77 protein-coding genes, 2 tRNA genes, 1 rRNA gene and 2 riboswitches (1 of these 82 cut by a window edge) are annotated in these 83,145 nt (G+C 46.5%); of the genes, 3 read left to right on the forward strand and 77 right to left on the reverse strand.

Features of this window, described 5'->3' with window-relative positions:
* From AC58P7_RS20475 to AC58P7_RS20785, 63 genes are all read right to left on the reverse strand, one after another.
* Positions 1-1,135, reverse strand: partial view of an ATP-dependent helicase ComFA gene (locus tag AC58P7_RS20475; RefSeq protein ID WP_497346109.1) — the 5' portion only. It extends 713 nt beyond the left edge of the window; only the first 1,135 of its 1,848 coding nucleotides appear in the window; the start codon lies at positions 1,133-1,135; its stop codon lies off the left edge, out of view.
* Positions 1,136-1,183: 48 nt separating this feature from the next.
* On the reverse strand, positions 1,184-1,579 hold the full coding sequence (locus AC58P7_RS20480; RefSeq protein WP_497346110.1) for a hypothetical protein: 396 nt from the start codon (positions 1,577-1,579) through the stop codon (positions 1,184-1,186).
* 80 nt (positions 1,580-1,659) lie between these two features.
* On the reverse strand, positions 1,660-2,385 hold the full coding sequence (locus AC58P7_RS20485) for a response regulator (RefSeq protein ID WP_497346112.1): 726 nt from the start codon (positions 2,383-2,385) through the stop codon (positions 1,660-1,662).
* Positions 2,363-3,550, reverse strand: a complete 1,188-nt coding sequence (locus AC58P7_RS20490) for a sensor histidine kinase (RefSeq protein ID WP_497346114.1) — start codon at positions 3,548-3,550, stop codon at positions 2,363-2,365. Before AC58P7_RS20490 ends, AC58P7_RS20485 begins: the two co-directional genes overlap by 23 nt.
* A gap of 98 nt (positions 3,551-3,648) precedes the next feature.
* The gene (locus tag AC58P7_RS20495; protein WP_497346116.1) at positions 3,649-6,252 is read right to left on the reverse strand and encodes a stalk domain-containing protein; all 2,604 of its coding nucleotides are present in this window, start codon (positions 6,250-6,252) and stop codon (positions 3,649-3,651) included.
* Positions 6,253-6,459: 207 nt separating this feature from the next.
* Positions 6,460-6,693: a hypothetical protein gene (locus AC58P7_RS20500; protein WP_497346117.1), complete on the reverse strand. Its 234-nt coding sequence runs from the start codon at positions 6,691-6,693 to the stop codon at positions 6,460-6,462.
* A gap of 196 nt (positions 6,694-6,889) precedes the next feature.
* Positions 6,890-8,104: a methionine adenosyltransferase gene (gene metK, locus AC58P7_RS20505; RefSeq protein ID WP_497346119.1), complete on the reverse strand. Its 1,215-nt coding sequence runs from the start codon at positions 8,102-8,104 to the stop codon at positions 6,890-6,892.
* A 354-nt stretch (positions 8,105-8,458) separates the two neighbouring features.
* A complete protein-coding gene (locus AC58P7_RS20510; protein ID WP_497346121.1) occupies positions 8,459-8,725 on the reverse strand; it encodes an alpha/beta-type small acid-soluble spore protein in 267 nt (88 codons plus the stop codon).
* A gap of 172 nt (positions 8,726-8,897) precedes the next feature.
* Complete coding sequence (locus AC58P7_RS20515) at positions 8,898-9,443, reverse strand: hypothetical protein (protein ID WP_497346123.1); 546 nt, start codon at positions 9,441-9,443, stop codon at positions 8,898-8,900.
* A 156-nt stretch (positions 9,444-9,599) separates the two neighbouring features.
* Complete coding sequence (locus AC58P7_RS20520) at positions 9,600-12,422, reverse strand: S-layer homology domain-containing protein (RefSeq protein WP_497346125.1); 2,823 nt, start codon at positions 12,420-12,422, stop codon at positions 9,600-9,602.
* Between the two features lie 554 nt (positions 12,423-12,976).
* Complete coding sequence (locus AC58P7_RS20525) at positions 12,977-15,730, reverse strand: S-layer homology domain-containing protein (protein ID WP_497346127.1); 2,754 nt, start codon at positions 15,728-15,730, stop codon at positions 12,977-12,979.
* Positions 15,731-16,140: 410 nt separating this feature from the next.
* Positions 16,141-20,076, reverse strand: a complete 3,936-nt coding sequence (locus AC58P7_RS20530) for an S-layer homology domain-containing protein (protein ID WP_497346129.1) — start codon at positions 20,074-20,076, stop codon at positions 16,141-16,143.
* Positions 20,077-20,235: 159 nt separating this feature from the next.
* Positions 20,236-21,345, reverse strand: coding sequence for a glycosyltransferase family 4 protein (locus tag AC58P7_RS20535; RefSeq protein WP_497346131.1), 1,110 nt, complete (start codon positions 21,343-21,345; stop codon positions 20,236-20,238).
* Between the two features lie 132 nt (positions 21,346-21,477).
* Positions 21,478-22,269, reverse strand: a complete 792-nt coding sequence (locus tag AC58P7_RS20540) for a WecB/TagA/CpsF family glycosyltransferase (RefSeq protein WP_497346133.1) — start codon at positions 22,267-22,269, stop codon at positions 21,478-21,480.
* Positions 22,270-22,329: 60 nt separating this feature from the next.
* Positions 22,330-23,460, reverse strand: coding sequence for a polysaccharide pyruvyl transferase CsaB (gene csaB / locus AC58P7_RS20545; RefSeq protein WP_497346135.1), 1,131 nt, complete (start codon positions 23,458-23,460; stop codon positions 22,330-22,332).
* Positions 23,433-25,484: a DUF5693 family protein gene (locus tag AC58P7_RS20550; protein ID WP_497346137.1), complete on the reverse strand. Its 2,052-nt coding sequence runs from the start codon at positions 25,482-25,484 to the stop codon at positions 23,433-23,435. The genes csaB and AC58P7_RS20550 overlap by 28 nt, the downstream gene beginning before the upstream one ends.
* Positions 25,485-25,661: 177 nt before the next feature.
* Positions 25,662-27,365, reverse strand: a complete 1,704-nt coding sequence (locus AC58P7_RS20555) for a phospho-sugar mutase (RefSeq protein WP_497346233.1) — start codon at positions 27,363-27,365, stop codon at positions 25,662-25,664.
* A 24-nt stretch (positions 27,366-27,389) separates the two neighbouring features.
* Positions 27,390-27,818 carry a 3-hydroxyacyl-ACP dehydratase FabZ gene (gene fabZ / locus AC58P7_RS20560; RefSeq protein WP_477592454.1) on the reverse strand — a complete coding sequence of 143 codons (429 nt, stop codon included), beginning with the start codon at positions 27,816-27,818 and terminating at the stop codon, positions 27,390-27,392.
* Between the two features lie 161 nt (positions 27,819-27,979).
* The gene (locus AC58P7_RS20565; RefSeq protein WP_497346139.1) at positions 27,980-28,498 is read right to left on the reverse strand and encodes a CDP-alcohol phosphatidyltransferase family protein; all 519 of its coding nucleotides are present in this window, start codon (positions 28,496-28,498) and stop codon (positions 27,980-27,982) included.
* 206 nt (positions 28,499-28,704) lie between these two features.
* Positions 28,705-28,923 (reverse strand): DNA-directed RNA polymerase subunit beta, encoded by a 219-nt coding sequence (locus AC58P7_RS20570; RefSeq protein ID WP_497346141.1) that lies wholly within the window; start codon positions 28,921-28,923, stop codon positions 28,705-28,707.
* A gap of 24 nt (positions 28,924-28,947) precedes the next feature.
* A complete protein-coding gene (locus AC58P7_RS20575) occupies positions 28,948-29,802 on the reverse strand; it encodes a flagellar hook-basal body protein (RefSeq protein WP_497346143.1) in 855 nt (284 codons plus the stop codon).
* 36 nt (positions 29,803-29,838) lie between these two features.
* Entirely contained in the window at positions 29,839-30,732 is an 894-nt protein-coding gene (locus AC58P7_RS20580) for a flagellar hook-basal body protein (protein ID WP_497346145.1), read from the reverse strand.
* 29 nt (positions 30,733-30,761) lie between these two features.
* A complete protein-coding gene (locus AC58P7_RS20585; protein ID WP_436233409.1) occupies positions 30,762-31,760 on the reverse strand; it encodes a rod shape-determining protein in 999 nt (332 codons plus the stop codon).
* A 174-nt stretch (positions 31,761-31,934) separates the two neighbouring features.
* Positions 31,935-32,225 carry a sporulation transcriptional regulator SpoIIID gene (gene spoIIID / locus AC58P7_RS20590; protein ID WP_057313422.1) on the reverse strand — a complete coding sequence of 97 codons (291 nt, stop codon included), beginning with the start codon at positions 32,223-32,225 and terminating at the stop codon, positions 31,935-31,937.
* 252 nt (positions 32,226-32,477) lie between these two features.
* Positions 32,478-33,215 carry a peptidoglycan DD-metalloendopeptidase family protein gene (locus AC58P7_RS20595; RefSeq protein ID WP_497346147.1) on the reverse strand — a complete coding sequence of 246 codons (738 nt, stop codon included), beginning with the start codon at positions 33,213-33,215 and terminating at the stop codon, positions 32,478-32,480.
* Positions 33,216-33,297: 82 nt separating this feature from the next.
* Positions 33,298-34,347 carry a stage II sporulation protein D gene (gene spoIID, locus AC58P7_RS20600; RefSeq protein ID WP_497346149.1) on the reverse strand — a complete coding sequence of 350 codons (1,050 nt, stop codon included), beginning with the start codon at positions 34,345-34,347 and terminating at the stop codon, positions 33,298-33,300.
* 169 nt (positions 34,348-34,516) lie between these two features.
* Complete coding sequence (gene murA / locus AC58P7_RS20605; protein WP_497346151.1) at positions 34,517-35,836, reverse strand: UDP-N-acetylglucosamine 1-carboxyvinyltransferase; 1,320 nt, start codon at positions 35,834-35,836, stop codon at positions 34,517-34,519.
* Between the two features lie 198 nt (positions 35,837-36,034).
* On the reverse strand, positions 36,035-36,295 hold the full coding sequence (locus tag AC58P7_RS20610; RefSeq protein ID WP_497346152.1) for a DUF1146 domain-containing protein: 261 nt from the start codon (positions 36,293-36,295) through the stop codon (positions 36,035-36,037).
* A gap of 19 nt (positions 36,296-36,314) precedes the next feature.
* Positions 36,315-38,822, reverse strand: coding sequence for a S8 family serine peptidase (locus AC58P7_RS20615; RefSeq protein ID WP_497346154.1), 2,508 nt, complete (start codon positions 38,820-38,822; stop codon positions 36,315-36,317).
* A gap of 492 nt (positions 38,823-39,314) precedes the next feature.
* The gene (locus AC58P7_RS20620) at positions 39,315-40,826 is read right to left on the reverse strand and encodes an NADH-quinone oxidoreductase subunit N (RefSeq protein WP_497346156.1); all 1,512 of its coding nucleotides are present in this window, start codon (positions 40,824-40,826) and stop codon (positions 39,315-39,317) included.
* Positions 40,827-40,830: 4 nt separating this feature from the next.
* Positions 40,831-42,453, reverse strand: a complete 1,623-nt coding sequence (locus AC58P7_RS20625; RefSeq protein ID WP_497346158.1) for a complex I subunit 4 family protein — start codon at positions 42,451-42,453, stop codon at positions 40,831-40,833.
* Positions 42,443-44,365: an NADH-quinone oxidoreductase subunit L gene (gene nuoL / locus AC58P7_RS20630; RefSeq protein ID WP_497346160.1), complete on the reverse strand. Its 1,923-nt coding sequence runs from the start codon at positions 44,363-44,365 to the stop codon at positions 42,443-42,445. Before nuoL ends, AC58P7_RS20625 begins: the two co-directional genes overlap by 11 nt.
* Positions 44,366-44,380: 15 nt before the next feature.
* Positions 44,381-44,692, reverse strand: a complete 312-nt coding sequence (nuoK, locus tag AC58P7_RS20635; RefSeq protein WP_497346162.1) for an NADH-quinone oxidoreductase subunit NuoK — start codon at positions 44,690-44,692, stop codon at positions 44,381-44,383.
* Between the two features lies 1 nt (position 44,693).
* Positions 44,694-45,224 carry an NADH-quinone oxidoreductase subunit J gene (locus tag AC58P7_RS20640; protein WP_497346164.1) on the reverse strand — a complete coding sequence of 177 codons (531 nt, stop codon included), beginning with the start codon at positions 45,222-45,224 and terminating at the stop codon, positions 44,694-44,696.
* Positions 45,217-45,669 (reverse strand): NADH-quinone oxidoreductase subunit NuoI, encoded by a 453-nt coding sequence (gene nuoI, locus AC58P7_RS20645; RefSeq protein ID WP_028556942.1) that lies wholly within the window; start codon positions 45,667-45,669, stop codon positions 45,217-45,219. The genes AC58P7_RS20640 and nuoI overlap by 8 nt, the downstream gene beginning before the upstream one ends.
* A gap of 56 nt (positions 45,670-45,725) precedes the next feature.
* Positions 45,726-46,730: an NADH-quinone oxidoreductase subunit NuoH gene (gene nuoH, locus AC58P7_RS20650; protein WP_497346166.1), complete on the reverse strand. Its 1,005-nt coding sequence runs from the start codon at positions 46,728-46,730 to the stop codon at positions 45,726-45,728.
* Positions 46,730-47,830, reverse strand: a complete 1,101-nt coding sequence (locus tag AC58P7_RS20655; RefSeq protein WP_497346168.1) for an NADH-quinone oxidoreductase subunit D — start codon at positions 47,828-47,830, stop codon at positions 46,730-46,732. Before AC58P7_RS20655 ends, nuoH begins: the two co-directional genes overlap by 1 nt.
* A gap of 3 nt (positions 47,831-47,833) precedes the next feature.
* A complete protein-coding gene (locus AC58P7_RS20660; RefSeq protein WP_497346170.1) occupies positions 47,834-48,850 on the reverse strand; it encodes an NADH-quinone oxidoreductase subunit C in 1,017 nt (338 codons plus the stop codon).
* Positions 48,847-49,365 (reverse strand): NuoB/complex I 20 kDa subunit family protein, encoded by a 519-nt coding sequence (locus tag AC58P7_RS20665; RefSeq protein ID WP_028556938.1) that lies wholly within the window; start codon positions 49,363-49,365, stop codon positions 48,847-48,849. The genes AC58P7_RS20660 and AC58P7_RS20665 overlap by 4 nt, the downstream gene beginning before the upstream one ends.
* Entirely contained in the window at positions 49,350-49,715 is a 366-nt protein-coding gene (locus tag AC58P7_RS20670) for an NADH-quinone oxidoreductase subunit A (protein WP_028556937.1), read from the reverse strand. The genes AC58P7_RS20665 and AC58P7_RS20670 overlap by 16 nt, the downstream gene beginning before the upstream one ends.
* Positions 49,716-50,088: 373 nt before the next feature.
* Complete coding sequence (locus AC58P7_RS20675; RefSeq protein WP_497346172.1) at positions 50,089-50,493, reverse strand: F0F1 ATP synthase subunit epsilon; 405 nt, start codon at positions 50,491-50,493, stop codon at positions 50,089-50,091.
* Between the two features lie 40 nt (positions 50,494-50,533).
* Complete coding sequence (gene atpD / locus AC58P7_RS20680) at positions 50,534-51,931, reverse strand: F0F1 ATP synthase subunit beta (protein WP_497346174.1); 1,398 nt, start codon at positions 51,929-51,931, stop codon at positions 50,534-50,536.
* 167 nt (positions 51,932-52,098) lie between these two features.
* Complete coding sequence (gene atpG, locus AC58P7_RS20685; protein WP_497346176.1) at positions 52,099-52,956, reverse strand: ATP synthase F1 subunit gamma; 858 nt, start codon at positions 52,954-52,956, stop codon at positions 52,099-52,101.
* 128 nt (positions 52,957-53,084) lie between these two features.
* On the reverse strand, positions 53,085-54,599 hold the full coding sequence (gene atpA, locus AC58P7_RS20690; RefSeq protein ID WP_497346177.1) for a F0F1 ATP synthase subunit alpha: 1,515 nt from the start codon (positions 54,597-54,599) through the stop codon (positions 53,085-53,087).
* A 32-nt stretch (positions 54,600-54,631) separates the two neighbouring features.
* Positions 54,632-55,165 carry a F0F1 ATP synthase subunit delta gene (locus AC58P7_RS20695; RefSeq protein ID WP_497346179.1) on the reverse strand — a complete coding sequence of 178 codons (534 nt, stop codon included), beginning with the start codon at positions 55,163-55,165 and terminating at the stop codon, positions 54,632-54,634.
* Complete coding sequence (gene atpF / locus AC58P7_RS20700; protein WP_090825058.1) at positions 55,162-55,647, reverse strand: F0F1 ATP synthase subunit B; 486 nt, start codon at positions 55,645-55,647, stop codon at positions 55,162-55,164. The genes AC58P7_RS20695 and atpF overlap by 4 nt, the downstream gene beginning before the upstream one ends.
* A 78-nt stretch (positions 55,648-55,725) precedes the next feature.
* Positions 55,726-55,950, reverse strand: a complete 225-nt coding sequence (gene atpE, locus AC58P7_RS20705; protein WP_028556930.1) for a F0F1 ATP synthase subunit C — start codon at positions 55,948-55,950, stop codon at positions 55,726-55,728.
* 78 nt (positions 55,951-56,028) lie between these two features.
* A complete protein-coding gene (atpB, locus tag AC58P7_RS20710; protein ID WP_497346181.1) occupies positions 56,029-56,727 on the reverse strand; it encodes a F0F1 ATP synthase subunit A in 699 nt (232 codons plus the stop codon).
* 46 nt (positions 56,728-56,773) lie between these two features.
* Positions 56,774-57,154: an ATP synthase subunit I gene (locus AC58P7_RS20715; RefSeq protein WP_497346183.1), complete on the reverse strand. Its 381-nt coding sequence runs from the start codon at positions 57,152-57,154 to the stop codon at positions 56,774-56,776.
* Entirely contained in the window at positions 57,154-57,375 is a 222-nt protein-coding gene (locus AC58P7_RS20720; RefSeq protein ID WP_056611689.1) for an AtpZ/AtpI family protein, read from the reverse strand. Before AC58P7_RS20720 ends, AC58P7_RS20715 begins: the two co-directional genes overlap by 1 nt.
* Before the next feature lie 223 nt (positions 57,376-57,598).
* A complete protein-coding gene (gene wecB, locus AC58P7_RS20725; RefSeq protein ID WP_497346185.1) occupies positions 57,599-58,735 on the reverse strand; it encodes a non-hydrolyzing UDP-N-acetylglucosamine 2-epimerase in 1,137 nt (378 codons plus the stop codon).
* A 109-nt stretch (positions 58,736-58,844) separates the two neighbouring features.
* Positions 58,845-59,474 carry a uracil phosphoribosyltransferase gene (gene upp / locus AC58P7_RS20730; protein WP_497346187.1) on the reverse strand — a complete coding sequence of 210 codons (630 nt, stop codon included), beginning with the start codon at positions 59,472-59,474 and terminating at the stop codon, positions 58,845-58,847.
* Positions 59,475-59,861: 387 nt separating this feature from the next.
* Entirely contained in the window at positions 59,862-61,112 is a 1,251-nt protein-coding gene (gene glyA, locus AC58P7_RS20735) for a serine hydroxymethyltransferase (protein WP_497346189.1), read from the reverse strand.
* A 36-nt stretch (positions 61,113-61,148) separates the two neighbouring features.
* The gene (locus tag AC58P7_RS20740; protein ID WP_497346191.1) at positions 61,149-61,754 is read right to left on the reverse strand and encodes a TIGR01440 family protein; all 606 of its coding nucleotides are present in this window, start codon (positions 61,752-61,754) and stop codon (positions 61,149-61,151) included.
* 16 nt (positions 61,755-61,770) lie between these two features.
* On the reverse strand, positions 61,771-62,229 hold the full coding sequence (rpiB, locus tag AC58P7_RS20745; RefSeq protein WP_436233390.1) for a ribose 5-phosphate isomerase B: 459 nt from the start codon (positions 62,227-62,229) through the stop codon (positions 61,771-61,773).
* Between the two features lie 104 nt (positions 62,230-62,333).
* Positions 62,334-62,414: riboswitch (ZMP/ZTP riboswitch) on the reverse strand.
* A 109-nt stretch (positions 62,415-62,523) separates the two neighbouring features.
* Entirely contained in the window at positions 62,524-63,096 is a 573-nt protein-coding gene (locus AC58P7_RS20750; RefSeq protein WP_497346193.1) for a low molecular weight protein arginine phosphatase, read from the reverse strand.
* 40 nt (positions 63,097-63,136) lie between these two features.
* On the reverse strand, positions 63,137-63,697 hold the full coding sequence (locus AC58P7_RS20755) for a manganese efflux pump MntP (RefSeq protein ID WP_497346195.1): 561 nt from the start codon (positions 63,695-63,697) through the stop codon (positions 63,137-63,139).
* A gap of 64 nt (positions 63,698-63,761) precedes the next feature.
* Positions 63,762-64,841 (reverse strand): L-threonylcarbamoyladenylate synthase, encoded by a 1,080-nt coding sequence (locus AC58P7_RS20760; RefSeq protein WP_497346196.1) that lies wholly within the window; start codon positions 64,839-64,841, stop codon positions 63,762-63,764.
* 280 nt (positions 64,842-65,121) lie between these two features.
* Positions 65,122-65,919 carry a stage II sporulation protein R gene (gene spoIIR, locus AC58P7_RS20765; RefSeq protein ID WP_497346198.1) on the reverse strand — a complete coding sequence of 266 codons (798 nt, stop codon included), beginning with the start codon at positions 65,917-65,919 and terminating at the stop codon, positions 65,122-65,124.
* Positions 65,920-66,052: 133 nt separating this feature from the next.
* Entirely contained in the window at positions 66,053-66,946 is an 894-nt protein-coding gene (prmC, locus tag AC58P7_RS20770) for a peptide chain release factor N(5)-glutamine methyltransferase (RefSeq protein WP_497346200.1), read from the reverse strand.
* Positions 66,946-68,010, reverse strand: coding sequence for a peptide chain release factor 1 (gene prfA, locus AC58P7_RS20775; protein ID WP_497346202.1), 1,065 nt, complete (start codon positions 68,008-68,010; stop codon positions 66,946-66,948). The genes prmC and prfA overlap by 1 nt, the downstream gene beginning before the upstream one ends.
* 33 nt (positions 68,011-68,043) lie before the next feature.
* A complete protein-coding gene (ychF, locus tag AC58P7_RS20780) occupies positions 68,044-69,144 on the reverse strand; it encodes a redox-regulated ATPase YchF (RefSeq protein ID WP_497346204.1) in 1,101 nt (366 codons plus the stop codon).
* Between the two features lie 78 nt (positions 69,145-69,222).
* Complete coding sequence (locus tag AC58P7_RS20785) at positions 69,223-69,957, reverse strand: PilZ domain-containing protein (RefSeq protein WP_497346206.1); 735 nt, start codon at positions 69,955-69,957, stop codon at positions 69,223-69,225.
* 112 nt (positions 69,958-70,069) lie between these two features.
* Positions 70,070-70,156, reverse strand: a riboswitch (cyclic di-GMP riboswitch).
* Between the two features lie 277 nt (positions 70,157-70,433).
* On the opposite strand from AC58P7_RS20785, the gene tadA reads away from it, so the two are divergent.
* Complete coding sequence (tadA, locus tag AC58P7_RS20790) at positions 70,434-70,871, forward strand: tRNA adenosine(34) deaminase TadA (protein WP_497346235.1); 438 nt, start codon at positions 70,434-70,436, stop codon at positions 70,869-70,871.
* Positions 70,872-70,897: 26 nt separating this feature from the next.
* Here tadA and AC58P7_RS20795 read toward each other — a convergent pair whose 3' ends face one another.
* Both AC58P7_RS20795 and AC58P7_RS20800 read right to left on the reverse strand, forming a co-directional pair.
* Positions 70,898-71,434 (reverse strand): DUF1697 domain-containing protein, encoded by a 537-nt coding sequence (locus AC58P7_RS20795; protein WP_497346207.1) that lies wholly within the window; start codon positions 71,432-71,434, stop codon positions 70,898-70,900.
* A 14-nt stretch (positions 71,435-71,448) separates the two neighbouring features.
* Positions 71,449-71,946: a DUF1648 domain-containing protein gene (locus AC58P7_RS20800; RefSeq protein WP_497346209.1), complete on the reverse strand. Its 498-nt coding sequence runs from the start codon at positions 71,944-71,946 to the stop codon at positions 71,449-71,451.
* Positions 71,947-72,106: 160 nt separating this feature from the next.
* Here AC58P7_RS20800 and AC58P7_RS20805 point away from each other — a divergent pair.
* Positions 72,107-72,180: transfer RNA gene (locus AC58P7_RS20805), tRNA-Arg, on the forward strand.
* A 101-nt stretch (positions 72,181-72,281) separates the two neighbouring features.
* A complete protein-coding gene (locus AC58P7_RS20810) occupies positions 72,282-73,487 on the forward strand; it encodes an MFS transporter (RefSeq protein WP_497346211.1) in 1,206 nt (401 codons plus the stop codon).
* Positions 73,488-74,091: 604 nt separating this feature from the next.
* Here AC58P7_RS20810 and AC58P7_RS20815 read toward each other — a convergent pair.
* From AC58P7_RS20815 to rrf, 12 genes are all read right to left on the reverse strand, one after another.
* On the reverse strand, positions 74,092-74,262 hold the full coding sequence (locus tag AC58P7_RS20815; RefSeq protein WP_497346213.1) for a small acid-soluble spore protein P: 171 nt from the start codon (positions 74,260-74,262) through the stop codon (positions 74,092-74,094).
* 24 nt (positions 74,263-74,286) lie between these two features.
* Entirely contained in the window at positions 74,287-74,436 is a 150-nt protein-coding gene (locus tag AC58P7_RS20820) for a hypothetical protein (RefSeq protein WP_497346215.1), read from the reverse strand.
* An 18-nt stretch (positions 74,437-74,454) separates the two neighbouring features.
* Complete coding sequence (locus AC58P7_RS20825; RefSeq protein WP_497346217.1) at positions 74,455-74,802, reverse strand: hypothetical protein; 348 nt, start codon at positions 74,800-74,802, stop codon at positions 74,455-74,457.
* A gap of 107 nt (positions 74,803-74,909) precedes the next feature.
* Positions 74,910-75,206: an S-layer homology domain-containing protein gene (locus AC58P7_RS20830; protein ID WP_497346218.1), complete on the reverse strand. Its 297-nt coding sequence runs from the start codon at positions 75,204-75,206 to the stop codon at positions 74,910-74,912.
* Between the two features lie 190 nt (positions 75,207-75,396).
* Positions 75,397-75,481 (reverse strand) — tRNA-Ser (locus AC58P7_RS20835).
* Between the two features lie 83 nt (positions 75,482-75,564).
* Entirely contained in the window at positions 75,565-76,845 is a 1,281-nt protein-coding gene (gene serS / locus AC58P7_RS20840; RefSeq protein ID WP_497346220.1) for a serine--tRNA ligase, read from the reverse strand.
* A gap of 92 nt (positions 76,846-76,937) precedes the next feature.
* On the reverse strand, positions 76,938-77,516 hold the full coding sequence (gene pdxT / locus AC58P7_RS20845) for a pyridoxal 5'-phosphate synthase glutaminase subunit PdxT (RefSeq protein ID WP_497346222.1): 579 nt from the start codon (positions 77,514-77,516) through the stop codon (positions 76,938-76,940).
* Entirely contained in the window at positions 77,516-78,397 is an 882-nt protein-coding gene (pdxS, locus tag AC58P7_RS20850) for a pyridoxal 5'-phosphate synthase lyase subunit PdxS (RefSeq protein ID WP_497243298.1), read from the reverse strand. Before pdxS ends, pdxT begins: the two co-directional genes overlap by 1 nt.
* A gap of 121 nt (positions 78,398-78,518) precedes the next feature.
* Positions 78,519-79,889 (reverse strand): D-alanyl-D-alanine carboxypeptidase family protein, encoded by a 1,371-nt coding sequence (locus AC58P7_RS20855; RefSeq protein ID WP_497346224.1) that lies wholly within the window; start codon positions 79,887-79,889, stop codon positions 78,519-78,521.
* 221 nt (positions 79,890-80,110) lie between these two features.
* Positions 80,111-81,568 carry an IMP dehydrogenase gene (gene guaB / locus AC58P7_RS20860; RefSeq protein WP_497346226.1) on the reverse strand — a complete coding sequence of 486 codons (1,458 nt, stop codon included), beginning with the start codon at positions 81,566-81,568 and terminating at the stop codon, positions 80,111-80,113.
* 164 nt (positions 81,569-81,732) lie between these two features.
* The gene (locus AC58P7_RS20865; RefSeq protein ID WP_497346227.1) at positions 81,733-82,935 is read right to left on the reverse strand and encodes a putative glycoside hydrolase; all 1,203 of its coding nucleotides are present in this window, start codon (positions 82,933-82,935) and stop codon (positions 81,733-81,735) included.
* 101 nt (positions 82,936-83,036) lie between these two features.
* Positions 83,037-83,145, reverse strand: a 5S ribosomal RNA gene (gene rrf / locus AC58P7_RS20870); the annotation flags it as partial.

An 83,145-nucleotide genomic window follows, 5' to 3' on the forward strand; every position in this document is an offset into this window, starting at 1 on the left:
CATCGATTTCATCGATGATAACGAGGTCAAAAGCTTGATGGAATCGCAACAACTGATGCGTTGTTGCGATCGTAATTTGTCCTTGCTCCCAGCGCTGCTCGCTTCCTCCATACAGCGTGACCACGCTGTAGCTAGCGAACGCCCGCTGGATGCGGGGCTGAAGCTCTAACACCACGTCCTTACGTGGTGTCGCAATGAGGACCCGCCCGCCACGAGCGGCGGTGTAGTGAATGAACGGGAAGATCATCTCCGTCTTCCCGGCGCCGGTGACGGCCCAGATGAGGAACTTACGGGGACTGGGTTGATTGCTCTGGATATAGGTCAGACCCTCAAGCGACGCCTTAGTCTGAGCATCACTAAGTCCCCAAGGTTCGATGTACGCTTTTAAATCGTCATCATCAACCCACTCAGCTACAATGTCACCTGATCCTCCTTGTACGAGCAAAGAACAGGAACGAACCCTCCCCATCGTGAGACACTCCTCACAATAAGGGCAGGCTTGTCCGCAGGACAAGCACTCCGACCAGAACATTTGCTCTGCCCCGCTTCCACAACGCTTGCATGTGTAGTCCGAAACCCTCCTGAACCAACGTCTCCAATCACGCTGTTCCTTAACGCATAAGCCGTTCGTGAGCGTCACATCGCCGTTGAGGTGGGCGAGTTGAAGATAGGCTGGCCACATAGCCTCCATCCCTACTAACTCTCCACCAGACACTTCTATTAACTGCTGAAGCTCTTCGACCAGCAGGGCACGTCCTCTGCAAGCTTCAACGAGCTTCATATATACGCTCGAAAACAGCTCAACGCTGCGAGAATTCTCGCTCCGCCAACGGGTATATTCAATTATGTCCGACCGCATCTCAGCAGTAATCGACAGTCCACACTCAGTTGCTTCTCTCTTTATCAGCGCAAGCAAACATCCCACACTGTCCTTGCATTCCCCTACAACAGGCCTCTTCCTCAACCCTTCAAGCAGCCGTATCCCTTGCCCTAACGAAATAAAAGGTTCGAACAATACGAGGCCGGCGTCGGCTGCGTAGTGCTCGAACCAATATTGGATATCTGTCTGGGCGTGTACGGTAAATTGCCATTCCCATACATTTCCTTTGCGAACGGCATAGATCTGAACCTTCATTCCTCACCGTACTCTCTTCATAACATAAGTATTTGAATGCGTATACCCTCAGATAACAGGAATCTTTACAAGATCCTCCCTATTACTGAGATGAACAAGTACAACCGGATCTTCGTCATGCTGACTCAGAAAACGATCAACGGCATCGTAATCGGACTGAAAACGCAGATCCAATGCATACGTTTGGGATAAACGCTCAATAATCTCTCTCGTATCGTCGGACGAACCCTCATCAATGATCGTTGCCTTGACCTGGTTGCCTTTTACACGCGAAAAGAAAAATAACGAGCGAATAACCCACTCAATCTGATTTTGATTATTTTTGGTAACAAGTAAAATAGTCGCCGGTTTCTTCTTAATCCCCTTACGGGCACCGAATAAGAGATGCAACATGACAATGCTCACGCCATAGCAACCGAAGATACAGAGCAATCCAATCCACATAGCGGGTCCCTCCCTTACCTGCAGTGTATGCGGCAGAGCAAAGGGGGGTTCCTATTAGCATGGAAAGGGAGCAGTGTGAATTACAACGTTACCCAACCATTCTTAATTGCTATAATTACCGCTTGTGTACGGTCATCTACTTCCATCTTTTGAAGAATACTACTCACGTGGTTTTTCACCGTTTTCTCACTGATATAGAGGAACTCACCAATCAGCTTATTGCTTTTGCCTTCTGCCATAAGACGAAGCACTTCTGCTTCCCTTTTGGTTAATGGGCTGTTCGCATTATGTATGTATTTCAGTCCGGAATCCTTAACGCCTGTGCCCGTTCCAACCACACCAACGTCGTCCAGATATGTCATACGTCTTAGTTGATTAATAAGCTTACCTGTAACCTTGGGATGAATGTAAGCATGTCCTGCAACGACAGATCGAATCGCATTAATAAGCGACTCCGCTTCCATATCCTTCAGCAAATAGCCTGAAGCGCCTTTACGCAGCGTCTCAAAAACATAACTCTCATCATCATGAATGGAGAGAATGATGACTTTAATATCAGGAAAGATCAGTTTTAACCGTTCTGTTGCAATCACACCGTTCTCAAGGGGCATATTAATGTCCATGAGCACAATGTCTGGCGTAATTTGATTACACAGCTCAATGACTTGAATGCCATCGCCACACTCACCGATAACTTCCATATCATCTTCCATATTAATGATTCGTTTAACACCTTCACGAAAAAGCTGATGATCGTCTGCAATGACAATATGCACATTGCGATTATGACTCGCCGTGTTGTCCATTCTGATTTTCCTCCTTGTTCTCTCCAACGCCGCCGATAGGGATGAGCATCGTAATTTTTGTTCCTGAATCTTTCTCGGACTCTAGAACCATCGTACCTTCTAGCAGCTCCACACGCTCTCGCATTCCCAGTAAACCAAAGTTATTCCCCTTGGCTATTCTTTGTTCTGTTAGCGGTACATCAAAGCCAATTCCGTTATCTACAACGTAGATTTGTACTTGATCCGGTTCCAGCGTGAGTTCAACAGACAAGAAGGTGGCTTTGGCATGTTTGTTTACATTCGATAAAGCTTCCTGCACCAATCGGAAAATCGCAATTTCTAGCCCGGAAGGTATGCGAGTCTCTTTCCCAACCAAGTTGAATTGTGTGTGGATTCGATATTTGTCTTCGAAGTCCTGAACGTATTTCCGTAATGTAGGCACAATCCCCAGATCATCGAGCGCCATTGGCCGGAGGTTGAAGATGATCTTACGAACCTCTTCAAGGCCATTTCTGACTTGTCCCTTTAAATCGACCAATTCATCTTTCACAGCCGAAATATCTTCCTTCACGAGCATGCGTTGGGCAATTTCAGTCCGAAGCACCACGTTCGCCAAGGTTTGAGCCATGCCATCATGAATTTCTCTTGCAATGCGTTTCCGCTCTTCCTCCTGGGCCAAAATAATCTTTAACCCCAGCAGTTGTCGATTCTTTGCAGATTCGAGTATACGTGTTAACTGATTGAGATCCCCTGATAAGTATTCTAAGGCAACATTCATCTGAGAGACAATTGTCTCAGCGCGTTCTACCTGCTTGTCTACATTTTTCATGCGAACCTGCAGGTCATTGCGGCGGATCTTGAGATTATTCTCTTTTTCCCGCGCAACGGTTAGCTGTAATTGAAAAGCGATAGCGGCTTCATAAGCAATCTTGATATCTTCTTCACGATACTTGTTGAAATCACGACTGACTTCTGTGAGTCGGATCCGCGACCTCTTGTATTCTTTCTCTAACATATCCACGAGATCAATCGTAACACCCGTCTCATGCTTAATGTCATTGAGCTCCCGAGCAAGTGACTCTTTCTCTAAGCGTGATGACTCAGCAATTTCAAACAATTGATACTTGCTGCTTTCCATGACGTTAATGGCGTTGGTAATGACCTTGTCTATAGCGTCTGGTTGCACATGAAACGAGCTCCTTTTAATAAAACCTTATAATAGTAAGTTGTCTACCCCATATTGTAGCATAGTTCTTCCTGTTTGCCGTGTACTTCTAGTACTATTTATTCAATAGAAATTCCGTAATTCTGGGGATCCCAGCCTACTTTGAAGCCTAATCGCTCAGAAATGAGCCGTAATGGGACCATGGTCACATTATTCATGATAGCCGGCGACACCTCTGCCGTGACTCGTTCGCCATTTACAAGCAGATCAGCTTGATCAATCCACAGGTCAATTAGCTTATCACCACGAATAACAGTTACTTTACGCTCTTTGTCGTCCCACTTCACAGTACCACCCAAAGCTTCTGTCACGAACCGAATGGGTACCAACGTGTTATCCTTCACGATCGTCGGCGATTGCTCTAACGTCATCGAATTACTATTCAAAGTTGCTTGCTTTTTATTTACGGTGAGCTTAATTGTATTTTTCGGTAGTGCTGGCAGTTGGCCTTTATAGATGAATGAAATATCGTCAATATTAATTTTCCCTTTAGCCGCTCTTTCATCCTGCCCGTTAGCGGGATTTGCGACATAAATGCTTTTTATCACAATGGGAGACTTCAGATCGGATACATCCGCCGTCACCTTGCGCCAGCCTGTCCAGTTCATATTTTCTGTAAAACTCACATAATTCAGCTTGCCGTCCCCATCGATCACTTCTGCACGAACCCAGTTGAAGCTGCCATCTCCTAGGACTTTAGCTGTAATAAACTCAGGTTCGCCCTCTATTGGAGCGCCATTCCCATTATTAAACCTCGCGTACGCGGCTTTCGTACCAAGTCCTTTTGTGAAATCATAGGCGATTTCCAAGTTCTTGTTGCCGTTGTTCTGTGCGATATTGACTGTAGAAACAACCTCTGCCGGGTACTTATCCCCTGTTGTCATCACAGCAAATTTATCTAAATCGTACCACACTTTCTCCTGTCCCACAGGCAGTGTGACCATTGTGCTATATCCGTCGTAGCGTGCAATGACCTGAGCAGTCTGCGCCCCCGCAGTACTATCTACGTGTAGCACACCATTGGTGATCGTTCCTTTAACTCCGCTAAGCTCCCAAGTGGCCGATGCCGCGGGTAATTCGCGCGTTGCACCACTTCGTGTTGTAACGGTTATTGGCAGCTTGAAGTCGCCACCCTCCGTCAATGAGAAAGACCCCGATTTAAAAGCCATCGACGTAATCTGATCACGTCCGACAACTTCCACATCCATCGTTGCGGAACCTTTGCCTGATTTGGCAACAATCTGTGTTTTCCCAGGCATAGTCGGTGTATAAACGTTATCCTTGAACGAACCATTGGCCATCGTGGTGCTCCATTGTGGAACAATACCAGTAATCGAAATCGGATTATAATAATCATCATAAGCTTTAAATTGATAAGTGCTGGATTCATTCATGAATAATAAAGATGGCCCTTTTAAAATAAGTCCCTTCAACTCACCCTTCGGTGCTGTAGTGTACACACCCAATCCATTTGCAACGGCACGTTGATTGCCATTCTGCGTTTTGTTTACAAGCTTCGGATCCACATCGCCAAGCGGCCTAGACACCATTTGTGTCGAACCACCACCATCGAGTACCATTCCCCTCCAAACACCCGCATCAATCATGAATTGCTGCAGTTCTGGGAGTGTCATCCCCGCACTATCTCCGCTGCGATCCGATGTAATAATATAAGCTTTCTTCAGATCCTTCGAGTAACCAACAGCTGTCCGAGAAAGGGGACTATATCCGTTAAAATCATTAATGTTCCGCGTAAAATAGCTCGGCTTCGCATCATCTACCAACAATGTGCTGCCACCGATGAGCATTTTGAAGTTTTTCCAATCATACGTCTTGGAAGCATCGTGTGGAATCATGTCATATTTGGTCGTAATCTTATCCCCAACCTTGAGATGTTTCACGATAAACTCTCTAGCTAATCCCGAGCCTCTGAGGATATATCCATCTGCAGGAGCCGCCATTTTCACATTCGTATCGATCTGTATTTCTTTAACGATATCATTCTGGATGAGTGCCTCTGTAGGCACGTGTGTGCCGTCAACAGCGCGCTGTGTCATCGCCCAAGCACTTGTGTAGAGGAAAAGGCCATCCGCGATCATCGGTACATCATTATCATCCCAGTAGAACGTTTTGTTCACACCGCCAAGTTCGAACGATGTTCCATCCTTTGCCGTTACCTTACCCTGAAAATCAAAAATATCAATAATCGGCTGATTCGTCTTCGTAATAGCAAAAGAGTACAAACCCGAAATCTTCGCTGGCGTCGCCATTACCTGGCCATTCGTGATCTGAGCACCCTCTGGCACGCCTTCCGCCTGTGTATTATAGAAGTCTCCATTCACCCCAGCCACAGCACCCGTGTCCTTCACCATGCCGAGCACACTCTGATTCTTCGTGAACTGGTTATTCGTTCCTGCCATGGCGTCTATCTTCACGTTCGGGTTCGTCAGATCAACTTCGATCACATTGGCGTTCACCGAGACTTCCTTATTGCTACGTGTTGTTGTCCATACGTAATTTTTCATGATTGCGCCTGATGTAATCGTCTCTTGCGAGCCCAGCGTCAGCTTCGTGCCTGCCGCGTTCACCGTTGTTCCCGCCACCAGCTGCCACACCAAAGCGCAAGCCAGCGCAGCTACTCCTACTTGCCTCTGTACCTTCATGTTGCCGTTCCACTCCTCTTTTTTCATCTAAGTCTAGTATCTATCATTTAAGCGATAACTATATAGACTCTTAAACTATGGAAAAAGTTACGATTTCCCCCATGTTGTATTCATATGTCAGTAAATAGCACCCGTACGAGCGCAAACTAAAAAAGAGCATAACCCGATCAGGGTCTGCTCTCTGCTTGAGATGCTCATATACTATAATCAAATTATTTTCTTTAATTTAGCCTCTTGTTCAATCGAACGCGCTGAGAGAAGCTCAATAATTCGGTGTTGTTGTTCTTGAACAACTTCCAATCGCTTCACGATTTCATTGGTTTCCAGCACCGCTTGTTTGATTTGGCCTTGTTCTAACTCTAGTCTGTCTAATCTCTCTATGACTGGTGACAATTCTGCCTTAATTATTCCGGTAAGTGCTTCTTTCAAATCGCTATCCAACTTATCGCGCTCCCTTCGTATACCAACACAGAACTTATCTTATGTCATCATAACATAATTCCCTATGTAATAGCATTAGATGACATATACAGATATTAACACGCAAGATCACAATTGTAAATAGATATATTACTTTTGTAAATAGTTGGCTAAATACCAAAAAAGCCGCCCACAAAGGACGGCTTCTCTCTATATGCTAATGCTTAAGTTCTAATGCTTGAATTCTTAATGTTTCCGCTTTATCTGTACGCTCCCAAGGAACATCTAGATCGTTACGACCGAAGTGGCCGTAAGCCGCTGTTTGACGGTAGATAGGACGACGAAGATCAAGCTCTTTAATGATACCCGCTGGGCGAAGGTCAAAGTTATTGTGAATTAGCTCAACAAGCTTCTCTTCACTCACTTTAGCCGTTCCGAATGTATCCACAGCAATGGACACTGGACGAGCAACACCAATCGCATAAGCCAATTGAACTTCACATTTCTCAGCCAGACCAGCTGCTACGATATTCTTCGCAACATAACGCGCCGCGTAAGCACCGGAACGGTCAACTTTTGTCGGATCCTTACCGGAGAATGCGCCGCCGCCATGACGAGCATATCCGCCGTACGTATCAACGATAATTTTACGACCAGTCAAACCTGCATCCCCTTGAGGTCCACCGATAACGAAACGGCCTGTTGGGTTGATGAAATAGTTCGTATTCTCATCTAACAAGTGAGCTGGAACGATTGGAATAATAACATGCTCTTTAATATCTTTTTGAATTTGCTCCAAAGTTGTATTCTCATCGTGCTGTGTGGATACAACAATCGCATCTACACGTACTGGCTTATCGTCGATATACTCAACAGTTACTTGTGTTTTACCATCAGGACGCAGGTATGGAAGAGTTCCATTCTTACGAACTTCTGTCAAACGACGAGCCAATTGGTGAGAAATCGAGATAGGAAGAGGCATAAGCTCAGGCGTCTCGTTAACTGCGAATCCGAACATCAAACCTTGGTCACCAGCACCAATTGCTTCGATTTCTTCATCAGACATCGAACCTTCTCTTGCTTCTAGGGCTCTATCAACACCTTGTGCAATATCAGGAGATTGTTCGTTCAAGGAAACAAGAACCGCACATGTTTGGGAGTCAAAACCATATTTCGCGCGCGTGTACCCAATATCCTTAATTGTTTGTCTAGCGATCGCTTGAATATCTACATATTCAGACTTCGAAGTGATTTCACCAATCACTAATACCAAACCAGTTGCTACAGATACCTCACATGCTACACGAGCATTCGGATCATTGGCAAGAAATGCATCCAATACCGAGTCAGAAATTTGGTCACAAATTTTATCTGGATGACCTTCTGTTACGGATTCGGATGTAAATAAACGACGTCCACGTACTTGCGCCATATCATTCATCCTCCTACTTAATCATTAGTATGTTTGAAAAGCTTTTACTCGATGCCTCTATAATAAAAATAAATTGGGCCCGGCTTTAGCGGCAGCTTTTCACGCCAAACGGAATCCCTCTTTTGCGCTCATGCGCTGTAAGGTTGAATGAATTCCGCAAAAAAAAATGAACCTTTTCCGATAGGAAAAGGTTAAATAAAAGATTGACCTTCAATTAATTATCTTACTTCATTTGTTGTCTAGTGTCAATTCATCTTTGGGTAAACCCATTCAGAATCCTTTCAGAAATCTTTCAGATTTCTTTCACTAATTATTCATCATTTTTTTATAAAATATAAAAATCCGTTATTCACATTAAAGACTAAAAAGGGTTTCCTCTGCTCTTTGGATCAGACGTTGCGTAATTCGGCCGCCAACTGCCCCTGCATCCCTGGAAGATATGTGCCCCCAGTAGTCTTCTTTAACTGAAGATGAAGGAATAGAACCTAATTCTGTTGCAAACTCGGTGTCAGCGCTAAGCGACATCTGCTTTCCTACGGGTAAGCCTAGTTCAGCTGCAATTTCATACTTAAGAATATCCAACGCCTTTTTGGATTCCGGAACCACTTTACTTCTAGCCATAACCAAACGCCTCCTCAGAGTTTAAGTTGTGATCATGTACTCGATAAGTAGCTAACCTTTATGGTAAGTACATCGATTAGTATGGCTACAATAAAGAAGACAACACGCATAAGATGTTGTCATTTTGGGTAAAATTATGGAGTAGAGATTTATATATTATCTACATATGAAATTATTGTAATGCTTTGCTGCCATCAGCATTTAAAATCAAATAGCTGCCACGTACCATTACATAAATGGACGTGTCATTCTTCGGCGATGGCTTAATTCCACGGCCCTCTGTTGGAAAAATCAAAAGATGATTTAGCGCGACTTCCGTTCCCGCTGCAAGATCCTTGCCTCCCGTTACATCCGGGATGCCGTTCTCATCGTTGCTCACCGCAATCACTCGGCCGGTTCGCGCGATAAACTCCGCGCCAACGCCTGCGTACAGGGTTTGTCCAATTTGCAATTGGACAACCTTCATGTTCGTTGCTTGCGTAGGGGTAGTGCTTTTGCCTCCGTTGCTCCCGCTAGACTGGCTTTCGCCAGCAGCTGCGATCGCGGAGGCCACGATCTCCTTCACCTTTGCTTCGCTTAAGGTGTTTTGTTCGAAGTAGCTTTGGGTGATCAAAGGATCGGTTGTGCCAGGTGATGGGGCTTCGGCTTGGGATGTAGTGAGGAAAGTGCTAAGTAAAAATGTTAGCAGGAGTGCTGTTAGGGATAGTTTGAGTTTCATGAATTCTCTCCTTCTTATATTTGTTCTTATTATATCTGTACATTGCTTGAAGTGAAATCAACTAACAATAACTTTCTTAGCAAAATAGGATACAGAAATAAGAAAAAAGCTTGGCATAAGCCAAGCTCTTTTCTCAATAAATCTTAAAGCCACTTATTAGTTAACTGTAACTGCGATTGTTGCAACAAGACCATTGTTAGAAACAAATGTTACTGTTGCTGTTCCGCCAGCTACTTTTGTAATTACTCCAGTTGTTGCATTCACAGTAGCAACAGCAGCATTGCTTGTGAACCATGTTCCAGAGATGTTACCAGCAAGTGCTTTACCGTATTGGTCAGTTTTCTTAGTTACCAATGTGTTAGCATCCAATGTTGGAGTTACCGCATCAACAGTTGCTGTAGCTGTGATTGCAAGGTTAGTCAATACTGGAGTACCAGTGGAGACAACATAGTTGTACTCACCGATTTTTGCGCCATTTTTGTAAGCTGAAACAGTTGCTGTTGCAGCATTAGCAGCACCACTTGTAGCGTATACTTCACCAGTTGCTGGGTTCACAGTAACTACTGCACTGTTAGTAGTAACTGTTAGGAAGCTTGCTAGATCAGCTGTGCTTAGAGCAATTTTCTTCTTAGCAGCATCTAGACCGTATTGAATTGCAAGTGTTTGACCATAACCTGCAGCATTAGCAGCTGCAAAGTTAGCGTAGCTATTTTGGTAAAGATTCAAGCTTGCTACATCAGCCAATTTATAACCAACCACAGTATTGTCAGCAACAACATTTGCTGAGAACTCTTTTGTTAGTACAATTGCACCTTCTGTGTACGTAGCTACTAAAGTTTTAGTACCAACAGTTCCACCAGAAGTAACAGCCGCACCTACGTTTCCAAGAACTGAAGAAGTAGCGTCTTTAACAGTTACTCCAGTAATTGAACCAGCAAGGTCATCAGTTTTAATTACTCTGTTGTATTGGTCAACGATTACAAAATCAGCATTAGCATAAGTGTAAGTTCCACTTGTTTTAGCAAAATCAACAATTGCAGTATCGCTTAATTTAGTGATTTTAGTTGCAACTGCAGCTGCTTTAGCGTCAATTGTAACTTCACCTTGTTTAACTCCACCTAAGAATGCACTTACTACTGTTGTACCAGCAGCTTGAGGAGTGATTGTCAATTTACCATTAGCATCAACAGCAATGTCAGTCGCAACATCTACAACTGCACTGTTAGTGCTGAACCAAACCAAGTCACTAAGAGCAGCTAATTTCTTAGTTGCATCATAAGTGTCAACACCTTGATATAGAACAGTCGTTGGCTCAGCAGCAACTACTAGACCAGTTGGTTGAGCAAGCGTAATGGATTTAAGTGCCGATGTAGCGAACACTTCAAATGTAATTGTGGATGATTTACCACTTGTTTTAGAGATAGCAGTAATAGTTACTTTACCTGCAGTAGCACCCGTTTGGAAAGTGACTTTAGAATCACCATTTACAGTGAAGTTAGCAGGATCAACGATTGCATTATTCGAACTTACGAACAACACATCAGTTGGAGCAACAATTGTAACTGCTTGACCGTATTGGTCTTTTAAAGCAACTGGAAGAATTAGTGCATCTGAAGTATCCCCGACAGTAATTCTTGCTGTGTCTGCTTTTGCTACAGGAGCTGTCAATTCAATGCTGTCAATTGCCGATGCTGCAACAACTTTATAAGTTTTGCTAACAGTAAGGCCTGTTGTGTTATGAGTCATAGAGATAATTACAGTATCATCTTTAGTTAGACCTAGAGCATTTTGAGTCAATGTGTATTGATTTGCTGTTACTGCAGCAACACCACTTAATGCTTGACCATCAGTAGCATTGTATGCATTTAATGTGAAATTGCTAGTTGCAATATCAAATTTTTGACCATATTGATCAATTGCAACATAGTTCAGTGCTTGTGTAGCAGTAGCAGTAACATTCTCAGTTGCGATAGAGAATGAAACTAGTTTTTGAGCTTCGATTTTAACTTCAGCAGTTTTCGCAGTTGTGTCAATGCCATTTACAGCAACTGTGTATGTGCCTGCAACAAAATTTCCATCAGATACTAGTTCTGCTGATTTTTTATCGTCAGCAAATTTCACTGTTACATCTTGTGGTACGAAACCTAAGTTTACTTCGAATTTAGTAGTAGCAGTATCAACTGCTTTGTTGAATTGAACCGTAATTTTGTTTGCAGCAGTTGCTTTTACTGAATCAATAGCAACTTTCTTAGCAGCTTGAACAGCTACATCAGCAGCGTATGAACCAACAACAAGATCAGCACGAGTTGCAAGTTTAGCGCCATCAGTACCTAGGTCGATACCTGCAGCTTTAACAACTGCTAGGTAACCATCGTACCAAGGAGTAGTTACTTTAACGTCAGCTGTTTTACCAAAGCCTTTAACAAGCAATGTAGCAAGTTGACCCAAAGTTACGTTGTCTTTTGGAGCGAATGTAGTATCAGTCATGCCATCAATGATGCCAGCTTTTTTAGCAGCTTCGATGAAAGGAATTGACCAAGCAATTGAAGCGTCAGTAGCATCAATATCTCCGAAAGAAGAAGTTGTTTCAGTACCAACAGTTAGACCGAAGATTTTTGCAACAAGTTTAGCAGCTTCTGCACGAGTCATGTTACCAACGACATCGAATTTATCACCTTTACCATCCATGTAACCTTTTGCAAGCAATGCATCGATTTGTGCAAGTAGTGCTGCTGGTTGACCAGCCAAATCAGTGAAATCTTTAGATGTTTTTACTGCTGTTGTTGCAGTTGTACCTGTAGTTGTTGGTGTAGTTGTTGCTGTGTCAGCCATTGCCACCGATGCAAACAATGAGAACGCTAGAGTAGCGGATGCTAGTACTTTTAAACTTTTTTTCATAACCTTTTTTTCTCCTCCTTGAATATCGTGAGTTTTATTTTTTAAGTTAGCTTGTTCTTTATTCCAGCTCGATTTACTCATCTTATTGTTCACCCCCTCTCCAGAGTTAGAGCATAATATAACTAAGGTTCGCTTGTGACATTTATAGCCACATTTGAAACTAGTAAACTTTAATTGAAAATATTTCAGCTAGACCAATTTACATTATACATTGCTCATGAAAAACCGTAAAGATTTATTTTTGAGCATTTGAGAACAGATATTTACAAATCGTATTTGGAATACTTTCAAAGTATTAAACGCACTATATTGATAAAAGTTGCGATTACTCGAAAATTTCTCAAATATTAATTAATGTATATCCGTTTGCTCTCTTTGCTACACTCTTAGTATACAGGCGAGAGCAGTATAATTCATTACTAAGTATTTTCCATTGCCACGTGTCCATAATAATTTGGAGATAATAAGCAACTAGGATCGAGATAGTTCCTTTCAGTCAATTCTCCTTACCTAGTTGTTAGAAATGCTTTTGCAACAGAGAAACAACGTTTCACTATAGCAAATGAGCTATGCATACAAAAAAGCTTGGCATAAGCCAAGCTTTTAGTGAATTATTTTTAATAATTAGCTTATTATTAGTTCACTGTAACTGCAATTGTAGCAGCTAGACCATTGTTAGATACAAATGTTACTGTTGCAGTTCCGCCAGCTACTTTTGTAATTACTCCAGTACTAGGATTCACAAGCACAACATCACTGTTGCTTGAGAACCATGTTCCAGGAACGTTACCAGTAAGTGCTTTGCCGTATTGATCAGTTTTCTTAGTTACCAATGTGTTAGCATCTAATGATGGAGTAACAGCGTCAATTGTAGCAGTACCGGTGATAACAAGATTAGTCAATACTGCTGTATCAGTGGAAACAACATAGTTGTACTCGCCGATTTTCACACCATTTTTGTATGCAGTTACTGTTGCAGTTGAAGCATTAGCAGCACCAGCTGTAGCATATACTTCACCGGTTACTGAATTTACAGTAACTACCGCACTGTTATTTGAAACTGTTAGGAAGCTTGCAAGATCAGCTGTGCTTAGAGCAATTTTCGTGTTAGTTGCATCTAAACCATATTGAATCGCAAGTGTTTGACCATAACCTGCAGCATTCGCAGCTGCTATGTCAACATAACTACCTTGGTAGAGGTTTAAGCTAGCCACATCAGCCAATTTGTAACCAACTACAGTAGCGTCAGCAACAACATTTGCAGAAAACTCTTTTGTTAGTGCGATTGCGCCATCTGTGTAAGTTACAACTAAAGTTTTGGTACCAACAGCTCCGCCAGAAGTAATTGCCGCTCCTGCACCTGGATTCAACACTGTAGAAGTAGCATCTTTGACAGTTACATCAGTAATTGAACCAGTCAAATTAGCTGTAGGAATTACTCTGTTATATTGATCCGCAACAACAAAATCTGCATTAGTATAAGTGTATGTTCCGTCTGTTTTTGCAAAATTAGTAATAGCAGTATCACTTAATTTAGTGATCTTCGTTGCGACTGCAGCTTCTCTTACGTCAAGAGAAATTTCACCTTGTTTAACTCCGCCTAAGAATGCAGTTACTATCGTTGAACCTGTAGCAGTCGATCTAGGTGTAATAGTCAGTTTACCATTAGCATCAACAGCGATGTCTGTAGCTACATTTACTGCAGCTGAATTCGTACTAAACCATACCAAGTCACTCGCTGCCGCCAATTTCTTAGCTGCACCATAAGTGTCTACACCTTGGTACGCTACAGTAGTTGCTTCATTAGCTACAACTAGACCAGTAGGTTGAGCAAGCGTAACTGATTTCAAAGCAGCTGCAGCAAACACTTCAAAAGTAATAGTTGAAGATTTACCAGTTGTTTTGGAAATAGCAGTAATTGTTACGTTACCTGCAGTTGCACCTGTTTGGAATGTTAATTTACCATCGCTGTTTACAGTGAACGTAGCCGGGTCAACGATTGCATTATTTGAACTCACAAACAATACATCAGTTGGATCAACAAGTGTAACGGCTTGACCATACTGATCTTTCAATGAGATTGGAAGAATCAATGCATCAGTAGTGTCACCAACAGTAATTCTAGTTGTATCAGCTTTTGGTGCTGGAGCTGACAATTCAATAGCATCAACTGCGGATGCAGCTACAACTTTATAAGTTTTGCTTACAGTAAGACCAGTTGTATTATGAGTCATAGAAACAACTACAGTATCATCTATAGTCAATCCAGCAGTATTTTGAGTTAATGTGTACTGATTTGCCGTAGTTGATGTAGCATAAGTTAATGCTTGGCCATCAGTTGCATTGTAAGCGTTAATTGTGAAATTACCTGTTGCAATATCAAATTTATTACCATATTGGTCAAGAGCAACATAGTTAAACGCTTGAGTTGCAGTTGCAGTAAGGTTTTCATTAGAGACTGAGAAGGAAACTAATTTTTGAGCTTCAATCACAACATCAGCTGTCTTTGCAGTAGCATCAATGCCACTTACTGCAACTGTATATGTGCTTGCTACGAAGTTACTCTCAGATGTAAGTACTGCTGATTTTTTATCGTCTGCAAATGTAACTGTAACATCTTGTGGCACAAATCCCATAGTTACTTCAAATTTTGTAGCAGCAGTATCAACAGCTTTGTTGAATTGTACAGTGATTTTATTTGCAGCAGTCGCCTTCACGGATTCAATAGTAATCTTCTGAGCAGCTTGAACTGCTACATCAGCAGCATAAGAACCACTTACTAGATCAGCACGAGTTGCAGCTACAGAACCATCAGTTCCAAGATCTACACCATTTGCTTTAGCAACATCCATGTAACCTTGATACCAAGGAGTTGTTACTTTAACATCAGCTGCTTTTCCAAGGCCTTTAACGAACATTGTAGCTAGTTGACCGATTGTTACGTTTTCAGTTGGAGCAAACGTTGTATCTGTAATTCCATCGATGATACCAGCTTTTTTAGCAGCTTCAATATATGGAATGGACCAGTTAATAGAAGCGTCAGTTCCGTCTACATCTTCGAATGTGGAAGTTGTTTCAGTTCCAACAGTCAAACCAAGTACTTTAGCAACTAGCTTAGCTGCTTCAGCGCGTGTCATGTTACCAGTGATGTCAAACGTTGTATCTGTTTTGCCATCCATGTAACCTTTAGCAAGCAAAGCGTCTACTTTAGCTGCCATTGCTGCATCTAAACCAGCAAGATCTGTGAAGTCTTTAGATGTTTTTACAGCCGCTGTAGTAGTCGCGGAAGTTGGTGTGGTAGTTGTTGTCGTAGTGTCAGCCATTGCTACCGATGCGAACATGGAGAATGCTAGAGTTGCCGTTGCTAGTACTTTAAAAGTCTTCTTCATAAAATGTGTTTCCTCCTAATATTATAAAGTTTTTGTGTTATAAAAACTTATGGCCAACTGCGCAACATTTGAATCACTGTCTTAGATTCATCTTATTTGATAGATTTTCGTGTAGCTTTTCGTCTATCACCTCAGCTACCAATTTAGTATACGATACTCTATACTACATTTCCTTGCAAAGTATTTACCAGACGAGTTTCTCTTGATTGTTGTTATGTTCATCTCATCTTTCATTACCTACAAATAGAATCTTACAGATGAATTGTAAAGGAAATACGATTGGAAGCTTAATATAAACTAAAAGTTAACTGAGCGTTTCCTGAATGATGCGTCTATGTTCCCAAATATTTTTGTTGTACGCTTAGATACAAAAGACCCATCTCCGAAGAGATGGGTCTTGATGGCTTATCTTAGTTAAGATTCGTAGGGAATACTTTCGAATACTTCTGTAACAATCTTACTGCTATTTGACCAGCCTCTGCGCGGGTTAAGTTAGCAGTTGCATCAAAGCGTACAGTTTGTTTCTTTTGGCCGGCTACTAATTCATTAGGCTTTCCGACCATGACTCCAGCTTTTGTTACTGCATCGACAGCTGGTAGCGCATAATAGGAAAATTGAGATGAGTCTGTGTATTGTTTGGACAAGCTTGTCGCTAGCTTAGCATCATTAATGGCAAGCTTGAGCTCTAGCGCTCTCGCAATCATCGTTGCCGCTTGTTCACGCGTTATCTTGAGATCAGCACCGAAGAGTCGATTATCCAACCCTGTAATGATACCAGTTCGTGCCGCGGTCTCAATATGGGCATAATCCCAAGTCAAAGAGCGTGCTCCAGGGCCAATTTCAAAGAATGTTTGGTTATTATCATAATTCAATGGAATATTTAATGATTTCACGAGCATCGATGCGAACTCTCCACGAGTTGTTAAATCATCTGTACCAAACGTATCGAATCGCAAGTTAGGCATTAAACCTTTAGCGAATAGAGCCTCAAGGACATTTCGTGCCCAAGGGTGATTCGTCAAATCTGGGAATCCAAACTTCAATTTCGTAACCATATAGTAACCGAAATCATCGAATGGTACCGTTATGGTATTGTTTTTGGCATCTACTTCCCCGCCAAGATTGACCCATTCTCCTTTATCATTAAAGAAGTAGACAGTAACAGTTGTCCCTACAGCTTCAACTACACTTTGGTCGTACTTCAATGTAAGTGATCCTCTATTGGTAGGAACGACTTTGCGGGTTGCTGGGAACAGTGTAAATGTTCCTTCTGTAGAATACGGAGTAAGGCCGTCTGTTGCAGGCTTATAGTTTGCCGCGCCAACAACTCCCTCTTCACCAACACCGCCAGAAATCCAGTATACAGGAGATACGCGGCTGAAATTTCTTCTGTTAATCTCAGAAATAAATCGTTGCACTAAAATATCAGGAATTCGAATGACAGACTGTCCTAGCGGCGCTCTGGCATCGGTTCGAGCATCAATATCACGATTAATAATATTTCCGTAATCGTTCTTTCTTTCAACTACACCATCTACAGGATCGGCAATACCAAATAGTAAATTCGTTTTGTCGTAGAACTGTGTGACTCCATTCGCAGGATTAGCAGACTTCAGAATTGTCCCTTTGGGGAAGCTAAGTTCTAGGTTCTTATCGAAGATGCTGTGCTTGGTCTTGATTTGTTCCATGAACTCTGTGTCTTTCTGAATAGACCCTGCGTAGAACACAGTAACAGATTGGGTGAGCGAACCGCCAGGGCGTGTAATCACAATTTTGAGCGTTGTTTCTTTATCAGGTTTTAAGCCAATAAAATCATAAATGAATCGATCGCTCATATCCGGTCTTTGCGTAGCTGCGACACCATTAATCGTTACGGCTGTCGCACCCTCAGCTTCGATGTCGAAGTGAACAAAGTTTTTATTCACAATGACACGATCACCAACAGTAGCCACTGGAGAGAGAATGCGGAATGGTTCCAATACGCGTTCTACTTCTAATCGTTGACTGACTTTAGCGCCTGTTACGTTTGTTAACTCCAATGTATATACATGACTACCTGGAGCGTCAAACTGCAAATCTTTCAAGCGTATTACAAGATTGTCTTTACTTCCACTAAAGTCATAGGCTGGTGTTACGCCTACAGCAGTTTTGGTAATAATTGAAGGGATAGCCGGAATACTAGCAGGGTCAAGACGGAGAATCTCATCGGTTCCTCTTTTAATGACTAAGCTATTAACCCCGCCAACCTTAAAGGAAAGATCATAATTCTTCCTACTCGTTACGTATTTATCTTTTACAAATTGCATATCCGGGCTAGTATAGAAAATCTGTGAGAGAAGCGTATCCAACATAGGCATAGACTGGAATCCAACACGCCCTCCGATTGGAATCGCAGATGCTTCGAATCTTTCAATAACTGGTACGTTCTTATCTACAACATAGATCCTTATTTCCTTTGAAATGTTGCTGACGCTTGTCCCATTGGTATAGTTTCCTGTGAAGGTTAACCGATTCTCGCCAACTGCCAGAGAAGGGAGAGGCAATGGCGATCTAGTATCACCAATCTGTAATTGTAAAGCAACAAAATTGTTCGAAGCATCAAGACTAGATGGCAGACTAAATGGCGTTACTAGCTGTCCATTTAAGAAGAGCTCATGACCTATCAGATTGTCAAAACCAACATAAGCACCGGTAATCGGCAAATCTACCCCTGCGGTAGGAAGAATGCGGGAATCAATTTCTATAGTTTGACCATCAACTAAGTTGTCAATGGAGATAAAGTTTTTCGAAACGTACGTCAATGATGCCTTGTAATCAGAAACTGCATTTGTATATTGGAAAGATATTGCTTGAGTTCCACTCGGGAACCCAGTGATTTTGTAAACTTTCTTATTCGGATCTACACTGTTTGATACAGCATCTGTATAATCACCAACATATTCAATGGACAATGGTGTTATTCCAATTGGAAGAAGCTTACCAGTGAGATCAGAAAAACCTGAATCTACAGCATTGGTAGACTCAATTGCTCTGTTCGCTTCAACCAAAACGTAAAAGTCCGGCTTCTGGATCTCACTTTGGTCTAGCGGGATCGTGCTGTAAGTTGAATCAATATCAACCTGATCGCCACTTGTAGGTATAGCTCTATTATCTGTAATCAAACTAATATTATTAATAACAACATCATTCGGATAGTATTTAAATGACTGGTTAGAGACACCTCTAAATGTATCATAAAGAACATCTACAGACACCGTTTGGGTTTGTGCATATCCACTAACAGCACCTGGTTGGAAGTCAAATGAGTTCGTCGTGAAGTCAATAATCTGATATGCCGGTGTAACACCGTCGCTCCCAGGAACAACAAGAGTTGGGTTAACCGCATTAATCCCAATATTCGTTCCATTAATTTGAACAGTTGCATTCGTCATAAAATCCAAAGCACTGTAAGGGACAATCATTTCAACATTAAGCTGCCCTGTTTCGACAGCAGGAGAGTTATCTCCAGTCAGAACTGGTACAGTATTAAGAATAGAACTAGTTGTATCAAGAGTATGTATGATATCAATCTTATTAAAAGGTTTCGTATTATTAAAGTAATAAATCGTTCTTGTTACTTTAAGTTCATTCGCTGGATTCGTAATAATAAGGTTCAAGGTATTAGCCCCAGGATTCAACTTGATAGCTGGAGCAAAGAAAGTCCCGTCATCAAGTATAGATGCCTGAAATCCATTGACGGATACATTAGTCGCATTGATGGCTTTACCCTCAAGAATAATTTGTTCCGTATCCACAACCATGCTGACACCTTGGTTTAGGTTCGCCGATGGATTGGAGCCAGAAGTTACTTTCAAGTAACTGAGATATGGTACTTCATCATATAGAACGTAGAACGTATCTGTTTTGTTAATACCGCCTTGTATACCGGTGAAAGTAATACGGTTATAGCCCGCATACAGCGGTAGCGCTGTTACCGAGAAACGGTTGGAAGAGCTTGCGGTCACACCTTTCGTCGTTGTGCGATTCGTATCTGTGGTCCAAGTGTCAGGGACCCCTTGAGCCCCTTTTGTGTATAAAAGTTGCTCTACTTTAACAGACATCGTATCTTTGGCGACGAATTGATAGGAACCATTAATTGTAATTTCTTTGCTTGTCGTTACAAATACATTTCCTCGATTTAATGTTCCAACTAAATTAGTATCAACTACCGTAGTTGACGTTCGGGACATATTCGTATCATCCGGAATAAAAAACGTCGCAGCCGCTTGAACTGGATTGGCAAATGGAATAAGTGTCAATAATAAGGCCGCAATCATTGTCCAAGCAAAAAAGCGCATCTTAAACATGCTTTTACCTCTCCTTTTCCTAAGCTGTCGTAGCTAAAAGTTAGTTTTATATACTTATATCGGCATATGCGCTCCTATTGTTTAGTAAAACCCCGCGGAAATTTCAGCAAAAAAAGATCCCCATCGATTAGATGGAGATCTCTCTGATCAAAACATAATTTATTTCCCTAAACGATCACTCTGCACTTGCTTGCCTACAAGTCTTTGCAGGAAGTTGATCACAGGTTTGCGGCTTTTGCTAATGATGCCGATAGCCTCTGCGCCAACGAGCATGACGAGGAACAGCGCAACAATGATCATGATCAGTCCCCACGTGGAGTCTTGGGAAATAAATACGGAGCAAACGACGGCACTACCACCGAAGATAGCAGCAATTCCATAGATGATCAGGACGCTTGTACGATGGCTGAAGCCCATTTGCAATAGGCAGTGATGCAAGTGGCTTTTGTCCGGTGCCGAGATCGGCAGTTTATTCACATAACGACGAAGCATGGCGAAGAAGGTATCAGATAATGGCACACCTAGAATCATAATCGGAATCAAAAGCGATACAACGGCAGCTTGCTTAAAGCCGAGAATCGAAAGCGTTGCAAGGGCGAAGCCCAGGAACAAGGCGCCGGAGTCGCCCATGAAGATTTTGGCTGGATGGAAGTTAAAGAACATGAATCCTGAGATACTTCCTAGCAAAATCACACAAAGCAGGATAACTGTAACGTTACCCATCATAAGGGCTAGAACGAGAATGGTTGTTGTAGCAATACCCGACACACCTGCAGACAAGCCATCAAGCCCGTCGATCAAGTTAATCGCATTGGATACGCCGACAATCCACAATATAGTTATCGGGATACTTAACCAGCCGATCGGCAGGTTGGTTTCCCCGAAAGGAATGTTTACTAGGTCGATTTTGAGACCAAAGGATACTACGATACAGGCAGCAACAAGCTGGCCTAACAGCTTCCATTTGGGAGATAGTTGAAAGCGATCATCTAGAGCACCTGTGACAACAATCACAAAGCCTCCGAGCAGAAGTCCAAAAGCAGCATCTGAGTTCACGGCATCAAGTGCTGGAGAGACGACGAAATAAGCTCCGACGAACGCAAGGAAAATCGCTAATCCTCCTAGACGCGGCATAATTCGCGTATGTACCTTCCGATGGTTTGGGGCATCAACAGCTCCTACCCAGAAGGCAAATTTTTTGACCAGGGGTGTTAGCAACAGCGCCATCACGCACGCAGCAATAAACCCAATCGCATATAATCCATACATGTCTTCTTCACAACTCCTCTTGTCATGGGTGGCAGCTCATCCGCCGAAATGAATTATACTCCCATTCCGCCACAAATACTACTGCTAAATTCATCTGAAATGACCGTTTTCAGCCAATTTTCATAGATTTTTTCATGATTTGGTGACTTTATCTTTGTCTCGTATCACTTTCACTGCGAATTTCGGGAGTAGAAGCATTCTTTTATAGCGCCACGGCTCCTGCAGAAGGCGGTAGAACCATTCCAGACGTAGTTTTTGAAAAAATACAGGTGCTCTTTTTAGTTTACCCGAAAGCACATCGAAACTTCCGCCGACGCCCATCATCACGGGAACTCCTAGTTGTTCTTTGTATTTCCCGATCCAAGGCTCTTGATTGGCTGCCGCTCTTCCTACTAATAGAAGGTCTGGATCGGCTTCTTTGATAGCTCGGATCACTTCTGCATCCTCTGCATCGCCGAAATAGCCATTGCGTACTCCGACAAGATTGACCTTCGGGTATGTCGAGCGGATCTTATCTGCCGCAGCATGAATGACTTCATCGGAAGCGCCAAGTAAATAGACCTTCCAATCCTTCTTTTCCCCGACTTTCATCAGTTCATGGATCAAATCATAGCCCGGCACTCGCTCAGCGACAGGTTGGCCGACGCGAGCGGCTGCCCATACGACGCCTGTTCCATCAGGAACAATCAGCTCCGCGCGCTGCATCATGCTTAGGTAAGAAGGATCGTCCTGTGCCGCCATCACCATAATCGGATTGGCCGTAATCACCTGATGCGGCTGTTTCAATTCGATGACTTTCGTTAAGTAGTCGACGGTTTGTTTCATACTCATCTTGGAGATCGGTACGCCATAGATGCGCACTTTCGGTATGGCTTGCAAGGAGGCCAGCACGGCTGGCTCATTCGTTACGGATGTCGAGCTCATGATATCTCTTCCTTATTATTGACGTTGTAGGTTACATTTTGGTTGCTAGAAACGCAGACATTATTTCCTTTTGTAAAAGGAAATGATCCGCTGCGCAGGCAGCTGCGCCTGCGCCTTCAGCTCTTCGATGGCGGCGCGGCTGGACACCGCCCACTGCTCGCGAGCATCGAGGAGGCGCAACGCCTCCTCGGTGAACCCTTGTGCATCGAAGCGAGCTGTCGATGCCGCGGCTTTCATACCAAGCCTATGGAGGAACTGGTCGATCTTCGGATCGTACGAAATGCCTACCATAGGCACGTACTGCGAGGCTGCATAAATCAAGGAATGCAGCCTCATCCCGATCAGCAGGTCGCACCCCGCGACCTGCGCGAGCATATCCTGCGGATGCGTGATGCCACGCACCATCTCCGCGCGCCCACCGTGATCGCCCAAGCGGTCGATCACGAACTGCGACGCGACCTCATCTGAGGGGAGGTGGAAGGGCAAGAACCGCAGCTGCACATCCGTGCGGGCTGCAAGCAGTTCCTGCAGCGACCGCGCGAGAGCTTCCAGCTCGGAGCGGTCTTCGTTCCAGAAGCGGACGGACACACCGATCGTCCGCACCGCACCTGCATCAGACACTCCGCCACTCGGCGTGTCCAAACCGCCCTCCCGGAGCGGCAAGCCCATCACCGGGTCGGGCACGACCGTGATGCGCTCCCGCGGGAGGCGCATCCGACCTAATAAGTCCGCGGACTCTGTATCGCGGACCGACACGAAGGCGCAGCGTTTGAACACGCTGCGGATCCAGCCATAGAACATCGGGCGGCTAACCGGCCCGATACCTTGCGAATAAATAAACGTTGGCTTGCCAAGCCATTGCGCTAATTTCAAGACTGCTAAGTAATACGGAATTGTCTTCGAGCTGGTGGCATCCTGCAATAAGCTGCCGCCTCCGCTGATCAGACCGTCTGATTCCCGCAGCGCCCTTAGGAGAGGGCCTGGCTTCATGCGATGATACGCCTTTACCCCGTACATCGCAGAGGTTTTCTCAGGATTAGCAGAAAGCACGATAGGTTCAATCTGAATGCCCTGCTGCTGACCTTGCTCCTGCAAAGCGAACAAAATCGACTGCAGCACCGCCTCATCCCCGCTATTATCGAAGCCATAGTAGCCGGATAACGCTATTTTGACAATTGGGGCTGTACCCATCGTTTCCAACTCCTTGTGACTATTTCCCAAGCTGCAATTAGCACTAATCCGATCAGAGCACCTAGCACAAGTCCGTAGGAGATACGGATTAGAGAGATGTGAAGCGGCGTATGCAGGTGAGCAAACGTATCCACTAAGGAAAGCTGACCAACGACACCTATGAACAGTAAATACACTGCATGACGATAGCGAACTGACAAGTACGCACCCAGTAAGAAGATCGGATGAGCCACCAAGAATTCTTTTGTCCGTGGACGTACGCCTAATGTATTTTCCAAGAACGAACGGAATAACTTCTCAATCGTAGAAGCTTGTCCTTCATTCCCTGTACGAGACAAGTAGTAGTAGACAGCAGCAAGCGCTACGCCTGCAATAACGATCCATAACACACTTATATAGGAAGAGAGCAATCGGCGAATATTCGCGATCTTCTCCTTATACGTATTATTCTCACTAAAGAACAAGAGATACAGCCCAACAATGCCAATTGGAAGCAAATGCAGCAGGCCAACGCCTCTAAACTGCTGTATGACAAGTGAGTACGTGACATGATTCAACAGGGCTACTTCATAAACCATACCAAAGAGTGAAATCAGCGATGTTCGGATCAGCTGCCATAACCCATAGGCAAGTCCTGAGTTCCACTTGGCTGCAACACCTGAACGAACCGACCGGATCGCCAGCATAACTGCAACGCTAGGGGCGCTAATAGCCGTGGCCAAAGCAAGTCCTTGTGCATACAGATTCGCCGAAAGCGTATGTAGCGCAACTAAACCAAGTAAACCAAGCACGAAGAAGACGATCGTCAATTCAGGTAAGAAGAACGAAAGCATCCATACAATCAAGCTAAGACCGCCTAACAGCAAGAAAAAGCGAGCTATCTTCTGCCAGGATGTTGTATACACATCGAAAGCCTTTGCTGGCCCTAACGTAAAGCCTACATCTTGGATGCGCGGAATTGCGCCATCTTTGCCCTGCAAGGCCGCATAATAGGACGAAAGTGGATCAACGAGTTTTCCTTTATCTACGCTTTTCACAGGTCGTGCATTCAAGAATACCATGCGGATGTTACGATCTTTCACCGCTAAAACAAGTCGATCCGACATACCTTGAACCCGGTCAGCAAGCTCCGTTTTCTTAAGCGGTTCTGTCAGTTTCTCGCCATCTTTCTCTGTAAAAGAGTGCAGGCGCACAACATTGTAATTGGTTTGTTTGGCTAGCGTGCTGAAGCCTTTTTGAGGCTCCTTCAACAGCTCAATGGCCGCGAGTCCGATGCCATTCTTATTAAGCAGATCGGCCATTTTATTCAAATTAACTTCCGTATTCTCTTCGGTATAACCAGGGACTTCATTACCGTCCACGATGATGCGCTTCACGCCAAGGTCATGGAACTGTTTCAACAAAGCATCCATCTCATTGGTATTGAAGGGTCTGCGATTGGACAACCGTACAACGATTTGGAAGCCTTGCTCCTTCAGCATTTGCAAAACAATCGGATCAGGATCCATCGCTTTCATTGCAGCGTCATCCCTACTCATCCCAATGATGAGACCATTCCGATTCTTGAAGCTCCATGGCTTCACACTGACCTTGAGATCTGCGAACGTTTTCTGGATGAGCGGTTCCAGCTTCTGTTGAGATTGGCTATCTGAGAATAGCACATACGTGAAATTCTCGTTCGGGTCGCCAAACGTTTGGGTGAGATCAGCTGCACCTCGCGAATCGTACATGTCAATTCGACGACTCTCTTCGAACTCTGCCAACGTACTCTCGTACACAGCCATGGAGCTGATGCCCGCGGCTTTCATGTTTTTGAGTTCTGTGTTCACAAAGTTCTGTGGATTGGTCTGCACATCCGCAATATCCAATAAATCGCGATAGTCGAAAACAAATTCAACTTGGTTCGCCGATGTTTCGGTTTGGTGACGGGCATAGGCTAGCGGTAAGGAGCACAGCATCCCTATAATGACAATCCACCACAATATATTTCTTAACGGGTTGTTCCAGGTTTGATACAGATTCACCAGTTGTCCACTCCTTAGAGCATGTACTTTTTATTTTCCAATCCCATATACATTCGAAAACCTCTCCGCTCCCAAACGCGGGAAATACGCCCAATGAACGCGGATTTCGTATCCAGCTATTCATTAGACGATCTATCCCTCATTTAGGTTCTGAAGAGGTTTTGTACACCTATTTCTCTATCCGTCTACACGATTAAGTACGTATTGAATGATGCCATCTAGTTGCTGTGCAGCTGCAGGTCCTGTTGACCCTTGTACCGCAAAATAAAATTTAATTTTCGGTTCCGTACCGGATGGGCGTAAACAGAACCACGAACCATTCTCTAGCTTGAACTTCAGTACGTTCTCGCGAGGTAAGCCCTGGATACCTTGTGCATAGTCCTCAACGGAGCTCACGCGCGTGCCGCCGATCTCAGCCGGTGGATTCGTTCTCCATTCCTCCATCATGCGGCCGATTTGTTCCACGCCGTCTTTCCCTTTAAGTGTTCTTGATTCCAGTTTTTCCAAAAAGTACCCAAAGGATTCGTACAGTCCTTGCAGCACTTCATATAATGTTTTACCTTGCTTCTTGTAGTAAGCGGCAGCTTCCGCGATTAACATGGCTGCGATTACGGCATCCTTGTCACGTGCATAGCTTCCAGCTAGGTAGCCGTAGCTCTCTTCATAGCCAAACAGGAAGGTATGCTCACCCGTTTGTTCGAATTGCGACATTTTTTCACCAATATACTTAAAGCCCGTTAACGTATTTAGCGTTGGAATTCCGTAATGGTTGGCAATGACAGCCCCCATCTCGCTCGTTACGATCGTTTTGATCACAACGCCGTTCGCAGGAAGTGTTCCACGCTCTTTCATGCTCGATAACAGGTAATTTACGATAATTGCGCCGGATTGGTTGCCCGTCAACACGACGTACTCGCCATTCGGATCCTTCACGACAGCACCCATACGGTCAGCGTCCGGGTCAGTTCCGATAATAATATCGGCATTCCAGTCCTTCGCTTGCGCAATCGCTAACGTGAATGCTTCACGCTCTTCCGGATTCGGTGACTTCACCGTGGAGAATTGCGCATCTGGCAGCTCTTGCTCGGCAACAACGCGCACTTGCTCGAAGCCTACGGCTTTCAATACTTCGCGTACAGGCACGTTACCAGCGCCATGCAGTGGCGTGAAAATCACGCGGAAATCATCGCTGATTTCTTTGATGACGTCTGGATTTTGACTAACTGCCGTTACCGCTTGTATGTAGGCCTGGTCGACATCCTCTCCCAACCACGCTAGAAGACCTTGCGCTTCCGCGTCTTGCTGGGACAGCTTCTTAACTTTATCAAAAGAATCAATGCTCTGAACGAGCGTAATCACCTGCTCCGCAAACTCAGGAACCAACTGCCCGCCATCTGCACCGTATACTTTGTACCCATTATATTCAGGCGGATTATGACTCGCAGTTACAACAACACCTGCTGACGCACCTAAGTATCTAACAGCAAAAGAAAGTTGAGGTGTCGCATGCAGCGTCTGGAACAAATAAGCCTTAATGCCATTCCCTGCGAAGACAAGTGCTGCTTCTAGTGCAAACTCAGGAGACATATGACGGGAATCATATGCGAGGACGATCGCAGGATTAGCCACACCCGTCCCGTTGACATATTGCGCTAAGCCTTGGCTTGCGCGTCCAACGGTGTATACATTGATACGATTCGTACCTGCGCCAATCACGCCACGGAGGCCGCCTGTCCCAAATTCAAGATCTTTATAAAAGCGATCCTCGATTTCTCTCTCATCTTCCCGAATAGCTTGAAGTTCTTGCTTCGTTTGGTCATCGACAGCTGGATCTTGGAGCCACAATTGATACTCTGTTTGTACACGCGTCATCGTCGTCAGGTTCATCTCCTTTATATGTATGGGTTATTTATTAGCAAGGGCGAACATAAGCTCACCTTCGACTACCACTTTGTCGCCAACTTTAGCGATTGCTTGACCTTTGACAATGGTGCCTTTAACCCGTGTGATGGTCATTTCTAGTGTAAGTGTATCTCCTGGGACAACCTGTTGACGCCAGCGAATGCCGTCTGCACCTGCGAAAAGACCAATTTTGCCTTTATACTCAGGCATCGACAATACAGCTACAGCTCCAACTTGAGCTAGGGCTTCAACAATCAGAACGCCTGGCATAACCGGATAACCAGGAAAGTGCCCTGCGAAGAAAGGTTCATTGATCGTAACATTTTTAATTCCTACAGCTCTAACCCCTTCTTCTACTTCCAAAATACGGTCAACCAGCAGAAAAGGCGGGCGGTGAGGAATGATCTCTTGAATTTGATTAATATCTAGCATCGTGCGTTCGTGCTCCTTTCGAATACTTGAATAAAATACAAGGGAATTACTTACAATAGGGAGGTCCCTTCATATCCTGCAGAAGTGAAGGTTCATATAAGGGGAGCTTATGTAAAGGTCTGTATCACAGACCCCTACATAGGCTCTTTTTTCGTTTACTGTTATTTCACTCGGGCTTCACGATTTAGAAGAAGGAACTGAAAAATATAAATAAACGATGTTAAGAAGGAAACCCCGATAACATACCATAAATACGAAATGGCAAAGGTGAATTCAAAAACGATGAAGAGGATGGCGAAATAGTAGAGAACTGTCGTTAGCTTCCCCATAACATTCGCTGGAACGGTCAGTTTCCCTCTAAAATGAAAAAAAGCGGAGCCAATAATCATGCCTGCATCTCGGATAAACATGGCCGCTGCTGCCTGCCAAGGAATCATCTCGGAGATGAGTAAGGAGAGGATGACCGCAATCATCATACACTTGTCTGCCAGCGGGTCTAGCATGACCCCCATCGGCGTGATCAGCTTGCGTGTTCTTGCGATATAGCCATCTAAGATATCCGTTAGCCCAGCTACGAGTAGAATGATGAAGGAGGTTCGGATATGGCCGTTAAAAAAAAGCACGAGGTACACGGGGATTAGTACAAACCTGCTGATCGTGAGCATGTTCGGTATATTCAAGGTACTCCTCCTGCGCCTAGGATCCGATCCGAAATATCGATAAATGGTAGATAAAGCCTTTCTCCATTATACCGCTGCTCGCACACAAAATAAACCACTAAACCGTCACTCTTGGACGGATGGGTTTATCCAGAAATATAGCTCACTTATGAAGTGAAACCTATACATGCTATATTTAAAATAAAACTCCCATGCGGGAGTTCGAACTAATTTGCAAAAACGAGATCGTATAAATGCCGCCATGTGCTAATATGTAAAATTTCAGATGATGGCTGATGTCCAAGCTTCGTGTAGCCCACCCATAAACCAATATAGATAGCTAACACAGCGAGCACGGGAATACGTATGATTTTGAAAGTAAGCCAAACGATTTGCTGCCATTTCGGCCTTGGCTTCTTCTTAACTGGAGCAGGGTTGTCTGCCATCGAGCCTATCCTACCTTTCTACGATCAGACGCGCAAATTGTTAGCCATGTTCATCATCTGATCGGACGATGTAATAGCCCGGGAATTCAGCTGAAGCGCTCGTTGTACAATAACCAGATCTGTCATTTCATCCGACAGTGTCACGTTCGATTGCTCCAGAAACCCCTGCATCAGGCTTACGCGGTTCGCATTTGTACCAGCAACGGCGTTCACATCCTGCAAGATGTTCGCCTTCTCACCCGCTGTTATTCCTGCTGGAAGCGTGTAGAGATTGTCCCCTACGTCTTGAAGCAGTTGTGGACGCACCACACGAACAAGCTTGATTTGACCTAGCGTCACTGGTGCTGCCGCTGGATCTTGTTCATTGTAGCCTTGGATCGTGCCATCCTTAGCAACCGCTGGTCGATAACCAACCGGCACGTGAATCGGATTACCGTCCGTACCTGCAATGAAATGGCCCTCTTTGGTCGTCAGAACCGTCCCGCCTGCTCCATCGGGCGTTAAGCTGAATGCTCCGTTACGGGTCCATGCAGGCTGAAAGACTTGATTACCGTTCTCGTCCACTTTGCTGACGGACACTTCAAACAAACCATCGCCTTGGATGGCAAAGTCGGTTAGAAGACCCGTCGACTGGATCGGTCCCTGTGACAAATTCGTCTGAATTTGCACGAGCCTCGAGCCCCAGCCTTGGTTAAAGCCTAGCGGTGAGAAACGCCCTTGCTGGCGGAACCCTTCGGGCTGTGTTTGCACATTCGTCAACACATCCTCGAAGGAGGCTTCTTTCTTCTTAAAGCCGTTGGTATTCACATTCGCTATGTTATTGGAGAGAATATCCAGCTTTTGCTGTAAGCTGTGCATGGATACCGATGAATTGATCATGGAATTGTTCATGGCTGGCCCCTTCGCAAGCTAGATTTAGACGCGTCCTACTTCGTTTACTGCTTTGTCCATACTTTTATCATATGACTGAATGACCTTCTGATTCGCTTCGTAGGCGCGGAGTGCGGACATCATATCCACCATCGATTGCGCGGAATCCACGTTAGAACGCTCAACAAAGCCTTGGCGCACTTCAACTTGGTCGCCTGGTGCTACTTGCGTGATCGTCGCTTCATCACCTGGATTAATCCGCAGCAACCCGTTCCCTTCACGTAGTAACAGATGCGGGTTCTCTGCACGTGACAGCATCAAGCCAATCGGCTCACCTGTTGCGTTCAAGATGGGAAGACCGCCACTGTCCATGAATTCACCTTTGGCCGTTACTTTGAAATTGGAAATAGGTTGCCCGGCTCCATCCAACAAGGCCAAGGGTTGTCCATCACGACCTACGACTTGTTCGCCATTGGCATTCACAAGTTGACCCGATGCGTCGACAGTGAACTTCCCGTTCAAGGAGTACCGCTGCTCGCCATTCGGGTTCAACACGGTAAATAGCGCCTGTGGTTGGAACTTGCGTTCTCCGTCTGCATTCACGAATTTCCCTGTGGCATCAAACGTCACGCCTGGCAGTTGAATATTCGATACAAGCGCGAAGTCGAAGGGGTTCTGCGTTTCCTGCAGATCGCCTTGTGTATGAACAGCAATACTCTCCTCGGAGAATACACCCAAGCTCATCTTCCCAAGCGGCGCTGTTGAGGCTCCTTGTCCACCGCGAATCGTAGAGATAAGTATTTCTGGAAATGAACGCGACAAGGAATTACCCTGTTTAAAGCCCGGAGAGTTCAAGTTGGCAATGTTATTCGTTATGGTATCGTGTCTGCGTTGCTCAGAAATCATCCCTGCCGCCGCGGTATACAGTCCTCTTAACATCTAGTCACCTCTTAGGAAAGTCTATCTGACTAAAATTTACGTTTAGTTACTTTATCTAGGTTGTCGAGCATAATGCCCGTTCCTTTAACGACACAAGACATTGGATCTTCTGCGATGAGTACTGGCACTTTCAACTCATCCGCAAGCAATTGATCAAGACCGTGCAGCAATGCGCCGCCGCCCGTCAGAATAACACCACGGTCAATGATGTCCGCAGATAATTCAGGAGGAGTCCGCTCAAGTACACTCTTCGCCGCTGTGACGATCGAGGAAACTGGATCCCATAGTGCTTCCTGTACCTCGCTGGAGTGGATCGTAATGGTCAATGGAAGTCCGGATACCATATCTCTTCCGCGAATATCCATCTCTTGATCTCGTCCATGTGGATATACCGTTCCAATTTTCAACTTAATATCTTCGCTTGTCCGTTCACCGATAAGAAGCTTGTACTTATTTTTGATATACTTCATGATCGCCGTATCGAACTTATCGCCAGCAATCTTGATGGAGGAGGAGGTGACGATATCGCCCATGGATAACACGGCAACATCCGTCGTCCCTCCGCCAATATCTACAACCATGTTACCGCTAGGCTGGAAGATGTCCATACCGGCACCAATGGCTGCCGCCTTCGGTTCTTCTTCCATGAATACTTCTCGAGCACCACTGCGCTCAGCTGCTTCGCGAATCGCTTTCTGCTCGACCGAGGTAATGTTGGTAGGGGCGCAGATCAGTATTCTCGGGTGAGAATACCAATTCTTGCCCCCAATTTTCGCGATGAAATGCTTCAACATCATTTCCGTAATATCGAAGTCCGCAATAACGCCGTCCTTAAGAGGACGAATGGCGATGATGTTGCCAGGCGTTCTTCCTACCATGCGGAAGGCTTCTTCACCTACAGCCAACACGCGTTTCGTATCGCTTTCAATCGCAACTACGGATGGCTCATCAAGCACAACTCCGCGACCTTTTACATGAATAAGCACATTTGCCGTGCCGAGATCTATCCCAATATCCTTGCTGAACATTTCTAATTAATCCTCCCTAAACCTACCGTCCATCCCGTGAAGAATCGGCGCTCTTATATACAGTTCTAATTATAAGCTAAATTCGTTATAAATGCATTATTTCCTCTTTTTCCGTGAAATTTCGACATGCCCAGTTATAGGAAACACAAGAAACATCTCGGGATGAAGGGTATCTTAGGACTTAACGGTTACCAGAACTTCGGAAAGCTTAGGATTACGGGTCTTACGATACTTAATTTTAGTCGCTTCTCCTCCCCTAAGGTGCCGAATGGACTTGTGATACTCCAAAATGTGCTTCACCTGATTGGCCAGGTCCGGGTTGATTTCCGGTAGTCTTTCCGTCAAATCCTTATGCACCGTGCTTTTGGAAACGCCGAATTCCTTAGCAATGGTGCGAACCGTATTCTTGGTCTCGACGATACAGGTACCAATCTTAATGGTTCGCTCTTTGATGTAATCGTGCACTCCCCTCGCCTCCCTACTCGAGATAGTTTGGTAAAGTATATGAGGGGCATGACTAGATATTCTACGTAACCAAGCCTGACAAGCTCATTTCCCATATTTATTTTCAAAATAATGGGTTAATTTCGGCTTATGGCTACGAAATGGGTTAAAATCATCAGTTAAATGTGAAAAAGCAGCAGGAATTTCCCCCGCTGCCCTTCACTTATGTAGGCCGTAGCCTATGTATCGAAATGCTCGAAATTTAAATGCTGCTTACTGCTTCGCGTTCAAGAGGCTTTCTGGGTTAACGGCTGCATTGTCGCTAACTTGGCGCACTTCAAAGTGTAAGTGCACGCCATCTTCCTTCTCAAAATCGTTGCTGCCTGCTTTGGCGATAACGTCGCCTTTTTTCACTTCTGCGCCTTTGGTTACCTTCACGTCTGATAAGCTTTGGTAAATACTGATCAAGCCGTTACTGTGTGTAATCTCAACCAACTTGCCAACAACAGGACTCTGGTCAACTGCCGTAACTTTACCATCCAGTGCCGCTAGAACATCAAAGGTTGCGCCATCTTTGGCTTTCAAGTCAATGGCAGTGTGCGGGGTTAGTTGATCAAGATATTCGATCATAGCCGCTGCCTTCACATCATTGGATGCATTCGTGTCATAGTAAGGAGTTGCCACTTCGACAGCAGCTCTGTCTTTCACAGGCCATTGCATCGCTTCGGCTGTTCCGTTAACCGCGAGAGCCCCATCATGAGGTGCTTTCGGATTATCGGTTTGTTCATTGCTGCTAACCTTAATACCCAGATCTGCTTCGCTGACTGTTTTCGTTCCTGCTCCCTGGTACACCCACATTAAGGTTAAGATAATTGCTGCTGCTGCCACATACGTCGCTGGGAATACCCATTTCTTAGCAAGCAATTTCTTCCATGCAGATGTTGGACCTTGTGCTCCTTGAACAGTTTTAGGAGCCTCTTCTTTCTGAAAACCTTTGTTATTATCACTCATGGTTATCACCTCATCAACCATTCTTGACACATTCCAAGGTTTTATACTTCCAGAAAGATATTTTTATAGAAACGCTGCAAGTTTATGATTTGTGGAGAAAAGAGGCTGCATTTTCGATAGAGATGCCCGTGTAATAATAGGTTACGATCTGCTCCGCGGTTTTCCCTTCCTTCGCCATGCCGTTGGCGCCCCACTGACTGAGACCCACACCATGGCCATATCCGTAAGTAGTAATGGTAACTTGAGAGCCTGCCCACCTCCAAGCAAATTGAGAGGATGCTAGGCCTAGCTTCTCTCTCACCTCACGTCCGGAGAAAACCTTGCCTCCGATTGTCATACTTTTAATCCGATGACCAGTAGACCAAGAGAGTACTTTCATACCTTTGGCACTCGTATCTGTCGTGGCAATGCTTGTTACACCCAGCTTCTGAAGCATCGTCTTGTAACTGATCGTTACACTTTCTTGATAGTGAGAGGAAAGCTTAATATCCCAAGGACTAGGCACGCTGCGTAGATAGGGGCTTTTGAAAGGCCAATACTCTTCCGAATTCTCGGTATAGCCATTGCTAGTTGAGAAAAAAGTTGCATTGATCGGCTCATGCCCATAGGTAAGTATTTTATCCTTGGTCTCATTGACAGCTCTATCAATCTTGGCCATGTTCGTTTCATATTTGGACTTGTCCCACTTCTCTCTAAGCTCTTGGTCGGTCAGATAGGCCTGATGTGCTGTCGTGTCCGTCACAAGTGCATCCTCCACCGGCATATTACTATAATCCTTCTCTATTACTCTTCGCACGACATATGTTCTAGCTGCCATCGCTTGTGCTTTGAGTGCCTCTAGTTCGAAATCAACAGGCATTTCCGCAGCTAGCACACCTTTTACATATTGCTCTAGTGGAACGGTTTGCACCGTTGCCTTTTTCGTTAAATACACAGGAATCATCAGGCCTTGATCAGCACCTGTCTCTTGAAGGGATGAGCCTTCAATAGAGGCAGGAGGCCGTTCATCACCAGCCGGAATCTTCTTGACTAGCAATCCAGGCACGATGATAGTGACACACAACATGGAAGATAAGCAAACAGTCATCCACAGGATGACCCCTTTTCTGAGCACGCGTTTTTTATTGAACATATCTCTGAGCAGCCTCCATAAGCGCGTTTACTAGCAGGAATTTTGGTATGTCTTAGCTTATGAGAGGGGTTGCTAGAATAGAACTTGAACGAGGCGAGATCAGGAATTGATAGGATATGTGAAAGAAAAAAAGAACCACCAGGTTCGTCCCCTGATGGTTCCTCATGTATTACGCTAGCGTTGGCTGAATATTGAAAAATCCAAGCTCCGCAACTTCCTGCTCGATTTCTTGTGGAACTGAGCGATAAATATCGGCACCTAGTTCACGCAGAACGTCTGTGATATCGACATATCCACGATCGATATGGTGAACGCCCGTGATCTCGGTTTCACCCTCAGCGGCTAATGCCGCGAGGATCAACGCTGCGCCGGCACGCAGGTCTGTTGCACACACCTTTGCTCCGCGCAGCTTCGAGTTACCGCTTACGATAGCGGTCCGTCCGTCTACTTTAATGTTTGCGTTCATATTGGCGAATTCATCCACGTGCATAAACCGGTTCTCGAACACGGTCTCCGTTACGAGACTCGTTCCGTCCGCCACCATAAGCAGCGCCATCATTTGCGACTGCATATCGGTTGGGAAGCCCGGATACGGTAACGTCTTCACGTCAACCGCACGAAGCGGTCCTGTTGCACGTACGCGAATGCCGTTCTCATCTTCTTCGATCGTAACGCCCATTTCCTGCATTTTGGAAATGACAGGACGAAGGTGGTCTCCGATCGCGCCTTCCATATACAGCTCACTGCCCGTAATGGCTGCAGCGATCATATATGTACCGGCTTCTACGCGATCCGGAATCACCGTATGTACGACGCCGCGAAGCTTTTCAACACCCTCGATGCGGATAACACCCGTTCCCGCACCGCGGATCACAGCGCCCATTGCATTCAGATAATTAGCCAAATCAACAATTTCCGGCTCTTTTGCCGCATTTTCAATCGTTGTCGTACCTTCCGCAAGCGTTGCCGCCATCATGATATTCTCAGTTGCGCCTACGCTCGCCACGTCCAAATAGATTTTGGCACCTTTCAGGCGCCCTTTTACTTTCGCTTCAATATAACCTTGACCCAGTTCAATATCAGCACCCATCGCTTCAAAGCCTTTGAGATGCTGGTCAATCGGTCTTGTGCCAATCGCACAACCGCCTGGAAGCGAAATTCTCGCTTGACCGAGCCTTGCTAACAATGGACCCATTACGAGGAAAGAGGCTCTCATTTTACGGACTAGATCATAGGAAGCTTCACAGGTATTAATCTGCGCAGCTCGTACTCGAATCACTTGACGGTTGTATTCGACTTCAATTCCTAAGCTTTGTAAGACTTTATTAATCACTAGTACATCGTCAAGGGGAGGCGCATCATGGATGACGCTTTCACCTTCCGACCCCAAAATGGAAGCCGCAATAATCGGCAGTACCGCATTCTTTGCTCCGTTGATTTTCACATTGCCAGCTAGCTTTCGGCCACCGCGGACGATAATTTTGCTCATCATGGTCCCTCCGCGCACTTATTTTATAAGACAGGTTTCGCACATTTCTTAAGTTTATCATTTGCAAGCACATAGACACAACTGTGTTCTTTTGGCAGTCAGAGATGCCCTACATAGAGTTCGAAGCCCATTGCGTTTTTCATTCCGTTCTACTATCCATTGTTGACAACAAACTTCTGCATTATTCGGGAAATCGCATTAAAACATCTTACTGAAGCTCATGGAGAGACCTAAATACTGAATGAAAAAGCCCGCAACCAACTGCCCCAGTCCAATCGAAAGTAAGATTTGCAGCATAATGGCTTGTGCACCTTTGGGCCTTCGCAGCAAAATATCAAAGCGGAACGCTTGCAGCGACCACCACGCTAAACCGATGCAAAGAATATAGACAGCTATACTGACCATGTTCATCAATGAGGCGTATTGCGCCACTTCACTCCATTTGTCCGTCTCGCTCATAGGTCACTCCTCTTCGATTCTACCGATTCACGACTTTGGCCAACAATGTTACAAACTCAGCTCGTGTTGCCTGATCTTCCGGATGGAAGGTCCCGTCGGGAAAACCACTGATCCAACCGTCAGCCGACATTTGCTTGAGAATGCCCCCACCCCAATAAGATTCATTCACATCGCTAAAAGGGCTATTCCCTCTGCGTTTCCCGGTCATATTCATACTGCGCGCAAGCATTTGCGCCATTTCCATGCGAGTCAGCTTACCGTCGGGGTCAAAGGTACCATCCGGGTAACCGTCTACGATCGACGCTTGAACAGTTTTGGCAATGTCCGCGTAAGCCCAGTGCGAAGCCGCCAAATCGGTGAATTTTAAATCCTTGCGTTTCGATAAATTTAAAGCACGGGATATCACTGTGGCCGCTTCGGCCCTAGTAATCGACTGATTCGGAGCAAAACGATAGTTCCCATAACCGCTGATGATTCCTTGCCCAGTTAGCTGACTAATGGCATCCTGCGCCCAATGTCCGCCAATATCGACGTACCCGCTAACAAGCCCGTAGCTGTTCAACTGTAAACGATACATCTGGCTCATGAACCATTGGTTCGCCTGAAGCTTGATATAATACGTTCCTTCGGGTAATGGCTTCTCGAAATTGAGCTGATCTGAACCACTCTCACTTCGGTAGGTACCTTGCTCCTCAAGGGCATTATTATATAGGGTTGCATATAACGTGCGTGATACCGGTATATTCGTAAGTCTCACTTGAGCCAAGCTATCGGAAGTCAATCGGAATTCGAACCAATCAACGTCTTCATTTCTGTTAAAAACACCCTCATACCCTGCATTCATCGCAGCAAATGTAGCTTGATACGATTTGTCATTCGGTTCGTTAGGATCGATTAATTTAGGCGTATACTCAATTTCTAACGTGTATTCGCCCGTAATCGGTCCTTCATAATCCTTCACATTGCTGACGCGAATATAATATTGCCCAGGCAATACATCCATTTGCGAGCTAACCTCAATACCACCATCGCCAGCTTGATCAATCGTCGTAGACTTCTCGCCTTCCTTCTGGATCAGAAGCATGGGATCGATACGGCCCGTATCCGTAGATAGTCTGATACGCATAGTACCGGAGTGTTCCAAGGTTAGAGCAAACCAATCGAGATCTCCTTTTTCATGAAAAGTTCCTCGTACAGTCTGGCTTCGTTCTGGCAATGTAAAAGCTTTGTACTGTTTATCATTATCTTCAAACGGATCCGTATAAATGATAAAATCCGTCCGCAATGTGTAATTCAGCGCTGTTTTCCGTGTACGATCTATGTTCTCCAACTGCACATACGTGCGCCCTTTGGTCACAGCTACTGTGAATGGCTGATTGCCGTCAGTAGTACCATTGCCCGCCACAAAACTTTGCCCGGAATCGAAATTCACACGGATACCTTCACCGTCTTCAGGCTGTACGCCTAATTGAATGTACCCGTCGTAAGAAGCATCAATTTCATACCAGTCCTGATCCTGCCCTGAGCTAAGATTCGCTTTGACCATGGTATGATTAGGTAGCGATGCCGCCTGACTTGCTAGATCATTCGGTTCGAAGCGATCTTGCTTATATGGCTCGGTCAGTGCTTTCTCGATATTCAGTAAGCCGTACCCAGTCTTCGCGTCCCACCCTTTGTCCATCAAGTCCTGTGCCGTTTGTTCGATCTGCGATCGGACTTGATATGGCGTCATCGCGGGGTATTTCCCCCAGACCAATGCCGCGGCTGCGGCCACCTGTGGAGCGGCCATCGAGCTGCCATTTTGGTACTGATAACCCCCGCCTAGCGCTGTCGTGTATACATCCCAAGGTGCCATAACATCGAGCTCTGGTCCGTAATTCGAACGAGGATCTGCCTGTTTATTAGGGCTCACGCCGCCAACAGAAAGTACGGTCGGATACGCCGCAGGGTATTTCACACTTGTGCTCTCGTTACCAACAGCGGCGACGAGCAACACTTGATGATCCTCCGCGTATTGCACAATACCAGACAAGTAATCGGAATATTTGTTTAACCCTAAGGAAAGCACAACGATTTTGGCCCCGTGGTCGACGGCATACTTAATGCCTTCTCCTAGCTTAGCTTCGCCACCTGTTCCGTCTGCTTCTAGCGCCTTTATCGGCATTATTTTAGCATTGGGAGCTATGCCTGCAATACCTTTATCATTATTAATCGCAGCAGCAATCAAGCCAGCTACGTTCGTTCCATGTCCATTATCATCAAAAGGCTTCTTAGAAGCCTGTAGCAGATTCACACCATCTACCAAATTGCCGATTAAATCGGGATGACTAAGGTCAACACCTGTATCGACAACAGCGACTACGATCGGCGAACGAGAGTCTCCTGCCGCCGCCCACGCTTGATCAACGCGAATCATATCCAGATAGGTTTGCTTCACCCTCATGGGATCCGAAGATACCGCATAAGCAGCCTTTACGTTGGTCACGAACCCTGTTAGTCCTAGGACAATCAGCGTCATCAGTATCATGGTCCCTACGTATCGAAAACATTTCATCACATCAGGTCCTTTATCCCAAATTGAATCACTTTGTCATTTACTTATATATCTATACCACAATAAACATCTTCTCGATACCTATAACGGTTTTTCTTCGCAAAAAGTTCAGATCTTAGGAATTATTTTTCAGATGTAATTTCTGGATGTGTGGTTGGAGGCTCGTCGGAATGACATTCCGTAGCTCAACGTGAAGTTGGTGGTGATATTTAACGGACTTGAGCGCCTCTATTTCCGGAAAATCAGGTATGTTTGCTTTGCAACGGACACCAACGCCGTTATTTACTGAATTGAAAGGCTGATTCGCGTCCAAATGGAGAGAATAACGGCCATGTAGTCCGTTAAAAGTTAGAATCCGTGCTTTATCGCCAAATAGCGGCTCCTGTGTCCGTTAGAGGTAAAAGGCGGGGAAAACAGAAAAAAACCCTCCCTACTGTTACGTAGGAAAGGCCTCGTGGTAACGCGCTATTGAATGATAAAATTCTTCGTCAAGGTAAAGACACTCTCAATTGCTTTCAGCACCAAGTGCGGAACGACGCCAAGTGCCACGCTGATTAAGGCACATAGCCAAACCGTTATGCCTAATGGCACGGACACTTTGATGGCGGCTGGCTCGTAATCGCTGCGCATGAACATTTGGCGCACAATGCTGAAATAGTAGTAGAACGATACCACACTGGTTGCGATCATTAAGGACCCAAGCCAGTATTGCTGCGTCTGCATCGTTCCTAAGATGATGTAGAGCTTACCGAAGAATCCGCCTGACAATGGGATACCAGCTAAGGAGAGGATCAACAGTACCATAGCCACAGCTGTTAAAGGTGCGCGATAGTAAAGCCCCGCAAAGCCTTTGGCCTCGGTATGACCCTCAGCCTGCTCGATAATCATCAACACAGCGAAAGCTCCAATGTTCATAAACATATACGCAATTAAGTAGAAAATGAATTCCGAGAAGTTGCCATAATGCGTGGACGAAAAGTACGTTCCGATCGGAACGAGCAGATAACCGGCATTGGCAATCCCCGAATAGGCGAGTAGCCTTTTCATATTCGTTTGCTTCAGCGCAATGAAATTCCCCACGACCATCGCGACAGCGGCCATAACGGATATCGCTAGGAAGACATCTGACTGCAATTGACTATTTGCGAAGCTGCTAAATCCGAATAGGACGTAGAAGACTCGGAACAGAATAGCAAATCCGGCCGCTTTGGACACGACAGCCAAAAATGCCGTAACCGGTGTTGGCGCTCCCTCGTATACATCCGGTGCCCAGCTGTGGAATGGCGCAGCCGCGATTTTAAAACCGAAGCCTGCTAGCAGCAGGAAGAAGGCGACATAGAGCAATGGCTCGTACGACGTTACCAGTGTAGGAAGCGCTGCACCAATCTCTTGCAGATTAGCGGAGCCGACCATCCCGTAAAGGAAGGACATGCCGTACAAGATGATCGCGGACGAAATACCGCCCATAACCAAGTACTTGAATGCTCCTTCATTGGACTTGCTGTCTCTCTTCTTCATAGCAACCATTAAATAAGAGGTGATACTGAGCAGTTCTAATCCTACGTAGAGGGTAATCAAATCACCAGAGGATGACATGATCATCGCCCCTAACGCAGCAGGCAAATAGAAGTAGTAGTACTCCCCGACGTGCGGGATGCTATCCTCTTTCACGAAGCCTAAGCTCATAAAGACGATAAGTCCCGTTCCGACTAACGTACATAATTTCAGGATGTTCGAGAAATCGTCGACGCGATAACTTTGATTCAGGAGCTGAATCGCCTCGTCCGGATTCAGCTGCAGGACAACGAAGACGGCGGAAATCGCGATGCCGACGAGCGTCAACCACCCGATAATCGAACGGCTGAAGCGGTTTGGCAGAACCAAATCCAAGAGAGATAGGATGATCGCAGTAGCAACCAGCGCAAGCTCAGGGAGCAGATGCGTCAAATCAGCAACATGGAGTCTAATCTGTTCCACTGGACTAACCTCCTATCTTCCCGGCTACGCTATGGATCAATTGATCCAAGCTGCCAATGGTTTGTTGAAGCGGCTGACTCAGCACGCTTGGGTATACACCCAGCAAGAGAATGAACGCGACCAAGGTAATCATCGGCACAGCCTCAATGAGACGCGCGTCGCGCATCCCTTGCTGCAACAGGCTCGGCTGCTTAGGGCCGAACGTGATGTTCAGTACCCCGCGCAGCACGTACACCGCTGCAAATATAATACCCAGTGTACCGACAATCGCGTACACACGGTGTGTTTCAAAGAGTCCCACGAACGCGAGGAACTCACTGATAAAGCCGGATAAGCCTGGCAATCCGAGCGATGCCATCCCTGCAATCAGCAGAATTCCGCTGATGAAGGGAATGTTGCTGGCGAGACCGCCCAAGCGATCGAGCTGTGTGGTTTCGGTTCGCTCGTAGATGCTGCCGACGAGCAAGAACATCAGGGCTGAGATCAAACCGTGTGAGATGAGCTGGAACACGGCACCTTGCAGACCTGAAATGTTGAAAGCAGCGAGTCCAAGCAGGACGATGCCCATGTGGCTGATACTTGAGTAGGCCAGTACGAGTTTGAAGTCTTTTTGGACCATCGCGAGAAGCGCGCCGTACACGATGTTAATGACACCGAGGAGCGCGAGCACCCACGCCCATTGCTGGGCTTCCGCCGGGAAGAACAGAATACCGAAACGGATGAGGCCGTAGGCCCCCATTTTGAGCAAAATCCCGGAGTGAATCATAACAACAGCAGGCGGAGCCTCTGTATGTACCTTCAGCATCCACGTATGGAACGGGAAGATCGGCAGTTTGATCCCGAAAGCGACCAACAACATGATGAACACGGTCCATTTCATCGCTTGACTCATGAAGAACGGCGTGCCTGTCTGATTCACATAAGCCTCTGGAGCCTGCAGTAGGTTATGTGCAATCGTATGGATGTCACCGCTGTAGTAAATGATAGCCTCTGTCTGCGACGGATCTTGGTTAAAGCCAGCAGTCGTAACCAGAATAAGGAACGCAATCAGCATGATCGCTGAGCCGAGTCCATTATACAGCAAGAAGCGGTTAGCGGCTTGCTCCCGGTTCATATACCCCCAAATTCCGATCAGGAAGAACATCGGCACGAGTGTAATTTCGAAGAACAGGAAGAACAAGAACAGGTCCTGTGCCAGGAATACGCCGAACATCCCTGTTTCTAACAAAAGGAACAAAATGAAATACGTTTTCCAACGTTTTTTAATGTAAACCGATGCTAATGCCGCCATGGACGAGATTAGCGCCGTTAGAAAGACGAGCGGCAACGAAATGCCATCGACAGCCAACGAATATTTAAACTCGAAGAAGTATTGGTTAATTTGCTGAATGCCCTCGTGGTTTAATGGGACTTTGATCCAATCAAGCTGTTCTTTATACTGGAGCGGATCCCCCTGATAGTTATAGTCCACATACAACCATGCCGCCAAAACAAGCGGAATTAGCGTCGTGACGATACCCACGGTTTTGATCAAACGTCCACGATCCCCCCGAAGGAAGAGCAAAACGAGAACACCAAGCAGAGGTGAGAAGGCGATCATACTTAAAATGGGTAAATTATCCGGCATGTATGAACCTCCTTCCTGCAATGGCAAGTGCCAGAATCAGCATCCCTAGTAGCATGATGACCCCGTAGGACTGCAGTTGACCATTTTGAAGTCGGGAGCCTAAGCGTCCAAGACTAACCACGGTGAAAGCAACTAAGCGTACAATCCCGTCAATGATGTAAATATCAATCAATTCTAGAATGAACCCTAGACCGCGAAGCGGTTTGACAACGATGACATCATAGATGTCATCAATGAAATATTTGCGATTAAGCAACGTGTACAACCAAGGCATTTTACCCGAAACGATGTCCCGCGGAATCGTACGTTTGAGATAGATCAGATAACCAAGCCCAATACCGAGCAATCCAGCTAGTGTGGACAAAATAATAACCGTCCAATTCGCTGCCTCTTCATGGTCTTGCCCTGTCAGCCAGTGACCCAGCCATTCATTGAATGGCGTATTCACGAAGCCTGCAACAACGGCGAGCACAGCAAGAATAATAAGCGGTGTCGTCATGGATGCCGGAGATTCATGGGGCTCATGCGCGTGGTCGTGTGCGTGATCATCATGATCTTCCGAAGCATGTGCTTTCGCTCTAGACGAGCCCATAAACACGAGGAAGAACAGACGTGACATGTAGAAAGCGGTGAAGAACGCCGCAATGACACCGACCCAGAACAGAAGCTGATTATGCTCGTATGCTTCGGTTAGAATCATATCCTTCGACCAAAAGCCTGCGAATGGGAAGATACCAGCTAAAGCCAGCGTACCGATCGCGAAGGTCCATGTCGTGATTTTCATTTTGCGGGATAAGCCGCCCATTTCGTTGATGTCTTGCGTATGAACCGCATGAATGACGCTACCTGCGCCCAAGAAGAGCAAGGCTTTAAAGAACGCATGCGTGAACAAGTGGAACATCCCTGATGTATACGACACGCCAATACCCAGCGCCATCATCATGTAGCCGAGTTGGCTCACGGTCGAGTAAGCAAGAATCCGCTTAATATCGTTCTGTGCGATACCGATGGTAGCTGCAAAAATGGCGGTAAATCCACCTACATAAGCAACTACCGTCAACGCATCCGGAGAGGCGTGGAAAATATCAAACGTTCGTGCCACAAGGTAAACCCCGGCAGCAACCATCGTTGCGGCGTGGATCAGCGCCGAGATCGGCGTTGGCCCTTCCATCGCATCAGGCAACCACGTGTGCAGCGGGAATTGACCGGATTTGCCCATCGCCCCGATGAAAATCATAACCGCAATCCACGTGACGATCGTAGGGTCGATTTTGCCCGTAGTAAAGGCATTATGTATGGAAGTAAAATCGAGCGCATGCCCTGGCATGTATAGATACAACAGCAGGATCGCGATAAACAAGCCCACATCCCCGATGCGGGTGACGATAAATGCCTTTTTGGCGGCAGCCTTCGCCTCTGGCTTGAAGTACCAGAATCCGACGAGCAAGAAGGAACATACCCCTACCAGCTCCCAGAAGATGTAGAGTTCCAGCATATTTTCTGAAATAACAAGACCTAGCATCGAGAAGGAAAACAGCGCAATATAGCCAAAAAACACGTGAATTCGCTCGTCGCCCTTCATATAGCCCTTGGAATAAATGTTCACCAGCAGCGAAACGAGGGTGACAATTACGAGCATCAGGGAATTTAGGTTGGTGACCTCAAACCCCATTTTCAGCGTAAAATCGCCGACCTGCAGCCAGTTCATTTTATCCCACGTGAAGTCCTCCACCTTGCCGCCTATACGCTCTACGAAAATGAGCAAAGCCACAATAAATGAAAGCAGCATCGCGAAAATACTAATGTAAATCCCTAAGTCCTTGAGTTGACGTCCCATCGCCGTGAGCGCTAGAAAAGCAAGCAACGGAAACAATGGAATGAGCCAGGCGTACTGTGAATAGTCCGATACCATAGCCTTGTTAGCCTCCTAGCGCTTCATAGAATCCAAATCCGTAACTTCGACCGTGCCTTTATTTCGGTAAATTGTGATCAATATCGCAATCCCAACAGCCGCCTCAGCAGCTGCAATTGTAATGTTAAAGAGGGAGAAGATTTGCCCCGTCAATACCGGATGATCCCCCAGCTTCGAGAAAGCAATCAAATTCAAGTTCACCGCATTGAGCATAAGCTCAATGGAAAGCAGCACGATAACCCCGTTTTTCTTCGTAAGTGCCCCATAAAGACCGATACAAAACAGGATCGCCGCTAATGTAAGATAGGGAGTAATTAAGTTACCCATGCTAATCCTCCTCTCTCTTCGCCACGACAATAGCACCAATGAAGGCGACCGTCAGCAACACGGACATGATTTCGAAAGGAATCACATGCACATTATAGAGCAGCTTCCCGATTTCGAGTGTATTATCCTTGCCAGCATCTAATGCCCCCGAAGATACGAAGGTCGATTTCTGAATCGCATAGAACAATATCCCGAACAATCCCACAGCGCCGAGAATGGCCAAGCCTTCATGCCACGGGCGCTTAGGTCCCTCGTCTTCACCCTGTCTATGCTTCGTCATCATAATACCGAATATCATGAGGATCGAGATGGCACCCGCATAAATCAGGACTTGAACGAAAGCGACAAACTCAGCTTCAAGGATGACATACAGGCCAGCCAAGCTAATAAACGTAAGAGCAACGGCAATCACCATGTGAACGACTTTCGTAAAAGAGATCATAAAGATCGCCCCGCCGATGGCGAGCAGTGCGAAGATGAAGAAGGCCCAGCTCGTACCGCTGGATAGGAAATCACCTAGTCCACTAAACATCTTTCTTCGCGCCCCCTTTAGGCATCGCAGAATTGTTCTCTTGACGAATGTTTTGTGTGTTGCTGCTCAACCATTGCATATCTTTGAACAAATCATCTCGACTGAAGGAGCTCAGCTCAAAATTATTCGTCATCACGATCGCTTCCGTCGGACACACCTCTGTGCACAGATCGCACAGAATACAAATTTCGAAGTTGATGTCATACGTATCGATGACCTTTCCCTTTTTCTCAGGGTCTGGGTTCGCTTTTCCAGTTAGCGTAATACACTCCGTCGGACATACACGCGCACATTGATTGCACACAATGCATTTCTCGGGATCAAAATATTGAATACCACGAAAGCGATCCGGCATTTTAATCGGCACTTCTGGGTACGCGTACGTTACTTTCTTCTCAGTCAAGTGCTTAAACGTGAAGCCTAAACCTTTCATAATGCCCTTCATGTGTTTCAACTCCTTTAAGTTTTCCGTAGGAAAACTAACTTCGAAAGCATCTATTCTTAAAAGATGGTCATAATGATCGCGGTCAGCAGCATGTTGGCCAGTGCTAATGGAAGCAACACTTTCCAGCCAAACCCCATAAGTTGATCAATGCGAACCCGTGGCAGTGTCGCCCGCAGCCAGAAGAGGAAGAAAACGACTGACGAGAATTTCAACAGGAACCAGATGACGCCTGGAATGAAATCAAGGAATCCGAATGGCGCATGCCACCCACCTAAGAAAATCAAAGAGATGAGTGAAGCAATGACGAAGACGTACACATACTCGGATAGCATGAAAAAAGCGAAGCGGAAACCGCTGTATTCCACATGGTAACCCGCAACGAGCTCGGATTCTGCTTCCGGTAAGTCAAACGGCGTACGATTAAGCTCCGATACACCCGCAATCACGAAAATGATGAAGCCGAGGATCTGAGGAATGAAATTCCAGTGCCAGAAACCTCCGGTTTGATGATCAACAATGGTATGCAGATTCAAGCTGCCTGTCATCATGACCACACCAACGACCGAAATAACTAGGGGAACTTCATAGCTGATCATTTGCGCTGCGGAACGCATGCCGCCTAATAAGGCATATTTATTGTTGGATGCCCAGCCGCCAAGGATAATTCCAATGGTTGAGATCCCTGTAAGGGCTACATAGTAGAGCAATCCCACATTCAAGTTCGCACCAAACATCCGATCCGAGAACGGAATGGTCGCAATGATCGTAAAGGACGGGATAAAGGTAATGATCGGTGCGAGAATGAAGAGCTCACGCTCGGCTTTCCGAGGAATCGTATCTTCCTTAATGAGAAGCTTGAGTACGTCAGCGACGCTCTGCAGCAGCCCGAAAGGCCCTGTTCGGTTCGGCCCGATCCGCAACTGCATCCAGCCAATGACCTTACGCTCGAAGTAGATCGCATAGGTAACGAAACCGAGAACGAGCATGAGCATCACAATGCCCCAGAAAAGGAATACGAAGAAGTTCGTCCACGTCAGACTCTCCTCCAATAGATTGACCATTAGGCATCCACCTCCCCAACGACAATATCGATGCCGCCCAGAATCGTAATTAGATTGGTCATCGACTCCCCGACCAGAAGCTTGGGCAATATTTGCAGATTCACGAAGGATGGTCTGCGGAATTTCAAACGGTACGGCTCTTGCTTGCCTCGGGAAATAATATGGCAGCCGATTTCTCCACGTGGAGACTCGATCGCTGCGTAGATTTCGCCTTCTGGCGGACGAATAACCCGCGGCACTTTGCCCATGGTTTCGCCACCTTCAGGGAACACGTTTAAGGCTTGCTCGAGGATGCGAAGGGACTGTTTAATTTCTTCCATACGGATAAGATAACGGTCATAGCAATCCCCGCCATTTCGCACAGGCACATCGAATTGGAAGCGGCTGTAGAGGCTGTAGGGCTGCGTTTTGCGAATATCCCAGTCTACACCCGTACAACGCAGGTTCGCCCCGCTAAGGCCATAAGCAATGGCTGTCTCGGCATCATATTTACCTACACCCTTGATCCGTGATAGGAAAATCTCATTTCCGGTCACGAGCGTGTGATACTCTTCTAATTTGCCGTACATATACGGAACGAATTTCCGCACTTTGTCGATCCAGCCTTCTGGTGCGTCCCATTTCACGCCGCCTACACGCATATAGTTGTACGTTAAACGAGCACCACACAATTCGTTGAATAGATCGATAATAATTTCGCGGTCACGGAACGCATACAAGAACGGACTCATTGCCCCGATATCCAGCAGGTAGGTTCCCCACCAAACCATGTGAGACGCAATTCGCTGCAGTTCCATCACGATTAAACGGAGAAATTCCGCGCGTTCAGGGATTTCTAATTGCATCATTTTCTCAACCGCGTTAACTAACGCGTAGTTGGTCGTCATCGCCGATACATAATCCATGCGGTCCGTGTACGGGATAATTTGGGTATAGCTGAGGTTCTCAGCCAATTTCTCTGTTCCTCTATGTAAGTAGCCCATGACGGGTATTGCTTCTCTAATGATTTCACCATCCAGCTTTACAATCACGCGGAAAACGCCGTGCGTACTAGGATGCTGAGGGCCAACGTTTAACAAGAGCTCTTCTGTCCGTAACACGTGCTACACCTCCGGGTCAAGCGGTTCGTAGTCTTTGCGCAGTGGATGACCCACCCAATCATCAGGCATCATGATGCGAACTAAATTCGGGTGGCCAGGGAAATCGATGCCGAAAAGGTCAAAGGCTTCGCGCTCGTTCCAGTTGGCCGTCGGCCAAACATCAGCTACCGAAGGTATGCTTGCTTGCTCGCGGTCTGTCTTCACTTTCACACAATACTCATGCTTATGTGTGAGGGAAAGCAGATGATACGCCACCTCCAGGTGCGTCTCTTGGTCCACACCGGAGAGATTGCGCAAGTAATCGCAGCGCAGCTCTTCGTGATCTCTCAGCGTCAGCGCGGCCTGCGGCCAGCGCGAGCTGTGAATGATGACATAAGGGCGATGCGCATCCCTTTCGTTGATGAAAGCGTCGACGACGGCGTCTTCGCCTGCCTCGGCTTTCAAGATCGTCACCAACCGGTCCAGCAGCGGCTGGTTCGGTGACGGCTCCTTCGGCGCGGCTGGCTCCGCCGAATCGGTCTTCGCTCCGCGTGCGCTAGCTCGCGCGGCACGGGCTTCTGCGGCGGCCTGGGCTTTGGCCGCCTTCTCTTCGTCAGAGCCTGCGTCAGCGGACGCTGGCGTTGGTGGGGCCGACGCGGGCTCGCCCGTCGGCTCTGCATTGGCCGCGCGCGCTGCGAGGCGCGCGGCTCTTGCCGCGGCGCGCTCCGCCGCCGCGTTACTGCTCTGCGCAGCCGCTGGCGCATCGGCGCCCTGCCCACGCTCCGCGAGCTCAGCCGCAGGCGCGTCGCTTGGCTCGCTCGTCGTCTGCGCATCCGGATCAGCAGCTTGCTTCTCCGCCGCGCGATCTACGGATGCTTGCACGTCCGGACTAAGAGGCGTCTTACTCGCACGTGCCTCTGGGGTGAGCTTGCCAACCTCAGCAATTGCTTCCTCTAGGGGCGATTCATTCACTTTCTTATCATCGTCAGCAGGAGGAGTCAGATCTACCGCTGTTTCTTCCGGCTTTTTCTCCTCGCTCATCGATTGGTCACCTGCTTCCCAGTTTTCGCTTCATAGCGAATCTTCTCCTGAAGCTTGTTAATCCCATAGATAAGCGCAGCTGGATTCGGCGGGCAACCTGGGATATACACATCCACCGGTACGATCTGGTCGACACCTTTGACAACTGAATACGACTTTACATACGGTCCGCCTGCTGTCGCGCAGGAGCCCATTGCAATAACCCACTTCGGTTCAGGCATTTGTTCGTAAAGACGGCGCAGCAAAGGAGCCATTTTCTTCGTAACTGTCCCTGCCACAATCATCACATCTGATTGCCTAGGTGACGTACGGAAGATGACTCCGAATCGGTCTAAATCATAGTGAGAACCGCCTGTCCCCATCATTTCGATCGCGCAACAAGCCAAGCCAAAGGTCAATGGCCAAAGCGAATTACTGCGAGCCCAAGCTTTTACTTGCTCCAGCGTTGTCATAAATACATTACGGTTTATTTCTTCCCGTTCCTCGGGAGAGATCGACTCTAAACTGAAGTCCATTGCAGCACCTTCTTCTTCCAAGCGTATATTAATCCTATGGCAAGCAAGGCTACAAAAATACACATTTCTATTAAAGCAAACAATCCTAGCTGATTAAAAGCAACAGCCCACGGATAGAGGAACACGGTCTCCACATCAAAGATGACAAACATCAAAGCAAACAAATAATAACGAATGTTAAACCGGATTTGTCCCTCACCTACAGGCTCATTGCCACTCTCATATGTCGTGTACTTCTCTTCGATGGGTTTACTCGGTCTTAACCATTTGCCAATCGTCAGCGCTGCTATGGGGAGGAAAATACCTAACCCAAGAAAAATCGCTACGATTACATAGTTATTTGTATACATCATGTGAATGTAACCGCCTCCATTTCTTATTTGCGTTCCTTACGATCTACGTAGTTTTGGTAATAATCACCTATATTAGTATAACAAAAAGGGGTTTAGGCGTCGACATTAATTCTTTCACGTTAAGAGTAGCATACCACATAGACGGGTAATACTATTCATTGGGCAACGTTATCGCGATGCCGACGGACAAAGCATTCAATTAACAGCAGGCGAAATGTTCCCACCTTGCCCTAAAACAGGACAATCCACCCTTTGGCATCACGCTTAAAATGAAATCCGTCAGCCGCTGCTCCTCTCCTCCGAGAGGGGCAGTTTTTTTACCTTTAGCACAAAAAAACGGAGGAACCGAAGTTCCCCCGCTTTGATCTATTTATTTCCCGGACACACCGATACGATTCAATGCTCTTTGTAAAGAAGCTTCAGCACGTTTGAAATCCACGTTATCTTGCTTTGTTTCTGCAAGACGTTTCTCCGCACGGTCTTTCGCTGCCTTCGCACGATCAATATCAATTTGTTCAGGCAGCTCGGCGCTTTCCGCCAAAATAACCACCTTATCCTTGCGCACTTCCATGAAACCGCCGTTCACTGCGATAACTTCGTCTTTAGAGCCCGTTTTCTTCACAGTAATCGGTGCAATTCTTAGTGGAGTGACCAATGGAATGTGATTCGGCAGAATTCCAAGCTCCCCTTCAGCACCCTTCACGCTAACCATGTTCACTTGTTCAGCGTACACTTTGCGTTCCGGTGTTACAATTTCCAGTAGGAATGTACTCACTTGGATTCTCCTTCCTAAACTTACTTAGAGAGTATGCAGCTTACAGCGTTTTAGCTTTCGCGATTGCATCCTCGATTGTGCCCACGTTGTGGAAGGCAACTTCAGGAAGATTGTCGTGCTTACCTTCAAGAACTTCTTTGAAGCTGCGCACGGTATCCTTCATTGGTACATACAAACCTGGGAATCCGTTGAACGGCTCAGCAACGTGAAGCGGCTGAGACAAGAACAGACGAAGACGACGCGCACGAGTAACGACCAATTTGTCCTCATCAGACAACTCATCCATACCCAAGATCGCGATGATATCCAGAAGCTCTTTGTAACGTTGAAGAATTTGTTTAACGCCTTGTGCTACTTTATAGTGCTCTTCACCAACGATTTCTGGTGTCAAAACACGGGAAGATGATGCAAGTGGATCTACCGCTGGGAAGATACCTGCGGCCGCGATACTACGCTCCAAGTTCGTTGTTGCGTCCAAGTGAGCGAAAGCCGTTGCTGGAGCCGGATCCGTATAGTCATCGGCAGGAACGTAAATCGCTTGAATGGAAGTAACGGAACCTTTTTTCGTGGACGTAATACGCTCTTGCAATTGACCCATTTCTGTAGCTAGGGTTGGCTGGTAACCTACCGCGGAAGGCATACGGCCTAACAAAGCGGAAACCTCAGAACCTGCTTGTGTGAAACGGAAGATATTATCGATGAAAAGAAGAACGTCTCTTCCTTCTTCGTCACGGAAATACTCAGCCATTGTCAAACCGGACAAAGCTACGCGAAGACGCGCACCTGGAGGCTCGTTCATTTGACCGAATACCATCGCTGTTTTTGCAATAACGCCGGAGTCTTTCATCTCGTGGTAAAGGTCATTACCTTCACGAGTACGCTCACCAACACCCGCAAATACGGAGATACCGCCGTGCTCTTGTGCAATGTTGTGAATTAGCTCTTGCATCGTTACCGTTTTACCTACGCCGGCACCACCGAAGAGACCAATTTTACCACCTTTTGCATAAGGAGCCATAAGGTCAATAACTTTAATACCTGTTTCAAGAATCTCTGATTTTGTCGACAAGTTGTCGAATGCTGGAGCTTCTTTGTGGATCGGGCTAGTTAATGTACGGTCAACTGTTTCGTCACCATCGATCGGATCGCCCAATACGTTAAATACACGACCCAGTGTTGCTGCACCAACGGGTACAGTAATCGCTGCGCCAGTATCTGTTGCAACGGCACCACGTACAAGTCCGTCTGTTGAGGACATTGCTACGCAACGTACGAGGTTGTCACCAAGGTGAACAGCCGCTTCAACCGTCATAGTGGATGATTGTCCACCTTCGGTTCTTTCAATTTTGATTGCATTCAGAATTTCAGGGAGTTGTCCGCGTTCGAACTCAATGTCGACGACAGGCCCTGTAATATTCACAACGCGCCCTTTGCTCATGGTTTCCCTCCTAAGTAAAGCTTGTGTCTCCATCGAGACCGTTTATGAGATAAACCTCTATCGAGGTCTTTTCGAAGATGTCCGACCGCGTTAAGCGGATGGTTTATTCGCCAATAAGAATTTATTTTTTCCGACTCGTCGAAAACTTGTAAATTCTTATGTGGACATTATGCGTTCGCGTTAGCTCCAGCGACGATTTCCGAAATTTCTTGCGTAATCGAAGCTTGGCGTGCACGATTGTAAGCCAATGTGTAACTGCTGATCATCTTCGTTGCATTCTTCGTTGCGGAGTTCATCGCTGTCATTCTCGCGCCAAACTCACTTGCTTTGCCTTCCAATACAGCACTGTAAATAAGCGTCTCAGCATATTTAGGGAGCAGTACTTCCAAAACGCCTTCCGGTGACGGCTCATACTCATAGCTAGCTGCAGCCACGCCGGATACATCTTCCATTGGAAGCAGACGAATCATGGTTGGAATTTGGGTAATCGCGTTTTGGAACTTGTTGTAAATCAGGAACAGTTGGTCATACGTACCGTTAACGAAATTAGAGACCGCTGCTGTTGCAACAGGCTTAATATCCGAGAATTTCGGCGTATCCGGAACACCGGTTACTTCTTCAACAATCGGAATATTTCGTTTCGAGAAGTAATTGCTTCCCTTACGTCCAATTACGAAGACGGAGTACTCAGCTGTTGATTTATGATTTTCACGAATTTCAGTCATTGCTTTACGCAACACATTGGCATTGTAACCACCAGCCAGACCACGGTCGGAAGTAATGACCAAATAGGCCGTTTTCTTCACTTCACGTGATTGTAGCATCGGGTGCTTTACGCCTTTCGTGCCAGCTGCAATGCTTGCAACCACTTCCTTCAACTTCTCGGAGTACGGACGTGCCGCTTCCGCTGATTGCTGCGCTCTACGTAAGTTCGCTGCTGCAACCATTTCCATTGCTTTCGTAATTTGCTTCGTGCTTTGTGTGGATTTAATTTGGCGCTTAATCTCGCGCATTCCTTTTGCCATACCTGCTCACCTCTCTTTTGAGGCTTAGAAAAGCCTTCATTCGAAGACCTGAATTCAGGCGTCCGCCTGCCCAGGATTCACACGGTAGCAAGAGCTTCACTTTGGGCATGAAGCTCTGCCATCATGCATTATTCTGAAACTGCAAAGCTCTTTTTAAATGTATTGATTGCATCAACCAATGCTTTATCGTTATCCGCAGTAATATCTTTCGTGTCACGAATGCTATGCAGAACTTCAGGACGGTTGGATTCCAAGAAAGCCAAGAATTGTGCTTCGAAACGCGTTACATCTTGAACTGGAATATCATCCACATGACCTTTTACAACCGTGTAAAGAGAAGCAACTTGCTTTTCCAAAGACATCGGTTGGTGAACGCCTTGTTTCAAAATTTCAAGGGTACGAACCCCACGATCCAAACGTGCTTTAGTCGCTCTATCCAAATCGGATCCGAATGCGGCAAACGCTGCAAGCTCACGATATTGTGCCAAGTCCACACGAAGTGTACCCGCAACTTTTTTCATCGCTTTCGTTTGAGCGGAGCCCCCTACACGGGATACAGAGTTACCAACGTTAACCGCTGGACGCTGACCGGAGTAGAACAAATCGGCTTCCAAGAAGATTTGACCATCAGTGATGGAAATTACGTTCGTCGGAATGTAAGCGGAGATATCGCCTGCTTGTGTCTCGATGAATGGAAGTGCCGTAATGGAACCACCGCCAAGCTCATCGTTCAATTTCGCAGCACGCTCCAGCAAACGGGAGTGCAAGTAGAATACGTCACCTGGATAAGCTTCACGACCTGGTGGACGACGAAGCAAGAGGGACAACTCACGGTATGCGGCAGCTTGTTTGGACAAGTCATCGTATACGATCAGAACGTGCTCGCCTTTGTACATGAAGTACTCAGCCATAGCACAACCGGAGTATGGAGCTAACCATAGCATCGGTGAAGGCTCGGAAGCGGAAGCTGTTACAACGATCGTGTAGTCAAGCGCGCCAGCAGCACGAAGGGTTTCAACAACACCTACAACTGTGGATTGTTTTTGACCGATAGCGACGTAGATACATTTCACGCCATTGCCTTTTTGGTTGATGATTGCGTCGATCGCAATCGCCGTTTTACCTGTTTGACGGTCACCAATGATCAACTCACGTTGACCACGGCCAACTGGTACCATTGCGTCAATCGCTTTAATACCTGTTTGCATTGGTTCATGTACGGATTTACGAGCCATTACGCCAGGAGCCATGTTCTCAACTGGACGGAACGCTGTTGTATTGATTGGACCTCTGCCATCGACAGGTTGACCCAAGGAGTTAACTACACGACCTAGAAGTTCTTCACCAACTGGAACCTCCATAATACGGCCTGTGCGTTTAACTTGGTCGCCTTCACGAATATCTCTGTAAGGTCCAAGAATAACGATACCTACGTTGCTTTCCTCAAGGTTAAAAGCATAGCCTAGTACGCCGCTCGGGAACTCAAGCAGCTCGCCTGCCATAACGTTTTCCAAGCCGTGAGCACGAGCAATACCGTCACCTACTTGAATGACTGTACCTACATCAACTACTTGGATATCGGAATTATAGTTTTCAATCTGTTGTTTAATCAATGAGCTGATTTCTTCAGGTTTGATACTCAACGAACTTCACCCCTATTCTTACAGTGGTTATATTAAACTAACGCTTTGGCCAAACGATCAAGTTTGCCTGCCAAGCTTCCATCATATAAACGATCACCGATACGCACTTGAATGCCGCCGAGCAGCTTAGGCTCAACCACAGACGAAACACGGATCGTTTTACCAGTTATTTTACTGAAATGTGAAGCAATCTCAGCTTGTTGTGCATCCGAAAGTACGTATGCGGAGTAAACAGTCGCACTCGCTTGTCCGAGCGCCTCATTCGCAACCTTGGTATAATCACTCGCCAAAGCAGAAAGAATCGACTGTCTACCTTTATCAATCAAGACAAGCAGCGTGTTCCACACCGGTTCGGAAACTTTGCCTTCGAAAATCTGCTTCAGCAGGTCCGTTTTCGCGGAATTCCCGATGTTCGGATGGTTCAGGAACTTCTGCAAGTCTGCATTATCCCTAATCGCACTAGCTACAGATTTAAGCTCTTCTTCAACCAAGGAAATGATATTCTTTTCCTTCGCTACATCGAATAAAGCTTTGGCATAACGCTTCGCTACGACGATGTCACTCATACGTTGCCTCCTACCTCTTTGAGGTAATGCTCAACAAGTTCTTCTTGTGACTTTTCGTCGATTTGTTTCTCAATGATTTTAGATGCGATCAGAACGGACATCGCGCCAACTTGGCTGCGAAGAGCGGCAACCGCTTTGTTCTTCTCATTTTCGATATCTTTAAGCGCTTCGTCTTTCAGACGATTTGCTTCTGCACTAGCTGCATGAATAATATCATCAGCTTGCTTTGAGCCTGTGTGCTTCGCTTGCTCAATGATGTCATAAGCTTCCTTACGAGTTTGTTGCAGAGCTTGCTTTTGTTCCTCCAACAGTTGCTCAGCCTGCTTGCGGCTAGTTTCAGCTGTTTGAATTTGGTCTTTCACCAATTGTCTGCGTTTCTCCATCATGCCGAACAGAGGACCGAACGCAAATTTAGAAAGCAACAAATATAAAATTAAGAACGCGATTAGTTGTATCCAAAATGTGGACCATTCAATATGCAAGTAACGTCACTCCCTTCTGATAACATGGGCAAAACGAAGGCGTGGTGGCGACTACGGCCATCAACGCCAAACGGTTTCTTAAGCTTTTCCCATAAAGATGAACGCAAGAACCAATGCAACGACCGGCATTGCCTCAACTAGACCTACCCCGATAAACATGGTTGTTTGAAGCGTACCACGAAGTTCTGGTTGACGGGAAATACCTTCCAAAGCGCGACCTACGATCAAACCGTTACCAATACCTGCACCTAGTGCTCCCAAACCGAATACGATACCTGCTGCTACTAATGCTATTGCTCCCATTGATAAAATCCTCCCTTAAACTCTTAAGTTTTTGTTGTTGTATAAGTGACTCGAGACTTCCCGAGGTAAGTCTAATCCTTAATGCTCTTCTTCGTGAATCAACGTTTGTGAGATATAAACCATGGTTAACATCGTGAATACGAAGGCTTGAATTGCACCAACGAACACACTGAAGCCCTGCCATACGAAGAGAGGCGCAATTCCAAACCAACCTGCTCCAACAATGACAGATATCATAATTTCACCTGCATAGATATTACCGTAAAGACGGAAAGCGAGTGTAAGCGGCTTTGCTACAACTTCAATCAAGTGAAGGGGCAACATTATCCCTTTGAACTCAATGTAATGCGCGAAGTAATGCTTCGTGTTGCGCGTAATCCCTAAGTAGTGGCTTAGTACCGTAACGACAACGGTTAAAGCTGCTGTTACTGCGATATCAGCTGTCGGTGATTTCCACCAGGATACATGATCTTCCGTCACAATTGAGAAAGGAAGGCCGAGCATGTTGCCGATAAAGATGTACATGATGAGCGTAAGACCAAGTGCGATAAATCCTTTGCCATGCTTGGAACCGATCGTGCTTCCAATAATGCCTTCTACAAACTCAATCGTCCATTCCATGAAGTTTTGAAGTTTCGAAGGGTTCGTTACGGATGCTCGGCTAGCGCCTGCAATTGCAAGAATCAGCACGACAACTGTGGTAATCCCGATCATCATCAGTGCTGATGCATCGAAATGAATACCTAACCACTCAAACTCTGGTACCTTATGTTCCATATTTTCCATTTTCACCCCTTTCATCCATGGAAGTTACATCGTGGAATTACTTCTTTGACTTCTTAATAGAAAGAATACCCAGTACGAGTGTTGCCAATTGAGCAAAAAAGTATCCAACAATCGTCGTGGTCAATGCAACTTGTTCGGGATACCTGACGGCAACCAAACCTACAAACCCCGCGATCGCTGCCCTTGTCAGAAAGCCAAGGGTTACCTTGCGCCCTGACTGCTCTATCGCAGCTGCTGCCAGCTTGTTAATCTTCCAGGCCAGAAACCTTGCATTGATCATACTTGCAATGGAACCAAGCATAATACCGGCAAAGTAAATGCGGTAATCGACAAGAAGCGCCCATGCAGCCAAACAAAAGGATAAAAAGAAAAGAAATACATTTTGAACCGTTTTCAGAGTGGCTGAAAAGTCGTCCATCATAGCCCTCCGTACCGCTTAATCATGAAGTAAATGCTCATGATGCCGGTTACAAGCCCAAGTAAAAACCCGACTAACAACCAGATCTGTCCACCTAGTGCACCACTTAACCAATCCCCGAAGAAATATCCGGCTGCCAAACATACGACAAGGTCTATGCCAATTGCACTAGTTAACGCTACTGCCCGCCAAGGATTATCATTGGAATTTGGCCGTTTCATTGCACCCTCCTGGGTGTTTTCCACATGGGAAAACGCGTCTCGTAGCTAATCTGCTACGAATCCTCATTCATTGTATCGAAGCCATGCTAAGTTTGTCAATTGACGGAACTTCATTTGTCACATCTCACAAAACTCCTTAGAGCCTTGCGGCTCTAAGGTTTGCGCGTTTTCAAACCGAACAGTCCAACTGTACGCTGTAGCGTTTGTCATGATTTTGTCACGGTTAGAATGCTTCAGGACGTTCAGGGGTCCTACCGAAGTGATGGAGAATCGCTTGAACGATGCGTTCTGACGCTTTTCCGTCTCCGTAAGGGTTCGCTGCTTGGCTCATTTTATTGTATAAATCTGGATCTGTAAGCAGCGCACGAGCACGCGTATAGACCACTTCTTCATCCGTTCCAACTAGCTCCAACGTTCCTGCTTGGATGCCTTCTGGACGCTCTGTTGTATCACGTAGAACTAGTACTGGGACACCGAAGGACGGTGCTTCTTCTTGCAGACCACCGGAGTCGGTTAGAATCATGTGCGCATGAGGGTAGAAGTTATGGAACTCAAATACATCGAACGGCTCAACCAGCTTGATACGTGGGTGATTGCCCAGAATTTCATGTGCTGGTTCTTTGACCGCTGGGCTCGGATGAACCGGATAAACGATCGCAATATCCTCAAACTCATCGGCAATACGTTTGACCGCACGGAAAATTTGGCGATGTGGCTCACCTTGCGCCTCACGACGATGCGCTGTCATCAGGATTAGCTTACGACCAGCCGCCCATTCCAGTACGGGATGATTGAATGCCTTTTGTACCGTGTATTTGAATACATCGGTCACCGTGTTGCCTGTCACATAAATTTGTGACTCGGATTTATTTTCTTTGCGCAGGTTATCTGCAGATTGCTGTGTTGGTGCGAAATGAAGATCAGCGATAACGCCCGTTAACTGACGGTTCATTTCTTCTGGATACGGGGACAATTTGTTCCACGTACGCAGGCCCGCTTCCACGTGGCCCACTTGGATCTGCTGCATAAACGCTGCATAACTAGCAAGGAACGTTGTCAGTGTATCGCCGTGCACAAGGATCAGGTCCGGCTTCGCCTCTTGGAACACAGGTTCCAAGCCCTGCAGAACGCGCATCGTAATCTCATTCAGCGTTTGGCGATCTTTCATGACGTTAAGATCAAAGTCAGGTGTGATTTTGAAAATATCAAGCACTTGGTCCAGCATTTGACGATGCTGTGCCGTTACGCAAACCAGAGACTCGATGTGCTCAGGATGCTTTTCCAATTCGAGAATGAGTGGAGCCATTTTGATGGCCTCAGGTCTTGTTCCGAAGATCGTAATCACTTTTAGACGTTTCATCGGTTTCTTCTCCCCTTAAAGTTTTCCGTGAGGAAAACTGACTTCGTAAGCATTAACTTAGAGCTTTGCACAGCAAAGCTTTCTTCGTAAGCATTGACTTTTAAAAAAATTAATCCGTGCCGTACAGACGATCTCCCGCGTCCCCGAGACCCGGCACAATGTAGCCATGATCATTCAAATGATCATCAACGGCTGCGACGAAGATATCGACGTCAGGATGTTCTTTTTGTACGGATGCTACGCCCTCTGGTGCGGCAATGAGGCACATGAGCTTAATTCGCGTACAACCTCTGCTTTTCAGCACTTCAATGGCTGCATTCGCAGATCCGCCTGTGGCGAGCATAGGGTCGATGACCAGTAAATCCCGCTCCAATACATCGGTAGGCAGCTTCACGTAGTACTCAACAGGTTGAAGCGTGTCCGGATCGCGATAGAGACCCACATGTCCTACTTTTGCAGCAGGCATCAGCTTTAACACGCCGTCAACCATACCCAAACCTGCTCTCAAAATAGGGATGAGTCCTAGCATTCTGCCCGAGATGACTTGGCAATCTGCCGTTGTAACCGGGGTTTTCACTTGCACTTGCTGCAGTGGAAGATCTCTTGTAATTTCATACACCATTAATGTAGCAACTTCATCGACAAGCGCTCTGAAGTCCTTCGTTGACGTGTTCTCATCCCGAATATAAGTAAGCTTATGCTGGATAAGCGGATGATCGCAAATATGTACTTTACCCATATGTTCCTCCTAATATAAGCATGTAGGTCAGGCAAACCTTGTCCATTATATCATATGTTATCCAACTTATCTGCTATAGAAACAACAATATGCATGGTTGGGCAAAGGATGTAAAATCGCATAAAAACGAGGACACTAGTAATTATGGAGGGAAAGGAAAAGAATAGAGGACCTACATTCCGTAACTCTTCAGAAAATCCTGTTTCGTCACAAATAGCAACCTCTCGTTCCGCAACTATTGCGAAGCTAGTAGAATCAGAAGGAAATATAGACATCTAGTGGGAGAATGAGCGGAACACCTGGGAGAGGGCAAGGCAAGGCGAAGAGTAGCATGGAAATTTGCACAAAAAAAGACCAGCTCCAAAGAGCTGGCCCTACATGTATCAATTAGTAAGTTAAACCTGGGTAAAGCGGGTATTGCGCTGTTAGATCGGACACCATACCACGCGCTTTCTCAAGCGTAGCTTCGTCTTTCGGGTTTTTCAATGTGAGTGCGATGACTTTTGCGATTGTTTTCATCGCTTCTTCGTCCATACCACGGGACGTTACTGCCGGTGTACCCAAGCGGATACCGCTTGTAACGAACGGGCTAGTAGGGTCGAAAGGAATTGCATTTTTGTTCGCTGTAATACCGATTTCATCAAGCACGTGCTCTGCGTCTTTACCTGAGATATTCAAGTTACGCAAGTCAACCAGCATCAAGTGGTTGTCCGTACCGCCGGAAACCAGGTTAATGCCTTCAGCTGTAAGAGCTGTTGCCAATGCTTGTGCATTGTTGATCACATTTTGACCGTAAACTTTGAAATCCGGTTGAAGAGCTTCACCAAAGGAAACAGCTTTAGCTGCGATCGTGTGCATCAAAGGTCCACCTTGGGAACCAGGGAATACCGCTTTATCAATCGCTGCAGCCCAAGCTTTCTTCGTAAGAATCATACCGCCGCGAGGACCGCGAAGCGTTTTGTGTGTTGTTGTTGTTACGAAATGTGCGTGCGGCACTGGGTTCGGGTGCAAGCCTGCTGCAACTAGACCAGCGATATGCGCCATATCGACGAAGAACAATGCGCCTACATCATTAGCGATGGACGCCAATGCTTCGAAATCAATCGTGCGCGGGTACGCACTTGCACCAGCTACGAGCATGCGAGGCTTATGTTTGAAAGCTGCTTTACGAACATCGTCATAGTCGATGCGGAAATCTTTTTCGCTTACACCGTAAGCTACGAAGTTGTAAAGAATACCGGAAGCATTTACTGGGCTACCGTGTGTTAAATGACCACCATGCGCAAGGTTCATACCAAGAACCGTGTCACCTGGGTTTAGAGCAGCCAAGTAAACAGCCATGTTCGCTTGTGCGCCGGAATGCGGTTGAACGTTCGCGTGCTCAGCACCGAAAAGCTCTTTCGCGCGGTCACGAGCGATGTCTTCCACGATGTCTACGTACTCACAGCCACCATAGTATCTTTTGCCTGGGTAGCCTTCCGCGTATTTGTTCGTAAGTACAGTACCCATAGCTTCTAGAACCGCTTGGCTCACGATGTTCTCGGAAGCGATTAGCTCAATTTTGTCGCGTTGACGGCCTAGCTCAAGGTTCATGGCTTCTACGATTTTCGGATCTTGCTTGCTCAAAAAGTTTGTCATAATGAATTCCTCCTAAGGGTGATAGTCAAAATTAAATTAGCAATCTGCATCAGGTGCAGCTTGTTGATAACGTTGATCCGCTATTTCTGCGGAATATACAGCTCTTGTACCACCGATCAGCTTCGGCCGTGCAAATGCCATCGTGACATAAGCCTGGCCAATATGGCGAACCGGCGGCCTTACGGGAACAGCGACTCTGCGCAGATGCATCCCAATCAGCGTTGAGCCAATATCGATGCCCGCGTGCGCCTGAATCGTCTCGACAACGACCGGCTTCGCGAAGTGTCTGTACGCGTAGGAGGCCATCGAGCCACCAGCCTTCGGCACGGGAATCACGGAAACAGGCTCAAGCTGAGGTGCTAGCGCTAGCAGCTCTTCTTCAATGGCGATGGCACGATTCAGATGCTCGCAGCACTGATAGGCCGCATGCAGTCCGAACTCGCTGCAGATGCGCGCAACCGTCTCAAAAATCGGCTTCGCTGCATCCAGGGTGCCCGATGTCCCAATCCGATGCCCGAGAATTTCACTCGTGCTCGTGCCGATCACCAAGATGTTGCCGGGGCGCAGTCCACCAACTGTAACCAGCTCACGCAGATTCGCTTCCATTGCTTCTGCTATAGGTTCATACATAGAATCTGTCATTGTGGCTCCCTCATCTCTAGGGATGTACCGTGAAACGATCTTCGATGCTCTGCACTTTGTTAATACGATTCTTATGGCGGACACCTTCCGAAAACTCGGTTTCCAACCAGATTTTGACGATTTCTTCCGCTACGCCAGGCCCAACAACTCGCTCACCCATTGCTAGCACGTTCGTATCATTATGTTCGCGCGTCGCTTTCGCTGAGAAGAGGTCATGCACAAGTGCACAGCGGATTCCCGGAACTTTATTGGCCGCAATGGACATGCCAATGCCTGTTCCACAAAGAAGAATCCCTTTATCTGCGTCTCCCGAAACCACTTTTTCGCAAACCTGAAGTGCATAATCTGGATAATCGACGGAGTCGCCGCAGCTGCATCCGAAATCGATCACTTGATGACCTAATGACTCAATAAAAGGAATGATAACATCTTTCAAACGATAGCCTGCATGATCAGCACCTAAAGCAATTTTCATGAATAGAACGCTCCTTTTGACTTGTTCGAATTCGACCATCCTATTATATCCCAAAGTACATCAAAAACGAAAAAAAGAGCGCACACGCTAAAAAACGCGCGTTGCTCTTTTGCCCAGGCGACCGGCCGTATAGCTCAATGCTCCATTGTGGTTAACCCCACTCGTCGCCAGTTACATTGAGTCTTGCTTGTTACTTGTATTTTATCGCATTCCCTGCAATGTGTAAAGCTATATTGACCTATCCCATTAAGGACCTTTAAAGAGAAGACGAGGGCATGGGACAGCTTTTAGGATTTAACGTATTTTTTTCACCAATTTATCTAAGCTCCGACTAATTTCCTCGGCTGTATATCGGTAATCCGCTAGTGACCCGCCATAGGGATCCGAAATATCGTAATCGGGAATCGCGTTTTCCAGGGTATACATGCGGCTTCTTTCTTCCACAGATACCGTCTGTGATAGCGCCTGTTTGAGCTGAAGCTCTGCCGCAAGCTGCTCCCGCTCTTCAATCGCCTTGAGAATACGATCATCGTCCTCTACATACTCTTTGAGCGTATAGATCTTCTCGATCGCATGAGGAAAACGCCCAATCACTGTACGCTTATGCCCTGTCGTCATCGTCAGGACCAGATCTGCCCAATCGACATCCGCCGCGCCAATGGCTAAAGAACTAATAGATTCCTTAAAACCCGCTTCATGTAGAAGCGATTGGCTGTTCCTCGATATCGGACCACCCGTCATCGCAGATACTCCTGCCGAACGAACCTCCGCCGCAAGCCCCTCTTGATGCACCCTCATACGCAGCAAACCTTCAGCTAACGGACTGCGGCACGTATTTCCTGTACAGACAAATAGAATTCGCAACATGAAATCCTCCTTGAAATAAACGGCTTTTACCCGTATTGTATCATACTAAAAACTTGATCCCAAACCCTAATAGGATGAGTCCGCCGAATGCCTCGCCGTATTCCCCCACCCAACCGCTAACTCGTCTGCCCAGCAGTAACCCCGCTATCGAAAGCAACCCGCCAAACAGACCAAAAATGAGCACTGTAAGCACAATGTCCGTGGCAAACATCCCCAGAGAAACGCCTACAGAGAAGGAATCTATACTAACACTAAGGGCAAATATGATAAGCCCCCATAACGTCCGATGATCGAATGCCGTCGCTTCTTCCCCGCGTATCGAGCTGTAAACCATATGGGCCCCCAGCAAAATAAGCAAACATCCCCCTGCAGCCGTAGCGACATTACCCAGAAGTAGGGAGACATACTGCCCCATAAACATCCCCATCAGTGGCATGAGTACGTGAAAAAGTCCGATGACAATGCTGATTTTCAAAATATCCACCAAGCGAATGCCCTTCATTCCTATGCCGATTCCTAACGAAAAAGCATCTAGGCCCAAAGCAATCGCCATTATTCCAATTGTCATGAGTTGCCCAACTTGTACCCCAGATGCGAGCATAGCACGATCCCCCTTGTCCACGATTCTTTCTCAAGATATGCGGACAAACTGGGAATCATGCTAATTAGAGACGTATCCATTCATGACCGGCTGCTTTCAGCAGTCGATTCATAATCGCGCGGCCAATGCCTGAATCTGGAACACCTTCAGCGACAATGTAGCTAATGCCTTTGTGATCAAAAGTCCGCAGAGCCGCATAGAGCTCCCGCGCTATCGTTTCTGGCTGTGATAAGGTGCCGCACGCGAGAACGAGATCAGCCTGATATTCCCCTACTCTTTCTTCAAAAGTAAGAATACCCGTCGACTCTCCCCGCAGCTTCGCGGCATCGATATCACGTTGAATCCAAGTCGATACCTCCTGCTCATCATCTCCTTGAACGATGTGCATAAAGCCCTTCGGCGCATAATGCGTATACTTCATTCCCGGTGCGCGAGGTGTATCCGAAGCTTCTACTTCTGTCGGCTCAGATACATGAATACGCATATCCGGCAAAACAGCTTGCAGCTGCTCCGCCGTCACGCCACCCGGTCTCAGCACATATAACTCCCCGTCTACAAACTGAACGACCGTGGACTCCACGCCAACACCTGTTGCACCGCCATCCACGATTCCGCCAATCTTGCCCTCCAAATCATCCCGCACATGCGATGCAAGTGTAGGGCTCGGTCTACCAGAGCTATTCGCACTTGGTGCGGCAATAGGTAATCCCGCTTCTCGCAGCAGCTGTAAGGCAATCGGATGATCAGGTATACGGATACCTACCGTTTGCAGCCCCGCTGTGACTAACGGCGAAAGGCTACCTGCGATGACAGGTAGCACAATGGTTAAAGGCCCAGGCCAGAAAGCGTTCATAAGAGCTTGATGATGGAGAGTGAGACAATCGGCTTGGACAAGACTTGGGAGCTGCTGTTCATCGGCAATATGGACGATCAGAGGGTTATCAGAGGGTCTTCCTTTCGCGGCAAAAATCTGCTCAACCGCTGCTGTATTGGTCGCATCTGCACCTAGACCGTACACGGTTTCCGTAGGAAAAGCGACCGTATCCCCCTGCTGTAAGAGTCGGGCTGCTTCTGCTATCTGCGGCGCTGCGGCGCTTGTCTCACCTTGTTCCACGTTCCAGTACGTTGTCACGATCACTCTCATCCTTACTTTATATGAAATTAAATTTGTTTTTTAACCGAGAGATAAGAATAGGACTATCCTAAAGGCTATTTACGAGGAAAGGGAACGAGGATGCCCTATTTTCGGGTAAACGGGCGAAAAGAACATGGAAAGGGAACGTTGGTATCTTATTTGCCCGAAAAACGCCCCATATACATGAAAATCGGAGAACTAGCGCACCCTCGTTCCCCTTATCGCAATAAACATCCATTTTCACCAAATTAGCGCATCTACGTTCCTTTTCGACGCCTTGTCGCAGCCACTAGCTAAACCACGAAAAGATTGCCTTAAACATTTCCCAGATGAAGAACTTCACTTTTGGTTGAGCTGGCTCTTCTTCAGAAGCTACTGCCAGTTCTTGAACTTTAGCATCTTTGTCGTTCTTTGCAATTTTCTCCGTAGAAGCTGGTTTATCTTTACTAGCATCTTCGTCTTTCTTTTTGGCAGACGGCGATTCACTGGCTTTAACCTTAGCTTCCTTGGTTGGCTTCTTTTCCTTGCCGTTCTCATCCGTTGTTTTGGCCACGACTGCAGCCGAAGCAACCGCTTCGCCGGATACGGAATCTACAAAGCACAACGGTGGAAACAGCACACACCACCAATTCTGGCCTTCACCAGAGCCAATCACAACACGCAAAGCTTCGTAATCCCCTGCTGGGTAGACGTCATTTCCGTACATTTTGGTTGGAAAAGGCACCACACCAAGCTCAACTGTATGCGGATAGTTGTAGCCACGGGACTCAATCATTTCTCCAACGAGCTCATCAAATTCAGGCAAATGCGCGGTCACGACGGCTCTTGCCTCGTCCAAGGAATGCGGTCCTACGACCCACTCTTGCATACGAGCAATAATCGCATCGCGAACCTCGCGTTTCAGTGCTTGGTCCTGCGCAGAATCCGAATTTGCTAGAATACGCAAACGAATAGACTCTTCTGGTATAGTAGGCGAAATAACCGCCGCGTTCGTACGATTGGATTCCCAACACATAATCATTAGAATAAGTGCAAAAGCAATGAATGATAAGCTCTTAAATGATTGGCGCTCTGTTCTCTTAACCATGGAGAGTAGCCCCTTTCCCGTCTTCTACTAGCCAGTATGGGCAAGATTAGGCGGGGCTAAACCTATGAATCTATTATTTTTTGTAAAATGATAGAGTTGGTAGAGAAGTAGCCGATCTGTGACAAACAATCGGCTATTGCTCGGAAGAGCGGATCGCGATCACATGGCGATCGATCCCCTGGAGATCCTGCACGAAGCGGATCTCCGTCCAGTCCGCGACGACGCGCAGCATCGCCGCAACAGCCTCCGCCTGCCCGATGCCCACCTCGAACCCGACCACGGTCGGGATTCGCGGCAGCCGGTGCAGCTGCGAGATCATACGGCGGTACAGGTCGAGTCCGAGGACACCGCCGAACAGAGCAGTGTGCGGCTCGAATAGCCGCACCTCGGGCATTAGCGCCGGCAGGTCGCCATCCGGGATATATGGTGGGTTCGACACCAGGATATCCGGCGCGAGCCCGCGCTTGATATAAGGCTCGAGGAGGTCGCCCTCGAGCCATGAGATTCGCGCAGCCACGTCGTGGCGCTGCGCGTTCACTCTTGCCATCTCCAGCGCTGCCGCGGAGATGTCGCTCGCCGCCACGCGCCACGCAGGGCGCGCGTGCGCGATCGCCACCGGGATGATGCCGCTCCCGGTGCCCACATCCGCAAGCAGCGGAGCCTCTTGCGGGAACAGACGCGAGCCCTCGTGGAGCAACGCCTCCACGAGCAGCTCGGTCTCCGGCCGCGGGATCAGCACGGCCGGGCTCACAGCAAAAGAAAGGCCGAAGAAATCCTGCTCGCCGGTGATGTACTGCACCGGCTCACCCTCGGCCTTCCGTGCAATCAGCTGGTGCCACGTGGCTACCAGCTCTTCGGGCATCTGTTCCTGCCACCAGCGGAACAGGAGCTCTGTGCGCGTGCAGCCGCCGAGCAGGTGCTGCAGCAATAGTTCCGTGCAAGCCGAAGCCTCCGCCACGCCTTGCTCCCCTAAAAAAGAAGAAGCCTTCACAAAGGCTTCTCTTACAGTCATCTGGTTCGTCGTCATTACATCGCCTCTAAGGCATCGGATTGTGCAGCAATCGTTAACGCTGACACAATTTCCGCCATATCGCCGTTAAGAACTGTTTCTAAACGGTGTAACGTCAAGCCGATACGGTGATCGGTAATCCGGCTTTGCGGGAAGTTATAAGTACGAATACGCTCTGAACGGTCGCCCGTTCCGACTTTGGTTTTACGCTCGCCTGCATATTTCGCTTCTTCTTCTTCACGCAATTTATCTGAAATCCGCGTACGAAGTACGCGAAGCGCTGATTCTTTGTTGGAGTTTTGCGATTTACCATCCTGACAAGTTGCCACGATACCCGTTGGTACGTGTGTTACACGCACAGCGGATTTCGTTGTATTAACGGACTGACCACCCGCTCCACTGGAACAGAATGTATCTACGCGAATATCCGCATCGTGGATCACGATTTCTACATCTTCTGCTTCCGGCATAACAACAACCGTAGACGTGGAGGTGTGGATCCGTCCACCGGATTCCGTTACTGGAATACGTTGAACACGGTGCGCTCCGCTCTCAAACTTGAGCTTGCTATATGCACCTTTACCCGTAATCATGAAGATAATTTCTTTGAATCCGCCCAAATCATTCACGGATGCGTCCAAAATCTCCGTTCTCCATCCTTGACTATCCGCATAACGCGTATACATCCGGTAGAGATCGCCTGCGAACAGCGCAGCTTCATCGCCGCCTGCCGCTCCGCGAATTTCCACGATCACGTTCTTGTCATCGTTAGGGTCTTTCGGCATCATCAGGATGCGGAGATGTTCTTCGAGTTTAGCGGATTGCTCGCTTAGCTCCTCAATCTCCATTTTGACCATTTCACGCATCTCATCATCCAGCTTCTCGTTCTGCATCACTTTCGCATCAGCAAGCTGCTCGCTCACACTCTTATATTCATTATAAGCATCGTAAGCTTCCTGAAGATCGGATTGCTCTTTGGAATACTCTCTTAGTTTCTTCGTATCACTCGTTACATCCGGGTCACACAATAACTCGCTTAGTTTTTCATAGCGGTCCACAATGGACTGAAGTCGATCCAACATAGGGGATCACTCCTTTCTTATTTTTATCAACAATTAAACATTGAAACGGAAATGCATTACGTCGCCGTCATTAACTACGTACTCTTTACCTTCGAGACGTACTTGGCCTTTTTCTTTGGCACCAGCCATCGATCCGGCAGCCGTCAAATCTGCATAAGAAACCACTTCTGCACGAATAAATCCACGTTCGAAATCCGTATGAATCACGCCAGCCGCTTGTGGAGCCTTCGTTCCTTTGCGGATCGTCCATGCTCTAACTTCTTGAACACCAGCTGTGAAATACGTGTACAAGCCAAGTTTTCTATACGCTGCTTTGATCAATCTATTCAAGCCGGACTCTTGAAGTCCCAACTCTTCCAGGAACATGGCTTTTTCTTCGTCTTCCAGCTCAGCAATTTCGGATTCAACCTTTGCGCTAATGGAAACGACTTCGTTGTTTTCTTTTTCAGCGAATTCCTTCACAATTTTAACGTATGCATTGTCGTCCGCAGTTGCAACTTCATCTTCACTCACGTTTGCCGCGTAGAGCACTGGCTTCATCGTTAGCAAATGAAGATCGCGAACTAGAAGACGCTCATCTTCTGTCAAATCCAAGCTGCGTGCTGGCATATCATTATATAAGGCTTCTTTGATTCGTTCCAAACACTCAACCTCAGCTACCACTTTCTTGTCGCCGCCTTTGAGGTTTTTGCGTGAACGCTCGATCTTTTTATCAACCGACTCAATGTCTGCCAAAATCAATTCAAGATTAATCGTCTCGATGTCACCAATCGGATCGACTTTCCCAGAAACGTGAGTAATATTATCATCCTCAAAACAACGTACAACATGCACAATCGCATCGACTTCACGGATGTGTGCAAGAAATTTATTTCCAAGGCCCTCGCCTTTGCTCGCACCCTTAACCAAACCCGCAATGTCAACGAATTCGAAGGCCGTCGGCACGATGCTCTTAGGCACAACGATTTCTACCAGCTTCTGCAATCTCTCGTCTGGTACTTCTACTACCCCAACATTCGGATCGATCGTACAGAACGGATAATTCGCAGATTCTGCCCCCGCCTGTGTAATTGCATTAAACAATGTCGATTTTCCTACGTTCGGTAGACCGACGATACCTGCTTTCAAAGCCATTGTCGTTACAACTCCTTAATTTTCGAAAATCATCCTTCTTATTATATAGTACTTGGAGGGCAAAAAAAAGCCTGCAAGCTATCGATTCGCCGCAGACTTTTTTTCCATTGCTATTTTGAACTCATCATCCCGCTTCTGCACGAAGTACGTTTCGATCTGATTACGCAAAATAAAACCGCGCAGCGCATTGCTTTGTTCCGCAGGAACGCTTTCGAAGCTGGCGCCATAATAGTAGCTGTCCTCCAGCTTTTCTTTCCTTATAATTTCCAACATACACGGCATCTCGAAGCCTAGATCCAGCTGGACTTGAAGTAGACACTTTTTATGAAGAATGGCATCTATCATGGAATTATCATTGATGCTAAAACCAAGTCCGTTTATTGAAATATTCTTGATGGAAATTTCGATGGGATTTTCAAGTTGATGCTGCGCTTTTTGTGTTTTATTCTGAAACCCTGAAATCTGACCTAAGTTCTTCACGTTCACCCGTGGAAACTCCCGTTTCTCCGAAAACTTCTTCCGATTCTCAGGCGGATTGATCACAATGAGGGAACCAGGCTCTCTGGCTACGACGGTCGTATGAAAAACGAATAGACCCGATTTGGTGTATAACGTCATTTTCGCTTTATCTCCAAGCTGAAAAACATCATATTCCGGCAGCTCGATCTCCATAATGTCTCCTTGCGCATAGGTAAGAATACCTGTTGACACGAAATCATCCTTGGCTAGAACTGCTCGGCAATCGATCAATACTTCCGCATCGTATCCTTCTTTACTCCCATACCGCTTCAAAGCATCTTGCTTCATTGCCATGCTCACCTGCACCTCTCCCAGTAATGATGGATTCCCCAGCGCATTTCTGCACAAAATAGACTGCCCCCCATTCAGGAGCAGCCTATCACCTTAATCAATAAAAGCATCGATTGTCGGTAACCAGGCTGCCATAGTTCATTAGAACCGTAGACCCTCAGCTTTGCGTCCTTGCTTTTCAGCAAGTTTGCCTTTGTCTAACCCTGCTATGAAATTTATATTCGTTCATCGTATATGGTCTAAAAGACCCACTGTTATAACCATTATACGTAGCCCAGGTACTTCTTTCAACTAAAATCCTTGCATGAGCCCTATTTTTATTGTATGAATGTGTAGTGGAATGAATATCCACAGGTTTATAAGTTATCCACATTGTTATCCACAGCTTGTTAACAACGAATATTTGTTCGGATTTTTATGCACATGTGGATAAACTATTATTGCGAGGTGTCCCCTCTGTGGATGAACATATTCCCTGGATGAGAGAAGCGATTGGAGAGGCTCTTAAAGCCGAAGCCATCCGTGAAGTACCGATCGGTGCGATCGTCGTCCATCAAGGTCAAATCATAGGCCGCGGCTATAATTTACGTGAAACAACCCTGGATCCTCTCGCGCATGCGGAGATGATTGCGATTAAACAAGCGAGTGAGCATTTGCAGGCTTGGCGCCTTTTGGACTGCCAACTCTACGTGACGTTGGAGCCTTGTCCGATGTGTGCTGGTGCAATCGTGCAAGCCCGCATTCCGCAGGTGATTTACGGTACCGTGGATCCGAAAGCAGGCTGTGCGGGAACGTTGATGAACTTACTGCAGGAGGACCGGTTCAATCACCGTGTCGATGTGGTTAGCGGCGTTTTGCAAGAGGAGTGTTCCACGATGTTAACGCAGTTTTTCCGGAAGTTACGGGGAAAAGCTTAGGTCTAGAGTTTAGAGCGGCTTTCCGGCTATAATGCCCCTGCTAGCTCTACGAGCTTACTCATCGTATTCCAATTACGGGTTGTCGTTTGATCCCCGAGTTTCTGAATGTTGCTAGCTAACTTAGAATCCAACACACTTTGCCGGAACAGAAAATAAATGGTGCGGTCCCGTATCTGAAATTCATCCACTTCGTTTTGGCCTTTGGCTAAGATGTCGCTGAATTCCTGCGGGGCTTCTTCCGTTAGCACGGAGATTTGAATGCTCTCCCCTTCAGACAAAGCATCCACGTCATAGGGGCACTCGTTAACGATTTGTGCGAGTTCCTCGGCTGTACGTAAAATAACCGTTGGCGCCACGCCAACAGCTTCGCTGATTGCTTTTTCGATGAGCTGTCTTAGCGTCTCCCCTGCCTCCTCTGAAGCGAACAGCACATTACCGCTTTGCAAATATGTCTGAACATGTGCAAGTCCTGCGGCCTCCAACGTCTTTTTCAAATCGGCCATCTTGATCTTGTTCTTACCTCCTACATTAATCCCACGCAGAAAACCAACATAAACCGTCATTTCGGTATCCTCCCTTACTTTAATTTAAACGAACGAACGACGAAGAAAATAATCGTGCTTATCATAACCAGCAGGATGAAGCCTAAGATCCATACGTTCAAATCAACAGTGCTATCTTTCGCAATTCGGATACTGGTCCATTCGATAAATGCAAACAGAATGATAATTACCGTCTTCAGACTGTTGATAAATAAACGGCCATTCTGGTATTGTCTATGCGCATTTTCAAGCGTAATCTTGGACGGATAATTAAATACATGGGGCACTTTGCTGAGGAGTGTTAAGCCCGAATAGATAATAACACTAAGGAGTGGTGATATAATCAGACTCATTTTGTTACCCCAACCATCGATGTCACCCTTACCGTTAAAATGCATCGGAATTCGCTCTGGCATATCGTGCCATTCGTAAGCAACATAAGCAATCATACTAACGATCATCAAGAGAGAGATTGCATCGAGAACTGATTCTGTTTTGGATTTGGAAAGTTGAATCACAGGACGTTGCTCCATGTCACACCTTCTTTCTATCGGTTTAAAATGGCTTGTGGTGAATGGTTATACTATTCTTTATTCACTATCTACATTCCTTGCTTGAAGGAAACCTTCTTCTTGGTCATTGTCTAAAATGGTTGCACCTCTAAAACATCTCGTGTTAGAATGACGATACTATGCGCCCGTAGCTCAGCAGGATAGAGCAACAGTTTCCTAAACTGTAGGTCGTACGTTCGAATCGTATCGGGCGCGTATAATTACAGCTGACATACACACGTAAAAAGGGATTTCAACTCAAGTTGGCAATCCCTTTCTTTGTTATGGATTCATAATCGAAAGGAGTCCTCACTCCGATGACAACTCGCTCTATTTCATCCTATCGCATCCCGCTCTTTTGCGCGGTCACCATGCTTTTCTGGATGTCGATGTACACAAGCGTTCCGATCATGGCGCCTTACGTGGAGTTCCTCGGAGGAAGCCACCAATTAGCAGGTTGGATTGTCGGCATGTACGGTATCTCGCAGATGCTGCTGCGTATCCCCGTAGGCATTATGTCGGATCGATTTCATAAAAGAAGACTGTTCATCACCTTCGGCCTTCTCTTCACGGCCATTACGGGCCTCGGATTGTGGTTCACACACGATTTCACTTGGATCTTGATCTTCCGGGCACTTGCAGGGGCAGCCGCAGCGACTTGGGTTGATTTTACGGTGCTATTCACGAGCTATTACAAGCATGAAGAGTCTACCAAGGCAATCGGAACGATCTCCTTTTTTAACTCACTAGGTCAGGTGTTAGGCATACTTAGTGCAGGATGGGCAGCAGACAGGCTCGGGTGGGAATCGGTTTTCATCCTGGGTGCAGTGCTAGGCCTACTGGGCATGGTCGGATCCTTTTTCCTTATCGAAAAGGTAGAAAAAGACGCGCCAAAAATCACCCTGCGCGGTATAGGAAATGTGGCGACCGATCGCACACTGTTATTCGTATCCCTGCTCGCCATTCTATCGCAGGTGCTCATCTTCGCAACGGTTTTCGGATTCACGCCTGTGTATGCCACCCAACTTGGGGCGGACAAATTCTCACTCTCGTTGCTCTCATTATTCGCTAACGTGCCTGTTGCACTCGCCTCTTTGTTCGGCGGGCGACGATGGTCGGTCCGGTACGGAGAGAAACGCATGGTTGTAGGTGGCTTTCTGCTCATGGGCCTATTCACCTTTACAATTCCGTTTACGCATCACCTCTGGCTGCTCATGATCACACAGGCGTTAGCTGGCTTTGGTCGGGGACTTTCGTTCACTCTGTTGATGGGGATGAGTATTAAGCATATGCCTGCGGAAAAGCGGGCAACGGCGATGGGGTTTTTCCAAGCGATCTATGGCCTTGGTATGTTTATCGGGCCTGTCCTTATGGGCATCATCGGCGACTATTTCTCGCTCAATCAAGGCTTTATTGTGCTCGGCATACTTGGTGTGGCCAGTGCATTACTCTCTTATCTGTTCGTTCAGAGTTCGGTTAGGAAACAACCATTAGCAGCTAACAAGTCTACGATTGCGCAATAATAGGAGCGAATCCGCGATTCGCTCTTTTTTTCATACAAGTGCAGGGGTAAAGTTGGCGAGCTTCGTCTATTTATGCGGAGAGGAGGAGAAGCATATTGAGGAGCACACACTAATTGATCATATATTAAAAGGTGATGAAGTGGCATTTCGTTAGCTGATTACAAGGTATCGTCCGTATATTTTGCAGACGATCTTTGTACTTATCCGCCATCAGAAGGATGCCGAAGACTTGTCCCAAGAGATTTGGACCCGCATCTACTTCTCCCTTCCCTCAGTAGTAACAATTCCTTATCCCATGTCCGATAACTTTATAAACATAGAAAAAAAGAACCCCTAAGGGTTCTTTTTTCGTCGGCATTGATGATATTTCTTTGAACCATGTTACATGTAAACCTAAGTTAAATCTGCGTATAAAACACGGTAAGTGTCTTTAGCACATCGCCCTCCAGCCTGATTATAACAGGTAGAAAAGTCCTCTTTGCAACGGTTGTTTCGCTTTCGCTAATTGCTCCAACGGAACCACACCTCTCTGCTTGCCGACAATAATAGTATGGCCGGTTTACGTTTTTTTAATCATGTTTGTTAAAAAAATTTTCGCAACCCGTTATTCGCCATGTCCATGGCCTTCTGCCGCGTGTCCGCCATGATGATTCTGATTCTTCACTTTCTTGGAACCAGATAAGGGCTCCTGATTACCACCCCGATTATTTCGATTCTTTACAGAACCGTTATTAACGAGGTTGTCACCCGCCGAATATGATTTAGGTTTAGACATATGTCGCCATCCTCCTTTTACGAGCTAGTTTCCATCGTGATTTAGAGCATCCTGATGCCGATGGTCATTGACCTGCTGCTGAATTTGCTGCGCATTATGGCTGTTCACTGCATTGGTTTCCAAATGCTTGGCCACATTTTGCAAATTTTTATCTGTACTCTTTTGCTTTGTCATTGTAGTGTCCTCCTTGGGCTAAGCGTTGGTGACCTTCTGCAAAGCCTGCGCACACTCATGAATGTGACGCACATAGTCATCGATTAACGACTGCACGACGTCGCCGCGCTCATCAATATGCGTGGTTCCTTGCTGTACATCAGTAAGTTCAACCTTCACTTCTCTAGCATCCACATACGTCACTTTAAAATCAAACGAATAGCCGGTATGCCCCGCCGTCATAATGTGTACGCGGATGGCATCCGCATCGCCTTCATCTGCCCAAACCCTGGTTTGATCGGCAGGTTGCAAAACAGTGGGCATTACGTTCATCCACTCTTTTACGATTTCAGTTTGATCCACGCTAGGCTTATCTGATTTGCTCATAGGTAACACCTCCACATGATTAAAATGCGGAAGCCGCACGTCTTTTATCCATGTAAAAAAACACCTACTCCCCACCACGAATGGAATTCGTGTTTGGAAAGTAAGTGCTATTTGCGACTGCCTATTTCACGCTGAGCTGTAAGAACATCCCCAGTATCTTCGCGCGAAGCCAAACCCTTCGGCGTAAATGTATTTCCCGATTTCCCGGAAATAATGCCTGCTTGCTGCAAGGCTTTCGCCGCTTGTAAGGCCATTCTCGGATGCCCACTGCACAGACTGGGCATATAGCTGTCCGTCTTCACATCGTTGAAACTGAACGCTTTGTAGGTGTCTAGTTTCGCTCCAGTCATGCGAGCCAGCATCAAGGTGAAGTCGGCACGATTATGTATCGGTCGCCAAACCACCCCCATATACCTGGTTAATGAACACATGCGGTACCGTCACATCATAAGTTCCATCAACCTGATACGGCGTGCCAGGCGTTATAACTTCAGCCCTTACAGGTCTGTAGCCCTTCCTTCCTAAAATAACAACAAAAAAAGCCACACGATTTCGAGAATCGCATGACTTTTTGGTTGGGTATTACCTTGGTTACGGAGAGGGTGGGATTCGAACCCACGGAGGCTTGCACCTCGGCGGTTTTCAAGACCGCTGCCTTAAACCACTCGACCACCTCTCCACGATAGGCGTCTCCGATTAGGGAGACGACCTTGTGCAGTGACAAAAAGCATTGTAGCACATAATCGTCACTCGATGCAAGTCCTATTTTTTCGTGATCACTTTCACGTTGTTCATGTACGGAACAAGCACATCCGGAACGATGATTGAACCATCGTCTTGCTGGTAATTTTCAAGAATCGCAGCGACTGTTCGACCCAAGGCTAAGCCTGATCCATTCAGCGTATGTACGAATTCCGGCTTCGCCTTCGCATCCCGGCGGAAGCGAATGTTCGCTCTGCGGGCTTGGAAGTCTTCGAAGTTCGAACAGCTCGAGATCTCGCGGTATGCGCCACTGTTAGGCAGCCATACTTCCAGATCATACGTCTTCGCCGACGTAAAGCCAATATCGCCAGTGCAGAGGGACAGCACACGGTAAGGCAGCTTCAATAGCTGTAAGACGCGCTCAGCATGCCCTGTAAGCTTCTCCAACTCCTCGTAGGAGTCTTCGGGCTTAACAAGCTTAACAAGCTCAATTTTGTTGAATTGGTGCTGTCTGATTAAGCCGCGTGTATCACGACCAGCGGATCCTGCTTCCGAGCGGAAACAAGCACTGAACGCCACGAAATTAACCGGCAGCTGCTCATTCATCAAAATATCTTCACGATGGTAATTCGTGACTGGTACTTCCGCTGTTGGAATAAGGAAATATTCCGAATTCTCTAGCTTGAACACATCTTCCTCAAATTTCGGAAGCTGTCCTGTACCCGTTAGGCTATCACGGTTAACGATATAAGGCGGCAGCATTTCTTCATAGCCATGCTCATCGCTGTGCAGGTCCATCATGAAGTTGATCAATGCGCGCTCTAGGCGAGCTCCTAAGCCCTTGTAGAATACGAAACGCGATCCTGTAACCTTCGCCGCTGCTTCAAAATCTAAGATCCCTAGGTCCTGTGCAACTTCCCAATGCGGCTTCACTTCGAAGTTAAACTGCGGAATCTCGCCAATACGGCGCACTTCCACGTTCTCTTCCTCTGAACGGCCCACAGGCACGCTAGCATGCGGCATATTAGGAATGGAGAGCAGCACCTGCTGCAAAGACTCGTCCAAGACTCGAATCTCGTCATCCAGCTCTTTAATGCGGTCTCCGACCACTTTCATTTCTTGAATCAGCTCGTCCGCATTTTCACCAGATCTTTTACGACCAGCTACTTCCTGAGACACCGTGTTGCGACGGTTTTTCAGCTGCTCCGTTTCTTGCAGTAGTTCTCTGCGTTTCACGTCTAAGGCTGTGAAACCATTTAGTTCCTCGATCTGCTTGCCTCGGTTTTGCATGGCAGCTTGTACAGCTGCTAAATCACTTCGAAGTAACTTTACATCAAACAAGGAGATTCCTCCGTTAGCGCAAAATGGTTTGTATATGGAAGCAAGCACCCATACCGGCTATCCCGGTTAACTCAAGGTGCTTGAACCGTTTATTATGCTTGGCTTTGCTTTACCATGTCTAAGAAATAACTGTGTAGACGAAAATCATCCGTCAGCTCTGGGTGAAACGACGCAGCAAGGAGATGCCCATGCCGCGCAGCAACAATCTGTCCATCATATGTGGCCAGTACATCGACATCCGGTCCTACTTTCTCAATGAGTGGGGCCCGAATGAATACCGCGCGAACGTTCTCGTCAATGCCTTTGATCGGCAAGTCCGTCTCAAAGCTCTCGCGTTGACGACCAAACGCGTTGCGAGCCACCGTAATGTCCATTAGCTCGAGATGAGCTTCCGGTTGTCCGGTGATCTCTTTCGCGATGACAATCAACCCCGCGCAGGTGCCGAAGATCGGCTTGCCTGCCGCAGAGAACTCACGTAGCGCATCGATGAAGCCATACGTGCGCATGAGCTTACCAATCGTTGTGCTCTCCCCGCCAGGGAGGATCATGCCATCAAGCTCAGCGAGCTGCTCGGTGCGTTTGACAACGACACCTTCCGCGCCCGCCTGTTCAATCCCACGAATATGCTCCGCTACCGCGCCTTGCAGCGCGAGAACCCCAATCTTCGTCATTACCAGCCGCGCTCCTGCATACGCTCGGAAGCTTGAAGCTTGGAAATTTCGATTCCCTTCATAGGGGTACCTAGGTTTTTGGAGATTTCTGCGATCATTTTGTAGTCAGTGTAGTGAGTAACAGCTTCTACAATCGCTTTCGCGAACTTTTCTGGGCTGTCGGATTTAAAAATACCAGATCCAACGAATACACCGTCAGAACCAAGGTGCATCATAAGCGCTGCATCAGCAGGTGTAGCAACACCGCCAGCTGCGAAGTTAACAACAGGCAATTTACCTGTTTGGTGAATTTGCAACAAGAGCTCGTAAGGAGCGCCAAGCGTTTTCGCTTCGAACATCAACTCGTCCAAAGACATGCTTTGAACTTTACGAATTTGACCTTGAATCGTGCGCATGTGACGAACTGCTTCTACGATATTGCCTGTTCCTGGCTCTCCTTTGGTACGAAGCATGGATGCACCTTCACCGATGCGACGCAAAGCCTCACCAAGATCGCGGCAACCACATACGAAAGGAACCGTGAAATCACGTTTGTTGATATGGAATACTTCATCCGCAGGTGTTAGTACTTCACTCTCATCGATATAGTCAACGCCTAGGGATTCAAGAACCTTAGCTTCAACGAAGTGCCCGATTCTTGCTTTCGCCATGACTGGAATGGATACAACTCTCATTACATCTTCAACAATTGTTGGGTCAGCCATACGGGATACGCCACCAGCAGCACGAATGTCTGCAGGTACGCGCTCTAGCGCCATAACAGCGGATGCGCCAGCTGCTTCTGCGATTTTAGCTTGCTCGGCGTTCATAACGTCCATAATGACGCCGCCTTTTTGCATTTCGGCCATACCTGTTTTAACGCGGGAAGTTCCTGTTTCCATTCTTTATTTCCTCCTATAGCTTCTATGCCAATTTCGGTGTAGTTCCCTACACGATTCGATAATAAACTTCTAAACAACAATTTTACATGAAGGAGGGGCATTATACAACCCATTTTCTGGCCTATGCCTTGCCTTTGATCCCATTAAACATGTCGCTGAAGAAGTTTTTAATGGAGCGGAACAACAACCTGATCCAGCTACCTTTTTCGACATCCCCATCTGCAATCAGATCTACTGTTTTTTCTTGGCCATTGTAACTTACTTTTACTTTCCCAAGCGTATCGCCTTTCGCAATCGGAGCTACTAGCTTGCTTTCTTCAACAGGCTCAGTCGTAACTTGGAATTCTGAATCCTTCGCACCTTTTCTAGCAACGAAAGTTAGACCTGTTTTCGTAACAAGAGGTACTTCCGTTTGTACACCCTTCTTAATGTTCACACTTTTCAAAGAATCTATCGGCTGTTTCGCATTCAAGAACGGTTTCATTTCAAAATTATTAAATCCATAGTCAAGCAGCTTGCGCGTTTCGTTGAAACGTTCTGGTTCTGTTTTGGTGCCCATAACAACCGTAATAATACGCATGCCGTTACGTTCTGCCGTTCCCGTGAAGCAGTAGCCTGCATCATCCGTTGAACCCGTTTTCAAACCATCCAACCCTTGATACGCATACTTTTTAAAATTCGTGTTTGTTGAATTTCCTTCGAGCATCCAGTTCCAGTTGATCATTGGAGACTTGTCCGTTGCTCTTAGCTTCAACGAAGGAATTTTCGTAAAATCTAGAATTTCTTTATGATCCTTCAAAATATTGTAGGCAAGAATCGCAGCATCACGAGCGGTCATCTTCGTTTCGCCATCAATGGAAGCCGGCGGATTCTTGAGATCAGCACGTGAAAGTCCTGTCGCACTAATAAAATGAGCCTTGTCGGACATACCAAGCTGTTTAGCTTTGTCATTCATCATTTTAGCGAAATTCTCTTCTGTACCGCCTAGCAATTCAGCAAAAGCCACAGAAGCATCGTTCGCGGAATAAATGGACATCGCATTGAACATATCTTTGAACGTCAATGTTTCATTCTCGGCAATCAATTGTCCGGAACCAATGACGTCTGCCGCATTCTTACTAGCTGTGACAGGGGAGTCCCATTTGAATTTGCCTTCTTTGATACTCTCCATCGCCAAATACTCGGTCATCATCTTCGCCATACTTGCTGGAGGGAAAGCTTCATCTGCGTTCATCTGATACAGGACAGCTCCTGTGCTAGCTTCCATGATAATCGCAGATTTCGCTAACGGCTGCGGCTCATTCAGTGCTGGCGCTGGTGTTGTTCCTGCATTAGGTGCAGGCGTTGTCACCGCCGCAGGTGATGGTGTAGCCGCAGGCTTTTTAGTATCTGCCGCATAGGTTGGCTGTATATGTAAAAGTAAGGATTGAGCAATTAAGCTAAAACCTAACACCAAAGCAACCTTTTTCTTTGTAAAACGTAAAAATCTCACAATTTCACTCTCCCTAAATGATGTTGGATAAGACATAAGACACGTTATATTGTAACACACCCCATTAGACGAAATAAATGGCTGCACCGTTCATCTAGAACGAATCCATTATCAAAAAATATAGCCAGCTTATCCATGTATCGACATAAATGCTATATTTCAAAAAAAAGAAAACGTGGGTTCAATCCCCACGCCCTCTAATTTCATCGGTATTGTGACAATTACAGTGAGTAATTCGGTGCTTCTTTCGTAATTTGGATATCATGCGGATGGCTTTCTTTCAGTCCTGCACCCGTAATACGAACAAATTGGGTATCATGAATGAGTTCTTGAATGTTACGCGCTCCGCAATAGCCCATACCTGAACGAAGTCCGCCCACCAGTTGATACACCGTATCGGCCATAGGCCCTTTATAAGCAACACGTCCCTCAATTCCCTCCGGAACAAGCTTGCTCTCGTTCTCTTGGAAGTAACGATCTTTGCTGCCTTCCTTCATAGCGCCTAAGGAGCCCATGCCGCGATACACTTTGAACTTCCGCCCTTGGAAAATCTCAGACTCACCCGGACTCTCATCCGTCCCTGCAAAAAGACTACCGATCATCACCGCGCTTGCCCCCGCTGCAATGGCTTTCACCACATCACCCGAGTACTTAATACCGCCATCTGCAATGATCGGAACACCAAACTCAGCCGCAGCTTGCGCACAATCATAAATCGCTGTAATTTGGGGCACACCAATCCCTGCAATGATACGAGTTGTACAGATCGATCCAGGACCGATCCCTACCTTTACCATAGAAGCTCCTGCTTGGATCAAATCTCGTGTTCCATCACCTGTCGCCACGTTACCTGCAATGATCGGCAGCTCTGGATATTGTGCTCTCAGCTTCTTCACAGTCTCTGCAATATTGATATGATGACCATGCGCGGAGTCTACAACAATGACGTCAATACCAGCCTTAACAAGCGCTGCTGCTCTTTCTAGCACATCTTTGGATACACCAACAGCTGCACCAACTAGTAAACGACCGTGAGCGTCCTTCGCCGAGTTAGGGAATTGAATTGCCTTCTCGATGTCTTTGATGGTAATTAGCCCTTTGAGTCCAAAATTCTCATCTACCAAAGGCAACTTCTCAATTTTATGCTTCTGAAGGATGCCTTCCGCCTGCTGAAGCGTTGTTCCAACTGGTGCTGTAACAAGCCCTTCCTGCGTCATCACTTCTTTGATTTTAATGGAATAGTCATGCACAAAACGCAAGTCACGGTTGGTCAAAATACCAACCAGACGGTTATCCGCATTCACAATCGGAACACCGGAAATACGGTATTTCGCCATCAATTCTTCTGCATCATACACATGATGTTCAGGTGTTAAAGAGAATGGGTTGGTAATAACACCGCTCTCCGACCTTTTCACACGGTCAACGTGCTCGGCTTGCAGCTCAATCGGCATATTCTTATGAATAATTCCGATACCGCCTTCTCGAGCCATTGCTATCGCTAGCGCAGACTCCGTCACCGTATCCATAGCGGAGCTAATGAATGGGATATTTAATTTCACTCCTGGTGCAAGTACCGTTGAAACGTCGATCTCCTTACCGAACACTTCAGACTTTCTCGGCACTAACAATACATCATCAAACGTTAAGCCCTCTTTACCAAACTTGTCTTCTCTCACAGCGTACCATATCCTCCTTAAAGCCCTCTATCGTAAGAAAGCTTGTTTCATAAGCTTCTGTTCATTCATTTGTATATGATTGCAATCTTAACAAAAGCCTATTTTTGGTGTCAAGAAAAAGGACAAGCACACAGCTCGCCCTTGCCGCGAATAAGTCAATTCCGTTAACGATAGGAATACGTGCTGCTTGGATTCCATAGTAGGAACTGCTCAACCCCTTGCTCCTTCGCCGCCTTAATCTGCTCTTTTACATCCAACACACCATACTTCTTATGAGGCTTAACCCAAGTCGCTGTAAAATCTTGATACCAAGGCCTGATCTGAGCAACCTGACTATTCGCCTGTGTCAGTTGACGATTTTTATCGTTGGCATCATGAATCGCTTGATGAACGATCGCATATGGCTGCAAATCCGGATTCTTCACGCCATAGATCCCAGTGGTATAATGCGATGGATACAACATTGGAGAGATATAGTGAACCTGTTTGCTGATCATTCCCCAGTCCTGTCCGATCCCCATATCATCGGGTAAAGAGGTCGTTAAACCAAACACATCCGCCGAAATATACGCCTTACTACCGATCTGTTCCTTCGCTTTATGAAGAAAGGTTGCGATATCCTGTGCCTTACTTAGCCTCTGCGGGTTATCAAAAACAACCTCCCGATCCACCTTCTGTCCGTTTTCCGGGAATCTCACATAATCAAATTGAATCTCATCAAACCCCAGATTAGCCGCTTCATTCGCAATTTGAATATTATAATCCCACACCTCTGTTTTATAAGGGTCAACCCAAGCGATTCCCTTCGCATCTTTCCAGACAGTTCCATCTCTTTTTTTCATCGCATAGGTACTTTTCTTCTTACTTAAGTAGGGATCCTTAAAAACAACTAGCCTAGCAATCGTATAAATGTGCTTCTGCTTCAATCTCTGCAGTTTCGCCTTCATATCTTGTATAATTACGTGGCTATTCGCCCCGATCTCATTGACCAAAGGAACTGTTGAGGGATAGGTCACCTGACCGGAATCGTTCTTGACATCAATGACCATCGCGTTTAAATCCGTATGATCCACCAAATCGATTAATTGCTCAAACTTACTGCCCACGGAGGACCAGGCGGAAACGTAAATACCTCTCACGATTGGTTTGGCAGGCTTTTGAAAAGAAGGCGTTACCGTAACAGCCGGCATCTTCTTCGGCTCCTGATTAGGCGCAGGCTCCATGCTGCCTACATGACTCAAAGAGCGAAGTGGCTTAACCTCTTCCTTCACTTCATCGATTTTGGTTGAGCAACCATTCATCATAAGTGTTACTAACGAACAAAGACATACCCTATTGATCCATCCCATGCTGCTTGTTGTCCTCATCGTCATCCCTCCTCGTAGGATTAGTATGGTTAAAAAAGCAACATTTACTGATACAAAAAAAGAGTCTTACTGGAAAAAATCCAGAAAGACTCTTACTAAGTGCTTGGCAACGTTCTACTCTCCCAGAACCCTGCGGTTCAAGTACCATCGACGCTGGAGGGCTTAACGGTCGTGTTCGAGATGGGAACGCGTGGGTCCCCTCCGCCATCA

The sequence above is a fragment of the Paenibacillus sp. J22FR5 genome, from assembly GCF_059691975.1.

Excerpts from the sequence above, each read along its gene's own strand:
- AC58P7_RS20480 (WP_497346110.1), bottom strand. The coding sequence starts at position 1,579 with ATGTGGATTGGATTGCTCTGTATCTTCGGTTGCTATGGCGTGAGCATT.
- AC58P7_RS20485 (WP_497346112.1), bottom strand. The coding sequence starts at position 2,385 with ATGGACAACACGGCGAGTCATAATCGCAATGTGCATATTGTCATTGCA.
- AC58P7_RS20495 (WP_497346116.1), bottom strand. The coding sequence starts at position 6,252 with ATGAAGGTACAGAGGCAAGTAGGAGTAGCTGCGCTGGCTTGCGCTTTG.
- metK (WP_497346119.1), bottom strand. The coding sequence starts at position 8,104 with ATGGCGCAAGTACGTGGACGTCGTTTATTTACATCCGAATCCGTAACA.
- AC58P7_RS20510 (WP_497346121.1), bottom strand. The coding sequence starts at position 8,725 with ATGGCTAGAAGTAAAGTGGTTCCGGAATCCAAAAAGGCGTTGGATATT.
- AC58P7_RS20515 (WP_497346123.1), bottom strand. The coding sequence starts at position 9,443 with ATGAAACTCAAACTATCCCTAACAGCACTCCTGCTAACATTTTTACTT.
- AC58P7_RS20520 (WP_497346125.1), bottom strand. The coding sequence starts at position 12,422 with ATGAGTAAATCGAGCTGGAATAAAGAACAAGCTAACTTAAAAAATAAA.
- AC58P7_RS20525 (WP_497346127.1), bottom strand. The coding sequence starts at position 15,730 with ATGAAGAAGACTTTTAAAGTACTAGCAACGGCAACTCTAGCATTCTCC.
- AC58P7_RS20530 (WP_497346129.1), bottom strand. The coding sequence starts at position 20,076 with ATGTTTAAGATGCGCTTTTTTGCTTGGACAATGATTGCGGCCTTATTA.
- AC58P7_RS20535 (WP_497346131.1), bottom strand. The coding sequence starts at position 21,345 with ATGTATGGATTATATGCGATTGGGTTTATTGCTGCGTGCGTGATGGCG.
- AC58P7_RS20540 (WP_497346133.1), bottom strand. The coding sequence starts at position 22,269 with ATGAGCTCGACATCCGTAACGAATGAGCCAGCCGTGCTGGCCTCCTTG.
- csaB (WP_497346135.1), bottom strand. The coding sequence starts at position 23,460 with ATGGGTACAGCCCCAATTGTCAAAATAGCGTTATCCGGCTACTATGGC.
- fabZ (WP_477592454.1), bottom strand. The coding sequence starts at position 27,818 with ATGCTAGATATTAATCAAATTCAAGAGATCATTCCTCACCGCCCGCCT.
- AC58P7_RS20570 (WP_497346141.1), bottom strand. The coding sequence starts at position 28,923 with ATGGCAGACAACCCTGCTCCAGTTAAGAAGAAGCCAAGGCCGAAATGG.
- AC58P7_RS20575 (WP_497346143.1), bottom strand. The coding sequence starts at position 29,802 with ATGATCAATTCATCGGTATCCATGCACAGCTTACAGCAAAAGCTGGAT.
- AC58P7_RS20580 (WP_497346145.1), bottom strand. The coding sequence starts at position 30,732 with ATGTTAAGAGGACTGTATACCGCGGCGGCAGGGATGATTTCTGAGCAA.
- AC58P7_RS20585 (WP_436233409.1), bottom strand. The coding sequence starts at position 31,760 with ATGTTCAGCAAGGATATTGGGATAGATCTCGGCACGGCAAATGTGCTT.
- AC58P7_RS20595 (WP_497346147.1), bottom strand. The coding sequence starts at position 33,215 with ATGAGTGATAATAACAAAGGTTTTCAGAAAGAAGAGGCTCCTAAAACT.
- spoIID (WP_497346149.1), bottom strand. The coding sequence starts at position 34,347 with ATGTTCAATAAAAAACGCGTGCTCAGAAAAGGGGTCATCCTGTGGATG.
- murA (WP_497346151.1), bottom strand. The coding sequence starts at position 35,836 with ATGAGCAAAATTATCGTCCGCGGTGGCCGAAAGCTAGCTGGCAATGTG.
- AC58P7_RS20610 (WP_497346152.1), bottom strand. The coding sequence starts at position 36,295 with ATGAGCGAGACGGACAAATGGAGTGAAGTGGCGCAATACGCCTCATTG.
- AC58P7_RS20615 (WP_497346154.1), bottom strand. The coding sequence starts at position 38,822 with ATGATACTGATGACGCTGATTGTCCTAGGACTAACAGGGTTCGTGACC.
- AC58P7_RS20625 (WP_497346158.1), bottom strand. The coding sequence starts at position 42,453 with ATGCCGGATAATTTACCCATTTTAAGTATGATCGCCTTCTCACCTCTG.
- nuoL (WP_497346160.1), bottom strand. The coding sequence starts at position 44,365 with ATGGTATCGGACTATTCACAGTACGCCTGGCTCATTCCATTGTTTCCG.
- nuoK (WP_497346162.1), bottom strand. The coding sequence starts at position 44,692 with ATGGGTAACTTAATTACTCCCTATCTTACATTAGCGGCGATCCTGTTT.
- AC58P7_RS20640 (WP_497346164.1), bottom strand. The coding sequence starts at position 45,224 with ATGTTTAGTGGACTAGGTGATTTCCTATCCAGCGGTACGAGCTGGGCC.
- nuoI (WP_028556942.1), bottom strand. The coding sequence starts at position 45,669 with ATGAAGGGCATTATGAAAGGTTTAGGCTTCACGTTTAAGCACTTGACT.
- nuoH (WP_497346166.1), bottom strand. The coding sequence starts at position 46,730 with ATGGTCAATCTATTGGAGGAGAGTCTGACGTGGACGAACTTCTTCGTA.
- AC58P7_RS20660 (WP_497346170.1), bottom strand. The coding sequence starts at position 48,850 with ATGAGCGAGGAGAAAAAGCCGGAAGAAACAGCGGTAGATCTGACTCCT.
- AC58P7_RS20665 (WP_028556938.1), bottom strand. The coding sequence starts at position 49,365 with ATGGACTTCAGTTTAGAGTCGATCTCTCCCGAGGAACGGGAAGAAATA.
- AC58P7_RS20670 (WP_028556937.1), bottom strand. The coding sequence starts at position 49,715 with ATGTATACAAATAACTATGTAATCGTAGCGATTTTTCTTGGGTTAGGT.
- atpD (WP_497346174.1), bottom strand. The coding sequence starts at position 51,931 with ATGAGCAAAGGGCGCGTTGTGAATATTACAGGGCCTGTCGTCGACATT.
- atpG (WP_497346176.1), bottom strand. The coding sequence starts at position 52,956 with ATGGCAAAAGGAATGCGCGAGATTAAGCGCCAAATTAAATCCACACAA.
- AC58P7_RS20695 (WP_497346179.1), bottom strand. The coding sequence starts at position 55,165 with ATGAGTGACATCGTCGTAGCGAAGCGTTATGCCAAAGCTTTATTCGAT.
- atpE (WP_028556930.1), bottom strand. The coding sequence starts at position 55,950 with ATGGGAGCAATAGCATTAGTAGCAGCAGGTATCGTATTCGGTTTGGGA.
- atpB (WP_497346181.1), bottom strand. The coding sequence starts at position 56,727 with ATGGAACATAAGGTACCAGAGTTTGAGTGGTTAGGTATTCATTTCGAT.
- AC58P7_RS20715 (WP_497346183.1), bottom strand. The coding sequence starts at position 57,154 with ATGGACGACTTTTCAGCCACTCTGAAAACGGTTCAAAATGTATTTCTT.
- AC58P7_RS20720 (WP_056611689.1), bottom strand. The coding sequence starts at position 57,375 with ATGAAACGGCCAAATTCCAATGATAATCCTTGGCGGGCAGTAGCGTTA.
- wecB (WP_497346185.1), bottom strand. The coding sequence starts at position 58,735 with ATGAAACGTCTAAAAGTGATTACGATCTTCGGAACAAGACCTGAGGCC.
- upp (WP_497346187.1), bottom strand. The coding sequence starts at position 59,474 with ATGGGTAAAGTACATATTTGCGATCATCCGCTTATCCAGCATAAGCTT.
- glyA (WP_497346189.1), bottom strand. The coding sequence starts at position 61,112 with ATGACAAACTTTTTGAGCAAGCAAGATCCGAAAATCGTAGAAGCCATG.
- AC58P7_RS20740 (WP_497346191.1), bottom strand. The coding sequence starts at position 61,754 with ATGACAGATTCTATGTATGAACCTATAGCAGAAGCAATGGAAGCGAAT.
- rpiB (WP_436233390.1), bottom strand. The coding sequence starts at position 62,229 with ATGAAAATTGCTTTAGGTGCTGATCATGCAGGCTATCGTTTGAAAGAT.
- AC58P7_RS20750 (WP_497346193.1), bottom strand. The coding sequence starts at position 63,096 with ATGTTGCGAATTCTATTTGTCTGTACAGGAAATACGTGCCGCAGTCCG.
- AC58P7_RS20755 (WP_497346195.1), bottom strand. The coding sequence starts at position 63,697 with ATGCTCGCATCTGGGGTACAAGTTGGGCAACTCATGACAATTGGAATA.
- AC58P7_RS20760 (WP_497346196.1), bottom strand. The coding sequence starts at position 64,841 with ATGAGAGTGATCGTGACAACGTACTGGAACGTGGAACAAGGTGAGACA.
- spoIIR (WP_497346198.1), bottom strand. The coding sequence starts at position 65,919 with ATGGTTAAGAGAACAGAGCGCCAATCATTTAAGAGCTTATCATTCATT.
- prmC (WP_497346200.1), bottom strand. The coding sequence starts at position 66,946 with ATGACGACGAACCAGATGACTGTAAGAGAAGCCTTTGTGAAGGCTTCT.
- prfA (WP_497346202.1), bottom strand. The coding sequence starts at position 68,010 with ATGTTGGATCGACTTCAGTCCATTGTGGACCGCTATGAAAAACTAAGC.
- ychF (WP_497346204.1), bottom strand. The coding sequence starts at position 69,144 with ATGGCTTTGAAAGCAGGTATCGTCGGTCTACCGAACGTAGGAAAATCG.
- AC58P7_RS20785 (WP_497346206.1), bottom strand. The coding sequence starts at position 69,957 with ATGGCAATGAAGCAAGATGCTTTGAAGCGGTATGGGAGTAAAGAAGGA.
- tadA (WP_497346235.1), top strand. The coding sequence starts at position 70,434 with ATGAGAGAAGCGATTGGAGAGGCTCTTAAAGCCGAAGCCATCCGTGAA.
- AC58P7_RS20795 (WP_497346207.1), bottom strand. The coding sequence starts at position 71,434 with ATGACGGTTTATGTTGGTTTTCTGCGTGGGATTAATGTAGGAGGTAAG.
- AC58P7_RS20800 (WP_497346209.1), bottom strand. The coding sequence starts at position 71,946 with ATGGAGCAACGTCCTGTGATTCAACTTTCCAAATCCAAAACAGAATCA.
- AC58P7_RS20810 (WP_497346211.1), top strand. The coding sequence starts at position 72,282 with ATGACAACTCGCTCTATTTCATCCTATCGCATCCCGCTCTTTTGCGCG.
- AC58P7_RS20815 (WP_497346213.1), bottom strand. The coding sequence starts at position 74,262 with ATGTCTAAACCTAAATCATATTCGGCGGGTGACAACCTCGTTAATAAC.
- AC58P7_RS20820 (WP_497346215.1), bottom strand. The coding sequence starts at position 74,436 with ATGACAAAGCAAAAGAGTACAGATAAAAATTTGCAAAATGTGGCCAAG.
- AC58P7_RS20825 (WP_497346217.1), bottom strand. The coding sequence starts at position 74,802 with ATGAGCAAATCAGATAAGCCTAGCGTGGATCAAACTGAAATCGTAAAA.
- pdxT (WP_497346222.1), bottom strand. The coding sequence starts at position 77,516 with ATGACGAAGATTGGGGTTCTCGCGCTGCAAGGCGCGGTAGCGGAGCAT.
- pdxS (WP_497243298.1), bottom strand. The coding sequence starts at position 78,397 with ATGGAAACAGGAACTTCCCGCGTTAAAACAGGTATGGCCGAAATGCAA.
- AC58P7_RS20865 (WP_497346227.1), bottom strand. The coding sequence starts at position 82,935 with ATGAGGACAACAAGCAGCATGGGATGGATCAATAGGGTATGTCTTTGT.